101 protein-coding genes, 1 tRNA gene and 4 pseudogenes (1 of these 106 cut by a window edge) are annotated in these 114340 nt (G+C 72.4%); 57 read left to right on the top strand and 49 right to left on the bottom strand.

The window, feature by feature from the left end:
• A protein-coding gene (gene idi, locus AC3EUJ_RS16065; RefSeq protein ID WP_431961898.1) for an isopentenyl-diphosphate Delta-isomerase crosses the window boundary here: on the top strand, nucleotides 1-416 show its 3' portion. Its footprint begins 193 nt before the window's first position; the window shows 416 of its 609 coding nt (coding positions 194-609); its start codon lies off the left edge, out of view; the stop codon is at nucleotides 414-416.
• 62 nt (nucleotides 417-478) lie between these two features.
• On the opposite strand, the gene AC3EUJ_RS16060 is transcribed toward idi, so the two are convergent.
• Together AC3EUJ_RS16060 and AC3EUJ_RS16055 are read right to left on the bottom strand one after the other, a co-directional pair.
• Entirely contained in the window at nucleotides 479-970 is a 492-nt protein-coding gene (locus AC3EUJ_RS16060; protein ID WP_431961897.1) for an ATP-binding protein, read from the bottom strand.
• 210 nt (nucleotides 971-1180) lie between these two features.
• Nucleotides 1181-1789 (bottom strand): HdeD family acid-resistance protein, encoded by a 609-nt coding sequence (locus tag AC3EUJ_RS16055; protein WP_431961896.1) that lies wholly within the window; start codon nucleotides 1787-1789, stop codon nucleotides 1181-1183.
• A 150-nt stretch (nucleotides 1790-1939) separates the two neighbouring features.
• Between AC3EUJ_RS16055 and AC3EUJ_RS16050 the strand changes: the two genes are divergently transcribed.
• Both AC3EUJ_RS16050 and AC3EUJ_RS16045 read left to right on the top strand, forming a co-directional pair.
• On the top strand, nucleotides 1940-2716 hold the full coding sequence (locus AC3EUJ_RS16050) for an enoyl-CoA hydratase/isomerase family protein (protein WP_431961895.1): 777 nt from the start codon (nucleotides 1940-1942) through the stop codon (nucleotides 2714-2716).
• Nucleotides 2717-3034: 318 nt separating this feature from the next.
• Nucleotides 3035-3241, top strand: a complete 207-nt coding sequence (locus AC3EUJ_RS16045) for a hypothetical protein (RefSeq protein WP_431961894.1) — start codon at nucleotides 3035-3037, stop codon at nucleotides 3239-3241.
• Here AC3EUJ_RS16045 and AC3EUJ_RS16040 read toward each other — a convergent pair.
• The 5 genes and pseudogenes from AC3EUJ_RS16040 to AC3EUJ_RS16020 all read right to left on the bottom strand — a co-directional run bounded on the left by AC3EUJ_RS16040 (nucleotide 3225) and on the right by AC3EUJ_RS16020 (nucleotide 7398).
• Nucleotides 3225-4142: a DMT family transporter gene (locus AC3EUJ_RS16040; protein ID WP_431961893.1), complete on the bottom strand. Its 918-nt coding sequence runs from the start codon at nucleotides 4140-4142 to the stop codon at nucleotides 3225-3227. The genes AC3EUJ_RS16045 and AC3EUJ_RS16040 overlap by 17 nt on opposite strands.
• A gap of 44 nt (nucleotides 4143-4186) precedes the next feature.
• Nucleotides 4187-4645 carry a hypothetical protein gene (locus tag AC3EUJ_RS16035; RefSeq protein ID WP_431961918.1) on the bottom strand — a complete coding sequence of 153 codons (459 nt, stop codon included), beginning with the start codon at nucleotides 4643-4645 and terminating at the stop codon, nucleotides 4187-4189.
• A gap of 193 nt (nucleotides 4646-4838) precedes the next feature.
• Nucleotides 4839-5126, bottom strand: a pseudogene (locus tag AC3EUJ_RS16030) (hypothetical protein); the annotation flags it as partial.
• A 29-nt stretch (nucleotides 5127-5155) separates the two neighbouring features.
• Nucleotides 5156-5644: a glutathione peroxidase gene (locus AC3EUJ_RS16025; protein ID WP_431961892.1), complete on the bottom strand. Its 489-nt coding sequence runs from the start codon at nucleotides 5642-5644 to the stop codon at nucleotides 5156-5158.
• 113 nt (nucleotides 5645-5757) lie between these two features.
• Nucleotides 5758-7398, bottom strand: coding sequence for an ABC-F family ATP-binding cassette domain-containing protein (locus AC3EUJ_RS16020; protein WP_431961891.1), 1641 nt, complete (start codon nucleotides 7396-7398; stop codon nucleotides 5758-5760).
• An 80-nt stretch (nucleotides 7399-7478) separates the two neighbouring features.
• On the opposite strand from AC3EUJ_RS16020, the gene ddaH reads away from it, so the two are divergent.
• Nucleotides 7479-8255 (top strand): dimethylargininase, encoded by a 777-nt coding sequence (gene ddaH, locus AC3EUJ_RS16015; protein WP_431961890.1) that lies wholly within the window; start codon nucleotides 7479-7481, stop codon nucleotides 8253-8255.
• 89 nt (nucleotides 8256-8344) lie between these two features.
• The gene (locus AC3EUJ_RS16010; protein WP_431961889.1) at nucleotides 8345-9310 is read left to right on the top strand and encodes an acyl-ACP desaturase; all 966 of its coding nucleotides are present in this window, start codon (nucleotides 8345-8347) and stop codon (nucleotides 9308-9310) included.
• 98 nt (nucleotides 9311-9408) lie between these two features.
• On the opposite strand, the gene AC3EUJ_RS16005 is transcribed toward AC3EUJ_RS16010, so the two are convergent.
• Nucleotides 9409-10368 carry an AEC family transporter gene (locus AC3EUJ_RS16005; protein WP_431961888.1) on the bottom strand — a complete coding sequence of 320 codons (960 nt, stop codon included), beginning with the start codon at nucleotides 10366-10368 and terminating at the stop codon, nucleotides 9409-9411.
• 199 nt (nucleotides 10369-10567) lie between these two features.
• Between AC3EUJ_RS16005 and AC3EUJ_RS16000 the strand changes: the two genes are divergently transcribed.
• The 7 genes from AC3EUJ_RS16000 to AC3EUJ_RS15970 are packed head-to-tail and all read left to right on the top strand — an operon-like array spanning nucleotide 10568 to nucleotide 18997.
• Nucleotides 10568-11365 (top strand): TIGR03084 family metal-binding protein, encoded by a 798-nt coding sequence (locus tag AC3EUJ_RS16000; protein WP_431961887.1) that lies wholly within the window; start codon nucleotides 10568-10570, stop codon nucleotides 11363-11365.
• Between the two features lie 20 nt (nucleotides 11366-11385).
• A complete protein-coding gene (locus AC3EUJ_RS15995; RefSeq protein ID WP_431961915.1) occupies nucleotides 11386-12924 on the top strand; it encodes an acyl-CoA carboxylase subunit beta in 1539 nt (512 codons plus the stop codon).
• A 13-nt stretch (nucleotides 12925-12937) separates the two neighbouring features.
• The gene (locus AC3EUJ_RS15990) at nucleotides 12938-14830 is read left to right on the top strand and encodes an acetyl/propionyl/methylcrotonyl-CoA carboxylase subunit alpha (protein WP_431961886.1); all 1893 of its coding nucleotides are present in this window, start codon (nucleotides 12938-12940) and stop codon (nucleotides 14828-14830) included.
• Nucleotides 14827-16029 (top strand): acyl-CoA dehydrogenase family protein, encoded by a 1203-nt coding sequence (locus AC3EUJ_RS15985; RefSeq protein WP_431961885.1) that lies wholly within the window; start codon nucleotides 14827-14829, stop codon nucleotides 16027-16029. The genes AC3EUJ_RS15990 and AC3EUJ_RS15985 overlap by 4 nt, the downstream gene beginning before the upstream one ends.
• 30 nt (nucleotides 16030-16059) lie before the next feature.
• Nucleotides 16060-17643 (top strand): 4-coumarate--CoA ligase family protein, encoded by a 1584-nt coding sequence (locus AC3EUJ_RS15980; protein ID WP_431961884.1) that lies wholly within the window; start codon nucleotides 16060-16062, stop codon nucleotides 17641-17643.
• A complete protein-coding gene (locus AC3EUJ_RS15975; RefSeq protein WP_431961883.1) occupies nucleotides 17640-18389 on the top strand; it encodes an enoyl-CoA hydratase family protein in 750 nt (249 codons plus the stop codon). The genes AC3EUJ_RS15980 and AC3EUJ_RS15975 overlap by 4 nt, the downstream gene beginning before the upstream one ends.
• The gene (locus tag AC3EUJ_RS15970; protein WP_431961882.1) at nucleotides 18377-18997 is read left to right on the top strand and encodes a TetR/AcrR family transcriptional regulator; all 621 of its coding nucleotides are present in this window, start codon (nucleotides 18377-18379) and stop codon (nucleotides 18995-18997) included. The genes AC3EUJ_RS15975 and AC3EUJ_RS15970 overlap by 13 nt, the downstream gene beginning before the upstream one ends.
• 107 nt (nucleotides 18998-19104) lie before the next feature.
• On the opposite strand, the gene AC3EUJ_RS15965 is transcribed toward AC3EUJ_RS15970, so the two are convergent.
• Nucleotides 19105-19362 (bottom strand): hypothetical protein, encoded by a 258-nt coding sequence (locus AC3EUJ_RS15965; RefSeq protein ID WP_431961881.1) that lies wholly within the window; start codon nucleotides 19360-19362, stop codon nucleotides 19105-19107.
• Nucleotides 19363-19694: 332 nt separating this feature from the next.
• On the opposite strand from AC3EUJ_RS15965, the pseudogene AC3EUJ_RS15960 reads away from it, so the two are divergent.
• A pseudogene (locus tag AC3EUJ_RS15960) lies at nucleotides 19695-20035 on the top strand (MmcQ/YjbR family DNA-binding protein).
• Here AC3EUJ_RS15960 and AC3EUJ_RS15955 read toward each other — a convergent pair.
• The gene (locus AC3EUJ_RS15955; protein ID WP_431961880.1) at nucleotides 20010-20645 is read right to left on the bottom strand and encodes a DUF4291 domain-containing protein; all 636 of its coding nucleotides are present in this window, start codon (nucleotides 20643-20645) and stop codon (nucleotides 20010-20012) included. The pseudogene AC3EUJ_RS15960 and the gene AC3EUJ_RS15955 overlap by 26 nt on opposite strands.
• Before the next feature lie 175 nt (nucleotides 20646-20820).
• On the opposite strand from AC3EUJ_RS15955, the gene AC3EUJ_RS15950 reads away from it, so the two are divergent.
• The gene (locus AC3EUJ_RS15950; RefSeq protein ID WP_431961879.1) at nucleotides 20821-21966 is read left to right on the top strand and encodes an inorganic phosphate transporter; all 1146 of its coding nucleotides are present in this window, start codon (nucleotides 20821-20823) and stop codon (nucleotides 21964-21966) included.
• 19 nt (nucleotides 21967-21985) lie between these two features.
• Nucleotides 21986-22225 carry a hypothetical protein gene (locus tag AC3EUJ_RS15945; protein ID WP_431961878.1) on the top strand — a complete coding sequence of 80 codons (240 nt, stop codon included), beginning with the start codon at nucleotides 21986-21988 and terminating at the stop codon, nucleotides 22223-22225.
• A 370-nt stretch (nucleotides 22226-22595) separates the two neighbouring features.
• Here the strand turns inward: AC3EUJ_RS15945 and AC3EUJ_RS15940 are convergent, their stop codons facing one another.
• The 5 genes from AC3EUJ_RS15940 to AC3EUJ_RS15920 all read right to left on the bottom strand — a co-directional run bounded on the left by AC3EUJ_RS15940 (nucleotide 22596) and on the right by AC3EUJ_RS15920 (nucleotide 27916).
• Nucleotides 22596-23327 (bottom strand): tyrosine-protein phosphatase, encoded by a 732-nt coding sequence (locus AC3EUJ_RS15940; protein ID WP_431961877.1) that lies wholly within the window; start codon nucleotides 23325-23327, stop codon nucleotides 22596-22598.
• A 30-nt stretch (nucleotides 23328-23357) separates the two neighbouring features.
• Entirely contained in the window at nucleotides 23358-24830 is a 1473-nt protein-coding gene (locus tag AC3EUJ_RS15935) for an FAD-binding protein (protein ID WP_431961876.1), read from the bottom strand.
• Nucleotides 24831-24985: 155 nt separating this feature from the next.
• Complete coding sequence (locus tag AC3EUJ_RS15930; RefSeq protein WP_431961875.1) at nucleotides 24986-26215, bottom strand: hypothetical protein; 1230 nt, start codon at nucleotides 26213-26215, stop codon at nucleotides 24986-24988.
• A gap of 40 nt (nucleotides 26216-26255) precedes the next feature.
• Nucleotides 26256-26780 carry a SigE family RNA polymerase sigma factor gene (locus tag AC3EUJ_RS15925; protein WP_431961874.1) on the bottom strand — a complete coding sequence of 175 codons (525 nt, stop codon included), beginning with the start codon at nucleotides 26778-26780 and terminating at the stop codon, nucleotides 26256-26258.
• A gap of 35 nt (nucleotides 26781-26815) precedes the next feature.
• Nucleotides 26816-27916 (bottom strand): MFS transporter, encoded by a 1101-nt coding sequence (locus tag AC3EUJ_RS15920; RefSeq protein ID WP_431961873.1) that lies wholly within the window; start codon nucleotides 27914-27916, stop codon nucleotides 26816-26818.
• A gap of 138 nt (nucleotides 27917-28054) precedes the next feature.
• Between AC3EUJ_RS15920 and AC3EUJ_RS15915 the strand changes: the two genes are divergently transcribed.
• The gene (locus AC3EUJ_RS15915) at nucleotides 28055-28324 is read left to right on the top strand and encodes a DUF6343 family protein (RefSeq protein ID WP_431961872.1); all 270 of its coding nucleotides are present in this window, start codon (nucleotides 28055-28057) and stop codon (nucleotides 28322-28324) included.
• Nucleotides 28325-28397: 73 nt separating this feature from the next.
• Here the strand turns inward: AC3EUJ_RS15915 and AC3EUJ_RS15910 are convergent.
• Both AC3EUJ_RS15910 and AC3EUJ_RS15905 read right to left on the bottom strand, forming a co-directional pair.
• Nucleotides 28398-28471, bottom strand: a tRNA-Met gene (locus AC3EUJ_RS15910).
• A 15-nt stretch (nucleotides 28472-28486) separates the two neighbouring features.
• Entirely contained in the window at nucleotides 28487-28882 is a 396-nt protein-coding gene (locus AC3EUJ_RS15905) for a hypothetical protein (protein ID WP_431961871.1), read from the bottom strand.
• Between the two features lie 268 nt (nucleotides 28883-29150).
• Here AC3EUJ_RS15905 and AC3EUJ_RS15900 point away from each other — a divergent pair, with 268 nt between their 5' ends.
• Nucleotides 29151-30764, top strand: coding sequence for an ABC-F family ATP-binding cassette domain-containing protein (locus tag AC3EUJ_RS15900; protein WP_431961870.1), 1614 nt, complete (start codon nucleotides 29151-29153; stop codon nucleotides 30762-30764).
• A gap of 75 nt (nucleotides 30765-30839) precedes the next feature.
• On the opposite strand, the gene AC3EUJ_RS15895 is transcribed toward AC3EUJ_RS15900, so the two are convergent.
• Nucleotides 30840-31469 carry a hypothetical protein gene (locus AC3EUJ_RS15895; protein WP_431961869.1) on the bottom strand — a complete coding sequence of 210 codons (630 nt, stop codon included), beginning with the start codon at nucleotides 31467-31469 and terminating at the stop codon, nucleotides 30840-30842.
• Nucleotides 31470-31676: 207 nt separating this feature from the next.
• Here AC3EUJ_RS15895 and AC3EUJ_RS15890 point away from each other — a divergent pair, with 207 nt between their 5' ends.
• Nucleotides 31677-33086, top strand: a complete 1410-nt coding sequence (locus tag AC3EUJ_RS15890) for a helix-turn-helix domain-containing protein (RefSeq protein ID WP_431961868.1) — start codon at nucleotides 31677-31679, stop codon at nucleotides 33084-33086.
• 116 nt (nucleotides 33087-33202) lie between these two features.
• Here the strand turns inward: AC3EUJ_RS15890 and AC3EUJ_RS15885 are convergent, their stop codons facing one another.
• Both AC3EUJ_RS15885 and AC3EUJ_RS15880 read right to left on the bottom strand, forming a co-directional pair.
• Nucleotides 33203-33499 (bottom strand): DUF4190 domain-containing protein, encoded by a 297-nt coding sequence (locus tag AC3EUJ_RS15885; RefSeq protein ID WP_431961867.1) that lies wholly within the window; start codon nucleotides 33497-33499, stop codon nucleotides 33203-33205.
• A 28-nt stretch (nucleotides 33500-33527) separates the two neighbouring features.
• Nucleotides 33528-33683, bottom strand: a complete 156-nt coding sequence (locus AC3EUJ_RS15880) for a hypothetical protein (RefSeq protein ID WP_431961866.1) — start codon at nucleotides 33681-33683, stop codon at nucleotides 33528-33530.
• A 140-nt stretch (nucleotides 33684-33823) separates the two neighbouring features.
• On the opposite strand from AC3EUJ_RS15880, the gene AC3EUJ_RS15875 reads away from it, so the two are divergent.
• Nucleotides 33824-34453 carry a TetR family transcriptional regulator gene (locus AC3EUJ_RS15875; protein ID WP_431961865.1) on the top strand — a complete coding sequence of 210 codons (630 nt, stop codon included), beginning with the start codon at nucleotides 33824-33826 and terminating at the stop codon, nucleotides 34451-34453.
• 109 nt (nucleotides 34454-34562) lie between these two features.
• Here AC3EUJ_RS15875 and AC3EUJ_RS15870 read toward each other — a convergent pair whose 3' ends face one another.
• The 4 genes from AC3EUJ_RS15870 to AC3EUJ_RS15855 all read right to left on the bottom strand — a co-directional run bounded on the left by AC3EUJ_RS15870 (nucleotide 34563) and on the right by AC3EUJ_RS15855 (nucleotide 37281).
• Nucleotides 34563-34688, bottom strand: coding sequence for a hypothetical protein (locus AC3EUJ_RS15870; RefSeq protein WP_431961864.1), 126 nt, complete (start codon nucleotides 34686-34688; stop codon nucleotides 34563-34565).
• 25 nt (nucleotides 34689-34713) lie between these two features.
• On the bottom strand, nucleotides 34714-35505 hold the full coding sequence (locus AC3EUJ_RS15865; RefSeq protein ID WP_431961863.1) for a VOC family protein: 792 nt from the start codon (nucleotides 35503-35505) through the stop codon (nucleotides 34714-34716).
• 95 nt (nucleotides 35506-35600) lie between these two features.
• A complete protein-coding gene (locus tag AC3EUJ_RS15860; protein ID WP_431961862.1) occupies nucleotides 35601-36371 on the bottom strand; it encodes an ABC transporter ATP-binding protein in 771 nt (256 codons plus the stop codon).
• Nucleotides 36364-37281, bottom strand: coding sequence for an ABC transporter permease (locus tag AC3EUJ_RS15855; RefSeq protein ID WP_431961861.1), 918 nt, complete (start codon nucleotides 37279-37281; stop codon nucleotides 36364-36366). Before AC3EUJ_RS15855 ends, AC3EUJ_RS15860 begins: the two co-directional genes overlap by 8 nt.
• Nucleotides 37282-37427: 146 nt before the next feature.
• Between AC3EUJ_RS15855 and AC3EUJ_RS15850 the strand changes: the two genes are divergently transcribed.
• Nucleotides 37428-38039: a TetR/AcrR family transcriptional regulator gene (locus AC3EUJ_RS15850; protein ID WP_431961860.1), complete on the top strand. Its 612-nt coding sequence runs from the start codon at nucleotides 37428-37430 to the stop codon at nucleotides 38037-38039.
• A gap of 59 nt (nucleotides 38040-38098) precedes the next feature.
• On the opposite strand, the gene AC3EUJ_RS15845 is transcribed toward AC3EUJ_RS15850, so the two are convergent.
• The gene (locus AC3EUJ_RS15845) at nucleotides 38099-38629 is read right to left on the bottom strand and encodes a SixA phosphatase family protein (RefSeq protein WP_431961859.1); all 531 of its coding nucleotides are present in this window, start codon (nucleotides 38627-38629) and stop codon (nucleotides 38099-38101) included.
• An 8-nt stretch (nucleotides 38630-38637) separates the two neighbouring features.
• A complete protein-coding gene (locus AC3EUJ_RS15840) occupies nucleotides 38638-39360 on the bottom strand; it encodes a hypothetical protein (protein WP_431961858.1) in 723 nt (240 codons plus the stop codon).
• A 279-nt stretch (nucleotides 39361-39639) separates the two neighbouring features.
• Between AC3EUJ_RS15840 and AC3EUJ_RS15835 the strand changes: the two genes are divergently transcribed.
• From AC3EUJ_RS15835 to AC3EUJ_RS15805, 7 genes are all read left to right on the top strand, one after another.
• Complete coding sequence (locus AC3EUJ_RS15835; protein ID WP_431961857.1) at nucleotides 39640-40182, top strand: (2Fe-2S)-binding protein; 543 nt, start codon at nucleotides 39640-39642, stop codon at nucleotides 40180-40182.
• The gene (locus AC3EUJ_RS15830; RefSeq protein ID WP_431961856.1) at nucleotides 40179-42572 is read left to right on the top strand and encodes a xanthine dehydrogenase family protein molybdopterin-binding subunit; all 2394 of its coding nucleotides are present in this window, start codon (nucleotides 40179-40181) and stop codon (nucleotides 42570-42572) included. The genes AC3EUJ_RS15835 and AC3EUJ_RS15830 overlap by 4 nt, the downstream gene beginning before the upstream one ends.
• Nucleotides 42569-43426, top strand: coding sequence for an FAD binding domain-containing protein (locus AC3EUJ_RS15825; protein ID WP_431961855.1), 858 nt, complete (start codon nucleotides 42569-42571; stop codon nucleotides 43424-43426). Before AC3EUJ_RS15830 ends, AC3EUJ_RS15825 begins: the two co-directional genes overlap by 4 nt.
• 217 nt (nucleotides 43427-43643) lie before the next feature.
• Nucleotides 43644-44537: an AAA family ATPase gene (locus AC3EUJ_RS15820; RefSeq protein WP_431961854.1), complete on the top strand. Its 894-nt coding sequence runs from the start codon at nucleotides 43644-43646 to the stop codon at nucleotides 44535-44537.
• On the top strand, nucleotides 44534-45679 hold the full coding sequence (locus AC3EUJ_RS15815; protein ID WP_431961853.1) for a vWA domain-containing protein: 1146 nt from the start codon (nucleotides 44534-44536) through the stop codon (nucleotides 45677-45679). The genes AC3EUJ_RS15820 and AC3EUJ_RS15815 overlap by 4 nt, the downstream gene beginning before the upstream one ends.
• Entirely contained in the window at nucleotides 45672-46784 is a 1113-nt protein-coding gene (locus AC3EUJ_RS15810; RefSeq protein WP_431961852.1) for an XdhC family protein, read from the top strand. The genes AC3EUJ_RS15815 and AC3EUJ_RS15810 overlap by 8 nt, the downstream gene beginning before the upstream one ends.
• Before the next feature lie 18 nt (nucleotides 46785-46802).
• A complete protein-coding gene (locus AC3EUJ_RS15805; protein WP_431961851.1) occupies nucleotides 46803-47432 on the top strand; it encodes an SRPBCC family protein in 630 nt (209 codons plus the stop codon).
• Between the two features lie 43 nt (nucleotides 47433-47475).
• On the opposite strand, the gene lpdA is transcribed toward AC3EUJ_RS15805, so the two are convergent.
• Both lpdA and AC3EUJ_RS15795 read right to left on the bottom strand, forming a co-directional pair.
• A complete protein-coding gene (gene lpdA, locus AC3EUJ_RS15800; protein ID WP_431961850.1) occupies nucleotides 47476-48876 on the bottom strand; it encodes a dihydrolipoyl dehydrogenase in 1401 nt (466 codons plus the stop codon).
• Between the two features lie 152 nt (nucleotides 48877-49028).
• Nucleotides 49029-49305 (bottom strand): annotated as a pseudogene (locus AC3EUJ_RS15795) (glycoside hydrolase family 75 protein); the annotation flags it as partial.
• 141 nt (nucleotides 49306-49446) lie between these two features.
• Here AC3EUJ_RS15795 and AC3EUJ_RS15790 point away from each other — a divergent pair.
• The 16 genes from AC3EUJ_RS15790 (at nucleotide 49447) to AC3EUJ_RS15715 (ending at nucleotide 73577) form a co-directional block, all read left to right on the top strand.
• Nucleotides 49447-50445: a polysaccharide deacetylase family protein gene (locus AC3EUJ_RS15790; protein WP_431961849.1), complete on the top strand. Its 999-nt coding sequence runs from the start codon at nucleotides 49447-49449 to the stop codon at nucleotides 50443-50445.
• Nucleotides 50446-50515: 70 nt separating this feature from the next.
• Nucleotides 50516-51361: a tyrosine-protein phosphatase gene (locus AC3EUJ_RS15785; RefSeq protein WP_431961848.1), complete on the top strand. Its 846-nt coding sequence runs from the start codon at nucleotides 50516-50518 to the stop codon at nucleotides 51359-51361.
• Between the two features lie 53 nt (nucleotides 51362-51414).
• Entirely contained in the window at nucleotides 51415-53907 is a 2493-nt protein-coding gene (locus AC3EUJ_RS15780) for a SpoIIE family protein phosphatase (RefSeq protein ID WP_431961847.1), read from the top strand.
• 491 nt (nucleotides 53908-54398) lie between these two features.
• Nucleotides 54399-55217, top strand: a complete 819-nt coding sequence (locus AC3EUJ_RS15775; protein WP_431961846.1) for an ABC transporter ATP-binding protein — start codon at nucleotides 54399-54401, stop codon at nucleotides 55215-55217.
• Nucleotides 55210-55926 (top strand): ABC transporter ATP-binding protein, encoded by a 717-nt coding sequence (locus tag AC3EUJ_RS15770; RefSeq protein WP_431961845.1) that lies wholly within the window; start codon nucleotides 55210-55212, stop codon nucleotides 55924-55926. The genes AC3EUJ_RS15775 and AC3EUJ_RS15770 overlap by 8 nt, the downstream gene beginning before the upstream one ends.
• A gap of 30 nt (nucleotides 55927-55956) precedes the next feature.
• Nucleotides 55957-56802 (top strand): branched-chain amino acid ABC transporter permease, encoded by an 846-nt coding sequence (locus tag AC3EUJ_RS15765; RefSeq protein ID WP_431961844.1) that lies wholly within the window; start codon nucleotides 55957-55959, stop codon nucleotides 56800-56802.
• A gap of 6 nt (nucleotides 56803-56808) precedes the next feature.
• Nucleotides 56809-57900, top strand: coding sequence for a branched-chain amino acid ABC transporter permease (locus tag AC3EUJ_RS15760; RefSeq protein ID WP_431961843.1), 1092 nt, complete (start codon nucleotides 56809-56811; stop codon nucleotides 57898-57900).
• 88 nt (nucleotides 57901-57988) lie between these two features.
• Complete coding sequence (locus AC3EUJ_RS15755) at nucleotides 57989-59305, top strand: ABC transporter substrate-binding protein (RefSeq protein ID WP_431961842.1); 1317 nt, start codon at nucleotides 57989-57991, stop codon at nucleotides 59303-59305.
• A gap of 79 nt (nucleotides 59306-59384) precedes the next feature.
• A complete protein-coding gene (locus AC3EUJ_RS15750; protein WP_431961841.1) occupies nucleotides 59385-59654 on the top strand; it encodes a hypothetical protein in 270 nt (89 codons plus the stop codon).
• A gap of 413 nt (nucleotides 59655-60067) precedes the next feature.
• The gene (locus AC3EUJ_RS15745; protein ID WP_431961840.1) at nucleotides 60068-60295 is read left to right on the top strand and encodes a type A2 lantipeptide; all 228 of its coding nucleotides are present in this window, start codon (nucleotides 60068-60070) and stop codon (nucleotides 60293-60295) included.
• Between the two features lie 104 nt (nucleotides 60296-60399).
• Nucleotides 60400-61206, top strand: a complete 807-nt coding sequence (locus AC3EUJ_RS15740) for an HlyD family efflux transporter periplasmic adaptor subunit (protein WP_431961839.1) — start codon at nucleotides 60400-60402, stop codon at nucleotides 61204-61206.
• Complete coding sequence (locus AC3EUJ_RS15735) at nucleotides 61203-63461, top strand: NHLP family bacteriocin export ABC transporter peptidase/permease/ATPase subunit (protein WP_431961838.1); 2259 nt, start codon at nucleotides 61203-61205, stop codon at nucleotides 63459-63461. Before AC3EUJ_RS15740 ends, AC3EUJ_RS15735 begins: the two co-directional genes overlap by 4 nt.
• A gap of 1 nt (nucleotide 63462) precedes the next feature.
• Nucleotides 63463-66351, top strand: coding sequence for an NHLP bacteriocin export ABC transporter permease/ATPase subunit (locus tag AC3EUJ_RS15730; RefSeq protein WP_431961837.1), 2889 nt, complete (start codon nucleotides 63463-63465; stop codon nucleotides 66349-66351).
• Nucleotides 66352-66821: 470 nt separating this feature from the next.
• Nucleotides 66822-69770 (top strand): S8 family serine peptidase, encoded by a 2949-nt coding sequence (locus AC3EUJ_RS15725; protein WP_431961836.1) that lies wholly within the window; start codon nucleotides 66822-66824, stop codon nucleotides 69768-69770.
• 383 nt (nucleotides 69771-70153) lie between these two features.
• Nucleotides 70154-72619, top strand: a complete 2466-nt coding sequence (locus AC3EUJ_RS15720) for a SpoIIE family protein phosphatase (protein ID WP_431961835.1) — start codon at nucleotides 70154-70156, stop codon at nucleotides 72617-72619.
• A gap of 193 nt (nucleotides 72620-72812) precedes the next feature.
• On the top strand, nucleotides 72813-73577 hold the full coding sequence (locus AC3EUJ_RS15715; RefSeq protein ID WP_431961834.1) for an SDR family NAD(P)-dependent oxidoreductase: 765 nt from the start codon (nucleotides 72813-72815) through the stop codon (nucleotides 73575-73577).
• Between the two features lie 139 nt (nucleotides 73578-73716).
• Here the strand turns inward: AC3EUJ_RS15715 and AC3EUJ_RS15710 are convergent, their stop codons facing one another.
• From AC3EUJ_RS15710 to AC3EUJ_RS15635, 16 genes are all read right to left on the bottom strand, one after another.
• Nucleotides 73717-73854 carry a hypothetical protein gene (locus AC3EUJ_RS15710; RefSeq protein WP_431961833.1) on the bottom strand — a complete coding sequence of 46 codons (138 nt, stop codon included), beginning with the start codon at nucleotides 73852-73854 and terminating at the stop codon, nucleotides 73717-73719.
• Nucleotides 73855-73904: 50 nt separating this feature from the next.
• Nucleotides 73905-74402: a transmembrane transport protein gene (locus tag AC3EUJ_RS15705; protein WP_431961832.1), complete on the bottom strand. Its 498-nt coding sequence runs from the start codon at nucleotides 74400-74402 to the stop codon at nucleotides 73905-73907.
• Nucleotides 74399-74950, bottom strand: coding sequence for an RNA polymerase sigma factor (locus AC3EUJ_RS15700; protein ID WP_431961831.1), 552 nt, complete (start codon nucleotides 74948-74950; stop codon nucleotides 74399-74401). Before AC3EUJ_RS15700 ends, AC3EUJ_RS15705 begins: the two co-directional genes overlap by 4 nt.
• A gap of 323 nt (nucleotides 74951-75273) precedes the next feature.
• Nucleotides 75274-76149, bottom strand: coding sequence for a potassium channel family protein (locus tag AC3EUJ_RS15695; protein ID WP_431961830.1), 876 nt, complete (start codon nucleotides 76147-76149; stop codon nucleotides 75274-75276).
• 141 nt (nucleotides 76150-76290) lie between these two features.
• A complete protein-coding gene (locus AC3EUJ_RS15690) occupies nucleotides 76291-78825 on the bottom strand; it encodes a sensor histidine kinase (protein WP_431961829.1) in 2535 nt (844 codons plus the stop codon).
• 41 nt (nucleotides 78826-78866) lie between these two features.
• Nucleotides 78867-79550, bottom strand: a complete 684-nt coding sequence (locus AC3EUJ_RS15685; protein ID WP_431961828.1) for a response regulator — start codon at nucleotides 79548-79550, stop codon at nucleotides 78867-78869.
• Between the two features lie 109 nt (nucleotides 79551-79659).
• On the bottom strand, nucleotides 79660-80271 hold the full coding sequence (gene kdpC / locus AC3EUJ_RS15680; protein WP_431961827.1) for a potassium-transporting ATPase subunit KdpC: 612 nt from the start codon (nucleotides 80269-80271) through the stop codon (nucleotides 79660-79662).
• Nucleotides 80272-80276: 5 nt separating this feature from the next.
• Nucleotides 80277-82412, bottom strand: a complete 2136-nt coding sequence (gene kdpB, locus AC3EUJ_RS15675; protein WP_431961826.1) for a potassium-transporting ATPase subunit KdpB — start codon at nucleotides 82410-82412, stop codon at nucleotides 80277-80279.
• Nucleotides 82409-84073 (bottom strand): potassium-transporting ATPase subunit KdpA, encoded by a 1665-nt coding sequence (kdpA, locus tag AC3EUJ_RS15670; RefSeq protein ID WP_431961825.1) that lies wholly within the window; start codon nucleotides 84071-84073, stop codon nucleotides 82409-82411. Before kdpA ends, kdpB begins: the two co-directional genes overlap by 4 nt.
• A gap of 9 nt (nucleotides 84074-84082) precedes the next feature.
• Complete coding sequence (kdpF, locus tag AC3EUJ_RS15665) at nucleotides 84083-84172, bottom strand: K(+)-transporting ATPase subunit F (RefSeq protein WP_016434100.1); 90 nt, start codon at nucleotides 84170-84172, stop codon at nucleotides 84083-84085.
• Between the two features lie 479 nt (nucleotides 84173-84651).
• Nucleotides 84652-86412 carry a chloride channel protein gene (locus AC3EUJ_RS15660; protein WP_431961824.1) on the bottom strand — a complete coding sequence of 587 codons (1761 nt, stop codon included), beginning with the start codon at nucleotides 86410-86412 and terminating at the stop codon, nucleotides 84652-84654.
• Nucleotides 86413-86794: 382 nt separating this feature from the next.
• Nucleotides 86795-87286 carry a MarR family winged helix-turn-helix transcriptional regulator gene (locus AC3EUJ_RS15655; RefSeq protein WP_431961823.1) on the bottom strand — a complete coding sequence of 164 codons (492 nt, stop codon included), beginning with the start codon at nucleotides 87284-87286 and terminating at the stop codon, nucleotides 86795-86797.
• 273 nt (nucleotides 87287-87559) lie between these two features.
• Nucleotides 87560-87721 (bottom strand): ATP-binding protein, encoded by a 162-nt coding sequence (locus AC3EUJ_RS15650; RefSeq protein ID WP_431961822.1) that lies wholly within the window; start codon nucleotides 87719-87721, stop codon nucleotides 87560-87562.
• A 204-nt stretch (nucleotides 87722-87925) separates the two neighbouring features.
• On the bottom strand, nucleotides 87926-89230 hold the full coding sequence (locus AC3EUJ_RS15645) for an ArsB/NhaD family transporter (protein ID WP_431961821.1): 1305 nt from the start codon (nucleotides 89228-89230) through the stop codon (nucleotides 87926-87928).
• Nucleotides 89227-89685, bottom strand: coding sequence for a CBS domain-containing protein (locus AC3EUJ_RS15640; RefSeq protein WP_431961820.1), 459 nt, complete (start codon nucleotides 89683-89685; stop codon nucleotides 89227-89229). The genes AC3EUJ_RS15645 and AC3EUJ_RS15640 overlap by 4 nt, the downstream gene beginning before the upstream one ends.
• Complete coding sequence (locus AC3EUJ_RS15635; RefSeq protein ID WP_431961819.1) at nucleotides 89672-90937, bottom strand: cation:proton antiporter; 1266 nt, start codon at nucleotides 90935-90937, stop codon at nucleotides 89672-89674. Before AC3EUJ_RS15635 ends, AC3EUJ_RS15640 begins: the two co-directional genes overlap by 14 nt.
• Before the next feature lie 300 nt (nucleotides 90938-91237).
• Here AC3EUJ_RS15635 and AC3EUJ_RS15630 point away from each other — a divergent pair, with 300 nt between their 5' ends.
• Both AC3EUJ_RS15630 and AC3EUJ_RS15625 read left to right on the top strand, forming a co-directional pair.
• Entirely contained in the window at nucleotides 91238-92245 is a 1008-nt protein-coding gene (locus AC3EUJ_RS15630) for a PP2C family protein-serine/threonine phosphatase (protein WP_431961914.1), read from the top strand.
• Nucleotides 92246-92400: 155 nt separating this feature from the next.
• A pseudogene (locus AC3EUJ_RS15625) lies at nucleotides 92401-92472 on the top strand (hypothetical protein); the annotation flags it as partial.
• Nucleotides 92473-92541: 69 nt separating this feature from the next.
• On the opposite strand, the gene AC3EUJ_RS15620 reads toward AC3EUJ_RS15625, so the two are convergent.
• Nucleotides 92542-93066 (bottom strand): universal stress protein, encoded by a 525-nt coding sequence (locus tag AC3EUJ_RS15620; protein ID WP_431961818.1) that lies wholly within the window; start codon nucleotides 93064-93066, stop codon nucleotides 92542-92544.
• 318 nt (nucleotides 93067-93384) lie between these two features.
• Here AC3EUJ_RS15620 and AC3EUJ_RS15615 point away from each other — a divergent pair, with 318 nt between their 5' ends.
• Complete coding sequence (locus tag AC3EUJ_RS15615; RefSeq protein ID WP_431961817.1) at nucleotides 93385-94563, top strand: low temperature requirement protein A; 1179 nt, start codon at nucleotides 93385-93387, stop codon at nucleotides 94561-94563.
• A 306-nt stretch (nucleotides 94564-94869) separates the two neighbouring features.
• On the opposite strand, the gene AC3EUJ_RS15610 is transcribed toward AC3EUJ_RS15615, so the two are convergent.
• Both AC3EUJ_RS15610 and AC3EUJ_RS15605 read right to left on the bottom strand, forming a co-directional pair.
• Nucleotides 94870-95199 carry a hypothetical protein gene (locus AC3EUJ_RS15610; RefSeq protein ID WP_431961816.1) on the bottom strand — a complete coding sequence of 110 codons (330 nt, stop codon included), beginning with the start codon at nucleotides 95197-95199 and terminating at the stop codon, nucleotides 94870-94872.
• Between the two features lie 423 nt (nucleotides 95200-95622).
• Nucleotides 95623-96717 (bottom strand): mechanosensitive ion channel family protein, encoded by a 1095-nt coding sequence (locus AC3EUJ_RS15605; protein WP_431961815.1) that lies wholly within the window; start codon nucleotides 96715-96717, stop codon nucleotides 95623-95625.
• A 291-nt stretch (nucleotides 96718-97008) separates the two neighbouring features.
• Here AC3EUJ_RS15605 and AC3EUJ_RS15600 point away from each other — a divergent pair, with 291 nt between their 5' ends.
• Nucleotides 97009-97425 (top strand): hypothetical protein, encoded by a 417-nt coding sequence (locus AC3EUJ_RS15600; protein ID WP_431961814.1) that lies wholly within the window; start codon nucleotides 97009-97011, stop codon nucleotides 97423-97425.
• Between the two features lie 57 nt (nucleotides 97426-97482).
• Here AC3EUJ_RS15600 and fusA read toward each other — a convergent pair whose 3' ends face one another.
• Nucleotides 97483-99498, bottom strand: coding sequence for an elongation factor G (gene fusA, locus AC3EUJ_RS15595; RefSeq protein ID WP_431961813.1), 2016 nt, complete (start codon nucleotides 99496-99498; stop codon nucleotides 97483-97485).
• A 536-nt stretch (nucleotides 99499-100034) separates the two neighbouring features.
• On the opposite strand from fusA, the gene AC3EUJ_RS15590 reads away from it, so the two are divergent.
• Nucleotides 100035-100580, top strand: a complete 546-nt coding sequence (locus tag AC3EUJ_RS15590) for a GNAT family N-acetyltransferase (RefSeq protein ID WP_431961812.1) — start codon at nucleotides 100035-100037, stop codon at nucleotides 100578-100580.
• A gap of 10 nt (nucleotides 100581-100590) precedes the next feature.
• Here AC3EUJ_RS15590 and AC3EUJ_RS15585 read toward each other — a convergent pair whose 3' ends face one another.
• Nucleotides 100591-101169: a TetR/AcrR family transcriptional regulator gene (locus AC3EUJ_RS15585; RefSeq protein ID WP_431961811.1), complete on the bottom strand. Its 579-nt coding sequence runs from the start codon at nucleotides 101167-101169 to the stop codon at nucleotides 100591-100593.
• A 297-nt stretch (nucleotides 101170-101466) separates the two neighbouring features.
• On the opposite strand from AC3EUJ_RS15585, the gene AC3EUJ_RS15580 reads away from it, so the two are divergent.
• From AC3EUJ_RS15580 to AC3EUJ_RS15540, 9 genes are all read left to right on the top strand, one after another.
• Entirely contained in the window at nucleotides 101467-102918 is a 1452-nt protein-coding gene (locus AC3EUJ_RS15580; protein ID WP_431961810.1) for an MFS transporter, read from the top strand.
• Nucleotides 102919-103076: 158 nt separating this feature from the next.
• Nucleotides 103077-103979 carry a metallophosphoesterase family protein gene (locus AC3EUJ_RS15575; protein ID WP_431961809.1) on the top strand — a complete coding sequence of 301 codons (903 nt, stop codon included), beginning with the start codon at nucleotides 103077-103079 and terminating at the stop codon, nucleotides 103977-103979.
• Between the two features lie 406 nt (nucleotides 103980-104385).
• Nucleotides 104386-105303: an AfsA-related hotdog domain-containing protein gene (locus tag AC3EUJ_RS15570; protein WP_431961808.1), complete on the top strand. Its 918-nt coding sequence runs from the start codon at nucleotides 104386-104388 to the stop codon at nucleotides 105301-105303.
• The gene (locus tag AC3EUJ_RS15565) at nucleotides 105300-106010 is read left to right on the top strand and encodes a methyltransferase family protein (protein WP_431961807.1); all 711 of its coding nucleotides are present in this window, start codon (nucleotides 105300-105302) and stop codon (nucleotides 106008-106010) included. Before AC3EUJ_RS15570 ends, AC3EUJ_RS15565 begins: the two co-directional genes overlap by 4 nt.
• Before the next feature lie 2 nt (nucleotides 106011-106012).
• Nucleotides 106013-108781 (top strand): PEP/pyruvate-binding domain-containing protein, encoded by a 2769-nt coding sequence (locus AC3EUJ_RS15560; RefSeq protein ID WP_431961806.1) that lies wholly within the window; start codon nucleotides 106013-106015, stop codon nucleotides 108779-108781.
• Nucleotides 108778-109677, top strand: a complete 900-nt coding sequence (locus AC3EUJ_RS15555; RefSeq protein WP_431961805.1) for a UbiA prenyltransferase family protein — start codon at nucleotides 108778-108780, stop codon at nucleotides 109675-109677. Before AC3EUJ_RS15560 ends, AC3EUJ_RS15555 begins: the two co-directional genes overlap by 4 nt.
• A gap of 203 nt (nucleotides 109678-109880) precedes the next feature.
• The gene (locus AC3EUJ_RS15550; RefSeq protein ID WP_431961804.1) at nucleotides 109881-110858 is read left to right on the top strand and encodes an NAD-dependent epimerase/dehydratase family protein; all 978 of its coding nucleotides are present in this window, start codon (nucleotides 109881-109883) and stop codon (nucleotides 110856-110858) included.
• Nucleotides 110855-112252, top strand: a complete 1398-nt coding sequence (locus tag AC3EUJ_RS15545; protein ID WP_431961803.1) for a cytochrome P450 — start codon at nucleotides 110855-110857, stop codon at nucleotides 112250-112252. Before AC3EUJ_RS15550 ends, AC3EUJ_RS15545 begins: the two co-directional genes overlap by 4 nt.
• Nucleotides 112253-112443: 191 nt before the next feature.
• On the top strand, nucleotides 112444-114340 hold a 1897-nt coding region (locus AC3EUJ_RS15540; RefSeq protein ID WP_431961802.1), incomplete at its 3' end, for an alkaline phosphatase family protein.

The raw sequence follows: 114340 nt of genomic DNA, 5'->3' as shown, positions 1-114340 counted from the left end.
AGGGCAGGCTGCTGCTGCAGCGCCGCGCGGCGGGCAAGTACCACTCCCCGGGTGTGTGGTCGAACACCTGCTGCGGCCACCCCTACCCGGGCGAAGCGCCCTTCGTCGCCGCCGCGCGCCGCACCGCCGAGGAGCTCGGCGTGGCACCCGCGCTGATGCGGGAGGCCGGCACGGTCCGCTACAACCACCCGGACCCGGCGTCGGGGCTGGTCGAGCAGGAGTACAACCACCTCTTCGTCGGCCTGGTGACCGCGCCGCTGGACCCGGATCCGGAGGAGATCGGCGAGACCGCTTTCGTGTCGCCCACCGAGCTCGCCGCGCTCCGTGCCTCCGGGCCGTTCTCCGCCTGGTTCCCGACCGTGCTCGGGGCCGCGCTGCCCGCCGTGCGCGAGCTGACCGGCGACGCGGGCTGGTAACGCGGCCGCCGCGCGCCCGGCGGGGTCAGTGGGATCAGTTGGGGTCAGTGGGGTCAGTGGGGTCAGCGCACCAGGCCGGGCGGCAGCGGCAGCGCGGCCCAGATGACCTTGCCGCCGGTCGTGGTCTGCTGGACGTCGCACATCCCGCCGGCCTCGGCGGTGACCGTCTTGACCAGCAGGAGACCGCGCCCGCCGGTGTCGGCGTCGTCGACCTGGAGGGCCTTGGGCCGGTACGGATGGTTGTCCTCGACGGCCACCCGGACCCAGTCCACGCCGACGGCGAACTCCACGGCGATCTCCGGCGACAGCAGCGCGGCGTGCCGCACCGCGTTGGTGACCAGCTCGGAGACGATCAGCAGCAGGCCGTGCAGCAGTTCCTCGCTGACCGGCACGCCCTGGCGGACGACCAGCTCCCGCACGGCGTGCCGGGCCTGCGGCACCGAGGAGTCCAGCGCGGGGGCGGTGAAACGCCACACGCCCTCGTACGGGCGCGGGACATCCGGCGCCATCGGGGGCACCGGGTCGGGGGGCGGGACGCTCCCGCGTACGTCCATGGCGGTCTTCACCCTCGCATTCGCGCGATGCACCCGCGGCCCCGCTGGGCCGCCCACGGCGGCGGCGAGATCCGCCTCACGGATCGAGTGTCGGCAGCCGACGGCCCCGCCCCGAGCCGCTGACCGCAAATCCGCACCTTTCGATCGCTGCCGACTCAAGGCGATCGGACGTGCCAGGCCCGTGAGCCCTACTGATCTGGCGGTGCCGGTTCACTGACGCGTCAGCGGGGCGTCCCGGGCATCGGCGACCATTCCGACGATCCGGCGGCCGCCGAGGCCGGCGCCGAGCAGTCCCAGTCCGTCGAAGAGCAGCGCCAGCGAGAAGAAGGCGCCGATGACGTAGAGGCTGCTCTCCGGCCAGTTCCCGAGGACCAGGATCGCCAGCAGGATGCCGATCGCGCCCTGGATGAGCGTCCACACCATGTGCGGTCCGCGCACCACCATGCCGCCGAAGAGACGGAAGATCCCGCCGGTCAGGAAGAGCAGCGCCGCGAACATGGTGAGTGCGGCCGCCGTCTGCTCGGGGTTGCGGATCACCACCACCCCGGCGGCGATGTAGAGGGCCGCGACGACCAGGGCGAGCCAGAAGAAGCTCGTGTCGCGGTTCTGCACCGCCTGGACCAGGCCGACGACGCCGCCGGCCAGCAGCAGCCAGCCGAAGAGCAGCATCGAGGTGATGGTGGCGAAGCCCACGTAGAACAACCCGACCAGGCCGCCCACGACGAGGACCGCCCCGAGGGCGGCGACCCAGCCGAGGCTGCGCTTGATCCCGGCCTCCGGGGGCTTCGGGTGCCTCTTGCGTCCCTTGAACGGGGCCATGGCCGCCGCCTCCTTGCGCTCGTCGGGAGCCACTCGGGAGCTACTGCCCATATACCCGATTTGCCGCGGCACGGACCGGGATAGGATCCCGGTCCGGCGGCCTTCGCGATCTCCGGCAGCCGGGACGACGACGAGATGAGGGATGCGGACATGTCCGAGCCGTCCGGGCCCGGCCTCGTGGTGGACACGGTGGGCGCCACCGCAACCGTGACGATCAGCAATCCGGCCAAGCGCAACGCGATGACCGTGGCGATGTGGCGGGAGCTGCCCGGCCTGCTCGGCGGCCTCGCCGCGGACCCCGCCGTCCGCGTCCTGGTGCTCACCGGTGCCGGCGGTACCTTCTGCGCCGGCGCCGACATCTGCGACCTGCGCGATCCGGCGAGCGGTTCCGGTGCGGCGCAGGGCGCGGCCGTGGAGGCGGAGGAGGCGCTCGCGGCGTTCCCCAAACCGACGCTCGCCGCGATCCGCGGCTTCTGCGTGGGCGGCGGCTGCCAGCTCGCGGCCGCCTGCGACCTGCGGTTCGCCGCGGAGGGCGCCCGCTTCGGGGTCACCCCGGCGCGGCTGGGCATCGTCTACCCGGCGTCCTCCACCCGGCGGCTGATGGGGCTGGTCGGCCCGTCGGCGGCGAAGCACCTGCTGTTCTCCGCGGAGCTGATCGGCCACGAACGGGCGCTGCGGACCGGGCTGGTGGACGAGGTGCTGGCGGAGGACGAACTGGACAAGCGGGTCGAGGAGTTCGCCGGGGTGCTGGCCTCGCGGTCGCTGCTGACGCAGGCGGCGGCCAAGGAGTTCGCCGCGCCCGAACTCGACCCGGCGCGGGTCGGGCACTGGGCCCGCCAGGCGGACGGCAGCGACGAGACGGCGGAGGGTGTGACCGCGTTCCTGGAGCGCCGCGAGCCCCGCTTCACCTGGACGGTGGGGCGGTAGCGAGCGCCGCCAGGGCATCGTCCACGACTACAGCCTGGTGCCGCGCCCGGTGCCGGACGGGATCGGCGCCCGGCGGTTCGCGGCGCAGCCGACGGTGCTCGTGCTGCCGGCCGGGCATCCCGGCGACCCTGGGCCGGGCGATCCGGTGCCGCTGTCCGCGCTGAGCCGCCTGTCCGGGGCCGGGTGGATCACCGACTCGCGCGGCAGCGACGACGACGAACTGGTCCCGCGGGTGTGCGCGATGGCCGGCTTCACCCCGCGGATCGTCCCGGGCGACAGCCTGCACCTGGTGAACCTGCTCACGGGGCGGGCCTGGGGGTGGCGCTGCTCGCCGCGTCGGGGGTGGAGCGGCAGCGCGACGACGTGGTGCCCCGCCCGCTGGACCCGCCGATGGGCACGCGGCGGCACTTCCTGGCGGCGGGCGCCGGTCAGCGGCCGTGGCCGCCCATCGCGACGGTCGCCCGGCTGCTCATGGGTGAGCGCGCGGGCGACCGGGGTGGACAGGGGGTCAGCGGACGATTCTGACGGATTCCCCGCCGGCTCCGCGGACGCCGGCCGGGTCCTTCCGGGAGGTGCCGTACGCGCACGGCATCGCCGGATGCCGGCCCAGCAGCACGACGCCCACGGCGATCGCGGCGAGCCCCGCCGCCTCCCAGGCCAGTGCGCCGGGCGTGAGGCGTACCCGGTCGCCGAGGAAGCCGACGCCGCAGGCGATTCCGGCCAGCGGCTGGGCGGCGGTCAGCGCGGGCAGCGACATGCGCAGCGGGGCCGTCTCGAAGGCGCTCTGCACGAGCATCAGCCCGGTCAGACCCATCACGACGACGGCGTACGGCTGCCAGTGCACGAAGAGCGCGCCGACGCCCTCGTCCTCGGCCACCTGGCCCGAGATCCGGGTCAGGGCGTCCTGGAGGCCGTAGAGCAGGCCCGCGGCGAGCGCCAGCACCGTGGCCTCGCGCGCGGGGCGCAGCCGTCGCGCGCAGGCGACCAGGAGCAGCGCCAGGCCGACGACGACCCCGACCACCAGCCAGTGGCGCAGCGCCCCGGCGGGTGGTCCGCCGCCCGAGGGCCGGCCGGCCACGATGAAGGCCGTCACGCCGATCGCCAGCAGCGCCACGCCCGACCAGCCGTGCCGGCCGAGTCTCTGGCCGGTGAGACGGCGGGAGAGCGCCATCGCGAAGAGCAGGTTGGTCGCGGTCAGCGGCTCGACGAGGGAGACCTCGCCCTTGGTGAGCGCGAGGGCGCTGAGCAGCATGCCGCAGATCATCAGGAAGACACCGAGCAGCCACTGCGGCATGCGCATGAGGTCCAGCAGCAGCCTGAAGGACAGGAAGTCGGACAGCGGAGCGCGCTGGGCGGCCAGCTGCTGGAGTACGAAGCCCAGCCCCAGACAGCAAGCGGCCCCCACCCCGAGCAGGAATACGGCCACCTCGTCAACCTCCCGGTCTCGCCGGCTGGCCCGACCTTAGCCCCTCACCCGTCTTGATCGCGACGATTGCCCGCCCGTGAATCCCGGGCTCCGCCCACCACTGTCGCGACGGCGTGCCCTGTGGTACGTGTCCCCCGCGCGGGCACCGGCAGGCCGGCGACGATGCTGCGGATGAAGTGCAGCTCGGCGACGATGCCGGCGAGCGTCTCGCACTCGGGGCCGCGGGGAGATCCGGGGGCCGCGGCGGGGGCCCGGCCGTCCAGGGTGTCGGCGAGCGCCGTGAGCGCGGCGACCACCTGCGCTCCCTCACGGGCCGAGGGACGCGGGGCGCCTTGCTCCATTCGGACGACGCAGGCGGTGGCCGCGTCCACGATCCGCTCGGAGGCGGCGACCACCCGGAACCAGTCGCCGTTGCCGCCGTGCCGGGAGGGCAGCTCGGCGGCGAAGGTCTCGGCGGCCGCGCGGGCCTCGCCCAGGGCGCTGTAGGCCGCCCGGCGCAGCACCCCGCGCTCCTCGGGCCGCTCGGCCGCGGGGCCGGTCAGGACATGGTCGAGGTGCTGCCGGGTACGCCGCTGTGCAAGCTCCTGCCACCAGGCACGCTGTCCACCGGCCCTCCGGGGCCGCTTGCGGCGGGCGGGCGGTTCCGCGGCGCCGTCGCCGGTGCCGCGGACATCGGTCCGGCCGTCCTCCCCAGTGCGCGAACGGGAGGTCGTACAGCCCGGTCGGGGTGGTCGAGGTGTCCTGCACACGGGTCCGGCCCTCGACGAGGCCTCCCCCGCCGAAGCGGGCGGCCGCGGAGCCCGCGGCGACCCAGCGGCCGTCGCGCCGGTCCCATCAGGTCAGCGTCCCGATGGTGGCCTCCGGGGAGGCGGCTTCGGCGATGATCAGCTGGGTGCCGCCGCCGGTGTCCGCCATGCGGTCCGGCAGCGCGTGCGGCGGCGGCCAGGGGCCCGCGACCGCCGTGCCGGCCACGACGGCCGGCATGGCGAGGCGGGTCAGTGCGGCGCGCAGGCTCAAGCGGGGAGCTGGGCCTCGATGGCGGCGACGATCTCGTCGGCCTCCGGCTCGGTGCGGGGACGGAACCGGCCGACGACCTGGCCGTCCGCGCCGACGAGGAACTTCTCGAAGTTCCACTGGACGTCGCCGGCCTGGCCCTCGGCGTCGGCGGTCTCGGTCAGCGTGGCGTACAGCGGATGCCGCTGGTCACCGTTGACGTCGGACTTCTCGTAGAGCGGGAAGCTCACACCGTAGGTCGCCGAGCAGAAGGTCGCGATCTCCTCGGCCGTGCCCGGCTCCTGGCCCGCGAACTGGTTGCTGGGGAAGCCCAGCACGGTGAACCCACGGTCGGCATACCGCTTCTGCAGCCGCTCCAGGCCCTCGTACTGCGGGGTCAGACCGCACTTGGAGGCAACATTGACGATCAGCAGGGCCTTGCCCCGGTGGTCGGCGAGGGAGGCGGGCTCACCGGTGAGGGTGCGCAGCGGGATGTCGTAGATGCTCACGTTCGGATCTCCTCGTTTCGGGGCGCGGACGGACCACAGGTCGTCCATTCAACCCCGGTCACGGTGCCGGTCTTCCCACGGGAGGGCGTTCCGGGCGCGACCGCGGCGGGGCCTCAGTGCTCGGTGACGCGCCCGGAGTCGACCCGGATGCGGCGGGTGGTGCGGACGGCCTCCAGCATGCGGCGGTCGTGGGTGACCAGCAGCAGGGTGCCGTCGTAGGAGTCGAGGGCGGACTCGAGCTGCTCGATGGCGGGCAGGTCGAGGTGGTTGGTGGGCTCGTCCAGGACGAGGAGGTTCACGCCGCGGCCCTGCAGGAGGGCAAGGGCGGCCCGGGTGCGCTCGCCCGGCGAGAGCGTTGCGGCGGGGCGCAGGACGTGCGCGGCCTTGAGGCCGAACTTGGCCAGCAGGGTGCGGACGTCCGCGGGTGCCGTGTCGGGGACCTCCGCGCCGAAGGCGTCCAGCAGCGACTCGCCGCCCAGGAACAGCTTGCGGGCCTGGTCGACCTCGCCGACGACGACGCCGGGACCGAGGTGGGACGCGCCCGCGTCGAGGGGGACACGGCCGAGGAGCGCGGCCAGGAGGGTCGACTTGCCGGAGCCGTTGGCGCCGGTGATGGCCACCCGGTCGGCCCAGTCGATCTGCAGGTCGACCGGCCCGAGGGTGAACTCCGGGCCGCGGCGGACCTCCGCCCCGCGCAGGGTGGCCACGACCGCGCCCGCGCGGGGCGCGGCGGCGATCTCCATGCGCAGCTCCCACTCCTTGCGGGGCTCCTCGACGACGTCGAGGCGTTCGATCATGCGCTGGGTCTGCCGGGCCTTGGCGGCCTGCTTCTCGGTGGACTCGGCGCGCAGCTTGCGGCCGATCTTGTCGTTGTCGGTCGCCTTGCGGCGGGCGTTGCGGACGCCGTGCTCCATCCAGTTGCGCTGCATGCGGGCCCGGGACTCGAGTGCGGCCTTGGTGTCGGCGAACTCCTCGTAGGCCTCGCGGGCGTGGCGGCGGGCGGTCTCTCGCTCCTCCAGGTAGGAGGCGTAGCCGCCGCCGTAGGTGTTGATCTGCTGCTGGGCGAGGTCGAGTTCGACGACGCGGTTGACGGTGCGGGCCAGGAACTCGCGGTCGTGGCTGACCAGGACGGTGCCCGCCTTGAGGCCCTTGACGAACGCCTCCAGCCGCTCCAGACCGTCCAGGTCCAGGTCGTTGGTGGGCTCGTCCAGGAGGAAGACGTCGTAACGGCTCAGCAGCAGGGACGCCAGGCCCGCGCGGGCGGCCTGCCCGCCGGAGAGGGCCGTCATGGCCAGGTCCAGGCCGACGCCCAGGCCGAGCGCCTCGCTCACCTCCTCGGCCCGCTCGTCGAGGTCGGCGCCGCCGAGGGCGAGCCAGCGCTCCAGGCCGTCGTTGTAGGCGTCGTCCGCGCCGGGCGCCCCGTCGACCAGCGCCTGGGTGGCGGCGTCGAGCGCGGCCTGGGCGGCGGCGACCCCGGTGCGCCGGGCGAGGAAGGCCCGTACGGTCTCGTCCGGGCGGCGTTCGGGCTCCTGCGGGAGGTGGCCGACGGTCGCGGTGGGCGGGCTCAGCCGCAACTGCCCCTGCTCGGGCGTGCTCAGGCCCGCGAGCATGCGCAGCAGCGTCGACTTCCCGGCACCGTTGGCCCCGACCAGACCGACGACGTCGCCGGGGGCGACGACGAGGTCGAGGCCGGAGAACAGGACGCGGTCCCCGTGGCCGGCGGCAAGATCCTTGACGACAAGAGTGGCACTCATCAGGCTGCCGATGCTATCGCCCCGCCGGATGGCGCCCGGGACGGCCGCCGGCCGCCCCCGATCCAGGGAGGGAACATCCCATGCCGAGCAAGAAGGCGCTCGTCCGCCGTCCGGGTCCGCGCCTGGCCCAGGGGCTGGTGACCCACGTCGAGCGCTCCCCCGTCGACGCCGGGCTCGCGGCACGCCAGTGGGAGGGGTACGTGGCGGCGCTGCTGGCCCACGGCTGGGAGACGGTGGAGGTGCCGGCGGCCGACGACTGCCCTGACGCGGTCTTCGTCGAGGACGCGGTGGTCGTCTTCCGCAACGTGGCGCTGCTCGCCCGCTCCGGTGCCGTGTCCCGGCGCCCGGAGGCGGCCGGGGCCGAGGAGGCGGTCACCGCGCTGGGACTGTCGGTCAACCGGGTGCGCGAACCGGGCACGTTGGACGGCGGGGATGTGCTCAAGGTGGGGGACACCGTCTACGTGGGCCGGGGCGGGCGGACCGACGCCGAGGGCGTCCGGCAGTTGCGGTCCGCGTTCGAACCGCTGGGGGCGCGGGTGGTGGCCGTGCCCGTCACCAAGGTGCTGCACCTGAAGTCCGCGGTGACGGCGCTGCCCGACGGCACGGTCATCGGGTATCCGCCGCTGGTTGACGACCCGTCGGTCTTCACCCGCTTCCTGCCGGTACCGGAGGAGGCGGGCGCGCACGTGGTGCTGCTCGGCGGCGGCCGGCTGCTGATGGCGGCGAGCGCGCCACGGAGCGCGGAACTCCTGGGCGACCTCGGATATGAACCCGTATTGGTGGACATCGGCGAGTTCGAGAAGCTCGAGGGGTGTGTGACCTGCCTGTCCGTTCGCCTGCGGGAGCTGTACGCCTGACGGCGGGTTGCCTTTTGAGTGGTACCTAACCTACGGTTTCGTAACTTACGATTCCGTAGGCACTCTCAGCGATCCCTCAGGAGCCCAGCGTGACCATTGCCCCGTCCCAGAGCACAGGATCGGAAGCATGGAGCGACACCAGGCTGCTGTACGCCTTGGAAGAGGTCGTCGAGACCGAGATCAACCGTCACCTGACGGCGGCCAAGGAATGGATGCCCCACGAGTACGTTCCGTGGAGCCAAGGCCGTGACTTCGACGGGGTGATGGGCGGCGAGGCATGGGCGCCCGAGCAGTCCAAGGTCACCGAGATCGGCCGGATATCGCTGGTGGTCAACCTGCTCACGGAGGACAACCTCCCCAGCTACCACCACGAGATCGCCACCCTCTTCGGCCGGGACGGCGCCTGGGGCACCTGGGTCCACCGCTGGACCGCGGAGGAGGGCCGGCACGCCATAGTGATGCGGGACTATCTGCTGACCACCCGTGCCGTGGACCCGGTGGAGCTGGAGCGGCTGCGTATGCGCCACATGTCGGAGGGCTTCGAGTCCGACAACGCGCACAGCATGCTGCACTCGGTGGCGTACGTGGCGTTCCAGGAGCTGGCCACCCGCATCTCGCACCGCAACACGGGCCGCGAGTCGGGCGACCCGGTGTGCGAGCGCATGCTGGCGCGCATCGCGACCGACGAGAACCTGCACATGGTCTTCTACCGCAACCTGCTGGCGGCGGCGCTGCAAATGGCGCCGGACCAGGCTATGCCGGCGATCCGTGACGTGGTCGTCGGCTTCCGGATGCCGGGGCACGGGATGCCGGGCTTCGAGCGCTCCGCGGCGCGGATCGCCATCGGCGGGATCTACAACCTCCGCATCCACCACGACGACGTGCTCCAGCCCGTACTGCGGCACCTGAAGGTGCTGGAGACCTCGGGGCTCGGCCCCGAGGGCCTGAAGGCGCAGGAGGAACTGGGCTTCTTCATGGGCGAGCTGGACAGCCAGGCCCGCAAGTTCGAGGAGCGCAGGGACGCCCTGCTGGCCCGGCGGGCCGCGCGGGCCTGACGGAGCCGCACGCGGTGGGGCGCCTCTTCGGGGGCGCCCCGCCGGGGGCGCCCCGCCGCGACGGCCGGGCGCCGCCCGGAAGCGCCCGGAGACGGCAATCAGGCGTGCGCGGGCCCCAGGGCCCAGGCCGCGGCGGAGAGCGTGGCCATCGACAACAGCGTGGAGAGCATGACCGCGTCGCGGGCGAGCGCGGTGCTCAGCTCGTACTGGCGCGCGTAGATGAAGACGTTCTGCGCGCTGGGCAGTGCGGAGAGGATCACCACCGCGAGGAGCTGGTGGGCCGGCAGATGCAGGACGAGACTGCCGACCGCGAACGCGGCCAGGGGCTGGACAAGGGTCTTGATGAGGACGGCGGCCCCGACCTCCGCCCGGATCGCGACGCCGGTGGCGGGCGGGCGGCCGTGCAGCGACATGCCCAGGGTGATCAGCGCGGTCGGCACGCCCGCGTTGCCCAGCAACTCGACCGAGTGGCCGAGGGCGACGGGAAGCCGCCAGCCGGCCGCGGAGACCGCGCACCCGAGCACCGTCCCCGGGATGACGGGGGTACGCAGCGGCAACAGCAGCATCCGGGCGGCGCCGTTGTTTCCCCGCCACCTGTGGGCACCGGCGGTGCCCGCGTCGAGGACGGCCAGGATCACCGGGGTGACCAGCAGCACCTGGAACAGCAGCACGGGGGCGACGAACGAGGCGTCGCCGAGGATCTGCACCGCCACCGGGATGCCCAGGTTGGCGGAGTTGACGTATCCGGCGGCCATGCCGCCGATCGCCTGGTCGGGCAGGCGCCGGCCGAAGATCCACCGGCTGGCGGCGAACCCGAGCAGGCAGGCCAGGGTCGTTCCCGCCGCGAAAGCGATCACGGACGTGTTCGCGAAGGCGCCCAGGGGTGTCCTGGCGACCATGGTGAACAGGGCGGCCGGCATGGCGACGTTGAAGACGAAGCCGCCGAGCACGGACTCCGCCTGCGGGCCCAGCAGCCCGGTGCGGCCGACCGCGTAACCCGCCGCACTGAGCACCCATATGGGGACGAAGCCAGACAGCAGCGGCGACAGAGCGTACATGGAACCTCGGGTTGTCCGGTGGACCGTCGGGCCGGGGCCCGGGATCGCCGGGGGCCCCGGTGCAGTCAATCAGGCGGCCTCCGGGCCGCCGCGTGGGGGCCGCACGGAAAATCATGCAAGCACGCTTGATTGTTTCCTGCCGCGGTGCCAGCCTGTGACGCGCACGGCTTCGCTGACGCTGCGTCATTCAGGGGGACCCTTGTCCGACCCCACACCCGTACTGGACGACCTTCGGGACGAGAGCGAGGGCCTGGACGCCCTGGTCGCCCCGCTGCCGGAGGGGGCCTGGGCGACACCGACGCCCGCTCCGGGCTGGACGATCGCCCACCAGATCGCACATCTGGCCTGGACCGACCGGCAGTCGGTGCTGGCGGTCACCGACCCGGAGGCCTTCGGCTCCGTGGCGGAGAAGGCCGCCGCCGCGATCGACACCTTCGTCGACGACGGCGCCGAGGAGGGCGCGGCGCTGCCGCCCGCGCAGTTGCTGGCGCGCTGGCGCTCGGGGCGGGCGGAACTGCAGGCCGCGCTGCGGGCGCAGTCGGCCGGGACGCGCTTTCCCTGGTTCGGGCCGCCGATGAGCGCCGCCTCCATGGCCTCGGCCCGGCTCATGGAGAGCTGGGCGCACGGCGAGGACGTCGCGGACGCCCTCGGCGTACGGCGTCCGCCGAGCGCGCGGCTGCGGCACGTGGCGCGGATCGCCGTACGGGCTCGTGACTACGCGTACTTCGTCCACGGGCTGACCCCGCCCGTCGAGGAGTTCCGGGTCGAACTGACCGCCCCCGACGGCACGCTGTGGGTGTACGGCCCGCAGGACGCCGCGCAGCGCGTGACGGGCCCGGCGCTCGACCTGTGCCTGCTGGCGACCCGCCGCCGGCACCGTGCCGACCTGGCCGTGCGCGCCGAGGGCGCGGACGCCGACCGCTGGCTGGACATCGCCCAGGCGTTCGCGGGACCGCCGGGGCGGGGCCGCGCGCCGCGTGAGGGAGGAACGGCGTGAGCACCGAGAACCGTACGGCCATGCTGGAACGCCTCGCCGGGCTGGAGGCCGAGCACGAGAAGGCGCTCGCGGGCGGTGGCCCCAAGTACGTGGACCGGCACCGCTCGCGGGGGAAGCTCACCGCAAGGGAACGGGTGGAGCTGCTGCTGGACCAGGACAGCCCGTTCCTGGAGCTGTCGCCGCTGGCGGCCTGGGGCAGCGACTACCCGGTCGGCGCGTCGCTGGTGACCGGGATCGGCGTGATCGAGGGCACCGAGTGCGTGATCACCGCCAACGACCCCACCGTGCGCGGCGGGGCGAGCAACCCGTGGACTTTGAAGAAGGCCCTGCGGGCCAACGAGATCGCGCTCACCAACCGCCTCCCGCTGGTCAACCTCGTGGAGTCGGGCGGCGCCGACCTGCCCAGCCAGAAGGAGATCTTCATCCCGGGCGGCGCGCTCTTCCGCGACCTGACCCGGCTGTCGGCGGCCGGCATCCCCACCGTCGCCGTCGTGTTCGGCAACTCGACGGCCGGCGGCGCGTACGTCCCGGGGATGTCCGACCACGTGATCATGGTCAAGGAGCGCTCCAAGGTGTTCCTCGGCGGCCCGCCGCTGGTGAAGATGGCCACCGGCGAGGAGAGCGACGACGAGTCGCTCGGCGGGGCCGACATGCACGCCCGCACCTCCGGGCTCGCGGACTACTTCGCGCTGGACGAGCCCGGCGCGCTGCGCACCGCCCGCCGCGTGGTCGCCCGGCTCGACTGGCGCAAGCAGGGCCCCGCCCCGGCCGCCGGCTACGACCCGCCGCGGTACGACGAGGACGAACTGCTGGACATCGTCCCCGCCGACCTCAGGACGCCGTTCGACCCGCGCGAGGTCATCGCGCGGGTGGTGGACGGCTCGGAGTTCGACGAGTTCAAGCCGCTGTACGGGCCGAGCCTGGCGACCGGCTGGGCACGGGTGCACGGCTATCCCGTGGGGATCCTGGCCAACGCGCAGGGCGTGCTGTTCAGCGCCGAGTCGCAGAAGGCCGCGCAGTTCATCCAGCTGGCCAACCAGCGCGACATCCCGCTGCTGTTCCTGCACAACACCACCGGCTACATGGTGGGCCGCGAGTACGAGCAGGGCGGCATCATCAAGCACGGCGCCATGATGATCAACGCGGTGTCCAACTCCAAGGTCCCGCACATCTCCGTCCTGATGGGCGCGAGTTACGGCGCCGGGCACTATGGCATGTGCGGTCGTGCGTACGACCCGCGCTTCCTGTTCGCCTGGCCCAGCGCCAAGTCCGCCGTCATGGGCCCCGCGCAGCTCGCGGGCGTGTTGTCCATCGTGGCACGGCAGTCGGCGGCCGCCCGGGGCCTGCCCTTCGACGAGGAGGCCGACGCGGGGCTGCGGGCGATGGTCGAGCAGCAGATCGAGTCCGAGTCCCTGCCGATGTTCCTGTCGGGGCGGCTGTACGACGACGGGGTGATCGACCCGCGTGACACCCGAACGGTGCTCGGCGTGTGCCTGTCGGCGATCCACAGCGCACCGGTCGAGGGCGCCCGCGGCGGCTTCGGCGTCTTCCGGATGTGAGGAGCACCTGACCGTGATCGCATCAGTGCTGGTGGCCAACCGCGGCGAGATCGCCCGCCGCGTCTTCCGCACCTGCCGCGACCTGGGCATCGCCACCGTCGCCGTCCACTCGGACGCGGACGCCGCCGCCCCGCACGTACGGGAGGCGGACGCCGCCGTACGGCTGCCGGGCGACGCGCCCGCCGACACGTATCTGCGCGGCGACCTCATCGTGAAGGCCGCCCTCGCCGCGGGCGCGGACGCCGTCCACCCCGGCTACGGATTCCTGTCGGAGAACGCCGAGTTCGCCAGGGCCGTCGTCGCGGCGGGCCTGACCTGGATCGGGCCCACGCCCGAGGCCATCGAGGCCATGGGCTCCAAGACCCGCGCCAAGCGGCTGATGGCCGAGGCCGGTGTCCCTGTGCTGGAGGCCGGGCCGGACGATCTGCCCGTGCTGGTCAAGGCGGCGGCGGGCGGCGGCGGGCGCGGTATGCGGGTCGTGCGGGACGCGGCCGTCCTCGAACAGGAACTGGCCGCGGCCCGCGCGGAGGCGCTGTCCGCCTTCGGCGACGGCGAGGTCTTCCTGGAGCCGTACGTCGAGGACGGCCGCCACATCGAGGTACAGGTGCTGGCGGACACCCACGGCACCGTGTGGACGCTCGGAGAGCGCGACTGCTCGGTGCAGCGCCGCCACCAGAAGGTGGTCGAGGAGACCCCGGCCCCCGGCATCACCGACGAACTGCGCCGGACGCTGTACGCGGCGGCGGACGCGGCGGCGCGGGCCATCGGCTATGTGGGCGCGGGGACCGTGGAGTTCCTGGTGTCCCCGGACGGCCGGCCGTACTTCCTGGAGATGAACACCCGCCTCCAGGTGGAGCACCCGGTGACCGAGTGCGTCTTCGGTGTGGACCTCGTCGCCCTGCAACTCGACGTCGCCGAGGGCGGGAAGCTCCCGGCCGCTCCCCCGGCGCCCTCCGGGCACTCCGTGGAGGCCCGGCTGTACGCGGAGGACCCGGCCCGCGACTGGCAGCCGCAGACCGGCGTCCTGCACCGCTTCCGGCTGCCGGAGGCACCGGGGCTGCGGGTGGACGCGGGCTTCGGCGACGGCGACCGGATCGGCGTGCACTACGACGCGATGCTCGCCAAGGTCGTCGCCCACGCCCCCACCCGCCCGCAGGCGCTCCGGCTGCTCGCGGGCGCCCTGGAGCGGGCCCGGGTGCACGGCCTGGTGACCAACCGCGACCTGCTCGTACGAGTGCTGCGCCACCCGGACTTCGCCGCGGGGCGGGTTTCCACCGCCTTCCTGGACCGCCTCGGCCCGGCACCCGCCGAGGACGAGGGAGCCGCACGGCTGGCGGCCCTGGCCGCCGCGCTCGCCGACGCCTCCGGCCGCCATCCGCTGGGCGGCTGGCGCAACGTGCCCTCGGCCCCGCAGTCCAAGAGCTACCGCGCCGAGCCCGGCGGCGCGGTGTACGAGGTCCGCTACCGGCTCGGCCGCGACGGCCTGACCGCAGGGGGCCATTCGGACGTACGCCTGCTGGAGCGGACGCCGGAGCGGGTCGTGCTGGAGGTCGCCGGGGTGCGCCGGGCCTTCGACGTGGCCGTCTACGGGGACGAGGTGTGCGTGGACGGCCCGCCGGACGCCCACCGCTTCACCGCGCTGCCGCGCTTCCCCGACCCGGTCGCCCAGCTCGCGCCGGGCTCGCTGCTGGCCCCGATGCCGGGCACGGTGGTCCGCCTCGCCGATGTCGCCGTCGGCGACAAGGTGGCGGCGGGGCAGCCGCTGCTGTGGCTGGAGGCCATGAAGATGGAGCACCGCGTCGCCGCCCCGGCGGACGGTGTGCTCGCCGCACTGCACGCCGAGGTCGGCCGCCAGGTCGACGTCGGAGCCGTACTCGCCGTCGTTCAGGAGGAGGACTCGCCATGAGCGGTACGCCCGCTGTGAACGGACCGACAGGCACCTTCGACAACGTCCTGCTGGAGAGCGAGGAGCGACGTGCCCTGCGCAAGGCCGTCTCCGACCTGGGCCGCCGCTACGGACGGCCCTACTTCCTCGACGCCGTGCGCGAGGGCAGGCACACCGACAAGCTGTGGCAGGAGGCCGGGGCGCTCGGCTACCTCGGCGTCAACCTGCCGGAGGAGTACGGCGGCGGAGGCGGCGGGCTGGCCGAGCTCGCCATCGTGCTGGAGGAACTGGGCGCGGCGGGATGCCCGTTGCTGCTGCTCATCGTCTCCCCCGCGATCTGCGGCACGGTCATCGCCCGCTTCGGCACGCAGGAGCAGAAGCGCCGGTGGCTGCCCGGGCTCGCGGACGGCTCCATCCGGATGGCCTTCGGCATCACCGAGCCGGACGCGGGCTCCAACTCGCACCGGCTGACCACCACGGCCCGCCGGGACGGCTCCGACTGGCTGCTCACCGGCCGCAAGGTCTTCGTCTCCGGCGTCGACATCGCCGACGCGACGCTCATCGTGGGCCGCACCGAGGACGCCCGTACGGGCAGGCTGAAGCCGTGCCTGTTCGTGGTGGAGCGGGAGACGCCCGGCTTCGAGTTCCGGCCGATCGACATGGAGCTGTCGGCCCCGGAGAAGCAGTTCCACATCTACCTGGACGACGTGCGACTGCCCGCGCACGCCCTGGTCGGGGACGAGGACGCGGGGCTGCTCCAGCTGTTCGCCGGGCTCAACCCCGAACGCGTCATGACGGCCGCCTTCTCCATCGGCATGGGTCGCTTCGCGCTCGCCGCGGCCGTGGACTACGCCCGCACCCGGCAGGTGTGGAAGGCCCCCATCGGCTCCCACCAGGCCATCGCCCATCCGCTGGCGCAGGCCCACATCGAGCTGGAACTGGCCCGGCTGATGATGCAGAAGGCCGCGTTCCTGTACGACAGCGGCGACGACATGGCGGCCGGTGAGGCCGCGAACATGGCGAAGTACGCGGCGGCCGAGGCGGGCGCGAAGGCCGTCGACCAGGCCGTGCACACCCTCGGCGGCAACGGGCTGACGGCCGAGTACGGCCTGGCGTCCCTGCTGACGGCCTCGCGCGTGGGTCGCATCGCGCCGGTCAGCCGGGAGATGATTCTCAACTACGTCTCGCACCACACGCTGGGTCTGCCCAGGTCCTACTGAGCACGTCCTACCGAGGAGGGGGGAACGGCCATGCCACAGCCGGCCGTGTTCCACAGCGAGTACCCCGAGGTTCCCGCCGTCGACCTGCCGATCCACGAGGCGGTACTGGGCCGCGCCGCCGAGTTCGGTGACCGGCCCGCGCTCATCGACGGGGTGGAGGGCACGACGCTCACCTACGCGCAGCTCGACTCCTTCACCCGCCGCATCGCGGCGGCGCTGGCGGAGTCGGGGCTGCGCAAGGGCGACGTCCTCGCCCTGCACAGTCCCAACACCATCGCCTACCCGCCGGTCTTCTACGGCGCCACGCGTGCCGGCGCGGCCGTCACCACGGTGCATCCGCTCGCCACCACCGAGGAGTTCGCCCGGCAGCTGCGGGACAGCGGCGCCTCGTGGATCGTCACCGTCGCGCCCCTGCTGGAGACGGCCCGCGAGGCCGCGGAGCAGGCGGGCGGAGTGCGGGAGATCCTGGTCTGCGACAGTGCCGAGGGCCACCGTTCGGTCCTCGACCTGCTGGGGTCCACGGCCCCCGAGCCGGAGATCGCCTTCGCCCCGGGCGAGGACGTGGCCGCGCTGCCGTACTCCTCGGGCACCACCGGCGTGCCCAAGGGCGTGATGCTGACCCACCGCAACATCGCCACCAACCTCGCCCAGCTGGACCCGACGCTGGCGATGGGGCCGGGGCACCGCATCCTGGCCGTGCTCCCGTTCTTCCACATCTACGGGCTCACCGCGCTCATGAACGCCCCGCTGCGCAAGGGCGCCACGGTCGTGGTGCTGCCGCGCTTCGACCTGGAGCAGTTCCTGAAGGCGGTGTCGGCCCACCGGGTGCAGGGGCTGTTCGTGGCGCCGCCGATCGTGCTGGCGCTCGCCAAGCACCCGGCGGTCGCGGCGCACGACCTGAGCTCGCTGGAGTACGTGCTGTGCTCGGCGGCCCCGCTCGACGCGGAGCTGGCCCAGGCGTGCTCCAAGCGGCTGGGGCTGCCGCCGGTCCTCCAGGCGTACGGGATGACGGAACTCTCCCCGGGCACGCACGTGGTGCCGCTGGACGCCCGCGACGCGCCGCCCGGCGCGGTCGGCAAGCTGCTGCCCGGCACCGAGATGCGGATCGTGCCGCTCGACGAGGAGGACGGCGGCGACGGCTCCGGGGAGATCCACATCCGCGGTCCGCAGGTCATGAAGGGCTATCTGGGACGGCCCGAGGAGACCGCCGCCATGATCGACGAGGACGGCTGGCTGCACACCGGCGACATCGGCCGGGTGGACGCCGACGGATGGCTGCACGTCGTCGACCGGGTCAAGGAGCTGATCAAGTACAAGGGCTACCAGGTGCCGCCCGCAGAGCTGGAGGCTGTGCTGCTCACCGACCCGCGGGTGGCCGACGCGGCGGTCATCGGCGTGGTGGACGAGGACGGCACCGAGATCCCCAAGGCGTACGTGGTGCCGCAGCAGGGCTCCGCCCTCACCGCGGACGACGTGATCGCGCACGTGGCCGCGCGGGTCGCCCCGTACAAGAAGGTGCGCCGGGTGGAGTTCACCGACGCGATACCGAGGGCCGCCAGCGGCAAGATCCTCCGGCGTGAACTGCGCGCCCGGGAAAGGGGAACCACCGGATGACCGACGACGCCGCGGCACCTTTCGTGCGGAGCGCGTACGACCGGGGGATCACCACGTTGACGCTGGACTCCCCGCACAACCGCAACGCGCTCTCCGCACGCATGGTCGACGAGCTGTCCGACGCGCTGGCCCACGCCGGCAAGGACCCGGCCACACGGGCGGTGCTGCTCACGCACACGGGCGGCACTTTCTGCGCGGGCGCGGACCTGAAGGAGGCGATGTCGCCGGAGGGGCCGCGGCGGCTCGTGGCGCTGCTGCGGGCGATCGTGGAACTGCCCAAGCCCGTCGTGGCACATGTGACGGGTCATGTGCGCGCCGGCGGCCTCGGGCTGCTGGCGGCCTGCGACATCCCGGTGGCGGGGCCGGAGGCGAGCTTCGCCTTCACCGAGGCACGGCTCGGCCTCGCACCGGCCGTGATCTCGCTGACGGTGCTGCCGCGCATGGACGCCCGGGCCGCCGCGCGTCACTACCTGACGGGCGAGGTCCTGGACGCGGCGGAGGCCGTCCGCACCGGTCTGGTCGCCGCGCCGGAGGAGGCGCTGGAGGGCATCCTGGCCGGGCTGCGCGCGGCCTCGCCGCAGGGGCTCGCGGAGTCCAAGACGCTGACGACGGCCGCCGTGCTGCGCGTCTTCGACCGGGACGCGACGGCGCTGATCGAGCGGTCGGCCCGGCTGTTCGGCTCGCCCGAGGCGGCGGAGGGGATGCGGGCGTTCCTCGAACGGCGGGCCGCGCCATGGGCGCTGTGAGCGCCACCACCCGTACGCCCAAGCAGGACCGCAGCCGCGCCACCCGGCAGCGGCTGCTGGAGGCGGCCGTCGCCTGCCTGGCCGAACGCGGCTGGGCAGGCAGTACGGTGACGGTGGTAGCCGAGCGGGCGGGGGTGTCGCGGGGCGCGGCGCAGCATCATTTCCCCACCCGCGAGGACCTGTTCACCGGGGCGATCGAGTTCGTCGCCGAGCAGTGGCTGGTGGCCCTGCGGGAGCACGCGCACGCCCTCCCCCGCAAGGGCGTGCCCCGCACGCACGCCGTGGTCGGCATGGTCGTCGACCTCTACACGGGGCCGATATTCCGGGCGGCCCTCCACCTGTGGGTGGCCGCCGCCAACGAGGAGCAACTGCGGCCCCGGGTGACGGCGCTGGAGTCGCGGATCGGCCGGGAGGCGCACCGGCTCGCCGTGGAGATGCTCGGCGCGGACGAGGCGGTGACCGGGGTCAGGGAGGCCGTCCAGGCCACCCTTGACATGGCGCGGGGCCTGGGCCTGGCGAACCTCCTCAGCGACGACAGCGCCCGCCGCGCGGGCATCGTCCGTGCGTGGTCGGCGGTCCTGGACGGGGTGCTGCACCGCGGCGTCTGAGCGGCCCGCCGCGCCGGATCCCCGCAGGGCGGCCCGTCGGCGGCGCACTGGGGGGTCCGGGCGTTCGCTACCGAAGCGCGCCGTTCCTCATTGGCGTGGCGATGCCGTCATCGCACCGTCGGGTCGAACTCCTGCGCCACCTCCACCCCCAGGACGAGCACGCGCACTCCCCGAACCGGCCGGCGGGCGACGGTCACCGCCGCGCTGCCCGCCCGTGCCCTGGCCACCTCGCTCGCCGTGCCGGCCGACGCATCGCCGTCCACCCCGGCGGCCGCCCCGTCGCGGCCGCCGCCCACGAGCTCGTCCGGCAGCACGAGCCGGCCGGCACCGGCGCGGTCGCCGCCCGTACGGCCTTCGCCGCGCACGGCGTGACGATCGGCGCGGCCCGCAGCCACTCCACCCTCGTCACCGCGAACGCCGCCCAGGCCACCGCCCCGCGTTCCACGGGCCATCCCCTCGGCGCGCTCCCCGCCGCGCCCGCGGCGAGCACCGCCGGCCGGGGCGGCGAGGGCGACGCCTCCGTGCAGCGCCGGCCGCCCGGAGGGCGGGCCCCGCGGTTCCCACCGCGAAGCCGGGGGAGCCGCGGGGTGGGGCACCCCCGGCCGAAGGTCGGGGGAGGGACTTTGACGACGGGGCCTGGCATCGGGCGTACGCACGCCTGTCGCCCGCCGTCCGCGACTGCCCCCCGGGGAGGCCCGTGACCACCGTCCACGATCCGCTCGCCGTGCGCGAGCAGGTGCGCGCCTTCGCGCTCACGCTGCCCGGCGCGGCCGAGCGCTTCCCCTGGGGCGAGTGCGTCGTCAAGGTCGGCAGCAAGGTCTTCGTCTTCGTCGGCGTCGGCACTCACCCGCCCGGCATCAACGTCGAGCTCAAGGATCCCCAGGCCCACGAGCACGCCATGTCGGTCCCCGGCGCCCGGGGGTCTCGGTCCCCCTCACCTGGCAGGCGCCCGCCGCCGAGGTGCTGTGCGACCGGGTCGAGGAGAGCTACCGCGTGATCGCCCCGAAGCGGCTCATCGCGTCGCTGGAGGGCCGCTGAGCTCCGGCGTCGCGCCGATCACGGCGGCGGTCGCCGGGTCGAGCGGATAGGGCCGTTCCCGCGGCAGCAGCGCCGCGGCGGCCTCGCGGTCGCCGGAGCGCACGAGTTCGTGGACGCGGTGGGCGAGCCCGGTGACGTCCCGGATCCGGACGATCCAGTGGTCGGCGTAGTCGCGCGTCGCCCGGCCGGTGAGTCCGAGCTGCAGCGAGCGGTACGGCAGCGGACGCAGCGAGAGGTCGCGCTCCGGGTCCCACTGGACGCGGACCTGCGTGCCGCGCACGCGCTCGGCCCAGGTCTCGCGGTCGGGGTACACCGAGCGGTCGAAGTGCGACAGGCAGGCCTGCCGAAGCGCCGAGTCGAAACCGTCGCGGCGGATGTCGAGGGCCAGCACCCGCTCCTGCCCCTCCTTCCGGCCCCAGCCGCTGCGGTACATCATCCACAGGAACGACGGCTTGATCCACGTCATCCGGGAGCGGCTCCAGCTCGCCGGGAAGCTGCCGTGCAGCGCGGCGTGATCGCCGATCCCGGGGCGGTAGGCCTGATATACCGTCACGGTGTCGTCGGTGTGCGCGGCCCTGATGCGCCGGTACGGCATCTCGGTGTTCTCCATGATGCGGGCATCCTGCCCACCGCGGCCGGCACCCCGCCACGGGTTTTCCCGCGGGCCTTCCCCGGCCGGTGCCCGTGCCATGCGGCCCCCCGTCACCTCGCATAGCCTGGAATCCCGACGCGACAACGGCAAAAGGGCCCGGTGAACTGCACCGCACCCGGGTGGGAGGTCCGCGGTGGGCACTGTCTCCTTTCTCCTCGTGATCGTCATCGTCACGGCGCTCGCCTTCGACTTCACCAACGGGTTCCACGACACGGCCAACTCCATGGCGACGTCCATCGCCACGGGCGCGCTCGCGCCCAGGGTGGCCGTGGCGGTGGCCGGTGTGCTGAACCTCCTGGGGGCGTTCCTGTCGACCGAGGTCGCCAGGACCATCTCCAACGGCATCGTCGACGACGCCAAGGTGTCCGCTGTGATGATCTTCGCCGGGCTGGTGGGGGCCATCCTGTGGAACCTCGTCACCTGGCTGCTCGGCCTGCCCTCCAGTTCCACGCACGCTCTGTTCGGCGGGCTCATCGGCGCGGTCTGGGTGGGCGCGGGCGTGTCCGCGGTCAACGCCGGCGAGGTCCTGGAGAAGGTCGTGATCCCGGCGGTCGCCTCGCCCGTCGTGGCCTGCGTGGTGGCGATGATGGCGACCTATTTGGCCTACGTGATCAGCAGACGGACCCGGCGGGACACGGTGAAGCGGGGCTTCCGGGCCGGCCAGGTCGGCTCCGCCTCGCTCGTCGCGCTCGCCCACGGCACCAACGACGCGCAGAAGACCATGGGGGTCATCACGCTGACGCTCATCTCCGGGGGACTGCTCGCGCCCGGTGCCGGTCCGCCCTGGTGGGTGGTGCTGAGCGCCGGGCTGGCGATCGCGCTCGGCACGTACGTGGGGGGCTGGCGGATCATCCGCACCATGGGCAAGGGGCTGACCGACATCGAGGCCCCGCAGGGCTTCGCCGCCGAGACGAGCGCGACCTCCGTGATCCTCGCGTCCTCGCACCTGGGCTTCGCGCTGTCCACCACCCAGGTGTGCACGGGCAGCATCCTGGGCGCCGGCCTGGGCCGCAAACTCGCCCAGGTCCGCTGGGGCGTCGCCGGGCGGATCGCCGTCTCCTGGGTGCTGACGCTCCCCGCGGCGGCGGCCGTGGGCGGGGTGGCGGCCTGGGTCGCCGACCACGGCGACCTGGGTGTGGCGCTCGTGGCGGGTGTGGCGGTCGCCGCCGCCGCGGGCTTCTACCTCCTGTCGCGCCGTCGCCCGGTGAACGCGGACAACGTCAACGACACGCGGCCCGGTGCGCCGCAGCCCAGCCCCGCCGGCCAGTCGGCCGGGTGACGGTGAGGAACGGAGCCGCATGGACATCAAGTGGGGCAATCTCGGCGGCGTGTTCGGGGCCAGCCTGGGCATCACGATCGCCGTCGTGGTGATGTTCTCGCTGGGCGTCGCCGCGTGGGGCCGCGCCGGCGGCGGGGACCCGCGCGACGGGCGGCCGCGCGACGGCCGGGCGAGGGCGGCCCTGGCCGTGGCCACCCTGTGCTTCGCGGCCTGCCTGGCGGTGGCGGCCTACGGTATCGACCTGATCGTCCCCGGCTGAGGCGGGGGCGGAGGTCGGGCACCAAGGTGGCGCCGTACGCGGGGTGGCACCGATGAGCAGCGACTTCCGCGGCCGGTCCGGTCGCCGAGGGTGCCCATGGTGACAAGGAAGCCCGGGGCCCTGTCGCGCGGCGGTGACCGGGCCGGTCAGGCCGGTTGGCGCCAGGCGGCCGGTCGGGCCGGTCGGGCCGGTCGGACTGGGCCGGGCCGGGCCGGGCCGGCGTCCATCACCGCGGCGGGTGCGGGCAGCGGCGTGACGCTGCCGACGTCGTCCCGGGCGGCCTCCGGCAGCCGCGACGAAGCCGAAGCAGAGGACCGTGAGGGCGGACATCACAGCGGTGCGCACGTCCGGTGAGTCGCGCGTCATGGGGTCAGTCGGTGAGCAGCACCTCCCGCAGGGCGCCGAGCAGGGTGTCATCCGCGCCGAGCCGCGCGCGGGCGTACCCCTCGACGGAACCGTGCTCGGCGGTCAGGCCGGCGAGGAAGATCCGCATCGCGTCGGCGGGCGCCGTCCCCCAGCCCGGCCACCGCAGGCTCCGCTCCGGGTTGGCCGCGGTCCAGTCCGCGAGCAGGCGGGCGGTCGCCAGCTCGCTCAGCGCGTAGTCGGCGACGATGTCCTCCTCGGACACCCCCATCAGCCCGAGCACCAGCGCCGCCAGCAGGCCCGTGCGGTCCTTGCCGGCCGCGCAGTGGAAGACCAGCGGTCCGCTGGTGCCGGCGGCGATCACCTCCAGCGCCCGCGCCAGCTCCTTGACGCCGTCGGCCGCGACATCCGCGTGCAGCCGGGCGTAGAAGGCGGTCGTGTCGACCTCCGGCCCGAACGCGGCCTGGTCGACGGGCCGGTGCTCGATGCTGAGGTTGTGGTACGCGACCCCGGTGGCCTCCGGGACACGGCCCTTGGCCTCGATCTCGAACGGGTGGCGCAGGTCGATGACCGTGCGTACCCCGAGGGCGGCGAAGCGCTCCAGGTCCGTGCCCACGAGCTTCGAGAGCGCGTCGGAACGGTAGAGCCTCCCCCAACGGACCGTGCGGCCGTCGGCCGTGCGGTAGCCGCCCAGGTCCCGGAAGTTGTGCAGTCGCTCGAACGCGATGTGTCTCCCCATGGGGGGACCTTACGGGGCGGCCGACCCGCTTCAGAAGATCCCCTGGCCGGGAACGAGGATCCCCCGCGGGTCGTAGCGCCGCCTGGCCGCCGCCAGCGCGGGCCACGCGGAGCCGAAGTGGTCACGCCAGTCAGCGCGGCTGAACGGGATGGAGCCGACCGGGTACTGGGTGCCTCCGGCCGCCCGGGTGGCCTCGAACGCGGCGCGGTTGGCGGCCAGGAGTCGGCCGACGGTCGCGGAGTCCTGCGGCGGGGTGGTGCGCAGCACGGCGAGCAGGTACGGGACCGGGTCCCGGCCGGCCCGCAGCAGGGGCCGGTGCAGGCGCTCGCGCAGCAGCGGGTAGAGCAGCACGACACCGGGGCCGAGGTCCTCGGGTGTGAGCGCGTCGAGGATGCCGCCGGCGACCGCGGCGGCCTTGTCGCCGGGGATCAGCAGGTTGAGCCAGGGGTGGGCGAAGTCCCACAGGCCGGCGGCCTTGAGCGCCGCCACCGAGGCGGCGAGCCGGTCGAGGAAGTCGAAGTAGCCGAGGTTCTCGGTCTGCACGCCCGCGGTGTCGTGGTGCAGCCCCGCCAGCAACTCGGCGTCGTCGGGAGACGCGTCGTAGGAGACGGCTTCCAGGACGTAGCCGCGGAACGCTCCGTTCGCGTCCGGGAGGACCTGGCCCTCGACGTAGCCGAACCGGCCGTCGGTGACCAGCAGTCGCTGGTCACCGAGGAAGGTCCCGAGGTCGTGGTACGGCAGCAGGTAGTGCCGGACCGTCGCTGGGGCCTGCACCAGGCGCAGTGTGGCCGAGACGATGACGGCGCACTGGCCCAGGCCCGCCAGCACCGCCTCGAACAGGTCCCGGTGCCGCGCCGGGGAGCAGCGCACCAGCTCGCCCGCGCCGGTGACGACCTGCAGCTCGGTGACGTTGTCGACCTGGGCGCCGTGGTGGTGGCTCTGCCCGCCCAGGCCGCCCACCGACAGCGTGCCGCCGACGGAGAGTTCGAGGTAGTCGGTGAAGACGGGCGGTGTGAGGCCGTGCGCCAGGGTGGCCCTGGTGACATCACTCCACTTGGCTCCGGCGCCGACCGTGACGGTGCGGCTGTGTGGTCCGACCGGGCCGATCCGCGCCAGGGGCGTGGTCTCGACGACCAGCCCCCCGTCGGCCTGCGCCTGGCCGAACGTCCCGTGACCCTGGCCGCGCGGCGCCACCTTCAGCCCGTGCCGGTTGCAGAAGCGCACCATGGCGACGACATCGTCCACCGAACCCGGACGCAGCACCGCGACCGGCCTGTGGTGCACGATGTGCCCGAAGTCGTCCGCGGCGGCGCCGATCGAGGCGCCGTCGGTGAGCAGCGTCCCGTCCAGGCGCGGCAGCCCCACCAGCGCGCCGTCCGCCCGGTCCGTGCCGGTCGCCGCCACGGCCCAGCTCCTGCCGGCCGGGTCGAATCCGACGACGACGGCGCCGCCTGCGGTGGCCACCGCACGCAACATCGTGCGCCGGGACGGAAGTCGGGACATGCGATCCCCCTGAGCAAGTCGGTTGACGGCTCAACGACTCGGAATTCTATGCCTGTTGTTCCCCCCTCAGCAGCGACTCGGTGAATCCGGCCGGAACCCAAGTGAGGCTAACCGACTTCAGAGCGGGCGGCCCGCCGGGCGGGCCGCCCGAGTGATCAGCCGAACGTCTTCCACTTGGCGTCGGTCGCCGCGGCCACCAGGGCATCCATGTCGAGGGCGGGCGCCGAACGGGTCGGGGGGCGGTGGTAGCCGCCGGAGTTGAGCTCGGAGATGACGACCCGCAACCCGTCCGGGCGCAGGGTGTCGGCGGTCCACTGCACGACCCCGGGTTCGCCGCTGCCGCCCTGGCGGGTGACCACCTTGGTGCCGTCGGGCAGGATCGTGGGGTTCGGGAACCGCAGGTCCTTGAGGTTCTTCTTCGCCCACCGCTGGACGTTGACCTCGACGAAGGTGGCACCGTGGCCGTCGTCCACGGTGACGTGGGCGTAGCCGGACTCCCCGGCCATCGCGCTGACCTTCAGGCCCTGGGGAAGAGCCGACGTCAGCACCTTCACGATCGCGTCCCCGCCGGGTTCCGCGGATACGGAGCCTGGGCGCGCGGCCTTCCCCGACGCCACGGGGAAGTCGGCGAAGACGCCCTCCCACTGCGGGGCGCGCACCAGGGCACCGAGCTGGTCGGCGCTCAGCGGCGGGTTCTCCCGGGTGGTGGGCTTGCCCTTCTCGGCGGGTGCGTTCCACTCGTCCGCCATGATCTGCCGGCCGTCGCGGGTGGTCAGGGTGGCGCGCCAGCTCTTGGGCCCCTGGCGGCTGTCCTGGTATTCCCAGCCCTTGACGATCACGAGTACCGACTTGCCGGGGAGTTCGGTGCGGGTGCACGTCGTGCCCTGCTTCATGAACGCGAGGTCGGGGCACTCGGTCTCGCTCTGACCGGCCTCGACGCGGTTGAAGCCGATCGAGATCGTCGAGGCGCCGTCGCCGTCGTCCCAGACGACCTCGGCGTAGGGGGCCGGCGGCCTCCCCTTGGCGTGCCGCGTGCCCGAGGCCCGACCGCTGAGGATCTCGCCCTTGGGGAGCAGCTGCTCGAAGAGGCCGAGCATCTGCGCGTCGGAGATCGTCCGGCCGCCCTTGCCCTTGGACGTGCGGGCCGGGTCAGGGGTGCTGGTCGCCGCGGGCCCGGCCTTCTGGGTCGTGCCCCCCGGCAGGACCAGGCCTGCCGTCACGCCGGCGGCCACGACGGCCGCGACCGTGCCGGTGACGGCCGCCGTGCGGCGGCGGCGCAGACTGCGGCCCTGGATGAGGCCCGCAGCGACGAGGGCGCGGCTGTCGGTGCCGAAGGTGTCGCCGGTGCGCCGGAGCGCGGCTCCGAGGTCGTCTTCGAAGGGCATGGTGAACCACCGTCCTGAGCAGTAGTGGGAAGAGGGGAGGTCAGCGGGAGGAGACGAGTTCCGCGAGGCTGTCGCCGAGGAGCTCGCGGAGCCGGGCGAGGGCGCGGACCGACCGGGTGCGCACGGCACTGGGACTGACCCGCATCGCGTCGGCGGTCTCCTCGATGCTGCGGTCCTCCCAGTAGCGCAGGACCACGACCGCGCGGTCCTTGGGCGCGAGCCGGGCGAGGGCGTCGAGGAGGGTGAGCCGCAGCAGCGCGGTGTCGCTGTCGGAGCCGTCGGCGCCCGCGGGCACGTCGGGGAGCTCACCGGTGGGCGACTCGCCACTGCTGCGCCGCCGCCGGTGGCTGAGAAAGGTGCGGACGAGCACGGTCTGGGCGTAGCCGGCCGGGTTGCCGACGCGGGCGACGCGCCGCCAGGTGACGTACATCTTGCCGAGGGTCTCCTGCACGAGGTCCTCGGCGAGGTGGGTGTCACCGCCGGTGAGCAGGCAGGCCGAACGGAAGAGAGGTGCCGCGCGGATCCTCGCGAAGTCCAGGAAGTCCTCCGTACGGTCCTCGTGCATGCCCCACCCCATCGTCGTCCGGTGTCGCCTTCACCTCACTGACGTCGTGGAGGTACGGAAATGTTGCACCGCCACAGCGGAAACACGGGAAGGAGGAACGACAGGGCCGCCAGGGCGAACAGCGGCCCCGGGCCGGACCAGTGGGAGCCCAGGGCCCAGCAGCCGAAGAGCAGGAGTGCGACGGCCTCCGACCCCAGGCCCGCCAGGGAGGTGACCGTCGCGCGGGTGCGGTCGCTGATGCGCTCCTGGAGGCGGGCGTCGGCGGCCACCGTCGACCAGTCGAGGAGGCCGAAGGCCACGGCCACCAGTGCCAGGCCCGCCGGATGCGCCCCCGCCGCACCCGCGGCCAGGCACACCGCCGCCACCGCCGGTGCGAGCGGTGCCCATCGGGTGCCGCGGCCGGCGAGCCAGGCGCCGGCCGTGGCGCCAGCGGTCACCAGGAGTACGAGCAGGGGGACGAACGACGGCCGCACGCCGGTCGCCTGCGCCAGCAGCGGGACGTACTCGTCCAGCGCGGTCGCGCCGGCCAGCAGCGAGACGACGCCCACCATGCGCCCGGCGCCGGGGGTGTGCCGGGCCTGGTCGAGGGCCTCGCGCAGCAGCCCGGCATGCGCGGCGGCGGCGCCGGGCCCGGCCGCGGCGGTCCCGCGGCCGCGGGGCTCCGGCAGTGCCACGGCGGCCAGGGCGGTGAGCACCGTCACCGCGACGCTGACCAGCCCGACCGCGCGGTCACCGCCGGCCGCGAGGAGCGGCCCCGCCAGCGCGGTCGCCGCCAGGGCCGCCGTGGTGCCGAGGGCCTGCGCGCGGCCGGTGAGGCGGGCGTACGCGTGGGGGGCGCCGACGCGGGTCAGCTCCTCGTGGACCAGCGCCTGCAGCGCCCCCGACCGCAGCGCGGAACCGGCGCCCCACAGAACGAATCCGGCGGCGAAGGAGGCGTAGCAGGGCCACAGGGTCCACAGCGTGAAGCCCGCCCCGGCCAGCAGGGGCGCGACGGTGAGCAGGGCACGCCGGGAGAAGCGGTCGGCCCACACGCCCGAGGGCACCTCGAGCAGGAACGCCGTGAGTGACCACACGGCGAACAGCGAGGAGATCCCCGCCTCGGACAGCCCGGCGCCGGCGAAGAGCACCGCGTACACCGGGTAGAGCGGGATCAGGTCCTCGAGGAAGGCGTAGGCGTAGAGCCTGCGCGCCAGTGGGGACTCGGGGGAGGATCAATGTCGCCATGTCATGGGACGAGCGTAGCCGGGTACGAACCGGATGAGGAGGCGTTTTCCATGCGCATGGAACGTACCGGGAACGAGCCCCTGCGGGCTCGCAGCGCATTGCGGATGCGGCTCGCACTGGCGGCCTTCGGGCTGGCCTGGGCGATCGCGGGGACGGTGTTCTTCGCGGACCTCGGGCGCACCGGGTGGGCCGTCTTCTTCGGCCTGCTGGCACTCGCCGCGGCCATCGACCTGGTCGTGATCGTCCGGCACATCCGCCAGGGCCCGCACTGGCAGCCGGGTCGCGACGTTCCGCCGTACGAACCGCTCCGCAAACGCTGAGCGCACGGCCGGACACGCACCGGCACGGAAACACCGAGGGCCCGGTGCTCTCGCACCAGGCCCTCGGCTTCAGTAGCGGGGACAGGATTTGAACCTGCGACCTCTGGGTTATGAGCCCAGCGAGCTACCGAGCTGCTCCACCCCGCGTCGGTGAACACCACCCTACGGGGTGCCGGCGCCAGGACCAAATCCATTGACCGTCAGCCACCGCCAGCGGGGGATCTCGGCCACGACGGTGGCCGCAGCCAGCACGCCGACCAGCACCGCGACCGGCGCGGGCCAGGCCGCCCAGGAGGAGACGACGGCTGCACCGAGCTGCAGCAGCACCAGAGCGACGGTCACCGCGCCGGGGACGGGGACGATCACCTGCGCCTTGTCGCCGGGGGTGGCGAACACCGTCGGCAGGCCGATCAGCACGACCACCGACAGCACGGCGAGCAGCCAGGAGTGCCCGGACAGGGCCCACGGGGTCGCGACCCAGGCGACGAGTTCCGTGGTGAAGCGGAGGACGGAGGCGGCGCGGCCGTCCGGAGCGGTGGTCGGGGTCCGGGAGCTCACGGCGTCACACTGCCATGCGCCCGGCGCTCCGTAAATGCGTTGCCGGGGGCCCGGTGCCGGCGTAGCTTCTGCTCAGGCCCTGCCACCGTCCGATTGGAGAAGGCCGTTGCTCTTCTGAGGTCCGGGACACCGTGCCCGCGGCGCCGAACCGGCGTTCGCGCGGGCCGTGTGCGACCTCGGCCGTGAGCAGCCGCCTCCGCGCAGCGCCCGCCTTCCGGTGTCCCCGTGTGCCGATCCGTCGTCATTCACGAGTACCCCGGAGGACACCATGGGACATCCCACCCTCTCCATCACCTGCACCGACCTCTCCTTCGCCTGGCCGGACGGCACTTCCGTCCTGGACGGCTTCCAGCTCGCCGTCGGCCCCGGCCGTACCGGCCTGATCGGGCTCAACGGATCGGGGAAGTCGACCCTGTTGAAACTCATCGCCGGCGAACTGACGCCCGGCGGCGGCACGGTGCGGGTCGCCGGCGAGGTCGGCTACCTGCCGCAGGACGTCGTCCTCGACACCGCGCTGCGGGTGGACGAGGCCCTGGGCATCGCGGAAGCGCGGGCCGCGCTGCACGCCATCGAGGCCGGCGACGCGCGCGAGGAGAACTTCGCGGCGGTCGGCGACGACTGGGACGTGGAGGAGCGGGCCCGCGCCGGACTGGACGGCCTCGGGCTGGGCCACGTCGGCCTCGACCGGGTCGTCGGCGAACTGTCCGGCGGCGAGGGCGTCCTGCTGCGGCTCGCGACCCTGCTGCTGCGCCGTCCTGACGTGCTGCTGCTCGACGAGCCGACCAACAACCTGGACCTGTCGGCCAGGCGGCGGCTCCATGAGGCGGTCGCCTCCTGGAACGGTGTCCTGGTGGTCGTCTCCCACGACCGCGAACTGCTCCGGCACGTCGACCGGATCGCCGAACTGCGCGATGGCGGGGTCCGCTGGTACGGGGGCGACATCGCCGCCTACGAGGAGGCCCTGGCCGTCGAGCAGGAGGCCGCCGAGCGCATGCTGCGCGTCGCGGAGTCCGATGTGCGGCGGCAGAAGCGTGAACTGGCGGACGCCAACGTCAAGCTGGCCCGCCGGGTGCGGTACGGGCAGAAGATGTACGACTCCAAGCGGGAGCCGCGCGCCGTGATGAAAGTGCGCAAGCGCAGCGCCCAGGTGTCGGCGGGCAAGCACCGCATCCTGCACACCGAGCGGCTGGCGGAGGCGAAGGAGCGATTGGACGAGGCCGTAGAGGCGGTGCGTGACGACGACGAGATCCGCGTCGACCTGCCGCACACCGCGGTCCCGGTCGGCCGCACCGTGCTGACGCTGCGCTCGCTGCGGACGGCCTACGGGGCACCGGCCGGGGACCTGGAGCTGCGCGGCCCGGAACGGATCGCGCTGGTCGGCCGGAACGGCGCCGGGAAGACGACGCTGCTGCGGACGATCACCGGCGAACTGCCCCCGGCGGCGGGCGAGGCGCTGGCGCACGTGCCGCTGCGCTTCCTGCCGCAGCGGCTGGACGTCCTGGACGACGAGCTGTCGGTCGTGGCCAACGTGGCGCGGTTCGCCCCGGAGGCGACGGGCAACCGCATCCGCGCGTCGCTGGCCCGCTTCCTGTTCCGTGGGGGACGGGCCGACCAGGCGGCCGGTTCGCTGTCGGGCGGGGAGCGGTTCCGGGCCTCGCTCGCGGCGCTGATGCTCGCCCAGCCGGCGCCGCAGCTGCTCCTGCTGGACGAGCCGACGAACAGTCTGGACATGGCGAGCGTGCGGCAGTTGACGACAGCGCTGGCCTCCTACGAGGGGGCACTGGTCGTGGCGAGCCACGACCTGCCTTTCCTTCGGGGCATCGGCATCACGTGCTGGCTGCGGCTCGACGCGGGCGGACTGACCCGCGTCGAGCCGCTGTGACGGTCGCGGTGCCGCTCCGGAGGCGGGGCTCCCCCCGGGGTCCCGCCGCCGGTGTCCGTGGGCCGTGCCGCGGCCTCAGCGGTACAGCTTGTTCACGCCGGTCCTGGTGGTCTTCTTGAATGCCTTCAGCGGGATCCCGTCCAGGGTTCCCATCTGGCCCCACTCGACGACGGTGACGGTGCGGCCGTCGCGGCCGATGCCGTAGAGCCGGACGTTGTGCTCGGACTCGGGGGGTGCCACGTGCACGCCGTAGACGTGAGCGCCCTCCTCCACGGCGAGGCCGCCGAAGTCCTTCCAGTCGCCCTGCGCGCCCGGGTTGTGCTCCAGGAAGCGGGCGACGCAGCCCCGCACGGACTTGCGGAGCTTGGCGGCGAGGGCACGCGCCGCCCTGGTGTTCTCGGTCACGAAGGTGACCTGCTGGGCGTTGGTGTCCAGTTCGGTCCAGAACGAGCGGTGGGACACGCCCTTGCGGGGCAGGCCGCTCCGCGTGCAGGCGGTGCCGCCCTCGGGCAGGCCGCTGTGGACCCGGTCGGCGTACCAGGGCGAGAAGGGGTACGGCGGCAGCTCCTTCGGCGCGAGGAACCTCGGCGCCGCGGTGGGCGCGGCGGCGGCGCCGGCCTCGGCGGACCCGGCGGCGAGGAGGGAGGTGGCGGCGACCGTGGACAGCGCGGTCACGGCGGCGCGGCGGGCGAGTGTCCGTTTCAAGGTGGTTCCCCCGTGGCAGGTCGTGGACGAGGACCGTCGCCCGGCGGCGGCGGTACTGCACCCCAGCCTGCGCGGCACCGTCACGGCCCGGCAACAGCCGCGGCGGCTTCCGGGACGCCGGAACGGTTGCGCGTACCCTGGCCTGGGGAGACGTGAGCGCCCTGGAACGGGCGGCCGGGACACGGGAAGGCGTCGGGGGCGCGGGACATGGGTGGTACGGCGGCGGGCAGTGAGCGCTTCGCCCGGTGTTTACGTGAGCTGAAGGGCCGTTCGGGGCTGAGCTACGGGCAGCTGGCGACCCGGCTGCACGTCAGCACCTCGACGCTGCACCGCTATTGCAACGGCGACGCCGTGCCGACCGACTACGCGGTCGTGGAACGCCTGGCGCGGTTGTGCGGCGCGGGCCCGGAGGAACTGGTCGAGCTGCACCGGCGGTGGGTGCTCGCGGACGCGGTACGGCGCGTGGGCAACCGCGGCGGCGGCGATGCGGCGGTGAAGCGCGAGGGGACCGCCGACGCGGCGGGCGCCGGCGCCGCGCCCGCCGGGAGCCCCTCCGCCGGGAGCCCCTCCGCCGGGAAGGCCTCCACCGGGAAGGCCTCGGCCGGGCCCGCGCCCCTGCCCGGCCTCGGGACGGCCCCCGGGGCGCCCGCCGAACCGGAGCCGACCGGCACCGTCCCGGCGCCGCGCCCGCCGCGTTCCTGGCGCCACCGGCTGTCCCGTCCCGCCGTCGCCGGACCGGTGGCCGCGCTCGTGCTCACCGGCGCCGCGCTGGCGATGACCAACGGCACCGGCGGCGAGCGGCCCCCGGCCCACGCCGCGGCCTCGCCCTCCGCGCTCCCCGGCGGTACGGGAGGCACACCGGCCCCGCCCGGCGGGACGGGCACGGTCCCCGCCTCGCCCGGGGCGTCCCCTTCCGGGCAGGCCTCGTCCACGAAGCCGTCGGCCACGGACCCGGACGCCGGCCCACGATCCCCCGCCGGCCCGACCTCCCGCCCCCTGGAGCAGGCGCGGCCGCCGGCCTGGAGCGTGCGCTCGCACGTCTGGGAGAACGGCTGCGGTCACCGCTACCTCATCGACCGGCCCCCCGCGGACGTCCCTCCCCCGCCGGTCTCCCAGGACGCGCGCGCCTGGGCCGAAGCCCTCGGCGCCGTGCACGGCGGTACGACCATCGTCGAGGCCACGATCCGGGGCCGCGGGTCGACGCCGGTGGTGGTGCAGGCCCTGCACATCCGCGTCGTCGATCGCCGCGAGCCGCTGCGCTGGTCGTCGTACGCGATGGACAACGGCTGCGGCGGAGCGCTGACCCCCGCCGAGTACGCGGTGGACCTCGACGCGGACCGCCCGCAGCCGCATCCGCGGGACGGTTCCGACAGCGAGCGCATCCTGCCCGCGGTCCGTCTCCCCTACCAGGTCACCGCCCAGGACCCGCTGGTGCTCCGGGTGCACGCCCGCACGGTGCGCTGCGACTGCGACTGGTTCCTGGAGCTGGAGTGGAGCGCCGGCGGCCCGACGGAGACCGTCCGCATCGGCGACGGCGGCCGCCCCTTCCGGACCAGCAGCGTCAAGGGCCGCCCCGAGTACGGCTACTGGTCCTCCGGAGGCTGGACCCTCGACTAGACCCCGTCCGCCCGCGACGGCCCCGCCCCCGGTCCCGGACGTACGGAAGGGCCCCCACCCCCCCGTGCAGGGTGGGGACCCTTTCCCCCGTTTCCGCCGGCCGCGTCCCCTCGCGGTCAGAGGCCGAAGGGCCAGATGAAGCCCTTGTTCATGGTGATGAGCACGACCAGCACCATCAGGTCTGCCGCGCCGAGCACCAGGCCGAGGACCGCCCGGACCGGCCGCCGGGTGCCCCGGACGAGCGCGACGCCACCGAGGATCAGGGCGAAGGGGCCGAGCACGATGTTGAAGGCCAGCAGGCCGACCAGGCCCAGCACGAACGACGCGACGGCCATGCCGTCGGAGCCGTCCGAGCCCGACCGGGCTTCCCTGGCGCGCAGTTCGCGCTCACGGGCGGGTACGTAGGAGTCCATTGTGGGTTCCCCCCTGGGAGACGTGGGGTCAGCGGTGGCGGTGGTGCCCGACGCGCTCGCGGACGTAGAACGTCAGCAGCCAGGCACCGACCACGCCCACGGCGACGAAGAAGACGGGGAACGGGGTGTACGAGACGGTGCCCAGGAGGATCCCCATGGCGACCAGGACGACGAGGAGGGTCACGGACGTGCGCCTTTCTCGGTTGCCGGATGGCACTGCGGGCTGCGGACGAGGCAACTCAGTGAACAACTGGGAAAACAGTTGTTCACTGAGTGGGCAGTCTACTCTCGCGTAACTCGGCGAACGGATGTTTACTGGATGACATGAGTCACACCCTCGGAATCCGTGAGGCCCAGAAGCAGCAGACCCGGCGGGCCCTTCTCGACGCGGGCCTGCGCCTGCTGGAGAACCAGAGCCTGAGCAGCCTGGGACTGCGCGAGGTCACCCGTGAAGTCGGCGTCGCGCCCGCCGGTTTCTACCGGCACTTCCGCGACATGGGCGATCTCGGGGTGGCCCTGGTCGCCGAATCGCTGGGCAGTCTCCACGCGATGATCCGGGCGATCCTGGCCGAGCAGGACGACGCCGAGGAGGTCATCGCCCGCTCCGTCGGCGTCATCACCCTGCACGTGCGCGACCACCGGGCACACATCCGCTTCATCGCCCGCGAGCGGCACGGCGGGGTGCAGGCCGTCCGTGAGGCCATCGCCGCCGAACTCTCGCTCTTCGCCGACGAAGTGGCCGAGGCACTCGGCGCGCAGCCCGTCTCGCGGGGCTGGACACCCGAGGACATGCGCATGCTCGCCGAACTGTACGTGGACCGCATGCTGATGACGGCGATCGCCTTCATGGAGGCGCCGGCCGGGGACACCGCTGCCGAGCGGCTCGTCGCCCAACGGGCCCGCAAGGAGCTCTACCTGATCCACCTGGGGCGACGGCACTGGCTGGACGCCTGAGGACGAATGGACACGTGCGTGCCATGGCCGGCCGACGGCACCACGGATCGGGGGCTTGATCAGCTGTCAGGTGCCGACCCCACGGGCCGGCCGGTGGGCGGAGCCGAGGTCACCGCTCGGGAGAGCCCAGGTCGAGCCAGTCGGGCGCGCCGGGAACGTCGTTGATGCTGAGCATGGCGTGCTCCTTCGGACGGGCGTCCTGTGCCCCGGTCGCGCCCAGTCCTGCGGCGGGCACTGACAGTGGCCCCCGTGCCGCTCCGTCAGCTCTGCCGCGGCTGGCTGGCGATGACGGCGAACAGCGCGCCGAAGGGGTCCGCGAGGTGCGCGAAGCGTCCGACGCCCTCGGCGTGCCGGGGCGCCATGACGACCTTCCCGCCGAGCTGCCCGGCCTTGGCGACCACCGCGTCGGCGTCCTCGACCTCGAAGTAGGGCAGCCAGCGCGGGGTGACGCCGGCCTCCCTCATCTCGCCGGTGATCTGCACGATCCCGCCCAGGGACGCCTCCCGGCCGCCGCCCGAGGTCGAGAGCACCGTGTAGCTGGTGGTGCCGAGGGGCACGTCCTGCGCCTGCCACTCGAAGACCGAGCCGTAGAAGTCGCGGGCCGCGGCGGCGTCCGGCGCGTACAGCTCCGCCCATCCGAGGCTGCCCGGCTCGGTGACCACGTCGAGGCCCTTGGTGTCGCGGGGCTGCCACACGGCGAACTCCGCTCCCCCGGGGTCGGTGAAGCCCGCCATCCGGCCGTTGGTGAAGACGTCGAAGGGCGCGAGGCGGACCGTGCCGCCGGCCTGCTCGACCGCCTTGGCGGTGGCGTCGGCGTCGGCCGTCTGGAAGTACAGCGTCCAGGAGGGCCGCACGCCCTCCCCGCTGGGCGGCCCGAAGGCGGCCACGGTCTTCCCGCCGAGGCGGAAGAAGCCGTAGCCGCCGGCCTCGGGCCCGAGCGGCTGTGCGTCCCAGGAGAAGAGACCGGTGTAGAAGGTGACCGCCGCCCCCGGGTCCGGGCTGCCCAGGTCGATCCAGTTCGGGGCGCCGTTGACGTACTGGGTGGTGAGCATGGCGGTCTCCTTGGCCTGCGTGCGTGCCCGGTGCTGCCGTGGTCCCGGTGTCCGTCCTCAGTCTGGCACCGGTGCCCGGCTCGCGCCGGGCGGCGTCACTTCCCCTGGGTGAACGCGTCGTAGGCCTTGAGTACCTCGTCCGTCGGACCGTCCATGCGCAGCGTGCCGTGCTCCAGCCAGATGGCACGGTCGCAGGTGTCGCGGATCGACTTGTTGTTGTGGCTGACCAGGAAGACCGTGCCGGCCTCCTTGCGCAGCTCGCGGATCCGCGCCTCGGAGCGCTTGCGGAACCGGTTGTCACCGGTCGCCAGCGCCTCGTCGATCATCAGGACGTCGTGGCTCTTGGCCGCGGCGATCGAGAAGCGCAGGCGGGCCGCCATGCCGGAGGAGTAGGTCCGCATCGGGAGCGAGATGAAGTCGCCCTTCTCGTTGATGCCGGAGAAGTCGACGATCGAGTCGTAGCGCTGCCTGACCTCTTCCTGCGACATGCCCATCGCGAGACCGCCGAGCATGACGTTGCGCTCGCCGGTCAGGTCGTTCATCAGCGCGGCGTTCACGCCGAGCAGCGAGGGCTGCCCCTGGGTGTACACCTTGCCGCTCTCCGCGGGCAGCAGGCCCGCGACCGCCTTGAGCAGGGTGGACTTGCCCGAGCCGTTGGAGCCGATGAGCCCGATGGACTCACCCCGGTAGGCGGTGAAGCTCACACCGCGCACCGCGTGCACCATGCGGACGTTCGGGTTGCCGCCCTTGCGGCGGATCAGCCGCGACAGGGCGTTGACCGCGGTGCCGCGGCCGGTACCCGCGCCGTGCACCCGGTACACGATGTGCAGGTCGTCCACGATCACGGTGGGGATGCGCTCAGCCACGGCCGTACCTCTCCTCAGCCTTCCAGAACCACACGAAGCCCCCGGCGCCCATGACCACGGCCCAGCCCAGGGCGACCGCCCACACGTGCGGGGGCAGCTGCTCGGAGGTGAAGCTGTCGATCAGCGCGAAGCGCATCAGGTCGATGTAGACCGCCGCCGGGTTCAGTCCGAGCAGGATCTTCGCGGCCTGCGGCGCGTGCGCCGCGAAGTGGCTGATGCTGTACATGACGCCGGAGGCGTACATCCAGGTCCGCAGGATGAACGGCATCAGTTGCGCGAGGTCGGTCATCTTGCTGCCGAGCCGCGCCATCACCAGCGCCAGGCCCGCGTTGAAGACCGACTGCAGCAGCAGCGCCGGGATCGCGAGCAGCCAGGACGGGCCCGGCACCTCGCCGGTCATCAGCACGATGGCGACGAGCACGATCATCGACATCAGCAGCTGCTGCAGTTGCATGATCGTCTGCGCGATCGGCAGGCTGGCACGGGGAAAGTGCAGGGCCCGCACCAGTCCGAGGTTGCCCGAGATGGCGCGGACACCCGCCATCACCGAGGACTGGGTGAAGGTGTAGACGAAGATGCCGGTGACCAGGAACGCGATGTAGTTGTCCACGCCGCGGTCGGTGCCCAGCAGCAGGCCGAAGATCAGGTAGTACACGGCCGCGTTGAGCAGCGGGGTCAGCACCTGCCAGAGCTGGCCCAGGCGGGCCCGCGTGTACTGCGCCGACACACGGGCCGTGGCGTACGAGGTGATGAAGTGCCGGCGTCCCCACAGCTGCCGCACGTAGGCACCCAGACTGGGACGGGCCCCGCTGACCGTGAGGCCGTGCTCGGCCGCAAGCGCAGCGGGGGACGGCGCCGGAACGCCGGGCGGCGCGGGCGCCGCTGAGGAGGACTCGATGTCAAGGCTCACGAGGGGGCGCTTCCGTTCGGGGGTGATGCGCGAGGGGGGCGGTAGTGCGCCGACGGAACGAGACCGTATCGTCGTTACCAGGACGTTAGACCACATGCGCGTTGGAACGCAACCGTTCCGTCCCGTCGTCGCGTAGGCTGCCGGACATGGCACCGGACACCGCACCCCCACGACGCGCCCCCGCCGGGGCGGCAGTGCTCCGAGACGATGTCACGGAGGCCATCCGCGCGGCCGTCTTCGAGGAGCTCGCGGCGGTCGGGTACGGCCGGATGTCGATCGAGGGCATCGCACGGCGCGCGGGCGTCGGCAAGGCCGCGGTCTACCGGCGCTGGCGCTCCAAGCTGCCGCTCGTCCTCGACGTGGTGTCCGCCGTCGCGGCGCTCGGCGTGCCGGCGCCCGCCACGGGCAGTCTGCTGGGTGACATAAGGATGCTGCTGGAGGTGACGGCGCGGGCGCTGCGGCATCCCGTCGCCTCGCAGATCATCCCCGACCTACTGGCGGAGGCCTCCCGTAACCCGGAGATCGCCGAGACCCTGCAGACCGCGCTGCGCGACACCCAGCGCGGCATCGCCACCGCCATCGTCGAGGCCGCCGTCCAACGCGGTGAGCTCCCCGCCGGCACGGACTGCGACCTCGCCCTCGACCTCATGGCCGGCCCCCTCTACTGGCGCCTGGCGGTCCTCCGCTCCCCCCTCACCCCCCGCTACCTCGACCGCCTCGCCGCCGCCACGGCCGCGGCCCTGGCGGCGTCGGCCTAGGTGTTCTGTCCGGGGCCAGGCCACAGGGTCGGCAGAAGCGTTCGCAGGGACCGGTGGGGTCAGCCGCGGGGGATGGCGAAGTCGTCGAGGCGGGCGCGTTCCGGGGCGAGGGAGGACCAGAAGCCGGGCCAGGCGAGGACGGCGAGGGCGGAGGTGGGGAACTTGTCGGCGGCGCGGAGCAGGGCGTCGGCGCGGGCCTCGCCCGTCAGGCGCAGGACGAGGTCCTGGACGCCCGGGTTGTGGCCGACCAGCAGGAGGGTGGCGACGTCGTCGGGGGCCTCGCGCAGGACGTCGAGGAGGGCGCGCGCTGTGGCGGCGTAGACCCGTTCGTCGAGTCGCACCGTCGGGGGCGGCGTGGCGCCCAGGGCCTCGGCGGCGAGTTCCCAGGTCTCCTGGGTGCGCCGGGAGGTCGAGCAGATCACGAGGTCGGGGATGTGCTCGGCCTCGCGCAGCCAGTGGCCGACGGCCGGGGCGTCGCGCCGGCCGCGGGGACCGAGGGGACGGTCGTGGTCGGGGACGTCCGGCGGCCAGGCGGACTTGGCGTGCCGCAGCACGACGAGCCGTCGCGGGCCCTCCCGGCGTCGTCTCACGACGGCACTCACGACCGCATCCCGCCGACCTCACTCGTCAGCTCCAGCGCCAGCACACGGTCCGCCTGGGCGAACGTCTCGAAGCGGGAGCCGTCCGGCAGGGCGGTCTCCGCCGCCAGGCGATCGAGGGTGGTGAGGTAGGAGGCGGTGTCGAGGTCCGCGGTCAGGGCCGCCTGGAGGTGCTCGACGTACTCGGCGCACATCGGCTTGGACGGCGACTCGGCCCAGCGGGCCACAGCGCCGCGCCACTGCCGGAGGCCGGTGTCCGCCGCATCGAGGACCCGCGGGGTCAGTTCCGCCGGGGCCCGGCGGTCCAGCCGGAGCAGCGCCAGCCGTACGGCGGGGCCCGCGGTCACCTCGTCCGGGTGAACCGGTCCCACGTCCAGGCGGGGGCCGCCGGTCTCGGTGCCCGCCGGGGCGACGTGCGCCCGGGCCGGGCCGGCCAGTGCCTCCTCGGCCTCGCGCGCGCTGTCTCCACGTGCCGCGGCGGGCCTGATACCCAGCGCGGCCGCGGCCGCGTCCAGGGCGGGGTCGGCCGGGCCCACCGAGGCGACCAGCACCTGCCCGCCGTAGGTCTCGGCCGTGCGCGCCAGTACGTCCGCCAGCAGCAGCACCCTCAGCGCGGTCGTCGCGCCCGCGGCGCCGATGTGGGCCAGCACGCGCAGCGGCACGCGCCGCCCCGGCTCCAGCTCCACGGGCTCGCCGTTCCTGCCGTCCACGATGCGCAGCACGCCTCCGAATCTAACCCGTACCTCTCTCCGGCGGGGGCGGGGGCGCAGGTTCCCTTCCCAGGTGACCGCGTCCTGGGCGGGATGCCGCCGGGGCCGCGTTCTCCCCGGCCGGGCAGCTTGGCGGTCCGGGCTGCGAACGCCTCTCACTCTCGGATTTCCGAGCGCAAGAGGCCCGTGAAACTCGCGTCCGAGGCGTCGCGTTGTCCCCGGGCGCGACTTACAGTTGCGCGTATCAGAGCAGAACGGGGGATTCGCCACGCGGCGCCTCTGGGAGGGCATATGACCCGCATCTCGGTGAAGGTGGACGGCACGGCCTACGAGGACGAGGTGGAGCCCCGCCTCCTACTCGTCCATTACCTGCGGGACCGGCTCGGTCTGACCGGTACCCCCGTCGGGTGCGACACCACGAACTGCGGTGCCTGCACGGTGGACCTCGACGGGAAGAGCGTGAAGAGCTGCTCCGTGCTGGCCGTGCAGGCCGACGGCGGCGAGGTGACGACGATCCAGGGGCTGGCCTCAGCCGACGGCGAGTGGCACCCGCTGCAGCGGGCCTTCCACGAGCAGCACGCCCTGCAGTGCGGTTTCTGCACCCCCGGCATGATCATGGCCGCGCGCGACCTGCTGCGGGACAACCCCGACCCCACGCCCGAGGAGGTCCGCGAGGGTCTGGAGGGCAATCTCTGCCGTTGTACGGGCTACATGAACATCGTGCGCGCCGTGCTCGCGGCCGCCGCCGAGGAACGACGGCAACAGGCCCCCGAGCCCGGCGCCGTGGCGGAGCACGCCCAACCGAGCACGGCCGGAAGCGGGGCGCCGGTATGACCGACCAGCTCACCGGACGCGAGCCCGAGGTCGGCCGCGCCCGGGTCCGCAAGGAGGACGCCCGGCTGGTGACCGGCCGGACCAACTGGACCGACAACATCACCGTCCCGGGCCTGCTGCACATGGCGATCCTGCGCAGCCCGATGGCACACGCCCGCATCGAGCGGATCGACGTCACGCCGGCCCTGGAACGGCCGGGCGTCGTCGCCGCGTACAGCGGCCGCGACCTGGCCGAGGGGCTCGGCTCGCTGCCGTGCGCCTGGCCCGTCACCGAGGACATCGTGCTGCCCGAGCACCCGCCGCTCGCCGTCGACGAGGTCCGGCACACCGGCGACCCGGTCGCGGTCGTCGTCGCCAGGGACCGCTACGCGGCCGCCGACGCACTGGAGGCGATCGACGTCGACTACGAGCCGCTGCCCCCGGTGCTCGACATGGAGGCGGCACTCGCCGAGGGCGCCCCGCTGGTCCACGCCGACAAGGGCACCAACCGCTGCTACACCTGGCCGCTGGCCACCGGCGAGGACTACGCGACGGTGCGCGAGCGGGCCGACGTGGTGGTGCGCCGGCGCTTCGTGCAGCAGCGGCTCATTCCCAACGCCATGGAACCGCGGGCCGTCGTGGCGGTCCCGCCGGGCGCCTCGGACCAGTACACCCTGTACTCCGCGACGCAGATCCCGCACATCGTGCGCGTGATGATGGCCGTGGTCACCGGCATCCCCGAGCACCGGCTGCGGGTGGTCGCGCCGGACGTCGGCGGCGGCTTCGGTTCCAAGCTCCAGGTGTACGGCGAGGAGGCGATCGGCCTGGCCGTCGCCCGGAAGCTGGGCCGTCCCGTGAAGTGGACGGAGTCCCGGTCGGAGGGCTACCTGGCCACCCACCACGGCCGCGACCAGATCCAGGACCTCGAGCTCGCCGCGACGCGCGAGGGCAGGCTGCTCGGCCTGAAGGTGGACCTGCTCGCCGACATGGGCGCGTACCTGATGATCGTGACGCCGGGTGTCCCGCTGCTCGGGGCGTTCATGTTCCCCGGCATCTACAAGATGGACGCCTACGACTTCACCTGTACGGGCGTCTTCACCACCAAGACCCCCACCGACGCTTACCGCGGCGCGGGCCGCCCCGAGGCGACGTTCGCGATCGAGCGCATGATGGACGAGCTCGCCGCGGAACTCGGCATGGACCCGGTGGAGGTCCGCCGCCGCAACTGGATCGGTCACCAGGAGTTCCCCTACACCACCATCGGCGGGCTGACCTACGACAGCGGGAACTACGAGGCGGCGACCGACAAGGCGCTCGCCCTCTTCGGCTACGACGACCTGCGGTCCGAACAGCGCAAGCGCGAGGAGCACGGCGACCGGGTGCGGCTCGGCATCGGCGTGTCGACGTACACGGAGATGTGCGGGCTCGCGCCCAGCCGGATCCTGCGCGACCTGCGCTACGGCGCGGGCGGCTGGGAGGCGGCGTCCATCCGCATGCTGCCCACCGGCAAGGTGGAGGTGCTGACCGGCACCAGCCCGCACGGGCAGGGCCATGTGACGAGCTGGAGCCAGATCGCGGCGGACGTGCTGGGCGTGCCCTTCGAGGACGTCGAGGTGCTGCACGGCGACACGCGCACGGTCCCGCAGGGCATGGACACCTACGGCTCGCGCTCGCTGGTCGTCGGCGGGGTGGCCGTGCACCGCGCCGCGCGGAAGGTGGTGAACAAGGCCCGGAAGGTCGCCGCCCACCTGCTGGAGGCGAGCATGGACGACCTGGACTTCGCGGACGGCGTCTTCTCGGTCAAGGGTTCCCCGGACGCGCGCAGGACCATCCAGGAGGTGGCGTTCGCGACGTTCACCTCGCACGACCTGCCCGACGGGCTGGAACCGACGATCAACGCCGAGCACGTGGAGGACCCGGAGGCCTTCTCCTACCCGCACGGCACGCACCTGTGCGCGGTGGAGGTGGACACCGAGACCGGGCGGGTGCGGATCCGCAGTTACGTGTGCGTGGACGACGTCGGCAAGGTCGTCAATCCGATGATCGTGGAGGGCCAGGTGCACGGCGGTCTCGCCCAGGGCATCGCCCAGGCCCTGTTCGAGGAGGCCGTGTACGACACGGAGGGAAACCTGGTCTCCGGCACCATGGCCGACTACCTCGTGCCCTGCGCGGCCGACCTGCCCGACTTCCTCACCGACCGTACCGAGACGCCGGCGACGACCAACCCGCTGGGTGTGAAGGGTGTCGGCGAGGCCGGGACGATCGCCTCGACCCCCGCGGTGGTCAACGCCGTGGTCGACGCCCTGCGGCCGCTGGGCGTCACGGACGTGCCGATGCCGTGCACGCCGGAGCGGATCTGGCGGGCCCTGGGGGACGCGCGGTCCGCCCGTCCGGAGGAGGGCAGCTCATGATTCCCGCGTCGTTCGACTACGCCAGGCCCCGCACCGTGGAGGAGGCGGTGGGGCAACTCGCGCTCGCCGGGGACGAGGCGAAGGTGCTCGCCGGCGGCCAGAGCCTGCTGCCGATCCTGCGGCTGCGGCTCGCCTTCCCCGAACTCGTCGTGGACATCGGCCGCATCCCCGCCCTGCGCGGGGTACGGGTCGACGGGGACCACCTCGTCATCGGCGCCCTCACCTCGCACCACGATGTCGTGCACGACCCGCTGGTGCGGCGGCACGCCGGGCTTCTGGCCGCCGCCACGGCCACGGTGGCCGATCCGGCGGTGCGTCACCGCGGCACGATCGGCGGCGCCCTCGCCCATGCCGACCCGGCCGGGGACGTGCCCGCGGCCGTCCTGGCCCTGGACGCCGAACTGGTCCTCCAGGGGCCGGACGGGCGGCGGACCGTCCCGGCGCGGGAGTTCTTCACCGACTACCTGCAGACGGCACTGCGGCCGGACGAACTGCTGGTGGAGGTGCGGGTGCCCAAGGCGGACGCCTGGGGTTTCCGCTACGAGAAGTTCCAGCTCAGCGCCCAGGCCTGGGCCGTGGTGGGGGTAGCCGCGCTGGTCCGGCGCGACGACGGCCGGATCGTCGAGTCCCGCGTGGGACTGTCGAACATGGGGCCCACCCCGGTGCGCGCCACCGCCTGCGAGGCGGCCCTGGCGGGCGCCGAAGCGGCACCGGAGGCGGTGGCCTCGGCCGCCGACAGCGCGGCGGAGGGCACCCGTCCGGCGTCCGACCTGTCGGCGTCCGCCGCGTACCGGGAGCACCTGGCGAGGGTGCTGACCCGCAGGGCCGTGCTCGCCGCGGCGGACCTGACATGAGGAGCGGACGCAGCGCATGACCTGGCCGGCGCACGGGAATCCGCCGGGGTGGACCGCCCCGGCGGGCCCCTCCTGCGGGCCGCTTCCCCTGACGACGGCGCGTGCCGGGGCGGTGGGACCCCACGGCCCCGGCGCCCCGCCGTCGGCCCCGGCCACCGGCCCCACACCTGCCGCTTCCGCGTCGCCCGCCGCCGTGGACGGGGCGGTGGACGGGTCCATGCCGGGGATCGCCGGCCCCGAGCAGCTGCGGGCCCGGCTGGAGGAGACCGGCTATCTGGTCGACGACGGCCTCGCCGTCGCCTGCTACCTGGCGCTGACGCTGCACCGCCCGATCTTCTGCGAGGGCGACGCGGGTGTCGGCAAGACCGCGCTGGCGCACGCGCTCGCCGAGGCGCTCGGCGCGCCGCTGATCCGTCTGCAGTGCTACGAGGGCATCGACGCGTCGCAGGCGCTGTACGACTGGGACTTTCCGCGGCAGTTGCTGCACCTGCGGGCGGCCGAGGCGGCGGGCGTCAGCGACCCCGACACATTGGAGGGCGAGCTGTACAGCCGGCGGTTCCTGCTGGCACGGCCGCTGCTGCGGGCGCTGGAGACCAGCCCGTCGGTGCTGCTGGTCGACGAGATCGACCGCGCGGACGACGAGTTCGAGGCGTTCCTGCTGGAACTGCTGTCGGAGTACTCCGTCACCGTCCCCGAACTGGGCACCCTGCGGGCGCAGTCGCCGCCCGTGGTGGTACTGACGTCCAACCGGACGCGTGAGGTGCACGACGCCCTGAAGCGGCGCTGCCTCTACCACTGGTTCGAGCACCCCGGCTTCGAGCGGGAGCTGGCGATCGTGCGGCGCAGGCAGCCGCACGTGGCGGCGCGGCTGGCGGCGCAGGTCACGGCCGTGGTGCAGTGCCTGCGGGAGCAGGACCTGGTGCGGCCGCCGGGGGTGGCCGAGACCATCGACTGGGCGGAGGCGCTGGCCGCGCTGGGGGCCACGGAACTCGACGCGGACCTGGCGATGACCACCCTCGGCTCGGTGCTGAAGTACCGCGAGGACGCGGAGCGGGCGCGCTCGCTCGACCTGTCGGAGATCCTCGCCGCGCGGGCGGGCGGGTCGCGGTGAGCACGGTGCGCACGGTCACCGCGGACGGCACGGCGGCAGTGGTGGGCTTCGCCCGCGCCCTGCGGGCCGCCGGGGTGCCGGCCGGCCCCGACCGGGTGGCCGCCTTCCTGGCCGCGCTCGGCCGACTCGACCCGGCGCGGCGCCGCGACGTGTACTGGGCGGGCCGGCTCACGCTCTGCGGCGGCCCGGACGACCTGGAACGCTACGACCGGGTCTTCGCGGCCTTCTTCGACGGCGAGCGGCCGCCACCCCGCCGGGTACACCCCGCGGTCCGCCCGGTGCGCCCGCCTGCCGTACCGCGGGCCGTGCCCGCGGAGCGGGTTACGGACGAGGAGGGGGGAAAGGGGCCCGGCGTGACCGCGCTCGCCAGCGCGACGGAGGTGCTGCGGCATCGTGACGTGGCCGCCATGACGGCGGCCGATCGGGCCCAACTGAACCAGCTGCTGGCGGTGTTCGCCCTGGACGGTGAGCCGCGCCGTAGCTCCCGGCGCCGTCCGGCGCGCCGGGGTGACGTGGATCCACGGCGTACCGTACGGGAGTTGCTGCGCCGGGGCGGTGAGCCGGCCGTGCTCCTGCGGCGGGCCCCGGCCCGCAAGCCGCGCCGGGTGGTGCTGCTGCTGGACGTCAGCGGGTCGATGGCACCGTACGCGGACGCGCTGCTGCGGTTCGCGCACGCCGCCGCGCACGGTTCGCGCGGCCGCACGCCCACCGAGGTCTTCACCCTCGGCACCCGGCTGACCCGGGTCACCCGTGAGATGGCGCGCCGGGATCCGGACGCGGCGATGGCCGCGGTCGGGGCGGCGGTGCCCGACTGGAGCGGCGGGACCCGGCTCGGCGAGACACTGCGGGCGTTCCTGGACCGCTGGGGGGCACGGGGGACGGCGCGCGGCGCGGTGGTCGTGCTGCTGTCGGACGGCTGGGAGCGCGGTGACCCCGCCCTGCTGGCCGCGCAGATGCGGCGGCTGGCACGGCTGGCGCACCGCGTGGTGTGGGCCAACCCCCGCAAGGCCGGACCGGGGTACGCCCCGCTGGCGGCGGGGATGGCGGCGGCCCTGCCGAGCGTCGACGCCTTCGTGGAAGGGCACAGTCTGGGCGCGCTGGAACGTCTGGCCGCCGTGGTGAGAGGAGCCGACGGTGCGTGAGATCCTTCCTGCGCTGAACGACTGGTACGCCTCGGGCACCCCTTTCGGGCTGGCCACGGTGGTGGCGGTGAGCCGCAGCGCGCCGCGCGGGCCGGGCGCGGCGATGGCGGTGGGGCCGGACGACGAGGTCGTCGGCAGCGTCTCCGGGGGCTGTGTGGAGGGCGCGGTCTTCGAACTGGCCAAGGAGGTCGTCGAGTCGGGCGAGGCCCAGCTGCACACCTTCGGCTACAGCGACGCCGACGCCTTCGAGGTCGGCCTGACCTGCGGCGGTGAGATCACCTTGCTGGTCCGTCCGGTGTCCCCGGCCACGGACGCGGGCTTCGCCGAGGTGGCGGCCTCCGTCGCCGCGCACCGACCCGTGGTCACCGTGACGGTGCTGGACGGTCCCGCGCCGCGCGGCGCCACGCTCACGGTGTGGCCGGACCGGGTCGCGGGCACCCTCGGCTCGGAGGGCCTGGACGCGGCGGTCACCGACGACGCCCGCGGTGAGCTGGCCCGGGGCGGGACCGGACAACGCCACTACGGCCGGCACGGCGAGCGGCGCGAGGACGACGTGACGGTGTTCCTGCAGTCCTTCGCCCCGCCGCCGCGGATGCTGGTGTTCGGCGCGATCGACTTCGCGGCGGCGGTGGCGCGCATCGGGCTGTTCCTCGGTTACCGGGTGACCGTCTGCGACGCGCGTCCGGTGTTCGCGACCCCGAAGCGCTTCCCCGAGGGCGCGGAGGTCGTCGTCGACTGGCCGCACCGCTACCTGGGCGGCACGCAGACCGACGACCGCACGGTGGTGTGCGTCCTCACCCACGACCCCAAGTTCGACGTTCCGCTGCTGGAGGTCGCCCTGCGCCGCCCTGCCGCGTACATCGGTGTCATGGGCAGCCGGCGGACCCACGACGACCGTCTCAAACGGCTGCGCGACACGACGCTCCGCCCGGCCGAACTGGCCCGGCTGCGCTCGCCGATCGGGCTGGACCTGGGTGCGCGCACTCCCGAGGAGGTCGCCGTGTCGATCGCCGCCGAGATCATCGCGCTGCGCTGGGGCGGCAGCGGCACCCCGCTGTCGGGCACGGCCGGCGCGATCCACCCTCCGGTGCTCAGGCCGGTGTGACGAGGAGAGGAGGAGATCATGGAACTGCACCACGAGTTCGGGGTCCCCGTCCCGGTGGCGGACGCCTGGCGGGCGCTGCTGGACATCGAGCGCGTCGCGCCGTGCATGCCGGGCGCGACGGTGGAGGAGTACGACGGCGAGACCGTGAAGGGCACGGTGAAGGTCAAGGTCGGCCCGGTGACGGTGACCTACCGCGGCACGGCCGTCTTCGAGGAACGGGACGGGACCGCGCACCGCGTCGTGCTGGCCGCCCGCGGCAAGGAGGTCCGCGGCCAGGGCACGGCGCGGGCGACGGTGACCGGCACGCTGACGGAGAAGGACGGCGCGACCGTCGTCTCGGTGACCACCGACCTGGCGGTGACCGGCCGTCCCGCGCAGTTCGGGCGCGGCGTGATGGCCGAGGTGGGCGACCGCATCATCGGCCAGTTCGCCGACTGCCTCGCAAGCCGCCTGGCCGCCCCGCAGCCCGCGGCCGGGAGCGAGGACACCGCCGGGGAAGCGCCCCCCGTGCCACCGGAGCACGCTGACGAACCGCTCGACCTGCTCAGGGTCGCCGGCGCCCCGGTCGCCAAACGCGCCGCGGTGGCGGGGCTGCTGGCCGCGGCCGTCGCCGCGGCGGTCGTCGTCGTCCTGCGACGACGCCGCTGACGCTACGAGGTGGGTCGGCGGGACAGCCGGACCACCAGCGGGCTCAAAAGTTGATCATGTGGCCGGCGAGACCGTGGACGGCCTCCTGGACGGCCTCGCTCAAGGTCGGGTGGCCGTGCACGTTGCGGGCCACTTCGGCGGCCGTGAGGTCCCACTTCTGGGCGAGCGTCAGCTCCGGCAGCAGCTCGGTGACCTCGGGGCCGATCAGGTGCCCGCCCAGGAGCTCGCCGTACTTCGCGTCGCTGATGAGCTTCACGAAACCGCTCGCGTCGCCGAGGCCGTGCGCCTTGCCGTTGGCGGTGAAGGGGAACTTGGCCACGCGCACGTCGAAGCCGCGCTCGCGGGCCTGCGCCTCCGTCCACCCGAAGCTGGCGATCTGCGGCTGGCAGAAGGTGACGCGCGGGATCATCACGTAGTCCAGCGACATGGTCTCGGCGTCCGCGATGGTCTCGGCGGCGACCACGCCCATGGCCTCGGCGGCATGCGCGAGCATCAGCTTCGCGGTGACGTCGCCGATGGCGAAGATGTGCGGGACGCTGGTGCGGCAGAACTCGTCGATGTCGATGGCACCGCGCTCGGTGAGCCGGACCCCGGTCTGCTCCAGGCCGTAGCCGGAGATCCGCGGCTGGAAGCCGATGGCCTGGAGCACCTTGTCGGCCTGGAGCGTCTGCCGCTGGCCGCCGGTGGTCACCATGACCTTCACCGCGTCGCCGGCGTCGTTGATCGCCTCCACCCGGGTCGAGGTGAGCACGTCGATGCCCAGCTTGCGGTACTGGCGCGAGAGTTCGGCCGAGACCTCCTCGTCCTCCAGCGGCACGATCCGGTCCAGGAACTCCACGAGGGTCACCTTCACCCCGTAGTTGTGCAGGACGTACGCGAACTCCACACCGATCGCCCCGGCGCCCGCGATGAGCATGCTCCCCGGGAGCGTGTCCGTCATGATCTGCTCCTCGTACGTCACGACCCGCTCGCTGAGCGAGGTGCCGGGGAGCAGCCTGGTGGTGGCGCCGGTGGCGATGACGCAGTGGTCGAAGGTGACGGTCTCGCTGCCGCCGGAGCCCAGCGCGACGTGGAGGGTGTGGTCGTCGGTGAAGGTGCCGTGGCCCTCGAGCTTCGTGATGTCGTTCTTCTTCATCAGGAAATGGACGCCCTTGACCCGGCCGTCGGCGACCTTGCGGCTGCGCGCGAAGGCCTCGCGGTAGTCGAAGCTGACCTCGCCGTTCACCCGGATGCCGAAGGTCTTGGCCTCCTTGGTGAAGATGTGCGCCAGTTCGGCGTTGCGCAGCAGGGCCTTGGAGGGGATGCACCCGACGTTGAGGCACACCCCGCCCCAGTAGCGCTCCTCGACGATCGCCGTCCGCAGGCCCAGCTGGGCGGCCCTGATGGCGGCGACATACCCCCCGGGCCCCGCGCCCAGGACGACGACGTCAAAGTGTGTGCTCATGCGGCGACCCCTGTGTGGACCACGGTGCGGAAGCTCGAGCGGGCCGGAGTGTCCCGTGGCCCACGATCACGCGCCGGGGGCGGCCGCGCAACACGGAGGAGGCGTCTGCCGCGTCACATCGGCCGCCCGGCGTACTCCGGGTCGACGGCGGGTCAGTTGTTCGCCGGGAACTGACGGGCGAGCGTGTCGCCGGCGGAGACCGCCGTGGCGCGGCTCTCGATCGGCGAGACGGAGGAGTTCTTGAAGGGGATGTACGTCACGCCGGACTCCGCCCCGCCGGCCTCCGGGTCCGGGTCGATGCCGAGGGCCTGCGCGGTGGCGTAGGAGGTCGCGCCGGTGCATCGCGGTGGGGCCGGTGTCATCGACGACGGCCGACTCGACGCGGCCGCCGTACACGACGACGACACCGCCGCCCTTGATGCCGGCGCCGCGGTGGTCCCGGGACGAAGGTCCCGCCGGCAAAGGACCCGGACATGACCGAAAGACCGAGGGCGCGCCGCCGCGCGCCCCCTACGGTGGGGGCTGATCCGCATGCCCGGCATGCGCCGGCCGGACCCAGGAGGTACCACCGTGGCACTGACGACCCGGGCGACCCGAGCCCTCGGAGCAGTCGCGGCGGTGACGCTCGCCGGAGCCGCTCTCGCCGCCTGCGGCACGGAGCACATGATGCGGAGCGCCGGTGCCACCGCGTCCGCGCCCTCCGTCCGGGCCGCCGCGCCGGCCTCGCCCTCCGCGCTTTCCTCCGCCCCCACCGCCCCCTCCGCGCCCTCCGCGCCTTCCTCCGCCCCCACCGCGCCGTCCGGCACACCGGGCGCGGCCCGCACCCCGGCGGGCACCGCGCGCCACGACGCCGCCCCGGGTACCGGCCGGCGGCCGGCCCCCGGGCACCGCACGGCCTCGCCCCGCGGCACGGCGGCCCACGGCACCGCGGTCCAGGCACCCGCCCGTGGCACGGTCGTGACCGCGCGCTCGATCCAGCACGGCGTGGAGGCCCCGGGCAGGTCGGTGGCCCTCACCTTCGACGACGGCCCGGACCCGGTGTGGACCCCGAAGGTCCTCGACGTGCTCGCCCGGCACCACGCCAAGGCCACGTTCTGCGAGATAGGCCCCAACGCCCGGGCCCACCCCGACCTGGTGCGGCGGATCACCGCCGCGGGCCACCGGTTGTGCGACCACTCCGTCCACCACGACGAGGCGCAGAGCCGCAAGTCGGAGGAGTACAACCGCCACGAGATACTCGACGCACAGAGCGAGATCTCCCGCGCCGCCGGCTCCGGCGACACATCACTGTGGTACTACCGGGCCCCCGGCGGCGACTTCTCCCCCTCGATCCGCGCCATCGCCGCCGGCCACGGACTGCGCCCGCTCGGCTGGACCGTCGACTCCGACGACTGGCGCCGCCCCGGCGTGGACGCCATCCTCGCGACCGTGAACTCCGAGCTGAAGCCGGGCGCCATCGTGCTCATGCACGACGGCGGCGGCGACCGCAGCCAGACCGTGCGGGCGCTGGAGACCCTGCTCGACCGGCTCGACACGGCCGGCTACACCTACACCTTCCCCCAGCGCTGATCCGGGACCCGGACCGGAACGCGCGACGTGCCGCGTCGCGCCGCCCACGGGCGCGTCGCACCATGAGCACATGGCAACCGGCACCGCCATCCACGCAGGGACCGTGATCAACCTGCGCGACCTTGGCGGCATCCCGCTGGCCGGTCCCGGAGCGGGGCACGCGGTCAGGTCCGGGACGGTCCTGCGCTCCGGCCGGCTCGACCGCTACGACCCGGCCACCGATCCCCGTGTGGCGGACCTGGGCATCAGGACCGTGGTCGACCTGCGCACCGCCGGGGAGCGCGGCGCCGCCCCCGACGTGCTGCCCGCCGGCGCCCGGCTCTTCGTCGCCGACGTCTTCGGCGACGACCCGCACATGGCCCCGGCCCGGCTGAGGACGCTGCTCCGCGACCCGGCACGGGCCGGCCGGGAGCTCGGCGGCGGACGTGCCGAGGACCTGATGGCGGAGGCGTACCGCCGTATGGTGACCTCCCCGACAGCCTGCTCCGCGTACCGCGCGCTGCTGGAGACCGCCGCCGACCCGGCGGCCCGGCCGGTGCTGTTCCACTGCACGGCGGGCAAGGACCGTACGGGCTGGGCGAGCACGCTGCTGCTGACGCTGCTGGGCGCGGACCCGGCCGTGGTACGCGGCGAGTTCCTGGCGGTGAACGCCGCCGTGCAGGCCGCCTACAGCACCCACCTGCGGCGATTCATGAAGTCGGGCGGGGATCCCGGCATCGCCGCCGCGGTCCTGGAGGTGCGGGAGCGCTACCTCGACGCCGCGCTCGGCGCGGTCGCGGAGGGCTGGGGCGATATGACGGCGTACGCCCGGCACGGGCTGCGCCTGCCCGACCCCGCTGTGGCGCGCCTGCGCGAGGGGCTGATCGAGTTCGTGGGAGACGGAGGGAGCGTCACGCGTTCTTCTCACACCCCGTGACGTTTCCCCGCACACGGGCTGCGCCGGGGCCCCGGAGGCGGTGTAATGACCCCGTGGTCAGCGACGGCGCGAAAGGACGCAGAGTTCGGGCGCTGTCCGCCGAGCTCGCGCTCAAAGCGCTCCGATCCGACCTTGGCCACTCCGCCCGCCTGCGATCCGTCATCGAACAGGCGCTGGTCTTCACCGGCGCGACCCACGTCGCCGTGTACGCACCCTCGGAGACCGGCGGGAAGTTGTGCCTGGTCGCCTCGGCCGGGGTGCCGCGCGCCCTGCACGGGCTGCGCCAGAGCTACGCGACGGACGGCGACTCCCCCATGGCCGTCTGCGTGCGCCAGGACCGCGTGGTGTCCGCGGGTCCGGCGGAGGTCGCCCGGATGGCCGGGAACGGGACCCCGGAGCCGCTGGAGGTCTCGCTGACCGCCCTGCCGCTGCGGGCGGACCACGTGAGCGTCGGCTGCCTGGTCGCGGTCACGGACCAGCCGGGCGGCTTCGACGCCGAGGACCGGCAGAGCCTCGGACTCTTCGCCACCGCGATAGGCCACCCCGGCCCCATGCCCGGCGGCGCTTGCGGCGAGGCCGGTCCGGTGGCCGCGGCGGAGCCCCGGGGCACCGGGTTCACCCTCGACATGGACACCGGCTGGATCAACGTGGGCGACGATGTGCTCGCCCTGTTCGGCCTGGAGCCCTCGGGGTTCGACGGCAGGGTGGAGACGCTGCTCGCGCTGACCGTTCCCGAGGACCTACCCGCGCTGATGTCGGTGGTGGAGGCCGGGCACATGGCCACCGGCGAACGCGAGTTGGAGTTCCGCATCCGCCGGCCCTCGGGGGAGTTGCGCTGGCTGCGGCTGCGCGGCCGAGTGCTGTTCGCCCCGGACGGCCGCCCCGTACGGCTGCTCGGCACGGTCGGGGACGCCTCGCGGATGCGGGCCGGGGTCAACGACGTGGGCAGGGTGCAGCAACTCGCCGCCGACCTGGCCAACGCCGCGACCGTGCGGGACGTCAGCGCGGTCGTGGTGAAGGCACTGCGGCGCCCGCTGAACGCCGATCGGGTCGCGCTCGCGGAGCTGGAGAACGACCGGTTGGTGGTCACCGTCCTCGACCCGGCGGCCCCCTCGGCGTGGCCCGAGGTGTGGCACACCGAGTGGCGTTCGGACTGGCCGGACGCGCCCACCCGGGCCATGCCCACGCTGGCGGCCGCGCTGCGCGAGGGCCGGGTCGGCTTCTGGCCGGCCGGGGCGCCGCTGGAGTCCACGCTGGCCGGGGTGGGGCCCGGCGGCCTCGCGGTGCTGCCGCTCCCCGCGGCCGGACGGGTCGTCGGATGCTGCCTGCTCGGCTGGGACCAGCCCCACGAGTTCGGCCCGGACGAACGCGCCGTGCTGACCGCCGCGGCCGGCCTGGTCGGCCAGGCGCTGGTCCGCGTACGGGCCTTCGACGCCGAGCACGAACTGGTCGGCACCCTGCAGCGCACCCTGCTGCCGCGCCGGCTCCCCGTGCTGCCGGGCGGGGTCGCGGTCGCCCGGTACCTGCCGACGACCGGCGGGCTGGAGGTCGGCGGCGACTGGTACGACGTCATACCCCTGCACGACCACCACGTCGCCCTGGTCATCGGCGATGTCCAGGGGCACAACGCCGGGGCCGCCACACTCATGGGCCAGATGCGCACCGCGATCCGCGCCTACGCCGTGGAGGGCCACTCCCCCGACGTCGTCGTGTCCCACGCCAACCGCCTGCTCATGGGCATGGAGACCGATCTCTTCGCGACCTGTTGCTACGTCAGCATCGACATGGAGGAGGGCAGTGCCTGGTGCGTGCGCGCCGGTCACCTGCCCCCGGTGCTGCGGCTGCCGGACGGCGGCACACAGATCGTGGAGGGCGACGGCGGGCCCCCGCTGGGCGTCGTCGACGACGCGGACTTCCCGCTGATCCCCCTCCGGCTGCGCAACGGCACCGTACTCGCGCTGACCACGGACGGCCTGGTCGAGACCGCCGAACTCCCCATGGATGAGGGCATCTCACGGATGGCACGCGAGATGTCCGAGGCAGACCCCTCCCACCTCGGCCGCATGGCCGACGCCCTGCTGAGCGGCGCGACCCGCAGCGACGACGTGGCGCTGCTGCTCATGCGCTACGACGGCATGGCCGTCAAGCCCATACGCGAGAGCTGGACGGTGTGGCGGCTCCCCGACGCCGCCTCGCACGCCCGCCGGTTCACCGCCCGCACCCTGCGCGCGTGGGGGCTGGGCGAGGCGGCCGACACCGTGCTGCTCGTCGTCTCGGAACTGGTCACCAACGCCCTGGTGCACACCGACGGCCAGGTGCGGCTGGACATCACCCTCACTGGCGACCGTTTGCGGATCGCCGTGGGCGACGCCTCGCCCCGGACCCCGGTCAAGCCGGCGATCGTCAACTGGCACGACACGGGCGGCCGCGGCATCCTCCTCGTCGAGGCCCTGTCGGCCGCGTGGGGCACGATGCCCCTCAGCGGCGGCAAGCAGGTGTGGTGCGACATCCCCGTCCACCCCCCGCGCCCCGAAGCGGCCGACTGACGCGGCCGCCCGCTCCGCGGCGCGTGACGCGGGCCGAAGGACCCGGCCCCGGGGCCGGCGTGCCCCTCACCCAAGACCCCCTCCGATCGTCCGCGCAGGCCCGCGGGCGCCGGTTGCGCGGGCGCGAGCATGGGCCGCAGCCCCGGCCGGGCAGGGCGCCCCGCCCCCGAGGTTCCGTTCCGCACGCCTCAGGCAACGGGTAGCCGGTGCCGGGGCGGAGGTCGGAACGGGGCTGCGGGGGCACTGCCCGGGGGCGGTGGGCCCGGTGCTCCAACGGCGACCTGCAGCACCTCTTCCCGACATGCCGACCAGTCGGTATCGTGCGGCCACCCCGGGGCACCGACGCCCACCCGCGCCCGCACACGCACCCGCTCGCCACGGGAGCCCTCCCGAACGGCAGGCCACCGCGCCGACCCCGACCCCGACCCCGCCTCCCGATCCGCCCCTCTCGTCCCGCACCACCCCGCCGAACTCCCAAGGAAGGGTGACTGGTGGAAAGCCTCCTGCGCATCGACGGACTCGAGGTCTCCTTCGGGGGCCTGTCCGCACTCGATGCGGTGTCCCTGTCGGTCCGGCCGGGCGAAGTGCTCGGCGTCATCGGGCCCAACGGGGCCGGAAAGACGACCCTGTTCAACGCCGTGTGCGGCTTCGTACGCCCGGCCGCCGGCACCCTGCACTGGCAGGACCGGGCCCTGCCCTGGCCCCGCCCGCACCAGCTGGCCCGGCTCGGCATCGCCAGGACCCTGCAGGGCCTGGGGCTGTTTCCCCGGCTGACCGTGCTGGAGAACGTCATGGTCGGGGCGACCCGGCACGCGCGGGCGGGCTTCGCCTCCGCACTGCTGGGCCTGCCCCGTTCGGACCGCGACGAACGGCTGCTGCGGCACCGTTCGCTGGCCGTCCTGCGGGAACTCGGCGCGGAGGACGCCGCCGGCCGGCTCCCCGGCGAACTCCCCTACGGCGTGCAGAAGCAGGTCGCGCTCGCCCGGGCGCTGGTCGGCGAGCCGCGGCTGCTGCTGCTCGACGAACCGGCCTCGGGGCTCTCCGAGGACGGCATGCGCGCACTGGGCGAAATCATCTCCGGGCTGCGCGAACGGATGGCGGTCATCCTCGTCGAGCACCACATGGACCTGGTCATGCGGGTCTGCGACCGGGTCCTCGTCCTCGACTTCGGCAAGGTCATCGCCTACGGCACCCCGGACGAGGTGCGCGACGACCCGCTGGTGACCGAGGCGTACCTCGGCGACGAGGTCACCGCGGGAACACCGGCGCCGGCCGAGCCCGGGTCCCGAGAGGAGTCCTCCCGTGCTTGAGGTCCGCGAACTCGTCGTCTCCTACGGCATGGTGCGGGCCCTGGACGAGGTGTCACTCACCGTGGACCAGGGCAGCGTCACCGCCGTGCTCGGCGCCAACGGCGCCGGCAAGACCACCCTGCTGCGCGCCGTCAACGGACTCGTCCGGCCGCGCTCCGGCAGCGTCCTGCTCGACGGCGCCGACATCACCGGGCTGCCCGTCGAGGAGGTCGTACGCCTGGGTCTGGCCCACGTGCCGGAGGGCCGCGGGGTCGTCACCGAGCTGACCGTCCACGACAACCTCCGGCTGGGCGTCCTGTGGCGGGACCGGCGTGAGCGCAGGGCGCTGCAGTCCGCCGGCCTGGAGGAGGTGTACGCCCTCTTCCCCGCCCTGGCCGAGCGGCGCGCGCGGCTCGCGGAGACGCTCTCCGGCGGCGAACGGCAGATGCTCGCCATCGGCAGGGCGCTGATGACCCGGCCGCGGCTGCTGCTGCTCGACGAGCCGTCGCTGGGGCTCGCGCCCCGCGTCACCGCCCAGATCCTCGCCGTCCTGCGGGAGTTGCGGGAGCGGCAGGGGCTCACCGTACTCCTGGTGGAGCAGAACGCGCGCAGCGCCCTGTCCGTCGCGGACCACGGCGTCGTACTGAACCTGGGGCGGGTGGTCGCGGCCGACGCGGCCGCGCGCCTCGCCACCGCGGACGACCTCCGCCACGCCTACCTGGGGTTCTGAATGTATTTCATCAATCTGACATTGGGCGGGGTGAGCAGCGGCATCGTCTACGCGGCGGTCGCGCTGGCCCTGGTGCTCATCTGGCGGGCGACCCGGATCGTCAACTTCGCCCAGGGCGGCATGCTGATGATCACGACCTTCGTCGCCCTCGGCGTGATCCACGCGACCGGTTCCTACTGGCTGGGGCTGCTGGCCGCCCTCGCCTCGGGCTTCGTCCTGGGGGCCGTCGTGGAACGGGTGCTCGTCCGCCCGGTCGAGAACGGGCCGCCGATGAACGCGGTCATCGTCACCCTCGGCCTGCTGCTGTTCCTGCAGGCGGTGGCCGGGATGGTGTGGGGCGGCTCGCCGCGCTCCTTCCCGCCGCTGCTGGGCATCAAGGGCTTCACGGTGGGCGACGCCCGGTTGCTGCTGTCGCCCTCGGACATGTTCGTGATCGGGGCCGTGCTCGTGGTGATGGCACTGCTCGTGCTGCTCTTCCGGGTCACCCCGGTGGGGCTGCGGATGCGGGCGGCTGCCTTCTCCCCCGAGGTGGCCCGGATGTTCGGGGTGCGGGTCGGGCGGGTGCTCACGCTGGGGTGGGCGCTGGCGGGGGCGGTCGGGGCGCTCGCCGGGGTCCTGGTGGCGCCGTCGACCTTCGTCGGGCCCAACCAGTTCGACGCGGTGCTGGTGTTCGGCTTCGCCGCCGCGGTGGTCGGCGGGCTGGACAGCCCGCCCGGGGCGGTGGTCGGCGGGCTCGTGGTCGGGCTCACCCTCTCCTACGTCTCGGGGTATCTGGGGTCCGAGGTCGCGCTGCTGGGCGCGCTGGCGGTACTGATGACGGTGCTGATGATCCGGCCCAACGGCCTGTTCTCACGCGCCTCCGTGCGACGGGTGTGAGGGCCGATGACCGACACGACGGACACGAAGGACCCGGGGTCCCCGCCCGGGGGCCCGGCCGCGGCCGGGCTGAGGGCCCGGTTCCGCGGGCCGATGGACCGCACCGCGGTGCGGCACCTGGTGCCCGCGCTGCTCGGGCTGCTGGTGGTCTACGGCGTCAGCGCCCTGCTGTCGCCGTACCAGAACCTGGAGGTCGCCACCGTCGCCACGTATGTGTGCGCGGTCGCCGGGCTGACCGTCCTGACCGGGACCAACGGCCAGATCTCACTGGGCCACGGCGCGCTGATGGCGGTCGGCGCCTACGGGACCGGCCTGTTCCTCACCGAACTGGGCTGGTCGCTGGCCGTCTCGCTGCCGGCGGGCACGGCGGTCACGGCCGCCCTCGGAGCGCTGGTGGGCACCGCGGCGGCCCGGCTGCAGGGCCCGTACCTCGCGGGTGCGACGCTCACCCTGGCCGTCGGGCTGCCGGCACTGGCCAACTACCGCCACCTGACCGATCTGCTGGGCGGCGAGAACGGACTCATGGTGGCCTCGCCCCCGCCGCCGGAGGCGCTGGGCCCGTACTTCCCGCTGGAGCGCTGGCAGGCCTGGGTCTGCGTGCTGTGCGCGGTGGTCGTCCTGGTGTTCCTCGCCGACCTGGGGCGCAGCCGCGTCGGCCGGTCGTGGCGGGCGATCCGGGACGACGAGGTCTCCGCGGCGCTGGCCGGCATCCACGTGGCGCGGCTGCGGGTGCTCGCCTTCGTGGTCAGCGCGGCCTGCGCGGGCCTGGGCGGCGGGCTCCTCGCGGTGGTCAGTTCGCTGGCCGCGCCCGGGGCGTTCCCGCTGGCGCTGTCCCTGTCCCTGCTGACGGCGGCCGTGCTCGGCGGGCTCGGCAGCCTGGCGGGCGCCGTGTACGGCTCGGTGCTCCTCGTCCTGCTGCCCAACTGGACGGGTGACGTGGCGGACGCCCTGCACCTGTCCCGGGGCTTCTACGCGAACCTGCCGCTCGCCCTGTACGGCCTCGCCCTCGTCCTGTCGATGCTCCTGTTCCCGCAGGGGATCCAAGGGGCCCTCATCCGTCTGGTCCGGCGGCTCCGCACCCAGGGCCCCGGTACCTGACCGTCCACATCCCGTTCCCTCAACCACTGGCGTGTCACCCGAAATCAGCCCAACACCCACCGAATCCGATTCGGTTCCAGGAGGGGTCATGAGAAGAAGCCACCGACACGGCCCGGGCCTGCGCGGCGGCACCGCGCTGGCCGTGCTGGCCCTGGTGCTCACCGCCTGTTCCGACGGCTCCGGCAGCGGTTCCGCCGCGCCGGGCGTCACCAAGGACAGCATCGTCATCGGCAGCCACCAGCCGCTCACCGGACCCGCGGCACCCGGGTACAGCAACGTCTCGGCGGGCGCGAAGGCGTACTTCGACCACGTCAACGCCAAGGGCGGGGTCAACGGCCGGAAGATCGAGTTCAGGTACAGGGACGACGCGTACAACCCGACCCAGACGGTGAAGGTCACCAAGGAACTCGTCCTGGAGGACAAGATCTTCGCGATGGTGGGCGGCCTCGGCACGCCCACCCACACCAAGGTGGTCGACTACCTCAACAGCCGCCGGGTGCCCGACCTGTTCGTGTCCTCCGGCTGTCGCTGCTGGGACGAGCCCGGCAAGCACCCGCAGACCTTCGGCTGGCAGCCGGACTACCTCGTCGAGGGCAAGATCCTCGGGCAGTACATCAAGGAGAACTTCGCGGGCAAGAAGGTCGCCTACTTCTACCAGGGCGACGACTTCGGCAAGGACGGCGTCGAGGGCCTGGACCAGTACATCCCCAAGGAGTCGGTGGTCAGCCGGCAGAGCTACCAGCCCGGCGGCACCGACATCGCCCCGCAGGTCACGGCCATCGCCCAGGCCAAGGCGGACGTGGTCGTGCTGTTCACCATCCCGACGTACACCGCGCTGTTCAAGCTCACCTCGCTCAAGCTCCGCTACGACCCGCAGATGGTGGTGACCAACGTCGGTTCCGACCCGACCACCCTGGCGGGCCTGCTGGAGTCCTTCGCGAAGCAGGCGGGGGGCACGGCCGACCCGGCGGCGCTCATGGACGGCATCATCACCGACACCTACATGCCGCCCACCAACGACGCCTCCAACAGCTGGATCAAGCTCTACCGCGAGATCCACGACAAGTACATCCCGAAGCTGCCCTTCGACGGCAACGTCGAGTTCGGGATGTCCATGGCGTACACCTTCGTCCAGGCGCTGCAGGCCGCGGGGAAGAACCCCACGCGGGAGTCGCTGGTGAAGGCCGTGGAGAAGGGCGGCTTCACCGGGCCCGGACTGGTGCCGTTCCGGTTCAGCGGGGACTCCCACGCGGGCTACACCGGCGTCCAGATCGGCATCCTGAAGGGCAGCACCGAGGTCGCCCTGCAGGGCACTCCGCTGGTGACGGACGACGAGCAGGGCGCCATCACGCCGTACACCACGGCGCAGCCGGAGGCCCCCGCCGACGGCATCCCGGCGTCCTGAGGGGCGAGGGGTAGTGTGCCGCCCCTCCAGGCAGTGGGTTCACGGCGCTTCGTGACCGTGACGGACGGAAGGTCCCGGGATGGGCGACACACGCGGTGACGAGCTGCTCATCGGCGATCCCGCGGGCCTGCCCACGACCGGTGGGGCGTCCGGGCCGGCCCCGGCCCGGACGCCCGGCCGGGCGGCGACGGGCATGGCCGAGGTGGTCCGCCGCGCGGACGCCGGCGTCGGCGGGCTCTACCAGCCTGGCCGTCTCCCGCCGGGCGTCCTGACCGACACCGCCATCGAACTCATCTGCAGCCTCTGCGACTTCGGGCTGTCGGCCGCCGGGGACGACGCCACGGCCTGAGCCGTCCGGCGACCGGCCGCGGCATCCCGCGCGCCGCGGATCCGCCCTGTTCACGGGCAGGGCGAGCGACTCAAGCGCAGGGCTGAACATTACCTCCGGTAAATCTGCACACCGCACACCTGGGCGACATACGCCCGCACGTCCGTCCGGGACACCGACCGCCGGTGCGCGCGGTTTGATCCGGAGTGCCCGGTTCCACCGTCCGGACGGGATCCCCGAGTGTGAAGGAATTGCCACCGGGCCGTGGGGGATTCGGCGCACCGGTGAAGCCGTGAATCCGAACCGGATTCGAACGCACGGATCGCCAATTGGCCGTCCCACCTGCTCCCATGCTTGTATCCCGTGCCGTGGCGAAGAGGTTGCCCCCTGATGATTCGCCACATGAAATGTGTTCACACGAAGGGAAACCCCCCATGGACTTCACCTCCCAGGTTGAGACCCGCGAGATCTCCGACGCGGACCTGGACAACGTCTCCGGCGGTCTCGTGGGTGGCCTCGTGGCCAACGCCACCGGCACCGTCGAGTCGATCGCCCCGGTCGCGGGCACCGTTTCCGGTGTCGTCGGCACCGTCGAGGGCGTCTCCGGCGTCAACACCGGCGCCGTGACCGGTCTGGCCACCGGCCTGATCGCAGGTCTCTGAGACTGATGGATCCGCGAGTCCCGGAAACCTCCCTTCCGGGACCCGCGGACGCCATTGCGGCATGGTGCCCCAATGGCGAGGGATGCGGCTGAGGAAAGAGTTCCGTGCAGTTTCGCCAAAAGGCCCTTGCCAAACTCCAATCACCGGAAGAACTCGATCTCCCGGTGCGTTTCGCACGCCCGCAGGGTCGTCTCGTGCTGTCCGTCGCCATTCTCGTGATGGCAGCCGCGGCTTCCTGGGCGGTAAACGGTTCCGTGTCCTCGAAATTGAGCGCGCCCGGAATCATCGGCTACGGGCAGGGCAGTTACGTGCTGCAGAGCCCGGTCGCCGGACAGGTCACCCGGGTCCTCGCCGAGGAAGGGGAGCGCCTGCCCGCGGACGCCCCTGTGCTCAACGTGCGTACGGCGCGCGGTGACACCGTCGTCCGCACCGTGGCCGCGGGCCGGGTCAGCGCCCTGGTCGCCACGCTCGGCACCGTCGTCACCGTCGGCGCGGACGTGGCGACGGTCGAACGTGTCGCCCGCACCAATGACCCGCTCGTCGCGACCCTCTACGTCCCGGCGACCGGCGCCTCCTCGGTGCCGGTGGGCGCCGCGGTGGACCTCGCCGTCGAGTCGGCGCCCCAGGCGCGGTACGGCGTGCTGCGCGGCCATGTGCAGGCCGTCGGCCGCACCTCACGCACCGCACGGCAGATCGCCACCGACCTCGGCGACCCGCAACTCGCTGCCCAACTCGCCGGTGCGGGACGCCCGGTGGCCGTCGTGGTACGCCTCGACGGATCCTCCCGGACCCCGAGCGGCTACCGCTGGTCCAAGGGCGACGGCCCCTCGTACGAGCTGGACTCCATGACCCTGGCCACCGGCGCCGTCCGCCTGGCCGCACAGCGCCCGATCGATTGGCTGCTCCCGTGACCGCGCCGACCGCCCGGCCCCAGCAGCGGCCCCTTCCGCCCGCCGGCCGCCGCAGACACCGCCCCGAGCCCGCACGCACCCGCCGGCAGCGGCCGGGCCGCAGGCCGCGCACCGTCCGCACCCCCACCGTGCTGCAGATGGAGGCCGTTGAGTGCGGCGCGGCCTCCCTGGCGATGGTGCTCGGCCACTACGGCCGGCACGTCCCGCTGGAGGAACTGCGCATCGCCTGCGGCGTCTCCCGCGACGGCTCCCGGGCCAGCAACCTGCTGAAGGCGGCCCGCGGCTACGGCCTGCGGGCCAAAGGCATGCAGATGGAGACCGCGGCCCTCGCCGAGGTACGCGCCCCGGCCATCCTCTTCTGGGAGTTCAACCACTACGTCGTCTACGACGGTACGGGACGCCGGCTCGGCCGGCGCGGCGTCCACATCAACGACCCCGACAAGGGGCGGCGGTTCGTGCCCCTGGAGGACTTCGACACCAGCTTCACGGGTGTCGTGCTGACCTTCGAGCCGGGCCCGGACTTCCACCGCGGCGGCCGCAGGCCCGGCATCCTCGCCGCCCTGCCGGCCCGGCTGCGCGGCACCAGCGGCACCATGCTCGCCGCGCTGGTGGCCAGCCTCCTGCTGGTCGCGGTCGGGGCGGCACTGCCGGCGCTCAGCCGCGCCTACATCGACCTGTTCCTGATAGGTGACCAGACCTCGCTGTTGGGCACGCTGTTCGCGTCGATGGCCGTCATGGTGGCGCTCACCGCCGCGCTCACCGCGGTCCAGCAGTCCAACCTGCTGCGCGGCCGCATCATCTCCTCCACCCTCGGCAGCGCTCGCTTCCTGCGCCACCTGCTGCGGCTGCCGGTCACCTTCTTCACCCAGCGCAACCCGGCCGACCTCGTGCAGCGCCTGCAGTCCAACGACGCGGTCGCCGAGACCCTCGCCCGCGACCTGGCCGCGGCGGCCGTCGACGGCGTCGTCGTCGTGCTCTACGCGCTGCTGATGTGGAGTTACGACCCGCAGCTGACCGTTCTCGGGGTGGGGATCGCGCTGCTCAACGCCGTCGCCATGCGCGTGGTGACACGGCTGCGGGCCACCCGGACGCAGAAACTGCGCGCCGACAGCGCCCGGCTGACCAACACCTCGTACACCGGCCTCCAGTTGATCGAGACCATGAAGGCCACCGGCGGCGAGAACGGATACTTCCGCCGCTGGGCGGGACAGCACGCCTCCACCCTGGAGGAGCAGCAGCGGCTCGGCGTGCCCAGCGCCTGGCTGTCGGTCGTCGCCCCGACGCTCGCGACGCTCAACAGCGCGCTGATCCTGTGGATCGGCGGGCTGCGGGCGGTGGAGGGGCACATCTCGATCGGCCTGCTCGTCGCCTTCCAGGCCCTGGTGACGCGGTTCACCGCGCCCATCACCCGGCTCAACGGCGTCGCGGGCCGCATCCAGGACTTCGCCGCAGACGTGGTGCGGCTCAAGGACGTCGAGAACTTCCCCGTCGACTCGCTGTACACGCGCCCCGACTCCGGGGCGAGCACGCGCCGGCTGAAGGGCCACGTCACGCTGGAGGACATCACCTTCGGCTACAGCCCGCTCGACAAGCCGCTGCTGTCCGGTTTCTCATTGTCCGTCGCGCCCGGCCGCCAGGTCGCGGTGGTCGGCGGCTCCGGCAGCGGCAAGTCCACCGTCTCCCGGCTCATCGCGGGGCTCTACAGCCCCTGGGAGGGCACCATCCGCATCGACGGGCAGCGCCTGGAGGACATCCCGCGCGGCGCCCTTGCCGCCTCCGTCTCCTTCGTCGACCAGGACGTCTTCCTCTTCGAGGGCACGGTCCGCGACAACGTGGCGCTGTGGGACCCCTCCATCCCCGACGCGGACGTGGAGGCCGCGCTGCGCGACGCCTGCCTGTACGAGGTCGTCGCCCGCCGCCCCGGCGGCGTCCACAGCCACGTCGAGCAGGACGGCCGCAACTTCTCGGGCGGGCAGCGGCAGCGGCTGGAGATCGCCCGGGCCCTGGTCCGGCAGCCCAGCGTGCTGGTGCTCGACGAGGTGACCAGCGCCCTCGACGCGGAGACCGAGCAGTTCATCATCGACAACCTGCGGCGCCGCGGCTGCGCCTGCGTGGTGATCGCACACCGGCTCAGCACGGTCCGCGACAGCGACGAGATCGTGGTCCTGGACCACGGCACGGTCGTCGAGCGCGGGCGCCACGAGGAGCTGATCGCGGCGGGCGGTGCTTACGCCGCACTGGTCAAGGAGCACTGAAGTGATCCCCGTACAGCCCGGCACCGCCGCCGAGGACCCGGTACTGACCGCGCTCGGCGGGCTCGGCGGCCCCCTCGACTGCAGCGGTCTGCGCAGCCTGCCCCTGGAGGGCCCGCACGTGCTGTGGCTCGTGGTGGCCGGCGCCCTCGACCTGTTCGCGGTCGACGCGGCCCAGCAGGGCCACTGGCACTACCTGGGCCGGCTGGAACCCGGCGCCCTCCTGCTCGGCCCGGTCGAGGGGCCCCGGCACACCTTGGTCGGCCGCCCGCTGCAGGGCTGCTTCCTGCGCCGCGTCCCGCTGCGCGAGCTGTACCGGCCGGCCCACCCGCAGCAGGCGGGGTACGGCGACGGCTGGGCGCCGCAGGGCCCGTACGGCGCCGGCCACGACACCCGGGAGCTCCCCCTCAGCCTCCTCGAGCACGCCTTCGCGCTCGGCGTCGGACGCGGCCAGCGCGTGCTGTACGAGGCCCCGCTGGCCGGCCGGACCATGGACGGCGAGCACGTCGCCGACGACGACATCCTGTGGCTGCCGGTCCTTCCGGGCAGCGTGCAGTACGGCGCCGCGTACTCCGCGGAGGCGGCGGGCGACCTGCTCGTCGACGGCGCGATGTGGCAGAGCATGGTCAACCAGCAGTATCGGCTGCTGTCGACCCTGGACGGCTGGATCGAGGGCATGGAGCGTGCCCACGAGGACCGCACGGCCGCGGGCATCCGGGCCGGGGAGGCCGTCCGCGAGCAGGCCGACCGCGATCTGCTGGCCTCCATCGCCACCTCCCGCAAGGCTCCCTCGCGTACCGCGGCCGCCTCCGACGACGCGACGTACGCCGTCTGCCGGCAGGTCGCGGAGGCCGCCGGGATCCCCCTCGTCCCACCCTCGCGCGGCGGCGCCGTCAGCGAACGGACGGACCCCGTCGAGCGGGTCGCCGTCACCTCCGGCATCCGTACCCGCCCGGTACGGCTCGACGGCCAATGGTGGCGGGAGAACACCGGTCCGCTGGTCGGCCGGCGTGCCGCTTCCGGCGCGCCGGTGGCCCTGCTGTGGCGGCGCGGCGGCTACGAGGCGGTCGGGCCGGGCGGCAGCAGCCGCGTGCGGGTCGCCGAATACAACGCGGAGGACTTCGAGCAGCGCGCGGACATGCTGTACCGGCCGCTCCCCGAACGCGGCATCGGGTTGACGCGTCTGCTGCGCTTCAGCCTCAGGGGCTCCGCGGGCGATCTGCGCAACCTCGTCCTGAGCAGCCTGGTCACCGTCGGCCTCGGCGCGCTCGTGCCCATCGCGACCGGCCAGGTGCTGGGCACGTACGTGCCCGACGCGGAGACCGGGCTCATCGTCCAGGCCTCGCTGGCCGTCGCCGTCACCGGCCTGGTGTGCGCCGCGTTCATGCTGACGCAGAACCTCACCGTGCTGCGCATCGAGGGGCGCGTCGAGGCCACCCTGCAGCCCGCCGTGTGGGACCGCCTGCTGCGCCTGCCTACCGGGTTCTTCGCCGGGCGCTCCACGGGCGAACTCGCCAGTGCCGCGATGGGCATCAGCGCCATCCGCCGGGTGCTCGCCGGGCTCGGCCCGGTCGCCGTCCAGGCGACCACGGTCGGCGCGATGAACCTCGTCCTGCTGCTCCTGTACAGCGTCCCGCTCGCTCTCGCCGCCCTCGGCATGCTGGTCGTCATCGGGGCGGTGCTCCTGGGCCTCGGGCTGTGGGAACTGCGCTGGCAGCGACGGCTGGTGGAACTCGGCAACAAGCTCAACAACGAGGCCTTCCAGACCCTGCGCGGCCTGCCCAAGCTCCGCGTCGCCGCCGCGGAGAGCTTCGCCTACGCCGCCTGGGCCCGCCGCTTCGCCCGCAGCCGGGAGCTGCAGCGGCGCGCGGGCCGCGTCAAGAACATCACGACCGTCCTCAACGCGGTCTACCTGCCGCTCTGCTCCCTCATCATGTTCATGCTGCTGGCCGGCCCGGCCCGGGGCTCGTTGTCCGCGTCCGGCTTCCTCACCTTCAGCACCGCCATGACCATGCTGCTGACCTCGGTCACCCAGCTCACCGGGGCGCTGCTGTCGGCCGCGGCGGTGCTGCCGATGTACGAGCAGGTCAAGCCGATCCTGGACGAGGCGCCCGAGGTGCGCGGCGGCAGCACCCAGCCCGGCGTCCTGTCCGGCGCGATCGAGGCCCGCAACCTCTCCTTCCGCTACTCCGACGACGGTCCGCTCGTCCTCGACGACGTCAGCCTGCGGGTCGGGCCCGGGGAGTTCGTGGCGATCGTCGGCCCCAGCGGCTGCGGCAAGTCCACGCTGCTGCGCCTGCTCATCGGCTTCGGCCGGCCCGCCTCCGGCAGCGTGCTCTACGACGGCCAGGACCTGGCCGCGCTCGACCAGGTCGCGGTCCGCCGGCAGTGCGGGGTGGTGCTGCAGAACGCCCAGCCGTTCACCGGCTCGATCCTCGACTGCATCTGCGGAGCCGAGGCGTACACGCAGGAGGAGGCGATGGAGGCGGCCGCCATGGCCGGTCTCGCCGAGGACATCAAGCGCATGCCCATGGGTCTCCACACCATGATCGCGGGCGGCAGCACCATCTCCGGCGGCCAGCGCCAGCGCCTGATGATCGCCCAAGCCCTCATCCGGCGGCCCCGAATCCTCTTCCTCGACGAGGCGACCAGTGCCCTGGACAACGAGACCCAGCGCATCGTCATCGACAGCACCCGGCGGCTGCGGGCCAGCCGTGTCGTGATCGCCCACCGGCTCTCCACGGTGATGGACGCCGATCGCGTGGTCGTCATGGAGGACGGCCGCGTCGTCGAGCAGGGCCGCCCCGCGGACCTGCTGGCCAACCCCGGCGGCCGACTGCACGATCTGGTGCGGCGCCAGATGAGCCAGGTCAGTAGAACGGCGTCCCAGTAACGTGCGCACACCGGCGTACGACTGACGCGGCGTTTCGGCGCAATTCCGCTCTCACGGTGTCGGCATCCCGACACCTGTCTGCAAAACGACAGGCAGTCAGGTGCGGAAGTCGCTCAGGACCCCGGCAACGTGCCACCCCCCGGGAACCCGTGATCAGCACCCAGGAGCACGGGTTCAACCACCGCCACACGTATCCGAGTTATCGCTGCTCAAGGCTTTGGCAGGCTCACTTCCCGTACCTCGGCGACCGACCGGGCGCCGCTCCCGTCGCGGGGGACTCACCGCGCCGCAGCAGGGAAAAATCCCCCGTCAGACGGCCTCGCCAACGCCGGGCGAGACGGATCGTCATTCGAATGTGATCTTCTCGTAATCGCTTGGAGGTTGGGTGTGACGGGCATTCACACCGTTGACTTCATGGGAGGAGACTCGTGGTCACAAGCGCGAGCCTTCGACGACGACGCCGAATAATCGTGGCGTCGGCAATCACCGCATTCGCCACCATCGTCGGCGGCCTGGGGAACATCGGGCCGGCCGCGGCACAGACCGGCGCTCCGCTGCCGGACCTGAAGCTGGGCCAGTACGACCACTCCCGAGCCGCCCTCACGGGCGGTGGCGCCCTGCACACCGCCGCGCAGCCCGGCACCATCAAGGGGCAGTACGTCGTGCGACTGCGGGAAGCGCCCGTCACTTCGTACACGGGCGGCGTCAAGGGACTCGCGGCGACGAGGCCGGCTGCCGGGCACGAGCTCCAGCCTCATTCGGCCGCGGCCGAGAAGTACCGGCAGCACCTGGGCGAAGCGCAGCGTGACGTACTCGGCGACTTCGGTGTGCGGGCTCAGCGGACCTACACGACCGCCTTCAACGGCTTCGCCGTCAAAATGACCAGCGCGCAGGCCGGCAAGCTGTCCAAGGACCCGCGCGTCGCGGCGGTCACCCCGGCCCGTCTCGTGAAGGCCGACGCGGCGACAACCCCGACCACGCAAGCGGCGCAGCACACCGCACAGGCGCCGGCGCGGACGGCGGCGCCGACGGCGGCGCGGACCAAACCGGTCCACGGCTCCAATGTGGTCATCGGTGTGATCGACACCGGAATCTGGCCGGAGAGCGCCTCCTTCGCCGCCACCATGGCGGCGCCCGCGGGCTGGCACGGCACCTGCCAGACCAGCAGGGACTTCCCCGCCACCGCTTGCAACGGCAAGATCGTCGGAGCACGGTACTTCGCCGACGGGTGGCTCAGCGCCTACGGATCGCTGCCCGAGGGGGAGAGCCTCTCGCCCCGGGACATGTACGGACACGGCACCCACACCGCCTCCACCGCGGCGGGTCTTCCCGTCAAGCACGCGATGGTCCTCGGGCATGACTACGGCGCGATCTCCGGAGTGGCGCCCGACGCTCGGATCGCCGTGTACAAGGCACTGTGGGGCGGCTCGGGCACGGACGCCGACATCATCGCGGCGATCGACGCGGCCGTGGCCGACGGCGTCCAGGTGATCAACTACTCGGTCGGCACGGCGATGGGGGACTACCAGCCGAACAGCCCGATCGGGAACGCCTTCCTCAACGCGTACCTCGCCGGGGTCTTCGTCGCGACGTCCGCCGGCAACGACGGCATGTCCGGGATGATCAGCAACGCCGAACCCTGGGTCACCACGGTCGGCGCGACCGTGGAGCGGTCCCACGAGGCGACCGTACGACTCGGCGACGGCACCCGCATCGTCGGCACCTCGATGGACCAACTGCCGTCCCGTCGCAGCACACCGATCGTCTTCGCCGACCAGGCCGGATCACTCGAGGACGGCGCGCAGTACTGCTGGTCCGGAAGTCTCGACCCCGCCAAGGTCAAGGGCAAGATCGTGGCCTGCGACTTCATCGACTCCGTCGACGCGGTGGCGACGGTCAAGGCCGCCGGCGGTGTCGGCGTGGTGCTGTTCCAGTCGACCGGCAACGCGCGCCTCAACGTGATCTACGACTTCCCGACCGTCTACCTGTGGAGCGCCGAACAGGCGGGCAAGCTCTTCAACTACCTGTGGGCGCACCGTACCGACGGGACCGCCTCGCTGGCCCAGGGCGGGGACGGCAGCAGCCTCGTCGGACTGCCGAGCGTGGCCGGACTCTCGTCCTACGGCCCCGACCAGACGCACACCGGACTCCAGAAGCCCGACCTCGTCGCGGACGGCATCGACGTGGTCGCGGCGGTGTCGCCGATGGGCGGCGGGCGCCTCTTCGACGCCTACTCCGGCACCTCGATGGCAGCCCCGCACGTGGCCGGCATGGCCGCACTGCTGCGCACCCGGCACCCGAAGTGGTCGCCCGGCGCGACCGCCTCGGCACTGCGGACGACCGCCACGGACACCCAGGGCACGGCCAGCCCCCTCCGCCAGGGCTCGGGCATGCCGCAGACCTCGTCCGCCGACGACCCCGGCCTGGTGATCGAGCCTTCCGCGGCCGAACTGACCACCTTCGCGGCCGCGGCGACTCCGGACGGCAAGGAGATCAACCTGCCGTCGATCGCGCTGCGCGAGTACGACGGGACGAAGCCGGTGCGGCTCACGCGACGGCTGACCAACGTCGGCACGCGCACCGAGACGTACACGGCGCACGTCGACGGGCTCGCCGGGATGAAGGTGGCGGTCAGCCCTCGGACGATCTCGGTGAAGCCCGGAGCCACCGCCACGGTGACCATCACCCTGGAGCGCGGAACCGCGACCTGGGACCGCTACAGCACCGGCTCACTCGTCTTCAGCAGCGCCAGGCACCGCGTGCGCCTGACAGTCGCCGGCCGACCGTGGGGCTTCACGCCGCGGCCGTACGACGACACGGGAATCGAGTTCGGCCGCACCGGCGGCCAGGGCCAGGGATTCCTGGAACCGGGCTTCACCGGACCGCTGGCCGGCCGCACCACCGGGTACATCCCCGTTACCTGGACGGACAAGCAGCTCACGACCACCGTCAGCGGCGGCGTCTTCTCCCCCGGCGGGGTGGGCACTCAAGGCACGAGGATCGTCGTGCCGCGCGGCTCGGCCGGACTGATCGTGCAGACGGCCTCGGACGACCCCGACACGAATCTCGACCTCTACCTCTACAAGGACGGCAAGCTGGTCGATCGAAGCTGGGCCTCGTGGCACAGCAGCGAGCGCAGCGTACGGTTCTTCCCCGAGCCCGGCGTCTACACCGCCTACGTACACGCCCAGACGGCAACCTCGCCCGACGTTCCCTACCGGCTCGGGGTGACCGTCATCCCCGGGAACACCGACCGGCACAACGCCACCCTGACCGCACCTGCCAAGGTGGAGCGGGGCGCTTCCTCACAGGTGACCCTGAACCCCGTGGGTCCGCAGCCCGACGTCGAGCAGTGGGCGTACACCGAGTTCCGCACCGGCCGAACCGTCGTACCCGGCTTGCTGATCAGTTCCCGCTGACCGCAGACCGATGTGCTGACCCTTTCATGCCGAGCCGGGGGCCGGCCTTCCCGAAGGAAGGCCGGCCCCCGGCGTCAGCGCGCGGCGGAGTGGCTCCCGCAACTGCTGCGGTCAGAGCTGGCCTCCTTTGCTCGCTTCCAGCCAACCTGTTGCGTGGCCGGTGGCGAGTACGGGCTGCTTCACCTCGACCTCGCCGTTTCGGCGTGGCCGAGAGCCAGACATCGCGGACGGCCGTGTCACAGATCGAAGTCCCGTCCGGTCAAAGACTCAAAAGGTGCAAACGGTGATGAATCAACCACCGTGAGGGTCCACTGCCCGGTGAGGCGCGTGTCGTGTTGCCGCACCTCGAATCACCCTGTCTCTGCCGAGAGGACACGGACTCGATGACCAGGAACCAGAAGACGACGCTCGGCAATGCCGCGAATACGCAGGAGGGCGTGGAATCGGCGAACGCGATGTTCGACGAACAGGGAACGGCCGTCGGATGGACTCAGGCTGCTGAGCGGCTGCTCGGATACGCCGCCCGGGAAGTAGTCGGCCGATCCGCCGCGATGTTGCTGCCATCTCCCGCAGAAGCCTCGGGAATAGCGGAGTTCATCGACCACTGTCGTGCAAGAAACGGCTGGTCGGGCACAGCGGTATTGCTCCACCGAGACGGCCGGCTACTCAACGTGAGCCTGCGGATCTCGAAGCTGTGGGGACAGGGAGGAGCGGTTCGTTGGCTGGTGTCCGTAACCGAGGTCGGCAAGCTTTCCTGGGCGGCGGCCAAGGGGTCGGTGCGGGAGTCACTCATCAGCCGCGCGCCGATCGGCGTCGTCGTTCGTGATACGCGGCTGCGCTGCACCTGGGTGAACGACACGATGGAAATGCTGGACGGTGTCCCCCGCCATCGGCGGCTCGGCCGTCGGTTCACAGGGGCGCTGCCCGATTCCGAGGCAGCCGGCCGCGAGGCGGTGACGCGGCAGGTCATGCGCAGCCGCGCGGCTGGCATCCACGAGTACCAGACCCGGCTGCCGACGAGTCCTGCCGGTGAGCACACGGTCACCGCTTTTTACTCGTGCCTCGAAGGTGCCGACGGCCGCGTTGTGGGGGTGTGCGCCGTCAGTGTCGATGCCACCGAAAGCCGGCGGGCGCGCGAGCGGCTCGCCATCCTGAGTGAGCGCAGCACCCGTCTGGGCTCGACACAGGACGCGATGCGCACCAGTCAGGAGTTGGCCGACCTCGCCGTACCTCTCTTCGCCGACTTCGTCGCCGTCGACCTGGAGCAGTCGGTTCCGTTCCGTGCGGGGGCGGCGGACGGCACCGTACCGATGGGGCATGGCCTCCCTGTTTTGCGCCGGGCCGGGCTCGCGTCCATCCGCGAGGGGGTGCCCGAGTCCCCATGGGCGCGCGGTGAGGTGATTCCCGTGCCTGCCTCCTCACCGCTCGCCGACACCCTGCGCACCAGGCGGCCCTATCTGGAGCCGGTCCTGGACGCTGCTCCCGGCAGATGGACCGACCACGACCCGACCCGGGCGCGGAAGATCAGCGAGAACAACATGCACTCGGTCATGGTCGTGCCCATCTGTGTGCAGAGTGACATGCTGGGCGTGGCGTTGTTCGTCCGCACAGAGGATCCGGCGCCGTTCCAGGAGACCGATCTGCTCCTCGCCGAAGAGCTCGTGAGTCGCGCGGCGCTGTCGCTGGACAGCGCCCGCCAGCACGCTCGTGAGCGCGGCGCGGCTCTCGAGCTCCAGCGCGGTCTGCTCCCTCAGGGTGTGCGGGGCGGCGCGGCGGTCGAGGTCGCCTCGCGCTATCTGCCCGCGGACACCGGCCTCGGTGTCGGCGGCGACTGGTTCGACGTGATCGAGCTGTCCGGCGCTCGCGTGGCCCTTGTCGTGGGTGATGTGGTCGGACACGGCATCGACGCCGCCGTGACCATGGGCCGGCTCCGCACCGCGGTGCACACGCTGGCCGACATGGAGCTGCCCCCCGATGAGCTGCTGACCCACCTGGACGACACAGTGCAGAGACTGGCCGAGGAGTACGCCCAGCCCCCCTCGCTGATGGGTGCGACCTGCCTTTACGCGGTCTACGACCCCTCCACCGGCCGGTGCACCATGGCACGGGCCGGGCACCCCCCGCCTGCGGTGATAGACCCGCACGGCCAGGTGACCTTCCCCGACCTTCCCGCTGGGGTCCCCCTCGGCTTTGGTGTGGACGCCCCGTTCGAGGCCGTAGAGCTTGAAGTCCCCGAGGGGAGTCTCCTCGCCCTGTACACCGACGGCCTGATCGAGACCCGCGACCACGACATCGATGACGGAATGCGCCGTCTGGGCACCGCCCTGGCACAACCGGGACGCTCCCTGGAAGACCTCTGCGCCCGCGCGATGGACATCGTCCCTGGCCGGGCGCCTGCGGACGACGTCACGCTCCTCCTCGTCCGCACCCACTCGCTCAGCCCGGCCAAGGTCGCCTCCTGGACGCTGCCCGGCGACCCGACCGCCGCCCGCAGTGCCCGGCACTTGGCAGCGCTGCAGTTGGCGGAATGGGGTCTGGGAGACCTTGAGGATCCGACGAAACTGATCGTCAGCGAACTGGTTGCGAACGCCGCACGCCACGGCAGCGGCCCGATCGGTCTGCGCTTGATCCAGCACAAGGTCCTCACCTGCGAGGTATCAGACGCCGGTGTCAGCTGCCCGCGCCTGCGTCGCTCGGGCTCCGGTGACGAGAGCGGTCGCGGCTTGTTCCTCGTCGCCCAGATGTCCCGCAGATGGGGGTCCCGCGCGACACCGAGCGGCAAGGTCGTCTGGGCCGAAGAGGACCTGGATGCAGCAGGCCTCGCAGGGCGCCACGCGGGGAGGGCGTGAAGCCAGATCTCACCGATGGGGACCCGTCGTACCGTGACCGTCCATCAGGTCCGGAACGTCAGCACGGGTGCGGGACGGGGGGATCGCGCACCGGCCCGCGACGCGATGCCGAAGGCTCACAGCCTCAAGCGCGGCATGAAGCAGGGCCGGGCGATCCGGCAGTTCCACGTTTTGCGAACTGAAAGGCTTCATCGTGTCGAATCACCTCGCAGTCGACTTCACCGGCCGAGTCGTGATCGTGACCGGTGCTGGATCGGGTATCGGCCGTTCGGTCGCCGTGTCCTTCGCCGACGCGGGCGCGGCCGTCCTTGGTGCCGGCCGCAATGAGCAAGCCCTCGCCGAGCTGGCCGACGCCCATGAGTCCATCGAGACGATCTGCTGCGACGTCACAGAGAGGGAGGCCCACCAGGCGATCGTCCGAGCCGCCGTGGACCGATGGGGTCGCCTGGACGTCCTGGTCAACAACGCCGGCGTCTTCATGTCGATGCCATTGCACGAGGTGACGTACGACGGCGTCAAACAGATCCTCGATACCAACGTCACCGCCCCCAGTCTGCTGGCCGGCGCCGCGCCGCCGTACCTGCAGAAGTCACGAGGGTCGATCGTCAACATCGCCAGTACCTTCGGACACCGCCCGCTCGCGCTGGCCAGCCACTACGGCGCCTCGAAAGCGGCGATCGAGCACCTGACCCGGAGCTGGGCACTGGAGCTGGCACCGGACGGGATCCGGGTGAACGCGGTCGCTCCGGGGCCCGTCGAGACCAGCGCTCTGGCAGCCTCCGGCCTCTCCCCGGCCGAGGTCCAGCAGATCAAGGATGCCGAAGCCGCCCGCATCCCGCTGGGGCGCCGAGGTCGGCCGGAGGAACTCGCCGTCTGGGTCGTCCGACTTGCGGATCCGGCTGTGGAATGGGTCACCGGCCAAGTCCTCACCGTCGATGGAGGCCTGGAGAACACCTGACGCCTTTGTACGCACGGGCGCCGTGGGAGCTGTGAGGGGATGGCGCGGCGGACGTACGCCCCTGGTGACGCGGACCCACGGGCGACCCCGAACTGCGGATAGCCCCCTACGCTGCCCAGAGCGTGGCCCGCTCGAGGGCTCAGGCAAGGAGCAGGCCGATCCCGATCAGCAAAGCTGTGCCCGCCAGCACGGTGGCCAGGAAGAGGGTGCGCTTGCCCGCGCCGCCGAGGCGTAGAACGAGAGCCAGCGGGCCGACTGGAGGGATCTTGCAGTTCACGGTGGCCTCCTTGAGCCATGGACGGGTCCGGACGGATGGATTTCAGGGGTTCAGGGGGTTTCCCGTCGCAGCGCGTCCCGTAGCCGCAGGAGTTCGCGGCGGCGGCGCCGGGCCCGGGAGAGGACGAGTGCCGCTGCGGCGACGAGGACGGCACCCGTCAGGGCGGTGGCCAGTGTCCCGGCCGCGGTGGAGCGTGCTGCGGCCAGTGCTGTCCCTGCCGTGCCGGTCACCACGGTGACCAGGAGCGCCAGCCGCGCTCCCAGCACCCGGTCCTGGGCGAACAGCGGTCGGTGCCTGCTCAGCACCCAGGTGGCGAAGGCGGCCCAGGCCAGCCCGATGGCGATCAGTGCGGCGAAGACGGCCTGGGTGCGCGCGGGAAGCGGATGCGGCTCGGTGGCCCAGAGCACCGCGACCAGTGCCGCCCCAGATGCTCCCGCCAGTCCCACGGCCACGTGGCGCATCCGGGAGCCCAGCGAGGCCTCCGCGGCAAGCGCGCGCTCGAGTTCCCTGGGCACATCCCGCCGAGCTGCGGGGTCCTGCTCGCTCATGTCTCGTATCCCCTCTCGGCAAGGACGCTCCGCAACATGCGGCGCGCGCGGTGCAGTCTGCTCTTGACGGTGCCGGGTGGTACCCCGAGCACCTCCGCACAGGCAGCCAGGGGCAGGTCCTGCAGATGGAAGAGGATCAGCACTTCGCGCTCCAGGGGTGGCAGCCCGTTGAGGCCGGCTTCCACCTGCATCGTGGTCAGCACGCCGCTGAGGGTGTCGTCGTCGCCGACGGCCACGGCACCGGCCTCCTCCACCGGCGTCTCCACAGCCCGGTACGCCTGCCGGAGGTGGTCGGTGACCGTGCGCCGGGCGATGGTGAACAGCCACGGGGCGAACCGCTCGGGCTGCCGCAGTCCCGGCAGCCCGCGCAGCACGGCGACCCAAGCCTCCTGCGCGAGATCGTCCGCGAGGTGCGGCGCGCCGACCATGCCCCGCACATAGCGCCACAACGGGGCGTGCCAGACGCGCACCAGGTCACGGAACGCCTCCCGCTCCCCGAGCTGGCAGCGCACCACCAGCAGCTCGTCGCGCCGCCCGCCACCGCTCACCGCACCTCCCGTGTCCACGGTCTCCCATCACCAAGACAGTCGGTATTCGGGGCATGGAGGTTCACGAACGGGAGCGACGCGTCAGGAGCCGGCTGAGTGGGACAGGGGTGCTCATCGCCCGGGCGATCCGCCTGTGGGGCTGGGGCTGCTTCTGCCACGCAGCGGCCCCGCGGTCTTCAGGCGTCGCCGACCTCAAATGATCCCAGCAGTCGGCTCGGGCACATCGGCTTACGTGGCAGCACCGCTTCCATCTCACCGGTGCTGGTAGCGGGTGGTGGCGCTGCACCCGGCTGGAGACAACCCTTGATCATTCGTGACTGCGGCTATGTCCCCGGTACGCCTCCGTGATCGCGGGCGTAGGCCTGGAAGATCTCGCGGGTGGTGCCGGCAGTGTGGAGGAAGCGTTGCTCCAGGACGGCTGCGAGATCGTCGAGGGCAGCCGTGAGGATGTTGGCGGCGAGATGGACGTCAGCACGGTGGGCGGCACACCCGCGCTGGGCAAGTTCGGTCGCGTACTCGGCGTGGACGGCTAGGGATGTGGTGTCCTGACCGTCGTGGAAGTAGTAGGACTCGGCGTACTGCAGGAGGTCTACGCCGATCCGACCGACCTCCGTTGCCAGCCCTGCGAGGAGGATGGCGCCGCTGCCGGAGTCCAGCTGATCGCTGGTGGGGTCGGTGGTTCGAATATGGGAGATTTTCAGCGCGAGAGCCCGCCGTCGTGCCAGAGCCGGGTAGATGCCCAGGATCCAGGAGACCGTCGCGGTCAGTAGGGCGAACCCCACCAGAGCTTCCAGGGGCCCGGCGATGCGCAGCCATCCGGCGGTCGGTGCAATGTCACCCAGGCCCAATGTCGCCAGGGTGACCAGGGAGACGTATACGGCGTCCACAAAGCCGGCATGTTCGGTGGGTTCCAGGCCGGTTGCGTAGGAGAAGGCGTCTGGTAGGTGTGGCCAGTAGATCAGCGCCCACCCCAGGGTTACGCCGCTGGCCCACATCGCCACTACGGTCACCATGCCGAGCGGTCCTGCGAGCCCTGCCTGCCGTCGGCGTGTACTGAGCCGTGAAGAAAGCCTCCACAGGACCGTCATGACGAACCGGCTCAGACCTCCGTGACGAGTGGGGTGCCACAAGGTGTGGAACACATCCCTCAGGATGATCCCGACGGTTCCCGCGCCGACCAGCGTGATCAGCCATTTCATGCGACCTCCCGACGTTGCGGGTGCAGCGGGAGTCGGCGAGCACAGCGACTCCACCGCCGATGACGGCGCCGTCTCGACTATCTGTCCGGGCAGCCCTACCTCGGGGATATTGTTGCTGGTCAGTGTCCTTCATGAACGGAATTACACCGTCGCATCCGGTGCCTTCTGCGGTGTGCGCCCGGCTGCCGGGACGCTGAGGACCATGGTGAGGCCGCCGCTGGGGGTGTCCTCGGCGTGCAAGGTGCCTCCCATGGCTTCGGCAAAGCCGCGGGCGACGGCCAAGCCGAGGCCGACACCGTTACCTCGCGGGGCGTCGCCGTAGCGCTGGAAGGGTTCGAAGATGCGTTCCTTGGCTTCGTCGGGGACGCCGGGGCCCCGGTCTACGATGCGGATTTCGACTCGGTCTCCCAGAGCACTTCCGGATACGAGTACGGGCCCCCTGCCAGGGCTGTACTTCACGGCGTTCTCCACGACGTTGGCGACGACCCGCTCCAGCAGACCCTTGTCCACGACGACCATGGGCAGAGTCTCGGGGATGTCCAGTTCTACGGTGTCCTCCGGCACGCCGGCCAGTGCCATGGGAACGACTTCGTCCACGTCCACTTCGCGGATCACTGGTGCGAGGGTTCCGGTCTGGAGCCGGGACATGTCGAGGAGGTTGCCGACCAGGTGGTCAAGGCGGTCGCAGCCTTCCTCGATGCCGGTGAGGAGTTCGGCCTGGTCCTCCTTGGACCAGGCCACATCGTTCGCCAGCAGGGAGGTGACGGATGCTTTGATGCCGGCCAAGGGGGTGCGCAGGTCGTGACTGACCGCGGCCAGCAGGGCGGTGCGCATGCGGTTGCCCTCGGCCAGCAGCTTGGCTTGGTCGGCTTCCTGCTGCAGGCGTTGGCGGTCCACGACTACGGCGGCTTGGGCTGCGAATGCGGCCAGGACGCGGCGGTCCTCTGCCGGCAGGACCCGGCCGGAGAGGGCCAGCGTCATGTGGTGGCCGGCCGGCACGTCGACGTCGGCGTCTTCTGGGCGTTCGCTGGAAGCACCGGGGCCCACACTGCCGGCCACGGTCCATGGCGCGGTCTCGTTCTCGCGCTCCAGCAGAGTCGCGGACTGCATGGCGAACGTTTCCCGGACCCGTTCCAGAACGGCCTCCAGGCTGGTCTCGCCCCGGAGCACATTACCCGCGAGGAAGGAGAGGATCTCCGACTCGGCGCGAAGCCGGGCTGCCTGGTGTGTGCGCCGGGCGGCCAGGTCGACGACGGAGGCCACGGACGCGGCCACCGCCACGAAGATCACCAGGGCGAGGATGTTCTTGGGGTCAGCGATCGTGATCCGGTGGACTGGTGGGGTGAAGTACCAGTTCAGGAGCATTGAGCCGAACGCCGCAGAGGCCAGCGCCGGCAGGAGGCCGCCCAGCAGTGCCGCCGCCACCGTCAGCGTCAGGAACAGCAGCATGTCGTTGGTGAGGCCGAGGTTGGCGTCGACGTGGGTCAGGAGCAGGGTCAGCAGTGCCGGGCCGCCGACGCCTGCGAGCCAGCCCCATATGATCCGTGCGCGGCCCAGGCGGGCGCCGCGCGCGATGGGCAGACCTCGGCCCTTGCCTACCGCGTCGTGGGTGATGAGATGCACGTCGAGGTCGGGGCCGGAGTCCCGGGCGATGGTGGCGCCGACGCCCGGCCCGAAGGCGTACTGCCAGCTCTTGCGGCGTGAGACGCCGAGGACGATCTGGGTGGCGTTGACGCCGCGCGCGAAGGCGAGCAGGGCTGCCGGGATGTCGTCGCCGACGACGTGGTGGAAGGTGCCCCCCAGGTTCTCGACGAGGGTGCGCTGGAGGGCCAGTTCTTTTGGTGAGGCCGAGGTGAGACCGTCGCTGCGGGCGATGTAGACCGCCAGCACCTCGCCGCCGGCGCCTTTCTCCGCCAGCCGGGTCGCGCGCCGGATCAAGGTGCGCCCTTCCGGGCCGCCGGTCAGGCCCACCACGATGCGTTCCCGCGAGCCCCAGATCTTTGAGACGCGGTGCTCGCTGCGGTACTGCTTGAGGTACGCGTCGACTCGGTCGGCCACCCACAGCAGCGCCAGCTCGCGCAGGGCGGTGAGGTTGCCGGGCCGGAAGTAGTTCGACAGGGCCGCATCCACCTTGTCGGGCTTGTAGATGTTGCCGTGCGCCATGCGGCGGCGCAGCGCTTCGGGTGACATGTCGACCAGTTCGATTTGGTCGGCGCGTCGTACGACCTCGTCGGGCACTGTCTCCTTTTGCCGTATCGCGGTGATCGACTCGACGACGTCTCCGAGGGACTCCAGGTGCTGGATGTTGACGGTGGAGATGACGTCGATGCCGGCAGCGAGAAGTTCCTCGACGTCCTGCCAGCGTTTGGTGTTGCGTGAGCCAGGGATGTTGGTATGGGCCAGTTCGTCGACCAGTGCTACTTTCGGCTGGCGGGCCAGCACTGCGTCGACGTCCATCTCGGTGAAACTCGCGCCCCGGTACTGCAGCCTTTTGCGCGGGAGCTGCTCCAGGCCGTGCAGCATCACTTCGGTGCGCGGCCGGTCGTGGTGCTCTACGAAGGCCACCACGCAGTCCGTGCCTCGCTCGACACGCCGGTGTGCCTCGGAGAGCATCGCGTACGTCTTGCCGACGCCCGGTGCCGCGCCGAGGTAGATCCGAAGCTTGCCGCGTGTCATGTTTATCGTCTTTTCGTCTCTGCGGTCGCGTGCCGGGCTTGTCACGCCTCGAACCGATAGCCCATGCCCGGCTCGGTGATCAAGTGGCGGGGGTGGGCAGGATCGGCTTCCAGTTTGCGGCGCAGCTGGGCCATGTAGACCCGCAGGTAGTTTGTCTTGTCGCGATGGGACTCGCTCCAGACTTCCTGCAGCAGTTGCTTGTGGGTGACGAGTCGGCCGGGGCTGGTCACCAGGATTTCCAGTAGATGCCACTCGGTGGGGGTGAGCCGGATGTCCCGGCCGTCCCGGGTGGCTTTTTTCGCGAGCAGGTCGATGGTGAAGGCGCCGGTCTTGACCAAGGTTGTTTCAGGCGTGAGTGGTGCAGGCTCGGTGCGCCGCACGGCGGCGCGTAGCCTGGCCAGCAGTTCGTCCATGCTGAACGGTTTGGTGATGTAGTCGTCTGCGCCCGCGTCGAGGGCTGCGACCTTCTCGTCGGAGGCCGTGCGCGCGGACAGCACGAGGATGGGTACGCGTGTCCAGCCGCGCAGGGCGCGGATGACATCGACGCCGTCCATGTCGGGTAGCCCGAGGTCGACGATGATGATGTCCGGTTGACGTGCTGCGGCCAGACGCAGCGCTGTGGCGCCGTCGGGTGCTGCATCGACGCCGTACTGTCGGGCCTGCAGGTTGATCACGAGAGCTCGTACGAGCTGGGGATCGTCCTCCACCACCAGCACCCGGGTCATCGGCCTGAGACCTTCCTTTGTCGGTGGGCAGATAGTGGGGGTGACAGCGGGAGCCGGCGGGTCCGGTGTGCGGTCCGCCGGCTCCCGGCCGTGGTTGTCGATGAGCCGGTCACTGCTCGGCGAGCTGCCTCAGGGCAAGGTTGAGCTCCAGGACGTTGACGTGTGACTCGCCCAGGAAGCCGAGGGTGCGGCCGGTGGTGTGGTCCTTTACCAGCTTCTGCACCTGGGCGACGGAGAGCCCGTTCGCCGTGGCCACCCGCTGGACCTGTATGTCCGCGTATTCCGGCGAGATGTCCGGGTCGATCGCGGAGGCGGAGCCGGTGACCGCATCGGCCGGAACTTTCGACTCGGGTACGTCATTGAATGAGGCGACCTGCTGCTTGGCGGCCTTGACGTTCTTGACGAGGGTGGGGTCGCTGGCGCCAAGCTGACTGGAGCCGGTCGACAGCGGGTCGTAGCCGCTGTTGGAGGGGCGGGGCTGGAACCACTTCGGGTCGGGCCTGTCGGTGCCGTTGATGTTCCAGCTCTGGCCGATGAGCTTGGAGCCGACCTCCTTGCCGTCGGTCTTGACGATCGAGCCGTTGGCCTTGGCGTGGAAGGCCGCTTGGCCGACGCCGGTGACGACGACCGGGTAGACGATCCCGGTCACAACGGTGAGGACGAGCAGCATGCGCAGCGCGGCCCATGCCATGCGGGCAGAGTTCGCAAGAGAGGTATTCATGTCCTTCACCCGATCCCGGGGATGAGCGAGATGAGCAGGTCGATCAGCTTGATGCCGATGAACGGGGCGACCAGGCCGCCGAGTCCGTAGATCGTCAGGTTCCGGCGGAGCATCTTGTCGGCGCTGACCGGCCGGTACTGGACGCCTTTCAGGGCGAGTGGGACCAGGGCGATGATGATCAGCGCGTTGAAGATGACCGCGGAGAGGATCGCGGAGTCCGGCGAGGACAGCTGCATGACATTGAGCTTGTCCAGGCCCGGGTAGACGATCGCGAACATCGCGGGGATGATCGCGAAGTACTTCGCCACGTCGTTGGCGATGGAGAAGGTGGTCAGCGCGCCCCGCGTGATCAGCAACTGCTTGCCGATCTCCACGATCTCGATCAGCTTGGTGGGGTTGGAGTCCAGGTCCACCATGTTCCCGGCCTCCTTGGCGGCCGAGGTGCCGGTGTTCATGGCCACGCCCACGTCGGCCTGGGCCAGCGCCGGGGCGTCGTTGGTGCCGTCACCGGTCATCGCGACCAGCTTGCCGCCCGCCTGCTCGCGCCTGATCAGCGCCATCTTGTCCTCGGGCGTCGCCTCCGCCAGGAAGTCGTCGACACCCGCCTCGTCCGCGATCGCCTTGGCCGTCAGCGGGTTGTCACCCGTGATCATGACCGTGCGGATGCCCATCCGCCGCAGCTCGTCGAACCGCTCCCGCATGCCCTCCTTGACGACGTCCTTGAGGTGGATCACGCCGAGCACACGGGCACCTTCGGCGTCCTTGACCGCGACGAGCAGCGGGGTGCCGCCCGCAGCGGAGATGCGGTTGGTGATCTGTCCGGCGTCCTCGGCGACGGTGCCGCCGTGTTCCTTCACCCAGGCGATGACCGAGCCAGTGGCACCCTTGCGGACCTGGCGGCCGTCGACGTCGACGCCCGACATGCGGGTCTGCGCGGTGAACGCTATCCACTCGGCGTTGGCGAGCTCGCCCTGGTGGCGCTCGCGCAGCCCGTACTTCTCCTTGGCGAGGATGACCACAGAGCGGCCCTCGGGCGTCTCGTCGGCCAGCGACGACAGCTGGGCAGCATCGGCGACCTCCGCCTCGGTGGTGCCACGTACTGGCACGAACTCCGACGCCTGGCGGTTGCCCAGGGTGATGGTGCCGGTCTTGTCCAGCAGCAGAGTGGACACGTCGCCCGCCGCCTCCACCGCGCGGCCGGACATCGCGAGCACGTTGCGCTGCACCAGACGGTCCATGCCGGCGATGCCGATCGCCGACAGCAGGGCGCCGATCGTCGTCGGAATCAGGCAGACCAGCAGCGCGACGAGCACGACGATGCCGAGCTTGGAACCGGCGTAGTCGGCGAACGGCGGCAGGGTGGCCACTGCCAGCAGGAAGACGATGGTCAGCGAGGCCAGCAGGATGTTCAGCGCGATCTCGTTGGGCGTCTTCTGCCGGGCCGCGCCCTCCACGAGGGCGATCATCCGGTCGATGAAGGTCTCTCCCGGCTTCGTCGTGATCTTGATGACGATGCGGTCGGACAGCACCTTCGTGCCGCCCGTGACCGCCGAACGGTCACCGCCGGACTCCCGGATGACCGGCGCCGACTCACCGGTGATCGCCGACTCGTCGACCGAGGCGACACCCTCCACGACATCACCATCGCCCGGGATGACGTCGCCGGCCTCGCAGACCACCAGGTCGCCGACGCGCAGTTCCGTTCCCGGGATGCGTTCCTCGGCGCCGTCCGCCAACCGGCGGGCGACGGTGTCCGTCTTGGCCCGGCGCAGGGTGTCGGCCTGGGCCTTGCCGCGGCCCTCGGCGACGGCCTCCGCCAGGTTGGCGAAGACCACGGTCAGCCACAGCCAGGCACTGATCGCCCAGCCGAACCAGTCGGCCGGGTTCCTGAAGGAGAACACGGTGGTCAGCACGGACCCGATCCACACCACGAACATCACGGGCGACTTGACCATCACCCGTGGGTCGAGCTTGAGGACGGCATCCGGCAGTGACTGGACCAACTGCTTGGGGTCGAAGAGGCCGCCGCCGACCCGCCCGCCGGGCTTGTGCCCGGTAGGCGCGTCCTGATGGGGCGCGAGGGTGGGAGTGGCCATGGAGTCCTGCTTCTTTGTCTCTGTCTTCGGCGTGCGGGTGGTCATGACGCCAACCCCTCCGCGAGCGGGCCCAGCGCGAGCGCCGGGAAGAACGTCAGACCGGTGATGATCATGATTGAGCCCACCAGCAGACCGGTGAACAGCGGCTTCTCAGTGCGCAGCGTGCCCGCGGTGACCGGGACCGGCTTCTGTTCCGCGAGTGAGCCGGCCAGCGCCAGCACGAACACCATCGGCACGAAACGGCCCAGCAGCATGCACAGGCCCAGCATCGTGTTGTGGTATTCGGTATTTGCCGCGAAACCGGCGAACGCCGACCCGTTGTTGTTCGACGCCGACGTATAGGCGTACAGCACCTCGGAGAAACCGTGAGGGCCCACGTTCGTCATCGACGACTCACCCTTGCCCAGCGCCATCGCCGCCGCAGTGCCCACCAGCACCAGCGCCGGGGTCACCAGGATGTAGCAGGCCGCCAGCTTGATCTCACGCGAGCCGATCTTCTTGCCCAGGTATTCGGGTGTACGGCCGACCATCAGCCCGGCGATGAACACCGCGATGATCGCCATGATCAGCATGCCGTAAAGACCGGAGCCGACACCTCCGGGCGCGATCTCGCCCAGCATCATGCCCAGCAGCAGCACTCCGCCGGACAGTCCGCTGTAGGAGTCGTGGAAGGAGTTCACCGAACCCGTCGAGGTCATCGTGGTGGATACCGCGAACAGCGAGGAGTTGCCCTCGCCGAACCGCTGCTCCTTGCCTTCCATCGCACCGCCCGCCAACTGTGAGGCGGTGCCGGGGTGGGCATACTCGATCCAGGTCACCGCGACCACGCCGACGAACCAGATGATTCCCATCGCGGCGACGATCGCGTAGCCCTGCTTCACGCTGCCGACCATCCGGCCGAAGGTGCGCGGCAGCGAGCACGGGATCACCAGCAGGAGAAAGATCTCCAGCCAGTTGGTGAAGCCATTGGGGTTTTCGAACGGATGTGCGGAGTTGGCGTTGAAGAAGCCGCCACCGTTGGTCCCCAGGTCCTTGATGGCTTCCTGCGAAGCCACGGCACCCGGACTGATCGCCTGCTTGTCACCGGTCAATGTGGTGACGTAGTGGACGTCCCCGAAGTTCTGAATGGCACCAGCCGCGATCAGCACGACGGCGGCCACCGCGCAGATCGGGATCAGGATCCGGATGGTGCAGCGCACCAAGTCTGCCCAGAAGTTGCCCAGCTCTCCGGTTCGGGACCGGGCGAACCCGCGCACCAGGGCCACCGCCACGGCGATACCGACCGCCGCGGAGACGAAGTTCTGCACCGCCAGGCCCATCGTCTGGGTGACATGGCTCATCGCCACCTCACCCGAATACGACTGCCAGTTCGTGTTCGACACGAACGAGGCGGCCGTGTTGAACGCCTGATCAGGGCTGATCGGCTTGAAGCCGAGCGAGAGCGGCAGCTTGTCCTGAACCCGCTGCAGCAAGAAGAGGAACAGCACACTCACCGCGGAGAACATCAGCACGCCACGGAGATAGGCGGGCCAGCGCATTTCGACGTCGGGATTCGCACCCACCGAGCGGTAGATCCATCGCTCGACACGCAGGTGCTTTTCGGACTGGAAGACGGCGGCCATGTAGTCGCCGAGGGGACGGTGCACGAGGGCAAGCGCGCCGATCAGCGCGATCACCACGAGCACGTCAGCAAGTACCGGACTCATGGTGGCGGCTCAGAACCTCTCCGGAAATATGAGGGCGAGGACGAGGTAGCCCAGCAGGGCAACCGCCACGACCAAGCCGACGATGTTCTCGGCGGTCACAGCTTCGCCACCCCCTTGGCGACGAGAGCCACCAGCGCAAACACCGCGACCGTGGCGACGACGAAGGCCACATCGGCCATCGCAAGCTCCTGGATCAAGTTCGAAGATGGATCGGACCCGTATAGGAAACCCATCCACCCAGTCGCATTTCAGCCGCCTTAACGCCCCCTATACGGCAACCCCAGCAGCTTTGACGTATCTCATACGGCATGCCCCACATCCGCCGCAGCACCGCGCTTGAGTTCCTGCGCTGCGCCATTGAGACGGAGTGGCGGGAGCTGGCACTGGGACACGATGGCGTCTCGGTGTGGGAATCCGAGCACAGGGTCGTGCTTCCGGAGCCGTACCGGAGTCTGATCGCCGAGATCACCAACGGGTCGCCCCTCGGACCCCGGCAGTACTGCGTCGCGGCACTCTCGCCTTGCGCGGCGGCTGATGCGCCTGTGCGGTCTGGAGACGGACGGCAGTGCCGAGGACTACTACCTGATAGGCCGGGACCACATCCCGTTTGTCGCGGTGACTCCCAGTACCGCTTGATGGGTGAGCCAGCCGACGGGCTTGCCGCTTCCGTGGTCCAGTACGGGCAGTCCTGTGCCGTCGGCGGTGACCAAGGCGTGCAACGCCGCGGACAGCGGCGTCCCATCCGTGACGGCCTGCGGCACCTCCGTCAGATCCTCCACGGTTACAGGGCTCTGGCTGAGGTCTGTCCGCGCCACGGCGAGCGCCTCGGCCACGGCGCGGGCCGTGACGACTCCGTGGTAGCGGCCCTCGCAGTCGGTGACCGGCAGGGCGCCGTGCCCGGACAGTGCCAGGGAGTCGGCGGCCTGCGGGAGCGGCGTGTCGGCCGGCAGGGGCGTCGGCAGTGGCTCCATCACGTGGCCGGCGGACACGGCGGCGAACGGGGAGTCGTGATGTGCCTGATCCAGGTCGATTCCACGCCGCCGCAGCTTCAAGGTGTAGATGGTGTCGCGGGACAGGGCGCGACTGGTCAGCGTGGCCAGCACGATGGCCAGCATCATCGGCAGGATGATCGAGTATTCGCCGGTCAGCTCGAAGAGTACGACCACCGCGGTGATCGGAGCGCGCGCGGCGCCCGCGAACGCCGCCCCCATGCCGACGAGCCCGTAGGCGCCGGCGTTGCCTCCCATGGCAGGGCTGAGGTGGTGGACGAGAATGCCGAAGGCGGTCCCGGTCATGGCGCCGATGAAAAGGCTCGGTGCGAAGACCCCTCCGGAACCGCCTATGCCGATGGTGAGGCTCGTGGCGAGAACCTTGCCCACGAGCAGGAGCAGCACGAAGCCGATGAGGTAGCGGCCCTCGACGGCGTTCTCCAGCGCCGGGTAGCCGACTCCGTACATCTCCGGCAGCGCCAGTAGCACTCCGCCCAGCAGCAGGCCGCCGGCGGCCGGGCGAAGCCATTCAGGCCCGCGCCAGGCCCAGTCGCAGGCGTCCTCGACCAGGTACAGGACACGCGTGAAGCCGAGGCCGACCACGCCGGCAGCCACACCGAGGACTGCGAACAGGAGGTACTGGACGAGGTTGTCGACATGGAAGGCGGGCAGTGCAAGAAACGCCGTGTCACCGAAAGCTGCCCGGCCGACGACGCTTGCGGTGACGCTGGAGATCACCACCGCGCCGAATGACTCCACGGCGAAATCGCGCAGGATCAGCTCCATCGCGAAGAACACCCCGGCCAGCGGCGCGTTGAAGGTGGCCGCGATACCGCCGGCGGCGCCGCAGGCCACCAGCATGCGCATTCGGCTCTCCGGGACTTTCAGGACGCCACCGAGGGCGGAACCCAGAGCTGATCCGATCTGCACGATCGGGCCCTCCCGGCCGACCGAACCACCGGAGCCCATACACAGAGCCGACGCAAGGGCCTTGACCACGGACACCCGCGGCGCGATGCGTCCGCCTCGCAGTGCGACGGCGTACATCACCTCCGGCACCCCGTGGCCGCGGGCCTCCTCGGCGAACCGCTGTACCAGGGGTCCGTACAGCAGGCCTCCGGCCACCGGCGCGAGCAGGACGAACCAGGGTCCCAGCCAGGGCAAGTGCGGGTGCGCCGCGCGACCTGCCGCCGCGTAGTCCTGGTGGCCGCTGAACAACCACGTGAACGTTCGGATCAGCCACCGGAAGGCGATTGCCCCCAGCCCGGCACCCAATCCGACGATCAGGGCGAGTACGACCAGGTCCCACTGCGCCCTGCTGCGCCTGCTCCCGACCCGAGTTCTTTGCATGATGCAAAGGTAGCAGTGTGTGTGCCTATGATTTCGACAGTGCAAAGTTTGTCTAGGCAATCCGTGGGCGGCTCGGCTGTCATCCTGCTGTGCGCCGAAGTGCTCGTGGAGAGTCTGCCGCCTCCTGGAGGCGTTGACGACTATGTGGGGCCGCATCCGCTTCCTGAGCGCGGCCGGCCGTCGAGGCTTCGGTCCGGATGCATCGGTAGCGGCATGCTGCGTGGTCACCGCTGGTGGCGATCCGCTCAACTTCGTCGATGCGGTGGATCAGTAGACGGACTCAGAGGCGATCCGTGGAGCCGCTGGGTCGTGGCTGTCGGTGGCCAGTTCACAGGAGAGGGCACCGCGTGTCGGCAGGCCTGCGGCTGACACGACCAGCGCGTTACCAGCCGATGTGCAATGGCGCTCCCTCGGCCACGGAGGGCTCGCCGCCCGCCTCGGTGAAGGCCTGCAGGGCACGAATCAGATGGCGCCGTTGGCCGGCCGGCATCGCCTCGACGATCCGGGCGATCTCGGACCTGCGTCCTTCGGTGACCTCGCGCACGGTCCGTCGTCCGGTGTCGGTGAGGGAAATGACGCTGGTCCGCCGATCCGTCGGCAGATAGCCGCGCACCACCATGTGCACCGCCTCCAGGCGGTCGAGCATGCGCATCGCGGTGGAGGGCTGCACGCCCAGTTCGGTGGCGAGCTGCGACAGGCTCAGTGCCCCGCGAGTGTCGAGGACCACCAGCATGCGGAACTGCGGCAGCGTCAGAGCGTCCTCGACAGCGGCAAGCGAGCGAGCGGACACCGCGACAAGCAGGCGGGACGCCGTCAGCAGGGCGCTGACCATCGCCTCGGCGTCGGATTCGGATGCAGGAGTGCTGGCGGCCATAGGGTCATTTCTACCGCTCGGCTCGGTAGGCGCGCTGTATACCCCTGATTGAGACGATGCTGTTGGACTGTGCCGACGCGGTACGAGACGCGGCGGCGATCAGAGCAGGTCCGTTGGATCCCCGGTAAGGCCGAGGAGCGCCGTGATGCGCTTGCCCACCGGCTCGCGGCGGGCGTCGACACTTCGGGAAACGGCGAGGATGATCTCCAGCCCAAGCCGTCCCACCCGGCCCGGGTCGCTTCCCAAAGCCGCGGGGAGGCTGGGGTCGGTGTCTCACACGGTGACCGCGAGCACCTCCTCGTCGACTTCCAGCTCCAGGAGGAACGGACCCGGAGCGTATTTGCACGCGTTCGTCACCAGCTCGCTCACGACGAGTTGCGCCATGGCCATCGATGAAGGGGAAATGTGGACGGCCTGCGCCTCGCTGAGGAACACGTGTGCAAACTCACGTGCTTCACCGATGGACCGGCTCCGTCCCTCGTAGGCGGCGCTCTTCCTCACGGGCAGGGGAACCGATGCCTGCCGGTCTTTCAGCGCGGCTGAAGCCGGGGGTATCCACGAAGGAGAGCCCCGATGACGCCAGTCATCCCCGAAGTGCTCTTCCTCTCCCGAAGCCGCAGGGGACTCCCCGGCGCGTCGTCAGGAAAGGGCGAAATAGCGCAGCCACAGGTACACCCCCGATGCTGCCACTGTGGCGGCGGTGACGATCAGGCCGTACTTGGTGAAGGTCCAGAAGCTGATGGGCTGGCGGTTGCGTTCGGCGATGCCGAGGACGACGACATTGGCGGATGCGCCGATCGCGGTGGCGTTTCCCCCGAGGTCGGCGCCCAGCGCCAGGGCCCACCACAGCACGTGCTGACCGGTGGGGGCGTCGCCCAGATGTTTGACAAGGTCCGCGGTGACGGGAGCCATGGTGGCGACGTAGGGGATGTTGTCGACCACCGCAGAGAGCGCCGCAGAGCCGAAGAGCAGCCCCATGGTCGCGCTCAGCTCATTGCCTCCGAGGGCATCCGCCAGAGCGCCGGAGAGGTCGCCGATGACGCCGGTCTCGATCAGCGAGCCGACCATGACGAACAGACCGGCGAAGAAGGCGAGGGTGGGCCACTCGACCTCCTTCAGTACTTCATTCGTCTCGACCCGGGAGACGAGTACCAGGACACCCGCGCCCAGCAGCGCCACCACGCTCGGCGCGTAGTGCAGCAGTGGATGCAGGACGAAGCCGGCGATGACCAGGGCCAGCACGCCGAGCCCCTGCACGAGGAGCCGGGGGTCGCGGATCGCCTCACGCTCCTCCAGTTCCATGATCTCGGCAGCCCGCTCCTCGTCGTAAATGAAGTACCTGTGGAACATGAGGCGGCACAGCACCAGGAGGACGCCGGTCAGCACGACGGCGATCGGAGCCAGGTGGACGAGGAAGTCGTTGAAGGTCAGTCCGGCACGGCTGGCGATGATGATGTTCGGCGGGTCGCCGACGAGGGTGGCCGTGCCCCCGACGTTGGAGGCGAAGACCTCGGCGATCAGGAACGGCGCGGCCGGCAGGGCCAGGCGTTCGCACACCAGCAGCGTCACCGGGGCGACCAGCAGGACGGTGGTGACGTTGTCCAGGAGCGCCGAGGCGAGCGCGGTGATGACGATCAGCATGGCCATCACCCGGTAGGGCTTGCCGCGGGCCCGTTTCACCGACCAGATGGCCAGGTACTCGAAGACACCCGTCTGCCGCAGCACACCGACGATCGCCATCATGCCCAGCAGCAGGAAGATGACGTCCCAGTCGACGCCCGAGTGCTCGCTGTAGAACGCGGTCTTGTCGTCGGTCGCCCCGATCAGCAGCATCAACGCGGCACCGCCCAGGGCGGCGGCCGTACGGTGGACGCGTTCGCTGATGATCAGGACGTAGGTGCCGGCGAACACCGCGATCGCCGCCCAGCTGTGCCAGTTGCTCATGTCACCCCGAGGAGTCGTTCCAGCAGATGGGCCGCGGTGATCACTCCGAGCAGCCGGGCATCCGCCTTGTCCTTGTTCACCACTGCCACCAGCGGGCTGCGCTCCCTTGCCATCAGGGCGGCGACCTCCAGCGCGGTGTCGTCCGGGTCGCACACCGGCGGGATCTGCCGTTCCTTGGGCAGGGCGTCGCGGACGGGCCGGCCGGACAGTGCCCGGCACAGCCGGTCGGCGTGCCTCTCGTCCACCACGGCCGCCAGTGTCGGGTCCTCGATCACATAGTCGGGGACCAGCAGCTTCACCAGACGTGAGGCGGGCAGGATGGCGTGCGGGGTGCCGTCCTCCTTGAGTACCAGCACCCCTGGCAGATGGCGGTCGGCCAGGAGCCGTGCCGCGTCCAAGGTGTCGCTGTCCAGACTCACCGACGGGTACTCCACCGCCAGGTCACGTGCGCGCATGGCCGGTCTCCTCCTTCCGGGCCGCGGGCAGCGGCTTCCGGTCTTCGTCCTCGGCCACATCATCGTCCGGAATACCCACAAGGTCCTCGACGTCGAACATCCGGGCGATCGGTACGTCGGTGCTGCTGTGCGCGATGATCGAGAAGGCGATGCACACCGCGATGAGCGTGTAGGCCTTCTGGCCCTCGGGGATGCCGGACTGCAGGACCAGGAGTCCGTAGACGACGGAGGCGAAGCCCTTCGGGCCGAACCAGGCGGCGGTCAGCTTCTCCCGCCTGTCGATGGTCCGGTTGCCGAGCAGGGACACGAGCAGGGAGGCGGGACGGATCAGCACGATCGCCAGCACCGCCGCGGCGTATCCGCCGAGCGAAAGGTCACCGAACAGACCGGGCGTCAGGAGAGCTCCGAAAACGAGCAGGGCCGCGAACTTGGCCAGCTCGGCCAGCGACTCGCCGAGCGGCTCGAACGCTTCCCTGCTCTCCGGGGAGACGGAGGCGAACACCGCACCGGCCGAGAACGCCGCCAGGTAGGGGTTGGCGTGGGTCAGATGGCAGGCCGCGTACAAGATGACGCCGACGGCAAGGGGCAACAGCGGCTGGAGCTTGGGTTCCGCGCCCAGGAGCCGGAAGCGGACCAGCCACGCGACGGCCAGAGGCAGTGTGATCCCCAGTGCCAGACCGCCGATCAGTTCGAGCCCGATCTTGCCCAGGTCCGCCTCGGCCGATGCCGCGGTCGGCCCCGCGGCCGCGATCAGGACGAGCACCACGGGAAGGGCCAGGCCGTCGTTCACGCCGCTTTCGACGTTGAGCAACTGGCGCAGCCGCGCCGGCACCTCCTTGCGACCCACGATGGCCGATGCGAAAACCGGGTCCGTGGGTGCCAGCACCGCGCCCACCAGGAACGACGTCGTCCAGTCCAGACCGGCGAGGAAGTGCGTGACCAGCGCCATGCCGAGCAGCGCCAGCGGCATCCCGATTCCCAGCGCGCGTGCCGGGTTGCGCCAGGCCCCGCGCAGCGCCGGGAACGAGACGTGCATCCCGTCGGTGAACAGCACGGCGAACAAGGCCAGGTCAGCGGTCACCGCCACGATCCCGCTGTCCGGGGTGATGTGGATCACTCCGAGGAAGCCGTCACTGACGAGAGCTCCGCCGAGCAGGAAGAGGAGGGAGGTCGAGAGCACCGAGCGCGCCGCGAGACCGGACAGCAACACGGCCACCAACAGCGCGGCCCCGAACACCAGCACGAGCACCACGAAAAACCGCCCCCGATCGACGAAGAGAAACATCCCTTGTTCGCCGACCAGACTTCCCGGCACACCGCAGGGCACCTTACCTGATTCATACGTTCCTCATACGAGACTTTGATGTCGACTTCGGCACGGTGACCCAGATGACAAGCTCGAATGTCGCAGATGCCCTGGTCGCCTCGTTTGCTCTGTGCAAAAGTGGTTGACCGGCACGTTGAGCAGAAGGCGTCACGGAATCCGGAGAGGGAAATCTTGGCCGAGCAGCAGAGGCACCCTGTCAACCTGCTGACGGTGCTGCCGTTCGCCATGATGGGCTTCGTCGCCACCGTCGACGTCCTGGCCGGTCCCGGTGTCGGACTCCTGCCACTGCTCTCCCTGGGCCCGGCATTCGCCAGCCTGACCGGAACACCGCGCCGGACTACGGCCATCGGCGTTCTGGCACTCGCCTTCTGCGTCTTCCTGGGCTTCTACAACGACCTGTTCCACGTACGCCGCGGCTACACGGCCCTGCTCTCGGTCGCGGGGGTCTCCGTCGCAGCACTCGCGGCCACGGCCGACCGCCGGCGCAGAGAGGCCGAACTGGACACGGTCCGGTCCGTCGCCGAGGCCGCCCAGCGGGTGCTGCTACGCCCCGTTCCTCTGGTCGCCGGGAACCTGCGGATCTCCGTCTCCTACACCTCCGCTGCCGCCGAGGCCCGTATCGGCGGCGACCTGTACGAGGTCGTCGCGGCGGACGGCGCGGTGCGCATCATCGTGGGTGACGTCCAGGGCAAAGGTCTCGAGGCCGTCGAGACCGCGGCCGTCGTCCTCGGGGCCTTCCGTGAGGCCGCACATGATGAACCCGATCTGGTCTCGGTGAGCTCCCGGCTCGAGCGGGCCCTGAACCGCAGGCTTTCCGGGGAGGAGTTCGTCACCGCCGTACTCGTCGAGGTCAAGGCCGACCGCAAGGTCACCCTCCTCAACTACGGTCACCCGGCTCCGCTGATCCTCCGGGCAGACGGCACCTTCACCCTGGCCGAGCCCCCCGGGAATGCCCCGCCGTTGGGTCTCGCCGAGATCGGACCCATAGGACCGCTCCCCTATCGCGTCCCGCTGGCCCCGGGTGACCAGATGCTCCTGTACACGGATGGCGTCACCGAGGCCCGCGACCGCGACCGGCACTTCTACCCACTCGATGAACGCACCCATCTGCTGAAGGACGCCGATCCCGACGCCGCCCTCGAGGCCCTGCGCAAGGATCTCGAGCAGCACACCGGTGGCCCGCTTCACGACGACGCCGCCATGCTCCTGATCCGTTACCGGGGGCCGGCGTAGGGCCGACCTGAGCGTTGCACTGGCGAAATCGCAGGCACCTCTCGGGCACGAGGCGCATGAGCCCGCCGATCGCAGCCCACGTGGCGTGCTCGGTGGCGGGGGCGAATACGGCGTGTGCGCCGGCGCGGGTGAGTCGGTCAGGCCAGGCGAGCCGCAACCGGCAGGCGCTGGCCCACTTCGTCACCGCCAGTCCGTGGGATCCGGTCCATCTGCGGGCCCGTCTGGCGTCGAAGGTGACTCCACCCACGCGACACCGGGGTCCCTGAAGGACGGAGACGCCTCAACTGAGGCCGCCGTCAGGGGACGACGATGACCGGGCGCTGGGCGCTGCGAGCCAGCCGGTCGGAGATCGGGCGGAACAGCCTGAGGCCGGCTCCGCGCCTGCGCCCCACGATGATCGCGTTCGCCCGGTACTTGCGGCCGGCCTTCTCCAGTTCGTCCGCGACGGCGCCCTTGCGGTGGATGAGTGTCCAGGGCAGCCCCGACAGATGGTCCTCGCGGGCGAGCTGCCGCAGGAGCGCCTGCTTGCCGCGGGCGTGCGGCAAGCTCCCGCCGCCCGCCTCGTCGTAGCCGAGCAGCGACGCAACGGGGTTCTCCTTCGCGACGTGGACGATGAGGAGCGCCGCGCCGGTGCGCCGCGCCATGCCGGCCGCGTACGACAGGGCCCGCCTGCTGGTGGCGGAGCCGCTGTATCCGACGAGCACCCCGTACTTGTCGACGGTCGCGTGGCCGCCGCCCGTCAGGGGAACCGGCTCCCCCGCCGTGGACGACCGCGGCAGGGGATCGTCGCCGAAGGGTTCGGGAACGCCAGGGCCTGCCATGGGAAACCTTTCGGGGCTGAGCTGAACGGGAGCCGGCCTCGGAACCGGGGGCGGTCACACGAGGACGACGGGGCATCCACCGCTACCGACCGGCGTCGCCCCCGAAGTGTGACAACCCCGGCACCAGCGGCCGGTCCGGCGCGCCCGGCGGCGCCGCTTCCCGCGGGCGTGTCACACGGGCGCGGGACGTCCGGTCTCAGTGGAGGAAGCGTGCGGGAAGCAGGGCCTTGTCCCCCGGGAATGTGAGGAACGTGACGTGAGCGAGGAAGCGGTTCCCGGGCGGCGCGGCGTGGCGTGCGCCGCGGGGACGGCACCGGCGTGAGCGCGCCGCAGGCCACCGCCACGGCATGGCGGCGCCGCATGGTCGCCCGCGTCGCCGACGAGAAGCACCGCACCGCCACCGCGCTGGAGCTGTTCTTCGACCTCTGCTTCGTCGTGGCCGTCGCCCAGACGTCCGCCGCGTTCGAGGAGGAACTGGCCGCGGGACACGTCGCGAGCGGCATCCTCGGCTACGCGCTGGTGTTCTTCGCAATCTGGTGGGCGTGGATGAACTTCACCTGGTTCGCCTCCGCCTACGACACGGACGACATCCCGTACCGCCTGCTCACCGTCGTGCAGATCACCGGCGCCCTCGTCATGTCGGCGGGCACGGCGTCCGCCCTGCAGCACGGCGACTACACCGTCATCACCTGGGGCTACGTCGTCATGCGGCTGGCCATGGTGAGCCAGTGGCTGCGGGCCGCCCGCGCCGACCCGCAGCGGCGCCGGTGCTGCCTGCGGTACGCCGCCGGGATCCTGGTGGTGCAGACGGGCTGGCTGGCGCACCTCGTCATGCCCGGCGACCTCCGTCTCCCGGCGCACGTGCTCCTCGCCCTGGCCGAGCTCTCCGTCCCCGTGTGGGCCGAGCGGGTGGCCCACACCACCTGGCACCCGAGCCACATCGCCGAGCGCTTCGGCCTGTTCACCCTCATCGTCCTGGGCGAGTCCATCACGGCCGCCGCCGGGGCGGTGCGCGCCGCCCTCGACACCGAAGCCACGTTCGGCGACATCGCCACGCTGGTGCTGGGCGGCACGCTCACGGTCTGCGCCCTGTGGTGGCTGTACTTCGCCCAGAACGCCTCCCGCCGCCTGGGCGGCTTCGCCACAGCCACGCTGTGGGGCTACGGGCACTACGCGGTCTTCGCCTGCGCGGCGGCGGTGGGCGCCGGACTCGCCGTCAACGTCGCCCAGACCACCGGGCACGGCCATCTGACCGCCCACGTCGCGGCAGCGGCCTACACGGTGCCCGTCGCCGGGTTCGTCCTGTCCGTGTGGCTTCTGCACCGCCGGGCCGCCTGGCACCCCACCGCGCCGGACGTGGTGCACGCGCTGGCCGTGGCGGTGATCCTGGCCGCCACGTTCGCCCCCGCCCCGGTCCTGGTGGCGGGCGTCGCCACCGCGCTCCTGGTCGCCGCGACCTGCGTGCCGCGCGCCGGCGTACGCACAGCGGCCGCGTGAACGCACGCCACCGGCGGAACCCGTCCCACGGGCTGTCGCGTCCAACGGCCCAGTTCACTGGGCACTTCACAGCGCGCCGCAGCCCTGGCGGCCGCTGCCGCCGCGGCCGTATCTCACGTGTTGCGCCGTCCGGACCCCGCATCGCCTCCCAGCTCCACACCCACTGCGTCGAGGCCGGCCCCGCTCACCGGCGACGCCTTCAGCGCCCCGCCGGGCTGCGACCGCCCACGCAGAAGAGCCCGGTGACGCGGCTGTCACAACTGTCGGCCCGCGGAGGGGTCATGGCGGCGGAGGTGCGGGGTCAGGTCAGCAGTAGGAGTGCCATCCCGAGCGGTAGCCGTCGCGGTAACCGCGCCGGTATTCGGAGTTCCAGCTCGAGGGGCGGTACGAGTCCCAGTGGTTCCGGCAGCGGGGGCGTGAGCGGGCGTCGTGGCGCCCGTCGTCCCGGCCGTCACGGTAACCGCGCCAGTAGCGATCGCTCGCCTGCGGGGCGAGGGTGCCCGCGGCCTGCGCCTGGACCGTGCCCGCCGTGACATGGCCGGCGGTCGCGGCCTGCGCGGGCGCCGCCGGCAGGACCGCCAGGGCTCCTATGGCTACCGGGCCTGCGAGCAGTGCGAGAAATCGCTGTGCGCGCATGGCTGTTTCCCCTCTCGAAAGCGTACGCGGTGGGGTGCCCTCGTCCCTGGTCAGACCCAAAGCCATGCTTTGAGTACGCCGTTGGGGAGCGGCGGGGCACCGGCCTCGAAGGGCGGACTGCGCCCACCCCCGACCGTATCGAGCCAGGTTCAGCATGTCCACTTATGGAGTAATCTGCCCCGATTTTCTGATGCACGCACCCTCCGTGCCCCCTCCGTCACCTTCGGCGCTCCCCCATAGGGTCGGCCCCCCGCCACCTGCCGGAATCCGATGAGCGGAGGCCGCCTTGAGCGCGGCGAACGATGGCCGGAACAAGGCCGATCGCGACTCCTCGACACCTGGCCCTCGATGCCGTCGCCGAAGTCCTCCCGAGGAGGAAGCCCGCCGGGCACGCACGCGGAAGTGCGTGCCCGGCGCGGGCCGTCAGGCGCCGGAGGTGCGCTCCGGCGCCGGGACCGTGCGCTGATGCGGCAGCGTCATCCCCTCGGGCTGTTCCTGACGCAGCACCACGTTCCGGGTCGGGAAGGCGATCTCGATGCCCTCCTCCCGGTAGCGGCGGTGCAGGCGCTTGATGAACTCGTGCTTGATCCGGTACTGCTCCCCGTACTCCGAGGTCCGCAGGATCACCGAGAAGTCGATCCGCGACTCGCCGAAGGTGTGGAAGCGGACGACCGTGTCGTGCTCGGGGATGCCTCCCTCGACGTGCGCCATGACCTCGCCGGCGACCTCGATGGTCACCCGCTCCACGTGCTCGAGGTCGTTGCCGTACCCCACGCCCGCCTGGACGATCAGGGACATCTGCTGCTCGGGCTGGTGGAAGTTGGTGGCGATCGCGTTCGCCAGCTTGGCGTTGGGGATGATCACCAGGTTGTCCGACAGCTGGCGCACCACGGTGTTGCGCCAGTTGATGTCGACGACGTAGCCCTCCTCGCCGCTGCTGAGGCGAATGTAGTCGCCGGGCTGCACGGTCTTGGACGCGAGGATGTGGACGCCCGCGAAGAGGTTGGCGAGCGTGTCCTGCAGGGCCAGGGCCACGGCGAGACCGCCGACGCCGAGGGCGGTGATCAGGGGCGTGACGGAGATGCCCAGGGTCTGCAGCAGGACCAGGAAGCCCATCGCCATCACGACGACGCGGGTGATGTTGACGAAGATCGTCGCGGAGCCGGCCACCCCGGACCGGGACAGAGCCAGCGACCGCACCGTCTCGGCGACCATGCGGCCCGCGGCTATCGTGGCCGCCAGGATCAGCACCGCGACGAGCACCTGGTTGACCGTCCGGTCCACGACGCGGGTCAGCGGCAGCGCCGCGGCCCCCACCCAGGCGCCCGCCGCCAGCGCAGCCCAGGGCACGACGGTGCGCAGGGCGGCGACGACGATGTCGTCGCCGCCCCATCTGGTGCTCCTGGCCCGCTCGCCCAGCCACTTCAGGGCCAGTCGCAGCAGCAGCCCCGCCAGGGCGCCGGCGGCGATCGCGGCACCGGCGACCATCAGGTCGTGCAGCGTGAGGGCCCGGTTCACCGGTCGCCTCCCCACGTGTGTACGGGTTCACCCACGAAGCGCGGGGGGTGCTGTGTCGTCACTTGTCGCCTTATCGTTCTGGGGACTTCGAGGAGGGCGCGCCGAACACGCGGTGTCCGGGCGCGATCTGACACATCCTGCCGCAGCGGTGCCGCGGCCCGCAGACGGCCCCCGCCCCGGCCGCCCGTTCCGGCCACGGTCGCCGCGGCCGGGAGCGGCGGCGGGTGTGCCGGTATCCTCCCTGTTCACAATGCACGACGCCCTTCGGCGTTCCCGGTGAGGACTCCCCCCTTGGCACCACGCTTCGGCACCGCCCGCTTCCACGTGGCCACCGGCCCCGCGCCGCTGTTCGCACGGGTGCGGCACGTACTGCGCGAGCCCGCACGCCTCACCGCGCGCGGGCCGCACGTGACGGAGCGTCTGGAGCGACGCGGGGCGCCGGTCGAGGCGCTGCTCGCCTTCGATCCCAGGTCCTGGGAACCGGTCTCCGCGGAGGTGCGGACCGACACCGGGAAGTGGGTGAAGGCGACGTGGCGGGTCCGGGTGGCCGGACAGGACTGGTGGGCGGTGATCGGGTACGGCAACACCTTGGTCACCGTGATCGACGTGCCGCCGCACCGACAGGGTCTCGGGGACGACATCGTGCGGGAGGGCCCGCTGTACGAGCGCGTGGCGGCCGTCAACGAGGCCCTCATGGCGGAGGCGTGAGCCGGCCCGGCGGGCCCCGCCCCACGCGGACGAGCGGGGCGGGGCCGGGCGCGGCGTCTAGCGGGTCACCGTGCCCGCCGGGGCCGGGGCGTACCCGGCCGGCCGGGTGGTGAAGGTGCCGCGGCCCTGGGTGCGGCTGCGCAACCGGGTCGCGTAGCCGAACAGTTCGGCCAGCGGCACCGTGGCCGTGACGACCGCCGTACCGGAACGCGCCGTGGAACCCGTGACGCGGCCGCGGCGGGCGGCGAGGTCGCCGAGGACGGCGCCCAGCGCGTCGTCGGGGACGGTGACCGTGAGCTCGACGACCGGTTCGAGCAGGGCCATGACGCCGCCGCGCAGGGCCTCGCGCAGCCCGAGCCGGCCCGCGGCGCGGAAGGCCGTCTCGGAGGAGTCACGGGAGTGCGTCGCGCCGTCGGTCAGCGTGACCCGCACACCGGTCACGGGGTGGCCGCCGAGCGGACCCTCGGCGAGGGCGTCCCGGCAGCCCGCCTCGACCGCGCGGACGAACTCCTTCGGCACCCGCCCGCCCACGACGTTCGAGACGAACGCGAACGCGGCCTCCGCGTACGGCTCGACGTCCAGGACGACGTGCGCGAACTGCCCCGCCCCGCCCTCCTGTCTGACGTGCCGGAAGACCAGACCCGACACGCCGCTGACGAGCGTCTCCCGGTAGGCGACCTGCGGCCGCCCGACCCGGACGTCCAGCCCCCGGTCACGGCGGATCTTCTCCACCGCGACCTCCAGGTGCAGTTCGCCCATGCCGGACAGGACCGTCTGGCCCGTCTCGGGGTCGGTCCGCACGGCCAGCGAGGGGTCCTCCTCGGCCAGCCGGGCCAGGGCCACCGCCAGGCGGTCGGTGTCGGTGTTGCGGGCGGCCTCGACCGCGACGAAGACGACCGGCGCGGCCACCAAGGGCGGTTCGAGGACCAGCGGCGCCCCCGGGGCGCACAGGGTCGCGCCCGCGGCGGCGGACTTCATCCCGACCACCGCGACGATGTCCCCGGCGACCGCCGCGTCGACGTCGACGTGCCGGTCGGCTTGGACCCGCAGGATCCGGCCGATCCGCTCGGTGCGTCCGGCACGTGTGTCCAGCACCGCGTCCCCCTTCCTGATCGTCCCCTCGTACACCCGCAGGTAGGTCAGCCGCCCGGTGGCGGTCACGTTCACCTTGAACACCAGCGCGGCGAACGGCGCGGCCGGGTCGGCCGCCTGGCGTACCGCCGGGACGTCCAGCGGTGACGGCAGGTAGTCCACGACGGCCTCCAGCAGCGGCTCGATCCCGCGGTTGCGGTAGGCCGAGCCGCACAGCACCACGACGCCGTGGCCGGACAGGGTCAGATCGCGCAGCGCGGAGCGCAGCGTCGCCTCCGACAGCGCCGACCGTTCGCAGAACTCCTCCAGCGCGGCCGGGTGCAGCTCCGCCACCGCCTCCTCCAGCACGCGGCGGCGCCGCAGCGCCTCCTCACGCAGGCCGCCGGGCACCGGGCCCCCGGCGTACGCGCCGTGGCCGTCGGCCCACACCAGGGCGCGCATGCGCAGCAGGTCCACGACGCCCGTGAAGCCGTCCTCCTGTCCGATCGGCAGCTGGACGACGAGCGGCACGGTGCGCAGCCGCTCGCGGATGGAGCGGGCGGCGGCGTCCAGGTCGGCGCCGGCGCGGTCCAGCTTGTTGACGAACGCGATCCGCGGCACGCCGTGCCGGTCGGCCCGTCGCCACACCGACTCGCTCTGCGGCTCGACGCCCGCGACCGCGTCGAAGACGGCGACCGCGCCGTCGAGGACGCGCAGAGCGCGTTCGACCTCGTCGGAGAAGTCGACGTGGCCCGGGGTGTCGATCAGGTTGAGCCGGTGGCCGTCCCAGTCGCAGCTCACGGCGGCGGCGAAGATGGTGATGCCGCGGTCGCGCTCCTGCGGGTCGAAGTCGGTGACGGTCGTTCCGTCGTGGACCTCGCCGCGCTTGTGGGTGGCGCCGGTGAGGTAGAGGATCCGTTCGGTGACGGTGGTCTTGCCCGCGTCGACGTGGGCGAGGATGCCCAGGTTGCGGACGGCGGTCAGCGGATTGACGGTGCGCATGGCCCGGTGGCCTTTCGGGTGATCCTTTCGGTGGGCGGCGCGATTCCCGCGATCCCGCGATGCCCCCGCGGCGGCAGGGCGTACCCGGCCGCCGGTCCCGGCCGCGCCGAGTGCGAGGGTCAGAAGGTCGTCGCGGACGTCCAGTGCCGGCCGCGCAGCCGGCACCGGGCCGGCGAAGACACCAGGATCACCTCATGCCGTGACGGGGACACGACGGCTGCGGTACGACAACACACGGCCGGGCTCCCCTCGTTCGTCACGGAACGCGCCACGGTGTCGTGCGGCGCGCGATCGACGCGAGTGTAGTGAGCGCGGCGGCTCCGGGGCATCGGGTTTTCCCGGCGGCGGGTCGCGGAGGGATGCCGGCTGCCACGCGCTCGCGGCGTGGGGGACCATTCGCGCCCACGCGGGCCCCGGACGGGCGGCCCCGGATGGCCGGCCCCGGATGGCCGGCCCCGCCTACTGGCCCGCCGGCGTCCGTTTCCCGCCGGTTTCCCGTTGCCCTCGCGACAGGCGACGTGTGGTTGCATTCCCGGGTGCACGACGAGACGGCAGATGCGGTGATCCGGGTCCGGCGGCGGGAGGAGGGCGACCTCGACGCGTGCGTCGGGGTGCTCGCCGCGGTCCACGACCGGGACGGCTACCCGGTCGACTGGCCCGCCGCACCGGCCGCGTGGCTCCGCGGGGCGGCGTTCGCCGCCTGGGTCGCCGAGTCCGCTGGTGCCGTCGTCGGCCACGTCGTCCTCACCCCGGGCACCGGGAGCGACGCCGCGCCCGGGCTGTGGAGTGCGCGCGAGGGCGTGCCCGCCAGAGCGACGGCGGTCGTCGGCCGCCTGTTCGTCGCGCCGGGGGCCCGGGGCCTCGGCATCGGGGCCCTGCTGATGGCCGCGGCCGTCGAGGAGGCCCGGCTGCGGGGCCTGCACCCGGTGCTCGACGTCGTCGCGTCGGACACGGCCGCGGCCGCCCTGTACGAGCGGCTGGGCTGGACGCTGCTGGCCACCGTCGAGCAGCGGTGGGGCCCGGACCGGACGGTGGCCGTCCGCGCCTACGCCGCGCCGCGGCCGCGGAGCCCGGCCGGCTGACCGGCGCGCGTCAGCGCCCGGCGCGGACCCCGTCCAGGGCCACGGACAGGACGCGGTCGCGCTGGGCGTCGTCGAGGAAGTTCGTCGCGGAGATCCCGGAGACCATGCGGAGCAGGTCGTCGAAGGACATGTCCGGGCGGACGTCACCTGCCTGCTGGGCGCGGTCGAAGAGGGGCCCGCCGGCCTGGAACATGGAGTCGCGGCAGGCCAGGAAGACGTCGGACTCGTTGTTGAGGGCCTCGCGGATGGCACGCTTGGTCACCGTGTAGTCGACGAAGCGGCCCAGCCAGGAGGTCAGCGCCTCCCACGGCTCGCCGCCGGCGACCTCCTGGGCGACCCGGCACAGGTCGTTGACCTCGTCCGCGTAGACGGACTCGAAGAGGTGCCGGCGGGTGGGGAAGTTCCGGTAGAGGGTGGCGATGCCCACGCCCGCGCGGCGGGCGATGTCCTCCAGGGAGGCCTCGGCGCCGTTCTCGGCGAAGGCCTCGCGGGCGGCAGCCAGCAGGGCGTCGTAGTTGCGCGCCGCGTCCCTGCGGTGCGGGCGCTGGGACGCGACGATCGCGCTGACGGGGAACGTGTCGGCCGCCACTGCTGCCTCCTTGACCGGAACGATTTGAAGTGGAGGGTAGCCTCCGCTACAGTGGAGGCATACCTCCACTTTAGCAGTCGGGGTGTGGTTCCCGCCGACGCGTGCCCGGCATGCGCCGGCGAGGCGTACGCACCCCGGTGTGACCCTTCACGGGCCCTGCGCCGACGCATCGCCCGTCCCGCGACTCTTCCGGTGGCCGCCGCGCGCAACCACCGCTCCCCAGGCTGCCCGCGCGGCCCGTACGACCACGGCCGGACGCTCCCGGCCACGCCCCCTTCCGAATCGGAGAGGCTTTTCATGCCACAAAAGTCCACCCGCCTCACCTTCACGGTCCTCGCGACCGGTGCGGGCGTGTTCTCCATGCTCCAGTCGCTGATCGCGCCGGCCCTGCCGACCGTCCAGCACGCCCTGCACACCTCGCAGTCCACCGCGACCTGGGTCATGACGGCCTACCTGCTGTCCGCCTCGGTCTTCACCCCGATCCTCGGCCGGGTCGGCGACCTGGTCGGCAAGAAGCGCACCCTCGTCGCCGTCCTGGTGACCCTGACGCTGGGCTGCCTGCTGGCCGCGCTCGCGCCGTCCATCGGCGTCCTGATCGTCGCCCGCGTCATCCAGGGCATCGGCGGCGCGCTGTTCCCGCTGTCCTTCGGGATCATCCGCGACGAGTTCACCGCGAGCGAGGTGGGCCCGAGCATCAGCAACCTGTCCGCCGTGATCGCCGCGGGCGGCGGCGTCGGCATCGTTGCGGCCGGCCCGATCGTCTCGGCTCTCGACTACCGGTGGCTGTTCTGGCTGCCCGTCGGCATCGTCGCGATCACCGCGCTGATCGCCTTCCGCTACGTGCCCGAGTCCCCGAGCCGGGCCGAGGGACGCGTCAACTGGCTCGGCGCCGTCCTCCTGTCGGGCTGGCTCGTCGCCCTGCTGCTGCCGCTCAGCCAGGCCACCCAGTGGGGCTGGACCTCCGGCCGCGCCCTCGGCCTGTTCGCCGCCGCCGTCGTCCTCTTCGCCCTGTGGCTGACGGCCGAGGCCCGCTCCCGCCACCCCCTGATCGACCTGCGCATCATGCGGCTGCGCGCCGTGTGGACCACCAACACCGCCGGCCTGCTCTTCGGTGCGGGGATGTACTCGATCTGGTCCTTCCTCCCCGGCTTCGCCCAGACCCCGCGCGCCGCGGGCTACGGCTTCGGCGCCAGCGTCACGGGAGCCGGCCTGCTGATGCTGCCGATGCTCGTCGCGATGTTCCTCTCCGGTGTCCTCAGCGGCCGCCTGGAGCCCATGGTGGGAGCGAAGCGCCTGCTCACGGCCGGTGCCGCGCTCGGCGCCGTGGCCTGCGGCTCGCTGGCGGCCTGGCATGGCCAGCAGTGGCAGGTGGCCTTCGCGGCCGGCATCTTCGGCCTCGGCATCGGCCTCGCCTTCGCCTCGATGGCCAACCTGATCGTGCGCAGCGTCCCGGCCGAGCAGACCGGCGCCGCGAGCGGCATGAACGCCAACATCCGCACCATCGGCGGCTCGATCGGCGCCGCGGTCACCAGCGTCCTGGTCACCAGCCGGCTCCAGCAGCCCTCCGGCCTCCCCTACGCGTCCGGCTACACCCACGCGTTCAGCCTCCTGGCGGTGCTCTGCCTGGCGGCGGCGCTGGCAGCGCTCCTCGTCCCGGTCCACCGCGCCGCCACCGCCCGCCACACCGCGGGCGTGCCCGCACCGGCCCCGGCGGAAGCCGAACCGGTCACGTCGGCCGCCCGCGGCTGATCCCCCGAGGCGGGTGCGGCGGCCCTTGTGGGGGGCTCACCGCACCCGCCGACGCATCCCACGCTGCCGTCCGCCGGCGGCGCGGCGGTCGCCCGCCCGTCCGTTGCGCGGCGCAATGATCGGTGACGTCGCGGCGCGAGCCGAGTACCGTACGCGCAATGCGGATCCTGCATCTCTCCGACACCCATCTCGACCGCTTCGGCAAGCCGAGGGCGGGTGGTGTCAACGCGAGGGAGTCGCTGCGCGGGCTGCTCCACGACCTGGAGCCGGTGGCGGACATCGACGTCATCGTCATCAGCGGCGACATCGCCGACGACGGGTCGCTGGACGCGTACCTCTCCGTGCGCGACATCGTCCGGGACTTCGCGCTGCGCCGGCAGGCGCCGGTGTTCTACAGCACGGGCAACCACGACGAGCGCCGGGCCTTCGCGCGGGCACTGGGCAGCGGGCACCTGCGCCCGGACGGCCGCAACCACGCCCACGCGATGCTCACCTCGCCCGCCGGGGAGCGGGCGGCCGTGAGCCTGGTCGACGGCTACCGCTTCATCACGCTCGACTCGCTCGTGCCCGGCATGGGCTACGGCCTGGTCGGCGGGGGACAACTCGCCTGGCTGCGGGAAGTCCTGGCCACCCCGGCCCCCATGGGCAGTGTGCTGGTGCTGCACCATCCGCCGATCGCGCTCGACGTCGAGGTCCAGCACGCGCTGGGACTGCGGAACCCCGACGAACTGGCCGACGCGATCCGCGGCACGGACGTGCGGCTGATCCTCTGCGGCCACTTCCACCTCCAGCTCTCCGGGCACCTGGAGTCGGTGCCGGTGTGGGTGACCCCGGGGGTCGTCGGCCGGGTCGACCTCACCGCGCCGCCCGGCACCGAGCGCGCCGTCCGGGGGGCCTCGGCCACCCTGGTGCAGATCGGAGCCCACGGCGGGCCTTTGTTCCACACCCTGCACGCGCGCGACCCGAGGGCGGGCGAGACGATCTACGAGCTCGACCGGGAGCAACTCCGTACGATCATCGACCGGCTCGGCTCCGGCGTCCGGTCCGGGCCCGGCAGTTGACACTCCCGGGACCCCGTCGGCCGCACCGTGCCTCACCGCGCCTCACCTCACCTCACGTCACCGCACGAACACCCGCCGCGGTGAACAAAAGGGAAATCCCAAGGAATTCGATCCCGTTCGAAATCCCGATCACGCCAACTTTGTTCGCAACAGCAAACGCTGACCATCGGGCACCCGAGAGACCCATGACACTCCGTGCCGCCGTCCGCCCGGCGGCCGCGGCGGTGGACCCCCGGTAACGCCGGAGCCGGGCCGTGGCCGGAATCAACCCGCCCCGAACGGCCCGCCGATAGTTATTACCGGCGGGTAGTAGCGTCGACTCCAGCGCGCAACACACAACTGGTCCGATCGACCGAACCTGCCCATGCACGGTGAACCGCCGGGAAGCCAACGGAGTTGTTGTCCGATGCCAGTCTTACAAGCGCCCACGGACGAGCGCGTCACCCACCGCGGCAGCGATGCCACGGTGACCTGGACCGCCCGGCTGCGGGCGGTCGAACAGGACCCCTTCTTCTTCGACCACCCACTCGACCACCTGCCCGCGGCCCTGCTGATCGACGGGGCCGCCGAACTCGTCGAACGCGTCGCCGCTACGGACGCGCACCCCGGGCCCGCCTGGCGGGTCCACGCGCTGGAACTGGAGTTCGGCAGCTTCGCCGAGAAACACCTCCCCGTGGAGCTCAGCGCACGCGCCCTGCCCGGGACCCCCGGCGGTTGGCGGGTGCGCGCCAGGCAACGGGACCGCGCGGTCTGTGACGGACGGATCCACGCGGTGGCCGTCCCGTCCCCGGGGAGTCCGGGGGGCACGGCACCGCCAGGACCGCGGGCCGGAGAGGACCGGGGGCCGCGCCGCGACGCCATGGTCGCCCCCGCACTGGTCCACCGCCACCGCCCCGAGAACGTCCTGCTCGCCGACTACCGCAACCACGGACCGGGCGGCTACAGCGCCGAGTTGCTCTCCCCGCCCCGCGGCCACCATCTGCGCGGCCGCCCCGGCGGATCCGGTGCGGAGCTGCGCTCGCTGACCGAAATCGCCGAAGCCGCACGGCAGTTCGTGACGCTGCTGGGCCACGAGTCACGCCGGGTGGACTTCGACCGCCACTACGTCCTCACCTCGGTGCGCGCCGCCACCGCGCGTCCGGTACGCCGCGCCGAGGGGGTCCGGCTGTGGACCGACTCCCTGCCCCCGGTCGGCGGCGGTGACGTCCGCATCCGGTTCAGCGCGAGCGGCGGCCCGGTCGGCGAGGCCCGCTACAGCGGGTACGCGCTGTCCCCTGCCGCGTACCGCAGGCTGCGCGGCGCCCCCGCGGGAGCCGCGCAATGAGCCCGGACGCCGGGACGGACACCCGGACCGCACCGCCGCGGCAGCGCGAGCGCATGCGCCGCCCCCGCCTGGAGAGTCTCTTCCCGCCCACCCTGTTCACCGCCGGACTGGTGGCCCTGGGCTGGGCCCTGGTCCGCGAGGGCGGCCACTGGTCCGAGCCCCGGCACGGCGCCCAGACCGTGGTCATCGGCCTCTACCTGCTGTGGACCCTCCTGGAACTGCGCGTCACCTTCCGGGCCGCCCCGCGGGTCAGCGGCGGCGACGACCGCGGCACCATGCAGTGGTACGGGGCGGCCCGGGGCGCGGTGGTGGCCACCGCCCTCTTCGTGGCCCCCTGGTGGCAGGGATGGGGACCCGGCCAGTGGCTCGCGGCGGCGGTCTTCGTCTGCGGTGCGGCGCTGCGCCTGGCGGCGATCCGCCGGCTCGGCCGCTTCTACTCGCACAAGGTGCGCACCCTCGGCGACCACGAGGTCGTGACCGACGGCCCGTACCGGCTGGTGCGCCACCCCGCCTACAGCGGCATGGTGCTGGCCCACGCGGGCTTCGTCGGGGTCCTCGCCAACCCGCTCAGCGTCGCCGCGTTCCTGGCGCTGCTGCTGCCCGCCGTCGTGCTGCGCATCCGCGCCGAGGAGCGCGCGTTGACGGACCTGCGCGGGTACGCCGCGTACGCCCGGCACCGCAAGCGCCTGATCCCGGCGGTGTGGTGACCTTGACCGCACACGTAACCACGGCCGGCGCCAAGCCCCGCGGGAGTCACCGTCCCCGTTCCCTCACCCTCGCCCCGCTGCTGGATCAGAAGCACATGACGGCTGGGGACTGCGGGCACAAGTTCGCGCGGCTCGCCCGGATGCGCGGGGCCGGACTGACCGTGCCCGCCTTCTTCGTCCTGCCCGCGGACTGGCACCGCGCCCTCACCCTGCCGCTGCGCCCGCGCATCGACGCCCTGCTGCGGTCGGCGGACTTCACCGACCCCGCCTCCGTACGGACCGCGGCCGCCGGCATCCGCGAGCTGTACGCCACCGCGCCCCTGCCGCCGGAGGCCGAACGGCGCCTGCTCGCGGCCTTCGACGAGGTGATCGGCCCGGCCGCGCCGGCCGCCGTACGAGCCTGCACCGCCGGCGTCCACGGCGAGGACGGCGCCGACGACCCCTTCGCGGGGCTCAGCGACAGCTTCCTGCAGGTGCGCCGCGCCGCGCTCGTCGACCGGGTCCGGGCGTGCTGGGCCTCCGGGCACAACGCGGAGGCGCTGCTCTACCGGCACGCCCGCGGCCTGCCGGTGGACTGCGGCGGCCCTGACGGCATAGCGGTCGCCGTCGGCGTCCAGCGGATGGTGCTGGCCGAACGCTCCTTCGTGATGTTCACCTGCGACCCGCGGACGGGCGCCGCCGACACCCTGATCGCCGCGGGCCTCGGCCTCGGCGAAGGCGTGGTGCAGGAGAAGGTCGGCGTCGACCACTACTTCCTGCGGGGCCCGGAGCAGCGGCTGGAGCGCGTCGTCGCCGCCAAGCCCGAACGCCTCGTCGCCGACCCGCGGCGCCCCGACGCGGGGCCGGTGCCGCAGGCCGTACCGCCGGAACTGCGCGACGCCCCCGTCCTCGACGACCCGCTCGTACGGGAACTGGCGGCCCTGGGCCGCACCGTGCAACGGCTCTTCGGCGGGCAGCCGCAGGACGTCGAGGGCGCCGTCACCGCCGACGGACGGGTGCACCTCGTACAGTCCCGCCCGGTCGCGGTCGATCTGCGGCTTCGCCGGCTGTGGAGCAGCGCCAACGTCACCGAGAGCTTCCCCGGCCCCACCACCGCGCTGACCTACTCCTTCGCGCGGCGGTTCTACCACGCGATCTTCCACGACCTGTACCGCAGGATGGGCGTGCCGGCCCGGACCCTCCATGACGACGAGCCGTACCTGGAGCGCATGATCGGGCTGCACCGCAACCGGATCCACTACGACCTGGAGTCGTGGTACCGGCTGCACGGCCGGCTCGCCGTCTTCCCGTGGTTCCGCGCGTCGTGGGAGTCGATGATGGGTCTGGCAGAGGGCAGCGGCCCCGCCGCGGAGCCCGCCCCCTGCCCCGTGCGGCTGGTGCGTCCGGTGGCCCGGGTCGTACGGCTGATCGCCGGTCACCACCGCTCCATGACGGCCTTCGAGGGCTGGTGGGAGGACCTGATCGCCGGCCGCCGGGGCGCCGACTGGTCCGCCGCCGACCCGCTGGCCCGCATCCAGGACCACCGCGAGGTGTGGCGGCAGGTGGGCAACCACTGGGGCGTCACCCTCCTCAACGACTCCGTGCTCGGCACCACCGCCGGCATCACCGGCCGGCTGCTCGCGCGCTGGGCGCCCCACGAGGGCCCCGGTCTCCTGAGCGACCTGCTCTGCGGCGACGAGTCCAACCGCAGCAGCGAGGCGGTGATGTCACTGCTCCGGCTGGCCGAGACCGTACGCCGGAACCCGCGGCTGTCCGCCGCCCTGCGCGCCGGCCCGGAACCGGGACCGGAACTGTGGCGGGCGGTGCGGGACGGCGTGTTCGGGGAGGAGCCGCGGGCAGCCGCGCTGGAGCACCTCGACCGGTACGGCGACCGCGGCCTGCACGAACTGAAGATGGAGCGGCCCAATCTCCGCAGCACCCCGTGGACGCTGCTGCGGATGGCCGGCGAGCACGCCGCCGCCGGACTCGACGGGCCCGCGCTGCGCACCGCCGAACTGCGGGTGCGCGCCGCTGCCGAGGAACGGCTGGCGGCCGCGCTCGGCGCCCGCTCGCCCCGGCTGCGGCTGGTGCGCGCCCTGCTGGCGGCCCTGCGCCGCGCGATCACCCACCGGGAGAACTCCCGTTACTTCCGCAGCGAGCTCTTCGGCTACAGCAAGGCGGTCTTCGCCTCGCTGGGCGAGGACCTGCACGCGCGCGGGGTGCTGCGCGATCCCGGCGACGTCGTCCACCTCACCCAGGACGAGCTGTTCGGCTGGTACGACGGCAGCGGGGTCAGCGGCAACCTTCAGGCGCTCGCGGACGTCCGGCGCGCCGAGTACGAGGCGCCGGGGCCGGACCTGCCGCCGGGCTTCACCACCCTGGGCCCGGTACGCGACCGGCTTCCCCGCGGCCCGGCGACGACCGCCCCCGGCGGGCACCGCGACGGGGAACTGTCGGGACTGGGCTCCAGCAGCGGCGTCGTCCGCGGCACCGCACGTGTCGTCCTCGACCCGCTGCGGCCCGTCGAACCGTGCGCGGACATGATCCTGGTGGCCCGCGAGACCGACCCCGGCTGGCTGTTCCTCATGCTGGGGGCGCGCGGGCTGGTCGTGGAACGCGGCACCCTGCTCTCGCACACCGCCATCACCGGCCGCAAGTTCGCCATCCCCACGGTCGTCGCCGTCGCCGGTGCCACCACCGTCATCCCCGACGGAGCGCTGATCGAGATGGACGGCTCCACGGGAATCGTCAGGATCCTGACGCCCCCGCCGGACCAGGAGACGGGCCGATGAGGACGGCGACCGCGCTCCTGCGTTTCACGGGCCAGGTCTTCACCCCGTACGTGTACGTCCCCTACGCCACGCTGTGGGTGCTGTCCCTGGAGGCCGCGGCCGCGGCGGCGACCCGCACGCCCTGGGGCCCGGGCGCCGGCACGGCGGTGCGCTGCGCCTCGGCCGTCCTGGTGCTCTACTGGCTGCGGGTGGTGGACGAGCAGAAGGACCTCGACTACGACCGGGAACACAACCCGGACCGCCCTCTGGTGCGGGGCACGGTCACCGTCGCCCAACTGCGGTGCGCGATGGCAGGCGTGGTGGTGCTCCTCGCGGCGCCGAACGCGGCCCTGTCGCCGGTGTCGCTGCTGCCGCTCGCCGCCTGCCTCGCGTACTCCTGGCTGCTGGTGGTGCTGGAGCGGCGGTCCGCCCGGCTCCGGGACGGCCCGCTGCTCAACCTCGCCGTCACGCACCCCGTGCAACTGCTGCTCAGCGTGTACATGTACGTCTCCCTGACCGACTCCACGCCCGTCCCCGCCGGGTGGCAGGTGCTGCCGCTGCTGCTCGTCCCGGCCTGCGTCTTCCTGCACTTCGAGTTCGCCCGCAAGACCCGCCGGCGGTCCGAGCCCGGCTCCCGGACGTACTCCGGCGTCATCGGCCCGGTGCCCAGTGCCCTGGCGGCGCTCGGCTGGGCGGTGCTCGCCGCCGTGGCGGCCGCGGCCCTGCTGCCCGATCCCCGGGCGCTGTTGCCTTGCGCCCTGACGGCCCTCCCGGTCGCGGTGGCGGTGCGCTTCCTGCGCCACCGCAGCGCGGCCTGGCCCGTGCCCGCGGCGATGGTCTTCGTGGTCGGCTTCCTGTCCGCCCTGCTCACCTCGGCGCTGCTCATCCAGTCCGCCGACCCCGGAGGACCGCGGTGATCGCTCACCCGCCGCACCGCCCACCGGCGGCACCGCGAACCAGGACTGGGACCACGCCCCACCGGCCCTCCTGGCAGCCCCGCCTGCCCCTTCGCCGACGCCCCCGCGAGCGGCCCGCCGACCCCCGGCCGGGCGGTGCCCGCCACCGCCGCGCCGCCGCCGATCAGCGACTCCCCGCCCGCCGGCCCTGGAGACCTCCCTCGATGACGACCGTCCTGCTCACCGGTGCCGCCGGCTTCATCGGCGGTGCCGTCCACCGGCGCTTGCGCCAACAAGGTGTGGACCTACGGCTGCTGGTGCACCGCCGCCCACCCGCGGCCGACCCCGCGGCCCGCCTCGTCCACGCCGACCTCACCCGCCCCGGCACCCTGCGCGGCGTCTGCGACGGCGTGGACACCCTGCTCCATCTCGCGTGCACCGTCGACGAGGGCGATCCTCGGGCCTGCGCACTCGTCAACGACCGGGGCACCGCCGCCCTGGTCGGCGAGGCACGGCGTGCCGGGGTGCGGCGGATCGTCCACCTGAGCACCGCCGCGGTGTACGGCGACGGGCCGCACCGCGGTGCCGCCGAGGGCGACCTCGTCCCGGCGCCGGTCTCCGCCGTCAGCCGCTCCCGGCTCCGGGGAGAGCGGTCGGTCCGGGCCGCCGGAGGCGTCGTGCTGCGGCCGATGTTCGTGTACGGGCCGGGCGACCGGTGGCTGGTCCCCCGGCTCGTCCGTACCCTCACCGCGCTGCCGGTCTCCGTCGACGGGGGCCGGGCCCTGCTCTCCCTGGTCGCCGTCGAGGACCTGGCGGCGGCGATCGCCGCGCTGGCCGTGGCCGGCTGGGGCCCGGTGCCCGGCGGGGAGGTCCACCACGTCGCCCACCCCGAGCCGGTCGCCGTACGCGAGCTGGCCGCGGCGCTCACCGAGCACCTCGGTGTGCCCGCCCCCGTGGCCGGCCTCACGTACGGCGAGGCCCTCGAACTCCTCGCCGGGAGGCCCCGCGACCTGCGCCACCTGGCGCTCTTCGGCCAGGACCACCACTACGACAGCGGCCGCGTCTGGCGGCGCACCAGCCACATCCCGGGGGCCTTCGCCACGCGCTTCGCCGCCGCGGCGCCCTGGTACCGCGCCCACCTCGACCCCCTGGCCACGCCGGCGGCAGCGGCCGCCGGACCGACGGAAGACGGGACGCCGTGACCCTACCGATCCGCGCCACCGCGACCGCGACCGCCGCGCCCTCCGCCGCCGGCCGCGCTCCCGAGGCCCCCGGAGCGCTGCCCCTGCTCGGCCACGGCCCGGCACTGCTGCGGCGCCCCCTGGAGTTCCTCGGCTCGCTCCCCGCCGTCGGCCCGGTGGTCCGCATCCGTCTGGGCGCCCTGCCCGCGTACGTCGTCAACGACGCCGAACTGGTCCGCGCCCTGCTGACCGGCGAAGCCGGCCGGTTCGACCAGGGCGTCCTCATCGAGAAGGTACGCCCCCTGCTCGGCTCCGGTGTCGGCACCGCCGACGGCGACGAGCACCGCAGGCTGCGCCGGCTGATGCAGCCCGCCTTCCACAAGGCCCGCATCGCCCGCTACGCGGACACCATGACCGCCGTCGCCGCCCAGCGCGGCGCGGCCTGGCGGCCCGGCGGAATCGTGTGCGTCGACCGGGAGATGAACGCGCTCGCCCTCACCACCGTGGCCAGGGCGCTGTTCTCCTCCGACCTGGGCGCGGAGGCCGTCACCGAGGTGCAGCGCTCGCTGCCCGTCGTCCTGGACGAGATCCCCCGCCGCTCCGTGCTCCCCGACGCCCTGCTGCGGCTGCCCACTCCCGCCAACCGGCGCTTCGACCGGGCCGTACGGCGTCTGCGCTCCGCCACCCGGCACGTGGTGGAGGCCGCCCGCGCCGACGGCACCGACCACGACGACCTGCTCTCCGTGCTGCTGCTCGCCGCGGACGAGCGGACCGGGGAGCGGCTGACCGACGACCAGGTCCACGACCAGCTGGTCAACATGCTCGTCGCGGGCACCGAGACCACCGGTGCCACCCTGGCCTGGGTCTTTCACGAACTCGCCCGCGAGCCCGCGGTGGAGCGCCTGCTCCACGAGGAGACCGACCGCGCCCTGTGCGGACGCCCGGCCGTCTTCGAGGACCTGCCCCGCCTCCCCCACACCCGGCGCGTCGTCCAGGAGGCCCTGCGCCGGTACGCGCCCTGGATCATCCTGCGGCTCTCCCCGGACGGGGTGCTGCTCGGCGGCGTCCCCGTCCCGGCCGGCGCGACCGTGCTGTTCAGCCCGTACGTCCTGCATCACCTGCCGGAGCTGCACCCCGGACCTCTCGCCTTCGACCCCGACCGCTGGCTGCCCGAACGGGCCGCGGGCCTGCCCCGGGCCGCGTACATCCCCTTCGGCGCGGGCGGGCGGCAGTGCCCGGGCAACGTCTTCGCCCTCACCCAGGCCGTCCTCCAGGTCGCCACGATCGCCACCCGGTGGCGCCTGCGCCCGGTGGGCGACGGCCCGCGCGTCCGCGAACTCGCCCGCGGCGCGGTCGTCCACCCCACCACGATGCCGATGACCTGCGTGCCGCGCGAGCGCGCGGGCACCCGGTGACTCCGCGGACGACAGTCCGGTCACGGGCTCGCGCTTCCGTAAAGACATCCCCATGCAATGGTCTGCTTTCATCATGGGCGGGAGGAGAGTGAACCGGGGCGAGGGGCGAGCCGTACAGGCTTGTCGGTGGCCCAAGCCTCCCCAGCCGGGGTCACCCCCCATCACTGTGGCTCGTTGGAAGGAACCCCGGGTTGTCGCTCTCCAGCGCTCATCAGCGACCGGTTACGGATCAGGCGGACACGAGGCAGCAACCGCCCCCGGGTGACGCTCCCGAGGAGGCGGCCGCGAAGCCGGCCAAGGAGACGGCCGAGGAGACGGCCGAACCCGAGGCGAATGCGAAGACGCAGGAGGCTGCGGCCCCTGCCGCCGACAGCGGGACGGAGGACGAGCAGGCGCCCGAAGCGGACCCCGGCGACCCCGCAGCCCCCGCCGCGGGCAGCGCCCTCGCCCGGTGGCGGGAGCGGCACCCGGACGTCACGCGCGCCGTGTCGTGGAGCCTCACGATCCTCGCCGGCGGCCTGGTGCTGTTCGCCTTCCTGATGCCCGATCGGCTCCCCCAGCTGACCGCCTCCCGGTTCGCCCGCGTCCCGTCGGAGCCCGTCCTGCTGGCCGCCCTGCTGCTCGTGCTGCCGCCCCGGCCCCGACGGGTGGTGGCGGTCCTCAGCGGGGTGCTCCTCGGCCTGCTGGTCGTCCTCAATTGCGTGGACATGGGCTTCTACCAGTCGCTGCAACGCCCGTTCCACCCGCTCTTCGACTGGCCCCTGTTCTCCGACGGGCTGTCGTTCCTGAAGGACTCGGCCGGGGGGACGACGGCTTACGGCGCTCTGGCCGGGGCCCTGCTCGCCGTCCTCGCGCTGCTCGTGCTGATGCCGCTGGCGATCCTGCGGCTCTGCACGCTGATGCTGCGGCACCCCTCGGTGGCGCGCCGCAGCACCCTGGTGGCCGGCGTGGTCTGGATGACGTGCGCGACGCTCGGCATCCAGGTATCCGGGCTGAATGTCGCCGCCAAGGAGGCCAGTTCGCGGGTCCGGGGCCAGGTGGTCATGGTGCGGCAGGGCCTGGCCGACCAGAAGGTGTTCGCCAAGAAGGTGGCGAACGACCCGTTCGCGAAGGTCCCGTCCGACCAGTTGCTGTCCGGACTGCGGGGCAAGGACGTCATCTTCACGTTCATCGAGAGTTACGGCCGCGGCGCGGTCGAGGACCCGGCGATGGCGCCGGACGTCGACGCGGTGCTCCGCGACGGCACCCGGAAGCTGGCCGACGCGGGCTTCTCCGCCCGCAGCGGCTGGCTGACCTCCCCCGTCACCGGCGGGGGCAGCTGGCTCGCCCACACCACCTTCCTGTCCGGGCTGTGGGTCCAGGACCAGCAGCGCTACCGCTACGTCAGCTCCAGCGACCGGATGACCCTGACCAGCGCCTTCAAGCGCACCGGTGACTTCCGCACGGTCGGCATGATGCCGGGCGTCACGCGGGCCTGGCCGGAGAGCAAGTTCTTCGGCCTGGACCACGTCCACGACTCGCGCACCATGGGCTACCAGGGCCCCAAGTTCAGCTGGTCCCCGGTACCGGACCAGTACACCCTGTCGGCGTTCGAGCGTCTGGAACACGGGAGGGCGCGGAACCAGCCGATGATGTCGGAGATCATCCTGACCTCCAGCCACAACCCCTGGGCGCCGATCCCCCGCATGATCGACTGGGACCAGGTCGGCGACGGCTCGGTCTACGACGCCATCAAGAAGGAGGGCAAGGACCGCGACGAAGTCTGGAAGGACCCCCGGCAGGTGCGCCGGGAGTACGGAAGGGCCATCCAGTACTCGCTGAACAGCCTCATCGAGTTCGTGACGAAGTACGGCAACGAGAACACGGTGCTGGTCTTCCTCGGCGACCACCAGCCGGTGTCGACGGTCGTCGGCGTCGACGCCAGCCGGGACGTGCCGGTCGCGATCGTCGCCCACGACCCGAAGGTGCTGGACCAGGTCTCCGGCTGGGGCTGGAGCGAGGGGCTGCGGCCCGAGCACAACGCTCCCGTCTGGCGGATGGACGCCTTCCGCGACCGCTTCCTGACCGCGTTCAGCTCCCCTCAGTCTT

The organism is Actinacidiphila sp. bgisy160, assembly GCF_057707815.1.
This window is presented reverse-complemented; position numbering and strand designations above follow the sequence as displayed.

Bases quoted from the DNA above. Each gene is read 5' to 3' on its own strand.
- AC3EUJ_RS16060 (WP_431961897.1), bottom strand. From the start codon at position 970: ATGGACGTACGCGGGAGCGTCCCGCCCCCCGACCCGGTGCCCCCGATG.
- AC3EUJ_RS16055 (WP_431961896.1), bottom strand. From the start codon at position 1,789: ATGGCCCCGTTCAAGGGACGCAAGAGGCACCCGAAGCCCCCGGAGGCC.
- AC3EUJ_RS16050 (WP_431961895.1), top strand. From the start codon at position 1,940: ATGTCCGAGCCGTCCGGGCCCGGCCTCGTGGTGGACACGGTGGGCGCC.
- AC3EUJ_RS16020 (WP_431961891.1), bottom strand. From the start codon at position 7,398: ATGAGTGCCACTCTTGTCGTCAAGGATCTTGCCGCCGGCCACGGGGAC.
- ddaH (WP_431961890.1), top strand. From the start codon at position 7,479: ATGCCGAGCAAGAAGGCGCTCGTCCGCCGTCCGGGTCCGCGCCTGGCC.
- AC3EUJ_RS16005 (WP_431961888.1), bottom strand. From the start codon at position 10,368: ATGTACGCTCTGTCGCCGCTGCTGTCTGGCTTCGTCCCCATATGGGTG.
- AC3EUJ_RS15995 (WP_431961915.1), top strand. From the start codon at position 11,386: ATGCTGGAACGCCTCGCCGGGCTGGAGGCCGAGCACGAGAAGGCGCTC.
- AC3EUJ_RS15985 (WP_431961885.1), top strand. From the start codon at position 14,827: ATGAGCGGTACGCCCGCTGTGAACGGACCGACAGGCACCTTCGACAAC.
- AC3EUJ_RS15980 (WP_431961884.1), top strand. From the start codon at position 16,060: ATGCCACAGCCGGCCGTGTTCCACAGCGAGTACCCCGAGGTTCCCGCC.
- AC3EUJ_RS15975 (WP_431961883.1), top strand. From the start codon at position 17,640: ATGACCGACGACGCCGCGGCACCTTTCGTGCGGAGCGCGTACGACCGG.
- AC3EUJ_RS15970 (WP_431961882.1), top strand. From the start codon at position 18,377: ATGGGCGCTGTGAGCGCCACCACCCGTACGCCCAAGCAGGACCGCAGC.
- AC3EUJ_RS15955 (WP_431961880.1), bottom strand. From the start codon at position 20,645: ATGGAGAACACCGAGATGCCGTACCGGCGCATCAGGGCCGCGCACACC.
- AC3EUJ_RS15945 (WP_431961878.1), top strand. From the start codon at position 21,986: ATGGACATCAAGTGGGGCAATCTCGGCGGCGTGTTCGGGGCCAGCCTG.
- AC3EUJ_RS15940 (WP_431961877.1), bottom strand. From the start codon at position 23,327: ATGGGGAGACACATCGCGTTCGAGCGACTGCACAACTTCCGGGACCTG.
- AC3EUJ_RS15935 (WP_431961876.1), bottom strand. From the start codon at position 24,830: ATGTCCCGACTTCCGTCCCGGCGCACGATGTTGCGTGCGGTGGCCACC.
- AC3EUJ_RS15930 (WP_431961875.1), bottom strand. From the start codon at position 26,215: ATGCCCTTCGAAGACGACCTCGGAGCCGCGCTCCGGCGCACCGGCGAC.
- AC3EUJ_RS15925 (WP_431961874.1), bottom strand. From the start codon at position 26,780: ATGCACGAGGACCGTACGGAGGACTTCCTGGACTTCGCGAGGATCCGC.
- AC3EUJ_RS15915 (WP_431961872.1), top strand. From the start codon at position 28,055: ATGCGCATGGAACGTACCGGGAACGAGCCCCTGCGGGCTCGCAGCGCA.
- AC3EUJ_RS15900 (WP_431961870.1), top strand. From the start codon at position 29,151: ATGGGACATCCCACCCTCTCCATCACCTGCACCGACCTCTCCTTCGCC.
- AC3EUJ_RS15890 (WP_431961868.1), top strand. From the start codon at position 31,677: ATGGGTGGTACGGCGGCGGGCAGTGAGCGCTTCGCCCGGTGTTTACGT.
- AC3EUJ_RS15885 (WP_431961867.1), bottom strand. From the start codon at position 33,499: ATGGACTCCTACGTACCCGCCCGTGAGCGCGAACTGCGCGCCAGGGAA.
- AC3EUJ_RS15875 (WP_431961865.1), top strand. From the start codon at position 33,824: ATGAGTCACACCCTCGGAATCCGTGAGGCCCAGAAGCAGCAGACCCGG.
- AC3EUJ_RS15865 (WP_431961863.1), bottom strand. From the start codon at position 35,505: ATGCTCACCACCCAGTACGTCAACGGCGCCCCGAACTGGATCGACCTG.
- AC3EUJ_RS15850 (WP_431961860.1), top strand. From the start codon at position 37,428: ATGGCACCGGACACCGCACCCCCACGACGCGCCCCCGCCGGGGCGGCA.
- AC3EUJ_RS15835 (WP_431961857.1), top strand. From the start codon at position 39,640: ATGACCCGCATCTCGGTGAAGGTGGACGGCACGGCCTACGAGGACGAG.
- AC3EUJ_RS15830 (WP_431961856.1), top strand. From the start codon at position 40,179: ATGACCGACCAGCTCACCGGACGCGAGCCCGAGGTCGGCCGCGCCCGG.
- AC3EUJ_RS15825 (WP_431961855.1), top strand. From the start codon at position 42,569: ATGATTCCCGCGTCGTTCGACTACGCCAGGCCCCGCACCGTGGAGGAG.
- AC3EUJ_RS15820 (WP_431961854.1), top strand. From the start codon at position 43,644: ATGCCGGGGATCGCCGGCCCCGAGCAGCTGCGGGCCCGGCTGGAGGAG.
- AC3EUJ_RS15805 (WP_431961851.1), top strand. From the start codon at position 46,803: ATGGAACTGCACCACGAGTTCGGGGTCCCCGTCCCGGTGGCGGACGCC.
- lpdA (WP_431961850.1), bottom strand. From the start codon at position 48,876: ATGAGCACACACTTTGACGTCGTCGTCCTGGGCGCGGGGCCCGGGGGG.
- AC3EUJ_RS15785 (WP_431961848.1), top strand. From the start codon at position 50,516: ATGGCAACCGGCACCGCCATCCACGCAGGGACCGTGATCAACCTGCGC.
- AC3EUJ_RS15760 (WP_431961843.1), top strand. From the start codon at position 56,809: ATGACCGACACGACGGACACGAAGGACCCGGGGTCCCCGCCCGGGGGC.
- AC3EUJ_RS15755 (WP_431961842.1), top strand. From the start codon at position 57,989: ATGAGAAGAAGCCACCGACACGGCCCGGGCCTGCGCGGCGGCACCGCG.
- AC3EUJ_RS15750 (WP_431961841.1), top strand. From the start codon at position 59,385: ATGGGCGACACACGCGGTGACGAGCTGCTCATCGGCGATCCCGCGGGC.
- AC3EUJ_RS15745 (WP_431961840.1), top strand. From the start codon at position 60,068: ATGGACTTCACCTCCCAGGTTGAGACCCGCGAGATCTCCGACGCGGAC.
- AC3EUJ_RS15720 (WP_431961835.1), top strand. From the start codon at position 70,154: ATGACCAGGAACCAGAAGACGACGCTCGGCAATGCCGCGAATACGCAG.
- AC3EUJ_RS15705 (WP_431961832.1), bottom strand. From the start codon at position 74,402: ATGAGCGAGCAGGACCCCGCAGCTCGGCGGGATGTGCCCAGGGAACTC.
- AC3EUJ_RS15695 (WP_431961830.1), bottom strand. From the start codon at position 76,149: ATGAAATGGCTGATCACGCTGGTCGGCGCGGGAACCGTCGGGATCATC.
- AC3EUJ_RS15690 (WP_431961829.1), bottom strand. From the start codon at position 78,825: ATGACACGCGGCAAGCTTCGGATCTACCTCGGCGCGGCACCGGGCGTC.
- AC3EUJ_RS15685 (WP_431961828.1), bottom strand. From the start codon at position 79,550: ATGACCCGGGTGCTGGTGGTGGAGGACGATCCCCAGCTCGTACGAGCT.
- kdpC (WP_431961827.1), bottom strand. From the start codon at position 80,271: ATGAATACCTCTCTTGCGAACTCTGCCCGCATGGCATGGGCCGCGCTG.
- kdpB (WP_431961826.1), bottom strand. From the start codon at position 82,412: ATGACCACCCGCACGCCGAAGACAGAGACAAAGAAGCAGGACTCCATG.
- kdpA (WP_431961825.1), bottom strand. From the start codon at position 84,073: ATGAGTCCGGTACTTGCTGACGTGCTCGTGGTGATCGCGCTGATCGGC.
- AC3EUJ_RS15660 (WP_431961824.1), bottom strand. From the start codon at position 86,412: ATGCAAAGAACTCGGGTCGGGAGCAGGCGCAGCAGGGCGCAGTGGGAC.
- AC3EUJ_RS15655 (WP_431961823.1), bottom strand. From the start codon at position 87,286: ATGGCCGCCAGCACTCCTGCATCCGAATCCGACGCCGAGGCGATGGTC.
- AC3EUJ_RS15645 (WP_431961821.1), bottom strand. From the start codon at position 89,230: ATGAGCAACTGGCACAGCTGGGCGGCGATCGCGGTGTTCGCCGGCACC.
- AC3EUJ_RS15640 (WP_431961820.1), bottom strand. From the start codon at position 89,685: ATGCGCGCACGTGACCTGGCGGTGGAGTACCCGTCGGTGAGTCTGGAC.
- AC3EUJ_RS15630 (WP_431961914.1), top strand. From the start codon at position 91,238: ATGATGGGCTTCGTCGCCACCGTCGACGTCCTGGCCGGTCCCGGTGTC.
- AC3EUJ_RS15620 (WP_431961818.1), bottom strand. From the start codon at position 93,066: ATGGCAGGCCCTGGCGTTCCCGAACCCTTCGGCGACGATCCCCTGCCG.
- AC3EUJ_RS15610 (WP_431961816.1), bottom strand. From the start codon at position 95,199: ATGCGCGCACAGCGATTTCTCGCACTGCTCGCAGGCCCGGTAGCCATA.
- fusA (WP_431961813.1), bottom strand. From the start codon at position 99,498: ATGCGCACCGTCAATCCGCTGACCGCCGTCCGCAACCTGGGCATCCTC.
- AC3EUJ_RS15580 (WP_431961810.1), top strand. From the start codon at position 101,467: ATGCCACAAAAGTCCACCCGCCTCACCTTCACGGTCCTCGCGACCGGT.
- AC3EUJ_RS15575 (WP_431961809.1), top strand. From the start codon at position 103,077: ATGCGGATCCTGCATCTCTCCGACACCCATCTCGACCGCTTCGGCAAG.
- AC3EUJ_RS15570 (WP_431961808.1), top strand. From the start codon at position 104,386: ATGCCAGTCTTACAAGCGCCCACGGACGAGCGCGTCACCCACCGCGGC.
- AC3EUJ_RS15565 (WP_431961807.1), top strand. From the start codon at position 105,300: ATGAGCCCGGACGCCGGGACGGACACCCGGACCGCACCGCCGCGGCAG.
- AC3EUJ_RS15555 (WP_431961805.1), top strand. From the start codon at position 108,778: ATGAGGACGGCGACCGCGCTCCTGCGTTTCACGGGCCAGGTCTTCACC.
- AC3EUJ_RS15550 (WP_431961804.1), top strand. From the start codon at position 109,881: ATGACGACCGTCCTGCTCACCGGTGCCGCCGGCTTCATCGGCGGTGCC.